The 115,343-nt window shown below is 39.0% G+C and carries 93 protein-coding genes (2 of these 93 running past the window's edge); 62 read left to right on the forward strand and 31 right to left on the reverse strand.

Annotated features, from left to right (window positions below; translation table 11 throughout):
• The 11 genes from ACQY77_RS15485 to ACQY77_RS15535 form a co-directional block, all read left to right on the forward strand.
• Positions 1 to 224 carry the 3' end of a RagB/SusD family nutrient uptake outer membrane protein gene (locus tag ACQY77_RS15485; protein WP_421941255.1) on the forward strand. Its footprint begins 1,288 nt before the window's first position, so only the last 224 of its 1,512 coding nucleotides appear in the window; the start codon falls outside the window, past its left edge; the stop codon is at positions 222 to 224.
• 13 nt (positions 225 to 237) lie between these two features.
• On the forward strand, positions 238 to 1,347 hold the full coding sequence (locus ACQY77_RS15490) for a discoidin domain-containing protein (protein ID WP_421941254.1): 1,110 nt from the start codon (positions 238 to 240) through the stop codon (positions 1,345 to 1,347).
• 3 nt (positions 1,348 to 1,350) lie between these two features.
• Positions 1,351 to 2,472 (forward strand): DUF5007 domain-containing protein, encoded by a 1,122-nt coding sequence (locus ACQY77_RS15495; protein WP_421941253.1) that lies wholly within the window; start codon positions 1,351 to 1,353, stop codon positions 2,470 to 2,472.
• Between the two features lie 20 nt (positions 2,473 to 2,492).
• Positions 2,493 to 5,639 (forward strand): SusC/RagA family TonB-linked outer membrane protein, encoded by a 3,147-nt coding sequence (locus ACQY77_RS15500; protein ID WP_421941252.1) that lies wholly within the window; start codon positions 2,493 to 2,495, stop codon positions 5,637 to 5,639.
• Positions 5,640 to 5,650: 11 nt separating this feature from the next.
• Positions 5,651 to 7,183 carry a RagB/SusD family nutrient uptake outer membrane protein gene (locus ACQY77_RS15505; protein WP_421941251.1) on the forward strand — a complete coding sequence of 511 codons (1,533 nt, stop codon included), beginning with the start codon at positions 5,651 to 5,653 and terminating at the stop codon, positions 7,181 to 7,183.
• Between the two features lie 18 nt (positions 7,184 to 7,201).
• Positions 7,202 to 7,927, forward strand: a complete 726-nt coding sequence (locus ACQY77_RS15510; protein ID WP_421941250.1) for a hypothetical protein — start codon at positions 7,202 to 7,204, stop codon at positions 7,925 to 7,927.
• A 36-nt stretch (positions 7,928 to 7,963) separates the two neighbouring features.
• Positions 7,964 to 9,583 (forward strand): DUF5008 domain-containing protein, encoded by a 1,620-nt coding sequence (locus ACQY77_RS15515; RefSeq protein ID WP_421941249.1) that lies wholly within the window; start codon positions 7,964 to 7,966, stop codon positions 9,581 to 9,583.
• A 37-nt stretch (positions 9,584 to 9,620) separates the two neighbouring features.
• The gene (locus tag ACQY77_RS15520; protein WP_421941248.1) at positions 9,621 to 11,315 is read left to right on the forward strand and encodes an alkaline phosphatase family protein; all 1,695 of its coding nucleotides are present in this window, start codon (positions 9,621 to 9,623) and stop codon (positions 11,313 to 11,315) included.
• A 32-nt stretch (positions 11,316 to 11,347) separates the two neighbouring features.
• Positions 11,348 to 12,769 carry a PA14 domain-containing protein gene (locus ACQY77_RS15525; protein ID WP_421941247.1) on the forward strand — a complete coding sequence of 474 codons (1,422 nt, stop codon included), beginning with the start codon at positions 11,348 to 11,350 and terminating at the stop codon, positions 12,767 to 12,769.
• Positions 12,770 to 12,780: 11 nt separating this feature from the next.
• A complete protein-coding gene (locus tag ACQY77_RS15530; protein ID WP_421941246.1) occupies positions 12,781 to 13,626 on the forward strand; it encodes a PKD domain-containing protein in 846 nt (281 codons plus the stop codon).
• Between the two features lie 192 nt (positions 13,627 to 13,818).
• The gene (locus ACQY77_RS15535) at positions 13,819 to 16,290 is read left to right on the forward strand and encodes a glutaminase domain-containing protein (RefSeq protein WP_421941245.1); all 2,472 of its coding nucleotides are present in this window, start codon (positions 13,819 to 13,821) and stop codon (positions 16,288 to 16,290) included.
• An 895-nt stretch (positions 16,291 to 17,185) separates the two neighbouring features.
• Here the strand turns inward: ACQY77_RS15535 and dinB are convergent.
• Entirely contained in the window at positions 17,186 to 18,286 is a 1,101-nt protein-coding gene (gene dinB, locus ACQY77_RS15540; protein ID WP_421942374.1) for a DNA polymerase IV, read from the reverse strand.
• Between the two features lie 64 nt (positions 18,287 to 18,350).
• On the opposite strand from dinB, the gene ACQY77_RS15545 reads away from it, so the two are divergent.
• Positions 18,351 to 18,704, forward strand: coding sequence for a DUF6717 family protein (locus tag ACQY77_RS15545; protein ID WP_421941244.1), 354 nt, complete (start codon positions 18,351 to 18,353; stop codon positions 18,702 to 18,704).
• A gap of 5 nt (positions 18,705 to 18,709) precedes the next feature.
• Here ACQY77_RS15545 and ACQY77_RS15550 read toward each other — a convergent pair whose 3' ends face one another.
• Positions 18,710 to 19,069, reverse strand: coding sequence for a response regulator (locus tag ACQY77_RS15550; RefSeq protein ID WP_421941243.1), 360 nt, complete (start codon positions 19,067 to 19,069; stop codon positions 18,710 to 18,712).
• 244 nt (positions 19,070 to 19,313) lie between these two features.
• Between ACQY77_RS15550 and ACQY77_RS15555 the strand changes: the two genes are divergently transcribed.
• The 22 genes from ACQY77_RS15555 (at position 19,314) to ACQY77_RS15660 (ending at position 54,642) form a co-directional block, all read left to right on the forward strand.
• Positions 19,314 to 20,333 carry a LacI family DNA-binding transcriptional regulator gene (locus ACQY77_RS15555; RefSeq protein WP_421941242.1) on the forward strand — a complete coding sequence of 340 codons (1,020 nt, stop codon included), beginning with the start codon at positions 19,314 to 19,316 and terminating at the stop codon, positions 20,331 to 20,333.
• A gap of 428 nt (positions 20,334 to 20,761) precedes the next feature.
• A complete protein-coding gene (locus ACQY77_RS15560) occupies positions 20,762 to 23,749 on the forward strand; it encodes a SusC/RagA family TonB-linked outer membrane protein (protein ID WP_421941241.1) in 2,988 nt (995 codons plus the stop codon).
• 15 nt (positions 23,750 to 23,764) lie between these two features.
• Positions 23,765 to 25,348, forward strand: a complete 1,584-nt coding sequence (locus ACQY77_RS15565; protein WP_421941240.1) for a RagB/SusD family nutrient uptake outer membrane protein — start codon at positions 23,765 to 23,767, stop codon at positions 25,346 to 25,348.
• Between the two features lie 18 nt (positions 25,349 to 25,366).
• Positions 25,367 to 26,377 (forward strand): SusE domain-containing protein, encoded by a 1,011-nt coding sequence (locus tag ACQY77_RS15570; RefSeq protein WP_421941239.1) that lies wholly within the window; start codon positions 25,367 to 25,369, stop codon positions 26,375 to 26,377.
• Positions 26,378 to 26,503: 126 nt separating this feature from the next.
• Positions 26,504 to 28,348 carry a glycoside hydrolase family 13 protein gene (locus ACQY77_RS15575; protein ID WP_421941238.1) on the forward strand — a complete coding sequence of 615 codons (1,845 nt, stop codon included), beginning with the start codon at positions 26,504 to 26,506 and terminating at the stop codon, positions 28,346 to 28,348.
• A 16-nt stretch (positions 28,349 to 28,364) separates the two neighbouring features.
• Positions 28,365 to 29,030: a beta-phosphoglucomutase gene (gene pgmB / locus ACQY77_RS15580; protein ID WP_421941237.1), complete on the forward strand. Its 666-nt coding sequence runs from the start codon at positions 28,365 to 28,367 to the stop codon at positions 29,028 to 29,030.
• A 102-nt stretch (positions 29,031 to 29,132) separates the two neighbouring features.
• The gene (locus ACQY77_RS15585; protein ID WP_421941236.1) at positions 29,133 to 31,451 is read left to right on the forward strand and encodes a glycoside hydrolase family 65 protein; all 2,319 of its coding nucleotides are present in this window, start codon (positions 29,133 to 29,135) and stop codon (positions 31,449 to 31,451) included.
• 182 nt (positions 31,452 to 31,633) lie between these two features.
• Complete coding sequence (locus ACQY77_RS15590) at positions 31,634 to 33,313, forward strand: alpha-amylase family protein (protein ID WP_421941235.1); 1,680 nt, start codon at positions 31,634 to 31,636, stop codon at positions 33,311 to 33,313.
• A 95-nt stretch (positions 33,314 to 33,408) separates the two neighbouring features.
• The gene (locus ACQY77_RS15595) at positions 33,409 to 34,785 is read left to right on the forward strand and encodes an MFS transporter (RefSeq protein ID WP_421941234.1); all 1,377 of its coding nucleotides are present in this window, start codon (positions 33,409 to 33,411) and stop codon (positions 34,783 to 34,785) included.
• A 133-nt stretch (positions 34,786 to 34,918) separates the two neighbouring features.
• A complete protein-coding gene (locus ACQY77_RS15600; RefSeq protein ID WP_421941233.1) occupies positions 34,919 to 36,793 on the forward strand; it encodes an alpha-amylase family glycosyl hydrolase in 1,875 nt (624 codons plus the stop codon).
• Between the two features lie 74 nt (positions 36,794 to 36,867).
• A complete protein-coding gene (locus tag ACQY77_RS15605; RefSeq protein WP_421941232.1) occupies positions 36,868 to 37,047 on the forward strand; it encodes a hypothetical protein in 180 nt (59 codons plus the stop codon).
• A 5-nt stretch (positions 37,048 to 37,052) separates the two neighbouring features.
• Positions 37,053 to 37,910, forward strand: coding sequence for an SPFH domain-containing protein (locus ACQY77_RS15610; protein ID WP_421941231.1), 858 nt, complete (start codon positions 37,053 to 37,055; stop codon positions 37,908 to 37,910).
• Positions 37,911 to 37,970: 60 nt separating this feature from the next.
• A complete protein-coding gene (locus tag ACQY77_RS15615; RefSeq protein WP_421941230.1) occupies positions 37,971 to 38,525 on the forward strand; it encodes an RNA polymerase sigma factor in 555 nt (184 codons plus the stop codon).
• A 283-nt stretch (positions 38,526 to 38,808) separates the two neighbouring features.
• Entirely contained in the window at positions 38,809 to 39,873 is a 1,065-nt protein-coding gene (locus ACQY77_RS15620; RefSeq protein ID WP_421941229.1) for a FecR family protein, read from the forward strand.
• Between the two features lie 185 nt (positions 39,874 to 40,058).
• Positions 40,059 to 43,334, forward strand: a complete 3,276-nt coding sequence (locus ACQY77_RS15625) for a SusC/RagA family TonB-linked outer membrane protein (RefSeq protein WP_428429974.1) — start codon at positions 40,059 to 40,061, stop codon at positions 43,332 to 43,334.
• A gap of 20 nt (positions 43,335 to 43,354) precedes the next feature.
• Positions 43,355 to 44,935, forward strand: coding sequence for a SusD/RagB family nutrient-binding outer membrane lipoprotein (locus ACQY77_RS15630; protein WP_421941227.1), 1,581 nt, complete (start codon positions 43,355 to 43,357; stop codon positions 44,933 to 44,935).
• 404 nt (positions 44,936 to 45,339) lie between these two features.
• A complete protein-coding gene (locus tag ACQY77_RS15635) occupies positions 45,340 to 48,489 on the forward strand; it encodes a SusC/RagA family TonB-linked outer membrane protein (RefSeq protein WP_421941226.1) in 3,150 nt (1,049 codons plus the stop codon).
• Between the two features lie 11 nt (positions 48,490 to 48,500).
• Entirely contained in the window at positions 48,501 to 49,955 is a 1,455-nt protein-coding gene (locus ACQY77_RS15640; protein ID WP_421941225.1) for a RagB/SusD family nutrient uptake outer membrane protein, read from the forward strand.
• Between the two features lie 11 nt (positions 49,956 to 49,966).
• Complete coding sequence (locus tag ACQY77_RS15645) at positions 49,967 to 50,668, forward strand: fasciclin domain-containing protein (RefSeq protein ID WP_421941224.1); 702 nt, start codon at positions 49,967 to 49,969, stop codon at positions 50,666 to 50,668.
• A 44-nt stretch (positions 50,669 to 50,712) separates the two neighbouring features.
• Positions 50,713 to 51,780 carry a DUF5007 domain-containing protein gene (locus tag ACQY77_RS15650; RefSeq protein WP_421941223.1) on the forward strand — a complete coding sequence of 356 codons (1,068 nt, stop codon included), beginning with the start codon at positions 50,713 to 50,715 and terminating at the stop codon, positions 51,778 to 51,780.
• Positions 51,781 to 51,957: 177 nt separating this feature from the next.
• Positions 51,958 to 53,517: a S10 family peptidase gene (locus ACQY77_RS15655; protein ID WP_421941222.1), complete on the forward strand. Its 1,560-nt coding sequence runs from the start codon at positions 51,958 to 51,960 to the stop codon at positions 53,515 to 53,517.
• 162 nt (positions 53,518 to 53,679) lie between these two features.
• On the forward strand, positions 53,680 to 54,642 hold the full coding sequence (locus ACQY77_RS15660) for an acetyl-CoA carboxylase carboxyltransferase subunit alpha (protein ID WP_421941221.1): 963 nt from the start codon (positions 53,680 to 53,682) through the stop codon (positions 54,640 to 54,642).
• A gap of 298 nt (positions 54,643 to 54,940) precedes the next feature.
• On the opposite strand, the gene ACQY77_RS15665 is transcribed toward ACQY77_RS15660, so the two are convergent.
• On the reverse strand, positions 54,941 to 57,982 hold the full coding sequence (locus ACQY77_RS15665) for a DUF2723 domain-containing protein (protein WP_421941220.1): 3,042 nt from the start codon (positions 57,980 to 57,982) through the stop codon (positions 54,941 to 54,943).
• 204 nt (positions 57,983 to 58,186) lie between these two features.
• Positions 58,187 to 61,210 carry a DUF2723 domain-containing protein gene (locus ACQY77_RS15670; RefSeq protein WP_421941219.1) on the reverse strand — a complete coding sequence of 1,008 codons (3,024 nt, stop codon included), beginning with the start codon at positions 61,208 to 61,210 and terminating at the stop codon, positions 58,187 to 58,189.
• A gap of 370 nt (positions 61,211 to 61,580) precedes the next feature.
• Here ACQY77_RS15670 and ACQY77_RS15675 point away from each other — a divergent pair, with 370 nt between their 5' ends.
• From ACQY77_RS15675 to pth, 3 genes are all read left to right on the forward strand, one after another.
• Positions 61,581 to 62,522 (forward strand): ribose-phosphate pyrophosphokinase, encoded by a 942-nt coding sequence (locus ACQY77_RS15675; RefSeq protein WP_090888919.1) that lies wholly within the window; start codon positions 61,581 to 61,583, stop codon positions 62,520 to 62,522.
• Between the two features lie 218 nt (positions 62,523 to 62,740).
• Entirely contained in the window at positions 62,741 to 63,325 is a 585-nt protein-coding gene (locus tag ACQY77_RS15680; protein WP_421941218.1) for a 50S ribosomal protein L25/general stress protein Ctc, read from the forward strand.
• Positions 63,326 to 63,707: 382 nt separating this feature from the next.
• The gene (gene pth / locus ACQY77_RS15685) at positions 63,708 to 64,268 is read left to right on the forward strand and encodes an aminoacyl-tRNA hydrolase (RefSeq protein WP_421941217.1); all 561 of its coding nucleotides are present in this window, start codon (positions 63,708 to 63,710) and stop codon (positions 64,266 to 64,268) included.
• Positions 64,269 to 64,534: 266 nt separating this feature from the next.
• Here the strand turns inward: pth and ACQY77_RS15690 are convergent, their stop codons facing one another.
• The gene (locus tag ACQY77_RS15690) at positions 64,535 to 65,209 is read right to left on the reverse strand and encodes a tetratricopeptide repeat protein (protein WP_421941216.1); all 675 of its coding nucleotides are present in this window, start codon (positions 65,207 to 65,209) and stop codon (positions 64,535 to 64,537) included.
• Positions 65,210 to 65,320: 111 nt separating this feature from the next.
• Positions 65,321 to 65,728 carry a hypothetical protein gene (locus ACQY77_RS15695; protein WP_421941215.1) on the reverse strand — a complete coding sequence of 136 codons (408 nt, stop codon included), beginning with the start codon at positions 65,726 to 65,728 and terminating at the stop codon, positions 65,321 to 65,323.
• A gap of 105 nt (positions 65,729 to 65,833) precedes the next feature.
• Between ACQY77_RS15695 and recF the strand changes: the two genes are divergently transcribed.
• Together recF and ACQY77_RS15705 are read left to right on the forward strand one after the other, a co-directional pair.
• A complete protein-coding gene (recF, locus tag ACQY77_RS15700) occupies positions 65,834 to 66,937 on the forward strand; it encodes a DNA replication/repair protein RecF (RefSeq protein ID WP_421941214.1) in 1,104 nt (367 codons plus the stop codon).
• Positions 66,930 to 67,220, forward strand: coding sequence for a DUF721 domain-containing protein (locus ACQY77_RS15705; protein WP_421941213.1), 291 nt, complete (start codon positions 66,930 to 66,932; stop codon positions 67,218 to 67,220). Before recF ends, ACQY77_RS15705 begins: the two co-directional genes overlap by 8 nt.
• A 151-nt stretch (positions 67,221 to 67,371) precedes the next feature.
• Here the strand turns inward: ACQY77_RS15705 and ACQY77_RS15710 are convergent, their stop codons facing one another.
• The 3 genes from ACQY77_RS15710 to ACQY77_RS15720 form a co-directional block, all read right to left on the reverse strand.
• Complete coding sequence (locus ACQY77_RS15710; RefSeq protein ID WP_421941212.1) at positions 67,372 to 67,545, reverse strand: hypothetical protein; 174 nt, start codon at positions 67,543 to 67,545, stop codon at positions 67,372 to 67,374.
• Between the two features lie 60 nt (positions 67,546 to 67,605).
• Entirely contained in the window at positions 67,606 to 68,343 is a 738-nt protein-coding gene (locus tag ACQY77_RS15715) for an FKBP-type peptidyl-prolyl cis-trans isomerase (RefSeq protein WP_421941211.1), read from the reverse strand.
• A 118-nt stretch (positions 68,344 to 68,461) separates the two neighbouring features.
• Positions 68,462 to 68,881, reverse strand: a complete 420-nt coding sequence (locus tag ACQY77_RS15720) for a nucleoside-diphosphate kinase (RefSeq protein ID WP_090888943.1) — start codon at positions 68,879 to 68,881, stop codon at positions 68,462 to 68,464.
• Positions 68,882 to 69,161: 280 nt separating this feature from the next.
• Between ACQY77_RS15720 and ACQY77_RS15725 the strand changes: the two genes are divergently transcribed.
• The 5 genes from ACQY77_RS15725 to ACQY77_RS15745 all read left to right on the forward strand — a co-directional run bounded on the left by ACQY77_RS15725 (position 69,162) and on the right by ACQY77_RS15745 (position 75,072).
• Positions 69,162 to 70,172, forward strand: a complete 1,011-nt coding sequence (locus tag ACQY77_RS15725) for a DHH family phosphoesterase (RefSeq protein ID WP_421941210.1) — start codon at positions 69,162 to 69,164, stop codon at positions 70,170 to 70,172.
• A gap of 44 nt (positions 70,173 to 70,216) precedes the next feature.
• A complete protein-coding gene (locus ACQY77_RS15730) occupies positions 70,217 to 71,197 on the forward strand; it encodes an FKBP-type peptidyl-prolyl cis-trans isomerase (RefSeq protein ID WP_421941209.1) in 981 nt (326 codons plus the stop codon).
• Between the two features lie 177 nt (positions 71,198 to 71,374).
• Positions 71,375 to 72,367: an FKBP-type peptidyl-prolyl cis-trans isomerase gene (locus ACQY77_RS15735; protein WP_421941208.1), complete on the forward strand. Its 993-nt coding sequence runs from the start codon at positions 71,375 to 71,377 to the stop codon at positions 72,365 to 72,367.
• A 130-nt stretch (positions 72,368 to 72,497) separates the two neighbouring features.
• Positions 72,498 to 74,438, forward strand: a complete 1,941-nt coding sequence (locus ACQY77_RS15740) for a tetratricopeptide repeat-containing sensor histidine kinase (protein ID WP_421941207.1) — start codon at positions 72,498 to 72,500, stop codon at positions 74,436 to 74,438.
• A 4-nt stretch (positions 74,439 to 74,442) separates the two neighbouring features.
• Entirely contained in the window at positions 74,443 to 75,072 is a 630-nt protein-coding gene (locus tag ACQY77_RS15745; RefSeq protein WP_421941206.1) for a response regulator, read from the forward strand.
• A gap of 65 nt (positions 75,073 to 75,137) precedes the next feature.
• Here the strand turns inward: ACQY77_RS15745 and ACQY77_RS15750 are convergent, their stop codons facing one another.
• The 10 genes from ACQY77_RS15750 to eat form a co-directional block, all read right to left on the reverse strand.
• Entirely contained in the window at positions 75,138 to 75,560 is a 423-nt protein-coding gene (locus ACQY77_RS15750; RefSeq protein WP_421941205.1) for an SH3 domain-containing protein, read from the reverse strand.
• A gap of 6 nt (positions 75,561 to 75,566) precedes the next feature.
• Positions 75,567 to 76,031: a BON domain-containing protein gene (locus ACQY77_RS15755; RefSeq protein ID WP_421941204.1), complete on the reverse strand. Its 465-nt coding sequence runs from the start codon at positions 76,029 to 76,031 to the stop codon at positions 75,567 to 75,569.
• A gap of 464 nt (positions 76,032 to 76,495) precedes the next feature.
• Complete coding sequence (locus ACQY77_RS15760; RefSeq protein WP_421941203.1) at positions 76,496 to 76,972, reverse strand: CYTH domain-containing protein; 477 nt, start codon at positions 76,970 to 76,972, stop codon at positions 76,496 to 76,498.
• Complete coding sequence (locus ACQY77_RS15765) at positions 76,972 to 78,921, reverse strand: beta-N-acetylhexosaminidase (RefSeq protein ID WP_421941202.1); 1,950 nt, start codon at positions 78,919 to 78,921, stop codon at positions 76,972 to 76,974. Before ACQY77_RS15765 ends, ACQY77_RS15760 begins: the two co-directional genes overlap by 1 nt.
• A 156-nt stretch (positions 78,922 to 79,077) precedes the next feature.
• Positions 79,078 to 79,467 carry an STAS/SEC14 domain-containing protein gene (locus ACQY77_RS15770; protein ID WP_421941201.1) on the reverse strand — a complete coding sequence of 130 codons (390 nt, stop codon included), beginning with the start codon at positions 79,465 to 79,467 and terminating at the stop codon, positions 79,078 to 79,080.
• 83 nt (positions 79,468 to 79,550) lie between these two features.
• The gene (locus ACQY77_RS15775) at positions 79,551 to 80,912 is read right to left on the reverse strand and encodes an aldehyde dehydrogenase family protein (protein ID WP_421941200.1); all 1,362 of its coding nucleotides are present in this window, start codon (positions 80,910 to 80,912) and stop codon (positions 79,551 to 79,553) included.
• A 26-nt stretch (positions 80,913 to 80,938) separates the two neighbouring features.
• Positions 80,939 to 81,655: a gamma-glutamyl-gamma-aminobutyrate hydrolase family protein gene (locus ACQY77_RS15780; RefSeq protein WP_421941199.1), complete on the reverse strand. Its 717-nt coding sequence runs from the start codon at positions 81,653 to 81,655 to the stop codon at positions 80,939 to 80,941.
• A gap of 3 nt (positions 81,656 to 81,658) precedes the next feature.
• Positions 81,659 to 82,807 (reverse strand): iron-containing alcohol dehydrogenase, encoded by a 1,149-nt coding sequence (locus ACQY77_RS15785; protein ID WP_421941198.1) that lies wholly within the window; start codon positions 82,805 to 82,807, stop codon positions 81,659 to 81,661.
• Positions 82,808 to 82,832: 25 nt separating this feature from the next.
• The gene (locus tag ACQY77_RS15790) at positions 82,833 to 84,194 is read right to left on the reverse strand and encodes a glutamine synthetase family protein (protein WP_421941197.1); all 1,362 of its coding nucleotides are present in this window, start codon (positions 84,192 to 84,194) and stop codon (positions 82,833 to 82,835) included.
• Entirely contained in the window at positions 84,194 to 85,507 is a 1,314-nt protein-coding gene (eat, locus tag ACQY77_RS15795; protein ID WP_421941196.1) for an ethanolamine permease, read from the reverse strand. Before eat ends, ACQY77_RS15790 begins: the two co-directional genes overlap by 1 nt.
• A 279-nt stretch (positions 85,508 to 85,786) precedes the next feature.
• On the opposite strand from eat, the gene ACQY77_RS15800 reads away from it, so the two are divergent.
• Positions 85,787 to 87,871: a M48 family metalloprotease gene (locus tag ACQY77_RS15800; protein WP_421941195.1), complete on the forward strand. Its 2,085-nt coding sequence runs from the start codon at positions 85,787 to 85,789 to the stop codon at positions 87,869 to 87,871.
• Between the two features lie 25 nt (positions 87,872 to 87,896).
• Here the strand turns inward: ACQY77_RS15800 and yiaA are convergent, their stop codons facing one another.
• The gene (yiaA, locus tag ACQY77_RS15805) at positions 87,897 to 88,304 is read right to left on the reverse strand and encodes an inner membrane protein YiaA (protein WP_421941194.1); all 408 of its coding nucleotides are present in this window, start codon (positions 88,302 to 88,304) and stop codon (positions 87,897 to 87,899) included.
• A 193-nt stretch (positions 88,305 to 88,497) separates the two neighbouring features.
• Between yiaA and ACQY77_RS15810 the strand changes: the two genes are divergently transcribed.
• Complete coding sequence (locus ACQY77_RS15810) at positions 88,498 to 89,970, forward strand: NAD(P)H-hydrate dehydratase (RefSeq protein WP_421941193.1); 1,473 nt, start codon at positions 88,498 to 88,500, stop codon at positions 89,968 to 89,970.
• A gap of 243 nt (positions 89,971 to 90,213) precedes the next feature.
• On the opposite strand, the gene ACQY77_RS15815 is transcribed toward ACQY77_RS15810, so the two are convergent.
• The 4 genes from ACQY77_RS15815 to ACQY77_RS15830 form a co-directional block, all read right to left on the reverse strand.
• Complete coding sequence (locus ACQY77_RS15815) at positions 90,214 to 91,077, reverse strand: anti-sigma factor (RefSeq protein WP_421941192.1); 864 nt, start codon at positions 91,075 to 91,077, stop codon at positions 90,214 to 90,216.
• 2 nt (positions 91,078 to 91,079) lie between these two features.
• Positions 91,080 to 91,631 carry an RNA polymerase sigma factor gene (locus ACQY77_RS15820; protein WP_421941191.1) on the reverse strand — a complete coding sequence of 184 codons (552 nt, stop codon included), beginning with the start codon at positions 91,629 to 91,631 and terminating at the stop codon, positions 91,080 to 91,082.
• A gap of 291 nt (positions 91,632 to 91,922) precedes the next feature.
• On the reverse strand, positions 91,923 to 92,816 hold the full coding sequence (lipA, locus tag ACQY77_RS15825) for a lipoyl synthase (RefSeq protein ID WP_421941190.1): 894 nt from the start codon (positions 92,814 to 92,816) through the stop codon (positions 91,923 to 91,925).
• A gap of 75 nt (positions 92,817 to 92,891) precedes the next feature.
• Positions 92,892 to 93,326: a GNAT family N-acetyltransferase gene (locus ACQY77_RS15830; protein WP_421941189.1), complete on the reverse strand. Its 435-nt coding sequence runs from the start codon at positions 93,324 to 93,326 to the stop codon at positions 92,892 to 92,894.
• A gap of 274 nt (positions 93,327 to 93,600) precedes the next feature.
• Between ACQY77_RS15830 and ACQY77_RS15835 the strand changes: the two genes are divergently transcribed.
• Positions 93,601 to 95,124, forward strand: coding sequence for a malate:quinone oxidoreductase (locus ACQY77_RS15835; protein WP_421941188.1), 1,524 nt, complete (start codon positions 93,601 to 93,603; stop codon positions 95,122 to 95,124).
• 134 nt (positions 95,125 to 95,258) lie between these two features.
• Here ACQY77_RS15835 and ytxJ read toward each other — a convergent pair whose 3' ends face one another.
• The 4 genes from ytxJ to ACQY77_RS15855 form a co-directional block, all read right to left on the reverse strand.
• Positions 95,259 to 95,591: a bacillithiol system redox-active protein YtxJ gene (gene ytxJ / locus ACQY77_RS15840; RefSeq protein ID WP_421941187.1), complete on the reverse strand. Its 333-nt coding sequence runs from the start codon at positions 95,589 to 95,591 to the stop codon at positions 95,259 to 95,261.
• Positions 95,592 to 95,910: 319 nt separating this feature from the next.
• Positions 95,911 to 96,402: a 6,7-dimethyl-8-ribityllumazine synthase gene (ribH, locus tag ACQY77_RS15845; protein WP_421941186.1), complete on the reverse strand. Its 492-nt coding sequence runs from the start codon at positions 96,400 to 96,402 to the stop codon at positions 95,911 to 95,913.
• Between the two features lie 66 nt (positions 96,403 to 96,468).
• Positions 96,469 to 97,155, reverse strand: coding sequence for a LytR/AlgR family response regulator transcription factor (locus tag ACQY77_RS15850; RefSeq protein ID WP_421941185.1), 687 nt, complete (start codon positions 97,153 to 97,155; stop codon positions 96,469 to 96,471).
• Positions 97,156 to 97,215: 60 nt separating this feature from the next.
• Positions 97,216 to 98,739 carry a sensor histidine kinase gene (locus ACQY77_RS15855; RefSeq protein WP_421941184.1) on the reverse strand — a complete coding sequence of 508 codons (1,524 nt, stop codon included), beginning with the start codon at positions 98,737 to 98,739 and terminating at the stop codon, positions 97,216 to 97,218.
• Between the two features lie 328 nt (positions 98,740 to 99,067).
• On the opposite strand from ACQY77_RS15855, the gene ACQY77_RS15860 reads away from it, so the two are divergent.
• The 12 genes from ACQY77_RS15860 to ACQY77_RS15915 all read left to right on the forward strand — a co-directional run bounded on the left by ACQY77_RS15860 (position 99,068) and on the right by ACQY77_RS15915 (position 110,352).
• Positions 99,068 to 99,415, forward strand: coding sequence for an arsenate reductase (locus tag ACQY77_RS15860; protein WP_421941183.1), 348 nt, complete (start codon positions 99,068 to 99,070; stop codon positions 99,413 to 99,415).
• A 67-nt stretch (positions 99,416 to 99,482) separates the two neighbouring features.
• Positions 99,483 to 100,226, forward strand: coding sequence for a hypothetical protein (locus ACQY77_RS15865; protein WP_421941182.1), 744 nt, complete (start codon positions 99,483 to 99,485; stop codon positions 100,224 to 100,226).
• Between the two features lie 89 nt (positions 100,227 to 100,315).
• Positions 100,316 to 102,298, forward strand: coding sequence for a M1 family metallopeptidase (locus ACQY77_RS15870; RefSeq protein WP_421941181.1), 1,983 nt, complete (start codon positions 100,316 to 100,318; stop codon positions 102,296 to 102,298).
• Between the two features lie 105 nt (positions 102,299 to 102,403).
• Positions 102,404 to 102,811, forward strand: a complete 408-nt coding sequence (locus tag ACQY77_RS15875) for a RidA family protein (RefSeq protein ID WP_421941180.1) — start codon at positions 102,404 to 102,406, stop codon at positions 102,809 to 102,811.
• A 30-nt stretch (positions 102,812 to 102,841) separates the two neighbouring features.
• Positions 102,842 to 103,063 (forward strand): VF530 family DNA-binding protein, encoded by a 222-nt coding sequence (locus ACQY77_RS15880; RefSeq protein ID WP_421941179.1) that lies wholly within the window; start codon positions 102,842 to 102,844, stop codon positions 103,061 to 103,063.
• Positions 103,064 to 103,214: 151 nt separating this feature from the next.
• Entirely contained in the window at positions 103,215 to 106,028 is a 2,814-nt protein-coding gene (locus ACQY77_RS15885) for an outer membrane beta-barrel protein (RefSeq protein WP_421941178.1), read from the forward strand.
• 183 nt (positions 106,029 to 106,211) lie between these two features.
• Positions 106,212 to 106,625 (forward strand): 30S ribosomal protein S12, encoded by a 414-nt coding sequence (gene rpsL / locus ACQY77_RS15890; RefSeq protein WP_010599925.1) that lies wholly within the window; start codon positions 106,212 to 106,214, stop codon positions 106,623 to 106,625.
• An 18-nt stretch (positions 106,626 to 106,643) separates the two neighbouring features.
• Positions 106,644 to 107,111, forward strand: coding sequence for a 30S ribosomal protein S7 (gene rpsG / locus ACQY77_RS15895; RefSeq protein ID WP_055910127.1), 468 nt, complete (start codon positions 106,644 to 106,646; stop codon positions 107,109 to 107,111).
• A 93-nt stretch (positions 107,112 to 107,204) separates the two neighbouring features.
• On the forward strand, positions 107,205 to 109,319 hold the full coding sequence (gene fusA / locus ACQY77_RS15900) for an elongation factor G (protein WP_421941177.1): 2,115 nt from the start codon (positions 107,205 to 107,207) through the stop codon (positions 109,317 to 109,319).
• Positions 109,320 to 109,380: 61 nt separating this feature from the next.
• A complete protein-coding gene (gene rpsJ / locus ACQY77_RS15905) occupies positions 109,381 to 109,686 on the forward strand; it encodes a 30S ribosomal protein S10 (protein WP_008244591.1) in 306 nt (101 codons plus the stop codon).
• Between the two features lie 110 nt (positions 109,687 to 109,796).
• Positions 109,797 to 109,994, forward strand: a complete 198-nt coding sequence (locus ACQY77_RS15910) for a hypothetical protein (protein ID WP_421941176.1) — start codon at positions 109,797 to 109,799, stop codon at positions 109,992 to 109,994.
• Between the two features lie 88 nt (positions 109,995 to 110,082).
• Positions 110,083 to 110,352 (forward strand): hypothetical protein, encoded by a 270-nt coding sequence (locus ACQY77_RS15915; protein WP_421941175.1) that lies wholly within the window; start codon positions 110,083 to 110,085, stop codon positions 110,350 to 110,352.
• Between the two features lie 279 nt (positions 110,353 to 110,631).
• On the opposite strand, the gene ACQY77_RS15920 is transcribed toward ACQY77_RS15915, so the two are convergent.
• On the reverse strand, positions 110,632 to 110,826 hold the full coding sequence (locus ACQY77_RS15920) for a YtxH domain-containing protein (protein ID WP_421941174.1): 195 nt from the start codon (positions 110,824 to 110,826) through the stop codon (positions 110,632 to 110,634).
• A 17-nt stretch (positions 110,827 to 110,843) separates the two neighbouring features.
• Complete coding sequence (locus ACQY77_RS15925; RefSeq protein ID WP_421941173.1) at positions 110,844 to 111,227, reverse strand: hypothetical protein; 384 nt, start codon at positions 111,225 to 111,227, stop codon at positions 110,844 to 110,846.
• Positions 111,228 to 111,365: 138 nt separating this feature from the next.
• Between ACQY77_RS15925 and dgt the strand changes: the two genes are divergently transcribed.
• Positions 111,366 to 112,709, forward strand: coding sequence for a dGTP triphosphohydrolase (gene dgt, locus ACQY77_RS15930; RefSeq protein ID WP_421941172.1), 1,344 nt, complete (start codon positions 111,366 to 111,368; stop codon positions 112,707 to 112,709).
• 81 nt (positions 112,710 to 112,790) lie between these two features.
• Here dgt and ACQY77_RS15935 read toward each other — a convergent pair whose 3' ends face one another.
• Positions 112,791 to 113,402, reverse strand: coding sequence for a hypothetical protein (locus ACQY77_RS15935; protein ID WP_421941171.1), 612 nt, complete (start codon positions 113,400 to 113,402; stop codon positions 112,791 to 112,793).
• 172 nt (positions 113,403 to 113,574) lie between these two features.
• Here ACQY77_RS15935 and ACQY77_RS15940 point away from each other — a divergent pair, with 172 nt between their 5' ends.
• Complete coding sequence (locus tag ACQY77_RS15940) at positions 113,575 to 114,831, forward strand: NAD(P)-binding domain-containing protein (RefSeq protein ID WP_421941170.1); 1,257 nt, start codon at positions 113,575 to 113,577, stop codon at positions 114,829 to 114,831.
• A gap of 23 nt (positions 114,832 to 114,854) precedes the next feature.
• Positions 114,855 to 115,343, forward strand: partial view of a hypothetical protein gene (locus ACQY77_RS15945; RefSeq protein ID WP_421941169.1) — the 5' portion only. It continues 834 nt past the right edge of the window; 489 of the gene's 1,323 nt are visible here — the first part of the coding sequence; its start codon is at positions 114,855 to 114,857; its stop codon lies beyond the right edge, outside the window.

Below are 115,343 nucleotides of genomic sequence, written 5' to 3' on the forward strand. Positions count from 1 at the left end.
CTATAAATGCAGGCAACGATTTGGTGAAGCTCATATTTGAAGAACGCCATCGTGAGCTTATGGGCGAAGGCCAACGTTGGTTTGACCTGATCAGGTACAATAAGATTAAACAGAACGATCCCAAATTCATGAACCTGATTAATTCAGGAGGAATTTACTGGCCAATATCACGAAAGTTAATCTCTCAAAATAACCTTTTAACTCAAAACCCTTACTGGCGCTAAACCATATACAGATATGAAAAAGTCATTAAAATATATCAGCGCAGCGGCAATGTTAATGTTGCTTACACTGGGCTACACCGCTTGTAAAAAGAACGGGGGCTATTATGATGCTGCCGATGAAAATACTGCATTTACAGGCAATACCTACGAATATTTGAAAAGTAAACCCGGGGTTTACGACTCCTTATTGGTGGCGATTGATAGAATGGGGCTGAAAAACACGCTTACAGATAGTAATGTAACACTGTTTGCCGTTTCCAACCCAAGTTTTCAATTGGCGTTAACCAATTTGAATACTTTACGCAAAAGGGCAGATAAGGATCCATTGTTCTTAGCTAACATCGATGGGGTACAATTGGATACTATGGTGTCCTATTATATCATTAGGGGCAGAAGACCATCAGATTCATTGGTATTACAAGATGGCTTAGATCTTAAAAGTGTTCGTTTCGGATATCCTATGCATGCAAAACTGAACAGAAGATCGGCTTCTGGCCAGGTGGCTGCCGGTCCGGAAGTTATTGAATTTGCCAATACCAAAAGGAGCAAATTCATCAGAAACTGGGCCATGAGTACTACAGCCTCTAATAACATCAAAACAAAAAATGGTTTGGTACACGTAATCAGCCCTGATCACATTTTCGGCTTTGACGAGTTTGTTACCCGCTTAACTTTTGTACCACCACCACCAAACTTAATGAGCTTAATAGGCGGAACATTAACGGTGCATCATGATAATAATGGAGGAGCTAACAGTGGTGAAGGATCTAAGAAAGTAATTGATGGCGACGACCACACCAAGTTCCTGGCAGATTTAAATGGTCGTTTATGGATGCAGTTCGAACTGAAAACACCAGAAGTATCATCCGTTTATACGCTTACATCTGCAAATGATTCTCCTGAACGTGACCCAAGAGCATGGACTTATGAGGGATCAAATGACGGATCTAACTGGGTAGAACTTCACCGGGTATCTAACTTCTTTTTTGAAGAAAGATATCAGCCAAAAGTTTTCAGATGTGATAATAAGGTAGCTTATAAATACTACCGCGTTGATATAACCGAACTCAGAAGTGGCGGAGTATTCCAACTTGCAGAGTGGACCATTAATAAAACGAAATAGATTATGGAATACAGAAAATATAAAAGCAATAATCTAATGAGATTACTGGCTAAAAAAGAACTCCTTTTTGCCATGGTCGGCGTTTTGACCTTGGGCAGCTGCAAAAAAATATTTGATTTACCGGCTGAGAAAGATTACCTCAGTAACAATGTTAACTACAGCAACAAAATTTTCGAACCAATTATTGGTAGAAATAACGTAATGGGTCAGTTTAATGCTGATAACTCTACATCACCAATGACTTTTGAAATTACAAATGCCCGGTTTGGTGACGGAAGGCCGGTAACAGATATCTTTAAAAAGGTACCTACCTATGTTTGGGTAGCGCCTTATACCGGACTGGAAACCAGTCTGGCAGAAATTGAAGCCAAACGTAAAATCGAAGAACATGCTTTATTTGAAGTTCGTTCTTCAGGACAATTCATTCTTTGGGCTTCCTCCACTAACGAACTGATTACACCACGTCCTACCGATAGTACGAACTTTTCTCAGGATACCCGGTATTTCGATATGAAAATTAAAAATACAGGGGGTGAACGCTTAATAAAGGATTTGCAAATCAGACCATGGAGGGAGCGCCCGTACGAACCTTCCAATGATATGAATCTATACACCGGACTTCCTGCGCCTGATCCGAAATTTCCATTGGATAAAAACCTCAGAGATTACATCCGTCCTTATCTCAGCAATGTTGTGGGCATAAATACGAATGTTAACCTGGTAAGTAATGATGATAAAAAGGATGTAGTTGTATACATCAGACCATTTACGGGTGGAAACGGACATTCTTTAAGAATAGTGGCATTAGATAAAGATAATAAGCCAATTAATCCGGCTTTATTCAATGAAACCCGTTGGGAGAAGATGATTCATGGTTTTAATATGCAAAAAACCACCACCTATGTGCAGTATGACGTGGCTTATCCGATTCCATTGGTAGAAATACCAACCTCATATGCAACAGGAGGATCGAGAGCAAAAGCAGAGTTAAGTTATTCACGCTTAGGTTTTGGGGGTAACAGGGTTACAGCATACGCCGGAATTGATTTCGCAATCTACAAAACAGGCGATTGGGAAATTGTATTTCACTTCAGAAACGATAATCCAAAGTTCATTAACGAATAAGAAGTTTAAAGCTAATCATTATGAAAAAATATATACGTTTTTACGCATGGCTGGTGATGTGCTTGGTTTGGAGCACGCAAGCTTATTCGCAGGATAAAAACATCATTATAAACGGTACAGTAATCGATAAAGAAACAAGGAGCGGTGTACCTGGTGTATCAATTATTTTAGAATCAACCAATAAAGGCCTTACACAAACCAACGGAAAAGGTCAGTTTTCGGTGAGTGCTCCGGTAGGGGGAACATTAATCTTTAAATTCCTTGGATACAATACCCAAAGGGTTAAAGTTACCGGGCAAACCAATATCACGGTAACCATTAGTGAAGACAGGAAAGAGCTTGAGCAGGTAATTATTGTAGCCTATCAAAAAAGAAGTAAGGAAACCACCACCGGATCTTCAGCTTTAATTGTGGGTAAAGATGTACAGGATGTTCCTACACCTAACATTGAAACCCTCTTGCAGGGAAAAGTACCGGGATTAAATATTCAGAACAATACAGGAGCGCCAGGTTTTAGGGGTTCTGTACAAGTTCGTGGTCTCTCTACATTAAGTATTTCAGGTAGTGGAAACGAATCATTTCTTCAGCCTACCTCGCCATTGTACATCATAGATGGTGTGCCACTTGATGCAGATAAGGCAGCTGAATTTGGTTTTCAGAGCCAGGGGCCAGGTATTAGCCCGCTTTCCTTAATCCCTCAGGAAGATATAGAAAGTATCCAAATCCTTAAAGATGCACAGGCAACTTCCATGTATGGTTCAAGAGGAGCTTATGGGGTAATCATTATTACCACCAAACGTGGAAATTCAAAGGTGCCCAGAATCAAATATGTAACCAATTTCTTCGCCAAAACGCCTCCAAAACTTCGCGAAACATTGGGTGGAAACGCAGAGAGACAGTTGAAGATTCAACAGATTATTCTCAATGCACAAAATATAGATGATATCAGAAGAGTCGGTGAAACATCGTTTTTATCTGATAGTTTAAATGCCTACTGGAATAATTCTACAGACTGGCAGGACGTATTTTATCAAACTACCTACAACCAAAGTCATAACCTTGCCATGGATGGTGGTGATCAGAAATTTAATTACAAAGCCAACCTGGGGTATTACTCAGAAAAGGGCGTAATTAAAAATACCGGATACGATCGCTATAACCTCAATATGAATATGGAGTTTAAACCAACAGATAAATTCAGGTTTTTTGGTTCCATATTCGGTTCAGTAGGTAAGCAGAATAAGGGAAATGGTGTAGGATTACTGCAATCGGGAGTTGCAGCCAATGGACAAGCCTCTACCTTGCTTCCTCCACCATCATTTTATCAGGCCTCCGGAGGCGTTCTCTCTGCTTTGCAAACGTATAACGATAACAACTCGAGAAATTTGAGGGCCAATATTGAGGGTCGATATGAATTTATTCCCGGTTTGGCAGCATCTTCTACCCTGAGTTATGATTATACTTCCGATACAGAATCTACTTTTACGCCAGCAGCAGCCAATGGTCAGTTTGCCAGATTGAATGATTACGTAGGCAGAACCTTCCAGCTTTATAACCGTAATGGAATTACTTACGCTAAAACCTTTGGCGAAAAACATAACCTTTTTGTAAATACCTTTAATGAGATTTACAAACAAGGTGCCCAGGCAGGTGTAACCTCTCAACAACGTATACCAAACGATCAGTTACAAGGCCCGGTTGGATACGATGCTTATTATTCAAGAGGGGGAGGGGTGTTAAGCAATTACAGAAATGCAACCATTGCTTCCTTCGCAGGGTCGGTATCTTACGATTTTGATAAAAAGTATGTAGCTGAGTTCTCTTACCGCTTAGATGGTACTTCATCAAGCGGATTAGAAAATCCATATTCTAAAAATCCATCAGTGGGTTTAAGGTGGAATTTCAACAAAGAAAACTGGCTGGTAGATAAGAAATGGTTAGACTACGGAAGTTTAAGGTTAACCTGGGGACAAAACATTGTGCCTACAGGAAACTTACAAAGTATTTACGGTATTTATAACCTGAACGGCAACTTTAACAACAGCCCAACCATTGGTATCAATTATGATATGATTCCAAATCCGGCACTGAAACCTACAACCACTACACAGTATAATTTTGGATTTGACCTGGGTTTCTTCAATAAATTATCTATTGCCTTCGATACATATTTTAAAAAGGTAGATAACTTATTGTTTGATAGATTTTTAGCTAATACGACCGGTTTCAATAAACTGGCCAGTAATGATCTGGGAATTGCCAACTATGGTACCGAGTTAATGATCTCTTATAAGGTTATTAATAACAAAGATTTTGGTTTGGATTTCTCCGTGAATGGTGCAATTAACCGCGATATTTTACTTAAGCTTCCTGCAGAATACAACGGGCAGTATATCCGTTTTGATGGTTCATCCTACCTGCAGCACAATGTATTTAGGGTTGGCAGGAATACTTTATCCAACTATTTGAGAATTAACCAGGGTGTTTACCAAACCGATGCAGATGTTCCTGTAGATCCGGTTACAGGTAAACGCTACCAGTCTAACGGTGTGTTTTTCCTGGGTGGAGATCCAATCATGAAAGATGTTAACGGTGATTATATTTTAGATGGCCGGGATTATGAAGTGACAGGTAACTCGCAGCCATTAGTTACTGGCGGACTTTCAACCAATATCCGGTACAAGAGCTGGGGACTTAATATTTATGCAACTTATACTGCAGACAGAACCATCCTGAATAATGCTTTGGCAGATCGGATTGCCATTATGAGAAATCCTTATGCCCTGTCGGCCGTTGTGCCATTAAATGATCTAAACATATGGACCAAACCAGGAGATGTAGCCAAATATCCATATCCGTATGATTACAAACGTTTTGACCAGATTCAACCCTTACGTGCAGATCAGACGCTCTGGGCAGAAAGCGGTAGTTACCTGAAAATCAATAATGTTACCCTTTCCTATATGTTTCCTAAAAAATTAATTAGAAAAATAGGTTTGAACAACCTGAGAATCTATGCTTCAACCGATAACTTAATCACCTTTTCACCGTACAGCGGTCCGAATCCTGAAAATGTTACCGCTCTTGGTCGCGATATCTCAACGGGTTATCCATTACCACGAACCTACAATATTGGGTTGAACTTAGAACTTATAACAGGCAATTAAGAAATAGGATTATGAAAAAAGTTATTCTTTATACCATATTAATAGCAGCAACTTTCTGCTTGCCTGCTTGTAAAAAGTTTTTAGATATACAGCCTTTAGATAAATTAACTGGAAATAACTTCTTCCAATCTAAAGATGATGTTGTAGCTAATATTTATGATTTATCCAGGATTGTATTCGGAAAGTTCAATGAAACCCATTTTATCGGGGCTACCGGAGAATATCGTTCAGGAGAAGTGATGTATGAAAGCCAGTCAGATAATGCGCCATCACGGCAGTTTGTTGAGTTTTTAGGTAAAAATGACCTCATTACGCTCTTGAACGGAAATGTGCCATGGGCTACCAATATCAATTATAATTTTTGGAGAATTACCGATTGGACAGGTTATTACAGGGCCATTCAAGGCGCCAATATTTTAATTGCCAAACTAGACGAAGGAGTACCTGGAGTTTCTGAAAACGAGAAAAACCAATATAAAGCCGAAGCGGTATTTATCCGCAACCTGAGCTACCTGATTATGGTTAGGCTTTATGGTGATGTGGTTTACTATACCGATGCTTTTCATTCTACAGCACTTCCCCGGGAAAACTTTGTATCCGTTTTGAATAAGTGCATCGAGGACTTAAAAGTGCACAAGAATTTCCTGCCCTGGACATACTCAGACCCGGCCCTAAAGGGTGTAAGGGCCAGCAGGGGGAGTATTATTGCCCTGATGATGGAAATGAACATGTGGAATGCAGGTTTCGATCAGGCAAATGCCAGAAAATACTATACGCAAACTGCAGAATTAGGTAAAGAGCTGATCGCCAGTAATGCTTATCGTTTACTTCCAATCAAAGAATGGGCAACAGTTATCAAAGGCAGGTCTGATGAGAGTTTATTCGAGTTTTACAGAAGTGTAAACTATGGTGATGTGAACACCAATCTGGCTCCTGTTGCTGATATGTTTCTTCATTATCCTTATAAAAGACCCGAGTATACGCACCGCGTTAGCTTTGCTTACTACCGTGGAGAATACATGCAGAAACTGTTTCAGGATGGAAGTGATAAACGCATTACTGCCTGGTTTAATGAAGATATTTTTACCGACAACGGAAAGTTTATGATGTTAAAGTTTGCGCAAAATTCCTTTGCTACTGGTGAGGAGGATGCGAACCCCGATAACACGTTTATGATTTTCAGATATGGAGGAACCATTCTGTTAGCCGCTGAGGCATTGGCTGATTTGGGTGAAGATGCAGAATCCATTAAACTTTTAAACATGGTGCGGGATCGGGCCGAAGCTTCAAAATACTCTGGAGGTGGAGGTACCGAGTTGAAAGATTTCATCTTCTATGAGCGATCAAGAGAATTGATCGGAGAAGGACATCATTACTTCGACCTGGTAAGAACGAAAAGAATTTTAAGCAATCAGTGGTCTTACAATGTACTTACCTCTGATAAATTTAACAGAGGAGCATGGACTTGGCCAATTGCCTCGAGTGCATTGAATAATAATCCTTATATGAGATTAAACGATTATTGGACTAACGGAGGTAACTAATATTTAGGAGAAAATAATATGAAAAATCTAATAATCATAGTTTCTGCAGCATGTTTATTATTCATCAGCGCCTGCAAACGTGATGAATATTATATAGATGGCGGTAAAGCGGTTGCAGAATATCCGGGTAATATGCTCAAATATTTAAAGGATAAAACTGTTCCATTCGATACCATCGCCCAAATTGTCAAATTGGCAAATATGGAGCAAGAATTTAGCAATGAAGATTTCACCTTCTTTGCCCCGGATGATGATGTAATTAAAAGAACCATTGGAACCATCAGAACCGATGGGTTAAACCGCGCACTTTATAATGCAGGGCGCGACACCGTTAAAACATTAGATCAGATTGATCCATTGATATGGAAAAAGTATCTGCAGCGCTATATGTTTAAAGGGGTAAACAAACTAAAGGATTATCCTCAGATAGACTTTAGTGTTAAATCCGTTTATCCGGGCGGGCTTTATTATGCCTACAGCAATAATGCACTGAATATTGGTGTAGTCTTTAATGATGCTAATGGTATCAAATATATCGGTTACAGGCAATTGGTGATATCCTATATTCCGGATATCTCTAAACCCAACGATAATTGGTTTAGCACCCTGGTAGCCTCTTCCGATATAAAACCAACCAACGGAGTAGTACACGCATTGAGATTTAATTCAGCCTATTTCGGCTTTGATAAAAATGAGTTTTTTAACGAGGTGTACAACACCGGATTAAAAAATCCAAGCAATTAAAACCTAATAGAATGTTTCAAGCTAAGAAATAAAGAAATGAAGAAATTTAAATTCATAATAGCCATAATGTTCCTATTTGCAATAGCCATTCAGGGTTGTAAAAAGGAAGAGGAACTGTTTGAAGATCCCTATGCGGATGCAAAGCAATCTCTGGGCATAAAGATCAGCGAAACTGAACTACCTACACCATCTTCTGGTATAGCAGGTACCGAAGTTACTTTCAAAATAACAGGTGTTCTGCCTTATAGAGATAAATTAAGCTTTATGTTTAACGGAGAAAAGGGAGAAGTTACAGAGGTAACCGCTACCACCATTAAAGTAAAAGTGCCTGACGCCGGAAGTACAGGGGTTACTTCAATAGCCATTGGTGATCAATTAATTATTGGTCCGCAATTTATTGTTACAGGCTTAATTAAAACCGATATCACCTGGAAAGCCACTGCCGGAGCAAATGGTTTCGTAAGTCAGTTTTACGAGATGGTAGATGGCAGGGCGCTGGTAATTGGTCAGTTTAACAATTTTGATAATAAAGGTATTATTACCCCGATTAACAGAATTGCACGAACTTCAATCGATGGCGAGTACGATCGTACTTTCAGAACAGGAAGAGGTGCAAATGGGGCACTTTCCAAAGTAATCGAAATTGGCGGGCGCTTCATTATTGCCGGAGGATTTAGTGGCTATAATCAGCGTACCGAGAATATCAGCAACATCACGAGTTTATTCACCAATGGCGCTATCGATACCGTAAAAATCAAAACCGCAAGAAAACCTTCCCTCACAGATACAGTAACCATCAAGGCTTTTCCGAAGTTTAATGGTGGAACCAACGACTTTATCGGCAGGCTATATGCACATCAGGGCAAAATTTTAGCAACCGGTAATTTCAGGTATTATGTAAAACGTACTTATGACAAGCCAAACTATGATTTCACCCGCGATACTGTAATCCTTGATAGTACCGAAATCAGGCAGATCGTAAGAATGAACCTGGATGGATCGCTGGATAAAACTTATCGTTTTAACACAGCCACTAATAAGGGCAATATCGGAGCAAACGGACAGGTAGACACATACATGCACACCGATGCCGATAAACTGGAGAAGCTGGTTGTGTTTGGCAATTTCAACACTTTTGATGGGCAGGCAGCAGGGCGGATTATCAGGCTAAATGCAGATGGAACTATCGATCCAACATTTAACACAGGAAGTGGTGCCGACAATCAAATTTTTTCACTGATATACAATGCCACTACAAAGAAATACATGATGACAGGTTCTTTTACCAAGTACAATGGCAAAACAGCAATAGGCATTGCTATGCTAAACGAAGATGGAACCCTTGATGAATCATTTACAGCTAAAGCGCTTGATGGTGGATATGCCAGCTTTGCCAAACAACTCAATAGTGGATTGATCGTATTGAGTGGTGGTTTCAAAAAATATAACAATGTTACCCGGAATGGCTTCATGATACTAAACAGTAAGGGCGATTTGGCTGCGGGATACAATACTACCGGACCTTTTCAGGGTGGTTTAGCCGATGCAATTGAAACCAAATCTGCGGATGGGAAAAAAGCCCTCTTACTGATTGGTACTATAAATCGCTTTGACAATCAGCCGGCAAACAACATTATGCGTGTTACCATCGAATAATATTAGCCTTTATCAATTATAAATTAACATGAGCGTTATGAATAAATATAAATTATTGCTAGGTTTTATCGCAGCGATAATAACTACAGCCATATTTTCTTGCAATAAAGATTTTGATAGGGTGATCGCTGATAAAGACAGCAAGGATACAACTTCCGTAAAATACGGACAGCGAAAGGTACTTTATCTCATTGTAGATGGTGCCAGAGGTGAATCTGTAGCAGCGGCCAATATTCCAAATCTTACAGCACTGCTGCCTACCTCTATTTACAGCTGGGTAGCCTTAAGCGATGAAAATTCTACTAAGGATGTGACCAATTGGGCAGATATGATTACAGGTGTGAAAAAAACCAAGCATTTTGTTTTAAATGACGAATTGAGTAATGCCAATTTACAAGGATTTCCACCCATATTCACCAGAATTAAAGAAAGCAATTCACAAATCAAGATCGCTGCTTATTCGCCATCTGCCATCTTCAAAAAACTCACAACCGGGACGGATATCAGTGAGACACTGGCTGACGATGAACAGGTGAAAACAGCCTTAATCAATAGCCTGAGCAAAGATACTGCTTCTTTAGTGTTGGGTCATTTTATGGATGTTGATAAAGCAGGAGCACAGTTTGGTTATGATAATTCATTTGCAAATTACAAATCGGCCATCGAGAAGTTTGACACCCAGGTAGGAGAGATTATGGCGGCGTTAAAGAAACGTCCGAATTATAATAACGAAAACTGGCTGGTTGTGGTTGCATCCAACGGAGGAGGAGCTTATACACTTCCGCCAAATACAGATGATCAGACGGTTTTTAGCAAACCTGTAGCCAACTCATTTATCATTTATCATACTGCCGGATACAAAAAGCGCATTATTGTTAAGCCTTTTACCGGTAACAGGTACCTGGGAAAAACGGTTAAACTTAAAGGCCAGGATATAAGAGCAGAAATTGAGGGACCGGATGCCGATGTATTTAACATTGATGATACCACGAAATTTACCATCGAGTTTAAGATCAAAAAGAATCAGGATATTTTCAATTGGCCCAGCGTTTTAGGTAAGCGTGGAGAATGGTCTAGCGGTCACCCTACTGTGGGCTGGGTAATTTACCTGGAAGACAAATACTGGTATTTTGAGTGGAGAGGTACTAAGGATGGTAATTACATTCAATGCAGAGGTGCTGATTTGGCTAAAGGCAGGTGGCAGAATGTATCTGTAAAGTGCGAAGTACGTGCAGGAAGAAGATACATCAGAACCTATACCGATGGCCTTTTCAATAATGAAGTAGACATTACTAACTCAGGATCATTAGCCAATTCAAACGCTTTAAAATTAGGCTATTTAAATGGTACCGGGCATGGAGAACCAGATGTTTACGTAACAGATATCCGTTTCTTTAAAACACCTGTTCCAGATGCTGTTATTCAGAATTATTCTTGCGAAACCTCCATTGATCAAGGGCATCCATACTACAATTTCTTAGTTGGATACTGGCCGGCAACCGATGGGAATGGCGATAGGATGGTCGATCTGGGGCCTCAGGCACGTGATTTTAAATTAAAAGGAGCATATGCATGGGAAAATTTCAACGATTTAATTTGCCCGCCTTCTGCAAGTACACTGGCCATTTTTGTGCCTCAAACATCAGATATCCCTGCACAAATTGTTAACTGGTTCAAAATTGCCAATAAACAAACCTGGAACTTAGATGGAAGAGTTTGGTTAGATCAATAAAACAATGTACAAATCATTTAAAACAGCATAAAATGAAAAGATTTTTAACCCTGTCATTAATAGGTTTAGCCATATTGATTGGCGCCTATTCATGTAAAGACTCGCAATTAGAGGAGATTACTAAACCGCAGCCGGAAACGAGGGGAATTACTGGCGAGGGAATTGTACTTGGAAGTGTAACTAAAGACAATGAGTTTGTTAAAGTACCTTTTAAAATAAGCTTAAGTGGTACAGCAACCGAAGCTTTTCAAGTGGGCTTAACCTTAAATAATGATACTGTAACCCAGTTGATCAATAATGGAACTTTAACCAATACCATTTTAATGCCTTCGGCTTCGGTAGAATATCCCAATGTTATCAACGTAGCCTATGGTACCGATACCGGAGAAGGGATAGCCACAATCAGATTGGCCACACTTGAGCGTTTCTTTAATCAAAAGCTGGCTTTTGCACTGAAATTATCTCAACCTGGAAAAGGGAATAAAGTGGTGCCTACCAAATCAAATATTTTGGTCGTAATTAACCCAGCCGATTTATTTAAAGCTACAGATATCCATTACCTTAGCTTAGCTGGCGGTGGAATTTATAATGTGGGTTTTGGTTCGAATTACAGTGTTGGCCCTGCAGGGGTAACCATCCCTTTGGTTGTCAATTTAGATAATCAGCCTTCTTCTGCATTTAATATCAACATTAAAGAAAACATAGACACCATTGCAACATTGGTGGGTTCGGGGGTACTTCCTGCCGATGCCATCCATTTGAAAGAGAATGAATATACCATCGATACTTTAATCAGATTTGGTACAGGAGCATCGAGCGCCATTGTGCGGCTCTCTATTCCATGGCCGGTTTTCGATGCAAACATTGCCGCAAACAAAAAGTTTGCCTTTGCCCTGAGTCTTGCTAAAAATACCAACCACGTATTACATCCAGCCAAAAGTAAGCTAATAGTGGTCGTAAATCCAAATGTTAACCTGGATAACAACTCCTATATTACTGGTAATGGTACGGGGTTAAGGGCCAAATATTACAGGGATAACCAATTGGCTGATTTTGACGGGCGTGCACCTACAAGAGAACGTATCGATGAAAGCATTAACTTCAGCGGTGATAGCTGGCCAGATGGGGCAGGCGTAAGCAGGGATAATTTTTCTGTAAAATGGACAGGTGAATTCTTAGCTCCGGTACGAGGCGACTATACTTTTTATCAGACCAGATGGGATGACGGATCACGTTTATTTATCAATGGTGTAGCAGTTATCGACGATTATACTACCCAGTGGGATAAGGATTATCGCAAATTCACCATTCGACTGGAACGTGGTGTAAAATATAAAATTGAGGCGCATCACCGTGAAAACGTAGGCGGGCAGCAAGCCTATCTCGAAATCGAAGTTCCAAATGTATTAAGTAAAAGGGTAATCCCTAAAAGTCAATTATTCCCGGCTCCATAAATAAGATTGATATGAAAGCAACATTTAAAAAAATATTTACAAGGTTATCCATTGTAGCTTTTATGGCATTGGCGATAGCAAGTTGCAAGAAAGATGATATAGCTGAGGTTGTTCAGGAACCAGAAGAACCTAAGCCTACAGCTGGTTTTGATTACACGATTCCTAACCCGGTCAAATTTTTAGAATATCAATTTACCGGAACATCTACGAATTATAAATCCTTGTTATGGCAGTTCGGTGATGACAGTACCTCTGTAGAGGTAAGTCCGAAGCATGTTTACCGCTTCCCCGGAACATACCATGTAATTTTAACCACGCGCAATGGTCAGGGATATTCAGCAAGTAAGGAAATTACATTGAAAATTGTAGACCCAACATTTGATGCTACCAAGGTTGGTGAAAATTACATGCGCACAATAGGAGGTACCTTTTCTGTAAATCTGGAAGCAGGTGCTGGCCCGAATTCAGCAGAAGGATCAAGTAAGCTGGTCGATGGAGATATCACAACGAAGTTTTTACAGGCTGGTTTTGACGGTACTCAAAGATGTACTTTCGAACTCAAAACCCCTCAGGTGGTTGGTGCCTACACCTTAACATCCGGAAATGACTTTGCTGACCGTGATCCAAAATACTGGATTCTTCAGGGATCACATGATGGTATTCAGTATACCGATCTGCATACCGTTACCTCAGCCCCCTGGGCCAATGAAAATTCGGGGGTAAGCAGAAGACAAACCAAAATATTCCACTTTGACAATTACATCGCCTATAAATTTTACAGGCTGTACATTAAGCAAAACAGAGGAAGTCGTGTATTTCAGCTTTCTGAATGGACGATTAATAAGAAACAACCTTAATATTAGTTGTTAGTTAGTGTTTATAGGAAATGCATGGAGCTTTATGCTTCATGTATTTTTTTATCTTCCGGCCTTTTAACACACATTTTAGTTACGAACAGTAATTTACAGGATATAATTTATACATTTAACTAAAACGTTTAACTAGTGGTAGCTCTTCCTAACTAAAATATATTTATACACACACAAATTATGAACAAATTCAAAAATCTCAAAACCTATGCACTGTTTGGGAGCATGTTGTTAAACAATATGTTGAATGCGCAGGAGAGAAAGGCTCCAGCCTATCCTTTAATTACCCACAACACCTATTTCAGTATCTGGTCTAACACCGATAAGCTAAATGAAAGTGCTACAGAACATTGGACAGGTGCCAAACAATCCCTTTTAGGTATGATCAATGTTGATGGTAGCATTTATCAGTTTTTAGGTAAAGAAACTGCAAGTTATAAAACAATTGTACCGAGTTCGGATGAGCGCGCCTATCAGGTTAAATATACTGAAACAGAACCACAGGGCGATTGGAAAGCTTTAAATTATAGTGCGAACGATTGGAAATCCGGATCAGCGCCAATAGGAGATGATGCGAAATCAGCTAAAACACTCTGGAAATCGCATGATATATGGGTAAGGAGAAATTTTACTGTTGCCAATCCGGCAAGTATAAATGAGTTGTTCTTAAAACTGAACCATGACGATAATATTGAGGTATTTCTAAACGGAAAGAAAATTTATACTAAGGAAGGTTGGACCAACGATTTTCAATACATTGCCCTGAACAATAATAAAACTGCATTGGTTGCAGGTGAAAATGTAATTGCGATCCATTTACTAAATACGGCAGGCGGACGTTTTCTTGATTTCGGATTAGTAGAAAAGGAAAAAAACAATGCTCAGAAAGTACAACTGGCTAAACAAAAAAGTGTCGATGTAAATGCCACACAAACCATATACAACTTCAGTTGCGGAAAGGTTGACCTTAAATTAACCTTTACTTCTCCATTATTAATGAACGATTTAGGGTTGCTGGCCAGGCCTGTTTCTTATGTATCATATCAGGTAAATGCTAACGATGATAAAACCCACCAGGTTAAAGTTTATTTAAGTGCTTCATCGAATATTGCCGTTTACAGGCCTTCACAACCTGTAGTATCGACAAAATATGCAACTCCTCAGTTATCAATTTTAAAAGTAGGCACAGTTGAGCAGCCGATATTAAAGAAAGCCTCTGACGATATGCGTATAGACTGGGGATATTTTTATGTGGCGGCTCCTAAAAATACCAATGCCATTCAGTTTGTAACACCAGAGAAAGATGCTGCAGATGCATTTAAAAAAGGAAATGCTGCCTCAACTGCAGCAAAGGGTAATATGCTGGCTTTAAATACCATTATCCCTTTCGGAACGGTAGGGAAAAAAGCGGTAGAAAAGTTCATTACTTTAGGTTATGATGAAATTTATTCTATCCAGTATTTCAATGAGAATTTAAGACCCTGGTGGAATACTTCAGGTAAAGAAACCATTGAAGGACAATTAACTGCTGCGGTTTCAGAATATAAATCAGTAATACAAAAATGCGAAGCTTTTAATAGAAATATGTATGCCGACGCGTTAAAATCTGGAGGTAAAGAATATGCAGATCTTTGCGTATTGGGATATCGTCAAAGTATTGCTGCACATACTTTAGTTAAGAGCCCGCAAAATGAAATCCTGTGGTTATCTAAAGAAAACAACAGTGGTGGTTTTATTAACACGGTTGATGTTACTTATCCCTCAGCGCCATTATACCTCATTTATAATCCAGCTTTGCTACAGGGTATGCTAAATGGTATTTTCTATTTTAGCGAAAGCGGAAAATATCCACACGATTGGGCTGCGCACGATTTGGGAACCTATCCATTAGCTAACGGACAAACCTACGGTGAACCGATGCCGGTAGAAGAATCTGGAAACATGATTATTCTTACTGCTGCTATTGCAAAAGCCCAGGGAAATGCCAGTTATGCCAAACTCCACTGGAAAACCTTAACCACCTGGGTAGATTATCTTACCCGCGAAGGTTTAGATCCGAAAACCCAACTGTGTACAGATGACTTTGCCGGGCATCTTGCCCGCAATGCTAATTTATCTGTAAAAGCTATTGTAGGTATTGCCTGCTATGCGCAAATGGCAGAAACTTTAGGTTATCAGGATATTGCCAAAAAATATCGGGCTATTGCAGAAAGTATGGTGCCAAAATGGATGGAAATGGCAGATGCCGGCGATCACTATGCACTCACTTTTGATAATAAAAATACCTGGAGTCAGAAATACAATTTGGTGTGGGATAAGGTGTTAAAGCTTAATTTGTTCCCTCAAAAGGTGTATGATACAGAGATCAAATATTACTTAAGCAAGCAAAACAAATATGGTTTACCATTAGACAGCAGAAAGGCTTACACTAAAAATGATTGGATTTTGTGGACCGCCACTTTCGCTGCAAATGATAAAGACTTCCAGGCACTTGTGCATCCTGTTTACAAGCATGCCATTGAAACAGAATCGAGGGTGCCATTGAATGATTTTTATGATTCTAATACCGGAATTCGTGATAATTTTAAAGCGAGGAGTGTTGTTGGAGGATTCTTTATGAAGATGTTTGAAAATAAGCTTTCAGCAAAATAAAATTTAATAATTAACGCAATCAGATTGGTCGTGGCATCTTGCTACGACCTTTTTTGTTTTTTAACCACCGACTGCACTTCACCTCTTAAATTGCCCGGTGCCCCTCCGTGTAAACCTCTTTTTCTCTGTGGTTAATTTTCTTTTTGTTTTACCACCGGGTGTACAGAGAAAGGCACAGCGTTAGGCGTTCATTTTTTACTGGTTAACCACCGACTGCACTGCACCTCTTAAATTGCTCGGTGCCCCTCCGTGTAAACCTCTTTTTCTCTGTGGTTAATTTTCTTTTTGTTTTACCACCGGGTGCACAGAGAAAGGCACAGCGTTAGGCGTTCATTTTTTTACTGGTTAACTACGAACACACAATACCTCTTAAATTGCCCGGTGTCCCTCGGTGTAAACCTCTTTTTCTCTGTGGTTAATTTTCTTTTTGTTTTACCACCGGGTGCACAGAGAAAGGCACAGCGTTAGGCGTTCATTTTTTTACTGGTTAACTACGAACACACAATACCTCTTAAATTGCCCGGTGTCCCTCGGTGTAAACCTCTTTTTCTCTGTGGTTAATTTCTTTTATTTTTTACCACCGGGTGTACAGAGAAAGGCACAGCGTTAGGCGTTCATTTTTTACTGGTTAACCACCGACTGCACTGCACCTCTTAAATTGCTCGGTGCCCCTCCGTGTAAACCTCTTTTTCTCTGTGGTTAATTTTCTTTTTGTTTTACCACCGGGTGCACAGAGAAAGGCACTGCATTAGTCGTTCATTTTTTACTGTTTAACCACCAATCCAGAGCATCCCTTAGATTGCTCGGTGCCCCTCGGTGTAAACCTCTTTTTCTCTGTGGTTAATTTTCTTTTTGTTTTACCACCGGTTGCACTGCATTAACTCAATTCAACGCTTTAAAAATCAAATTCCAGCTGATTATCCTGTGTTTTTTCTGTTACTGCATCATCATAAAACCGGGAAAGGGTTATGCCCAATAACCGAACACTGGCATGGCCAATTTCAGCCTCATTTAAAAGTTTAACTGCCTCAGCGTACATTACTTCCGCAGTATAGATTGGGGTGCTAAAAGAACGGCTTCTGGTAATGAGTTTAAAATCGGCAAATTTTATCTTTAAAGTAATGGTTTTACCTTTCAGTCCATATTTTTCTACGCGTTTAGCTACTGTTTCGCTAATCTGCTTCAGCAAATCGTGCATTACCGAATCATCATTGGTATCTTCAGCGAGCGTATCTTCAGCACCCACAGATTTAGTTTCCCGGTGTGCCTGAACAGGTCTATTGTCTATACCACGTACAATCTGGTAATAAAATTTGCCCGATTTCCCAAATTGAGCAAGTAGTTGAACTTCGGTCAGTTTCTTTAAGTCGGCACCAGTTGTAATTTGCATGGCCTTCATCTTTGCTGCCGTAACTTTACCCACACCAAAGAATTTTTCAACCGGAAGCTTTTCCATGAAAGACTCAATCCTGGAAGGGCCAATGAATGTTAAACCATCGGGCTTGTTCATGTCAGAAGCCACTTTAGCCACGAATTTATTGATGCTTACACCCGCAGAAGCGGTAAGGTTGAGTTCGTTTTTAATGGCATCCTTAATGGATTTTGCAATGTCAATAGCAGAACCAATTCCTAATTTATCTGCTGTTACGTCCAGGTAAGCTTCATCCAGTGACAAGGGTTCAATCAGATCGGTATACCGCCTAAAAATCTCCCTTATGGATTTAGATACTGCGGTGTAGGCATCAAAACGCGGGTATACAAAAATTGCAGTAGGGCAGAGTTGGTAAGCTTTGCTGCATGACATGGCCGATCGGATGCCGAATTGCCTGGCTTCATAACTGGCAGTAGCCACCACTCCGCGGCTATCCGGTTTGCCACCTACAACCAGCGGCTTGCCACGATATTCGGGAAAATCACGCTGCTCAACCGAGGCATAAAAAGCATCCATATCAATATGAATAATTTTCCTTAGAAGGGGTTGCGATTGATCCGTCATTGATGAGATAAAATTCGGCATTTTTTTGAGGATAATTAAGCAGGATTTCATTTCTTTACATCCAATGGAAAGAACAATCAGGTTTTATAAAAATGCTAAGCACGAATGGTATGCTGATATTCCTGAATGGAATGGAGATTTGTCAGATTTACAGATGATTGAAGGCGCTGACCAGCTTTTAGATTGGATTGCCGCGAGTGCTGATGAATGCAATGTTTATATGGCGGATACCCATTTTAAAAATGCCGAATTACTCACGCTGGTTTACGCCCGGGAAGAAAATTTAGGCGGCGGGGGGGATTATCTGTTGGAAACCTTTAATGGCACAATCAAGAACCACAAATTATGGCTTTGTGGGGTAACAGAATTTGTTTTTAATCAATTACCCCAAAGTATATATTTTAAACAAGTGCCATGAAAGGTTTAGTTTAAAAGATGATTAACCTTATTTAGTAGCGAATCCATTTCGAAAGGTTTCTCCATAAAGTCATTCGCACCTGCATCCAGGGCAGATTGCTTAATGTCTCTGCTTGCAGAAATCATCAGAATTGGAATTTCTTTGTAAGCAGGATCATTTTTGAGCTGTTTGCAAATATCTCTGCCATCATATCCACTCATCCAGATGTCGAGCAAAATTAAGTCGGGTTTATTTTTCACCGCATCTATAACTGCTCCACCGTCATATGTATACGCTACATCATAACCCATTACTTCCAAAATCATTGTTACGGCATCCACAATGCCCTCATCATCATCAGCAATGAGTATTTTTTTATTCTCCATTTCTTTGGTAAAGCTCTAAACCATATGCTGGTATGCAAAAAAAAATATAGCCGCAAATATGCTAATTTGCCTTTATCTATTAATAGTATAAGGGGGTATTTTGTTTTTATATACTGATTTTTTTTGCAAACAAAATAGTAGTAAGCACAACATCTGAATTAGATTTAAAGAAATACATCAAATATTTAGGATTATTATGCTTTATATTTACAGCACAATTTAAATTATTGGCTGATTTTTTATAATGGATAGCATTAATATAAAGAAACTAGCGGAAGCATTAAAGTTATCTACCTCTACCATTTCCAGGGCTTTTAGGGATAATAGCGATATCAATAGCGCTACAAAGGAACGTATTCTAGCTAAAGCCAAAGAATTAAACTATCAGCCCAATCACTACGCCAGCAACCTAAGAGAGCAAAAAAGTAAAACCATTGCTGTAATTGTTCCTGAGCTCGCCAACAATTATTTTTCGCAAGCCATTCATGGCATTGAACGAGTAGCCCGGGAAAATGGTTACCACATTTTGATTTACGTAACCGACGATGATTTTAAAAAAGAAGTTACGTTTATCCGGCATTTGCATAATGGCAGGGCAGATGGAATTGTGATGTCAGTTTCCGGAGAGGCCAATGATCACAATTACCTCAATAAATTTGGAAATAAAAGGTTGCCATTGGTTTTCTTCGACAGGATTTATGAAGATATAGAAACACCAAGGGTAATTACCAACGATTATAACAGCAGTTTCCTGGCTACTGAGCATTTAATTGATCAGGGTTGCACACGGATTGCCTATCTGGTGGTTAACAAAAGCTTATCTATCGGGAAAACAAGGATGCAAGGGTATATAGATGCCCTGGCCAAACACAACATTGCCTTTGATGAAAATTTAATTGTAGATTGTAGCAATAGCTATGAAGAAAATAGTGTGATTATAAAACAGGCATTGATAGATTTAAAGCCTGATGGGGTTTTTACTTCGGTAGAGCGTTTAGCATTTGCCACTTATTACGCTTGCTACGACTTGAAAATTAACATACCGGGTGATTTGAAGGTGATCAGTTTTTCAAGCCTGGAGATTGCCCCTTTGCTTAATCCTTCTCTTACCACCATTACCCAGCCGGCTACCGAGATAGGGGAGCAGGCTGCCAAATTATTGTTTACAATTCTCGATGGAAAGGCAGATAAAAACTTCCCGAATGAGGTGGTTTTACAATCTAAAATTATCGAAAGAAATTCCACCTCAAATGAGCCAAAATAGGGCCTCAAACCAGGCTGCATTTTAAGCTCAGAATTTTCAAAAAATTTCGTCACTTAGTGTAAAATACGCAGAATTTCGATTCATTTTCGGGAACGTTCCCGAAAATGAACCCGAATTTGAACTTATTTTTTCGGGAACGTTCCCGAAAAAAGATTGAAAAGATACTTAGTGTAAAAATTACACTTCTTATATGTTTTTTATGTTTTTAAATATCTGTTAATCTGGTAGTTAATTTATTTTGATAAAGCTATCTTGAATTTTTTATCCGCAAATTTTGTCGCAATTATAAGGTATTTTAAGCCTGAATTTTTAAAGAAAAATATATTTTTTAAATAAATTTTGAATTATCATTTCCTGCTGTAAATTAGAGCTATGTGTAAAACACTATAAATTTTAACCAAATTTTTATAATTAAATCAGCTAACAATATGAGAGTATTTTACCTGTTAAAACAGGGGCTTTTGGTGCTGCTTCTTTTCTCAGCATTCATGGTAAAAGCACAAACCGGATCAGTATCTGGAAAGGTGCTCGATGAGACAGGCCAACCCTTACCTGGTGCTTCTTTGATAGTGAAAGGAACAACCAGAAGTACATCAACAGATGCTAATGGTAATTTTAAACTTGCTGGCTTAGCAAATGGTTCCATAACTATCGCAGCAAGTTTCATCGGTTATCAAACTTTAGAAAAAGCCGTGAACGTTCCCGGAGCTGCAGCCCTTACCTTTCAGCTGGTGCCCGATGCTCAGAAACTCAATGAAGTAGTCGTAATCGGTTATGGTACTGCAGAAAAGAAAAACCTTACCGGATCTATCACTACAGTAGGTGCTAAAGATTTCCAAAAAGGAACCATTACCACACCCGAACAATTAATTCAGGGAAAAGTAGCAGGTGTTAATATCATTTCAAGCAGTGGCCAGCCAGGTGTTGGAAGTCAGATCCGTATTCGTGGTGGAGCTTCTTTAAATGCCAGCAACGACCCTTTAATTGTTATTGACGGGGTGCCATTCAGTGGAAAATCAATTGACAATGCACCGAGCCCTTTGTCACTGATCAATCCGAATGATATAGAGACCTTTACCGTATTAAAAGACGCCAATGCTACAGCCATTTACGGATCCAGAGCTTCTAATGGCGTAATCTTAATTACCACTAAAAAGGGTGGTTCCGGCGCTCCGGTAATTAATTTTAGTACCAATAATTCTATCGCAACCATTGCGAAAAAAGTGGATGTGCTTTCTGCAGATCAAATCCGGACTTTTGTAAATGCCAATCCAACTGCGGCCTACGATGTGGGCAAAACATTTGTTTCGCTTTTAGGAAAAGCAAATACTGACTGGCAGGATGAAATCTTTCAAAATGCTTTTGCGACTGATAATAACCTGAGTATTGCGGGTAAATTCCATGGGGTTCCTTATCGTGTATCTGCAGGTTACTTAGATCAGCAAGGTTTGTTAATAACCGATAGGTTTAACAGGGCTACAGGAGCCATTACGGTATCTCCAAGATTATTCACCGATCACTTAAAAATTGATTTAAGCCTGAAAGGGACATTAACCGAATCTCACTTTGCCAATGATAACAATAATGCCATTGCCAATGCGATCCAGTTTGATCCTACACAATCAGTTACCGCAAGTAACCAGTTCGGAAATTATTTCGAATGGTTAAGGGCTGATGGAACCTTAAATCCAAATGCACCAAGAAATCCGGTAGCACAGGTGATGCTGAGAGATAATAACGGAAACGCAGCAAGAAGTTTTGGTAACTTAAGGTTTGATTATTCTTTCCATTTTTTACCGGAATTACACGCTAACTTAAATTTAGGTTATGACGTTTCTAAGGGTTCAGGAAATATTTTTGTTCCGGCATTTGCCGCTACAAGCTTTTCAACTAACGGATCTGCCACTCAATCGCTCAATACATCCAATAATAAGGTATCAGAGTTTTATTTAAACTATGCCAAAGACGTGGCCAGCATCAGAAGTCGTTTTGATGTAACTGCGGGTTATGGTTACTACGACAACGCTAAAACAAACTATAGCTTTAACGAATACAGTGCAACAGGTGTACTAAGAACAACGCCTAAGTTTCCGTTCTCTGTTGATCGCAACAAATTATTGTCTTACTACGGAAGGTTGGTTTACACTTTAGCTGATAAATATATCCTTTCAGGAACCATGCGTGCAGACGCTTCATCAAGGTTCGCTGAGGAAAACCGTTGGGGCTATTTCCCTTCAGTTGGTTTTACCTGGAGAATTATTGGAGAGAACTTCCTGAAAGAAAGTAAAGCCGTTTCAGATTTAAAACTGAGGTTAAGCTACGGTGAAACAGGTAATAAAGATGGAGATACCGTGGGAGATTACAGTTATTTAGCTAAATATTATGCCAATAGTAATACCGGCCAATATCAGATAGGTGATACTTTTTACGACTATTATGCCCCTTCTGCCTATGATCCGGATTTAAGATGGGAAACTACAACAACCTATAATGCAGGTTTAGATTATGGTTTTTTCAAAGGAAGAATCTACGGTGCATTAGACGTTTACTATAAAAAAACAAAAGACTTATTGGCTACTGTAAACATTCCGGTAGGAACAAACTTCAACAATAATTTGATTACCAATGTAGGTAATATGGATGTAAGAGGAGCAGAGTTTAGCTTGAATTTTGCAGCTATCAAAACAGAAAACGTTTCATGGGATTTTGGTTTTAATGCCGCTTATAACAAGAGAAAGGTAACCAATTTAACCTTAAATCCAGATCCGGGAAGCAAGCAAGGTGCTGGGGATATTTCAGGTGGAACAGGGATTACCATTAAATACAATGCCGTAAATCAACTTCCGGGGGCCTTCTTTGTTTACAAGCAGGTATATGATGGTGCTGGAAAACCATTGGAAGGTGTATATGAAGATTCAAATGCTGATGGTGTGGTTAACTCAAGTGATCAGTATTTTTATAAGTCGCCAGACCCTAAAATTACCTTAGGATTCAACACGGCCTTCAGCTATAAAAAATGGACCATCAGTACGGTGATGAGAGCTAACTTAGGCAATTATGTTTATGATAACGTATCATCAAACTTTGGTATCAAAAACAATATTTTGAGTGCTGCGGGCTTAATTAATAATGCTGGCATAGATTTCCTAAACACCAACTTCACTACCAGTCAGTATTTAAGTGATTACTATGTTAAAAATGCTTCATTCTTGAAAATGGATAACCTTGGCCTTGCCTATGATGCCGGTAAGTTATTTAAAAATAGCAACACCAATTTAAGAATTACAGCCAATTGCCAGAATGTGTTTGTAATTTCTAACTATAAAGGGGTAGATCCTGAGTTAACAGATGGTATCGACTTCAAGTTATATCCTAGACCAAGGACATACACTTTAGGTTTAAATGTTGGTTTTTAATAAAGATAAAGAGAAATGAAAAATTCGTTTAAAATAATATTGGCAACCACAGGTTTATTACTTTCTTTAAATGCTTGTAAGAAAGATGCCTTAAATTTAAAGCCTACGAACGACGTAACTGCAGATGTGGTATATGCTACACCTGCCGGATACAAACAAGCGTTGGTGAAATTATACGCTACCTATTCACTAACAAGTCCAACAGGATCTGATAACAGTGATATTGGTGGCTTAAATGCAGGTTTTGCAGATTTCTTCAGGTTATTCTGGACTTCCCAGGAGCTGGTAACCGATGAAGCGATTTGCGCCTGGGGAGATACCGGTATTCCTGAATTAGATTACGCTACCTGGAATACAGATAACCAGTTTTTGAGAGGTTTATATTCTAAAAGCATCCTGCAAATTACCATTTGCAATGAGTTTCTTCGCGAAAGTACGCCGGAAAAACTAGCCAGCCGCAACATTACCGGAGCAGATGCAACAGCAATTCAGCGCTACCGTGCAGAAGCTCGCTTTTTAAGAGCATTCCAATACTGGGTTTTATTAGATGGTTTCGGAAATCCCCCTTTCGTAACAGAAGAGGATGCAATAGGCAAAACCAATCCTAAACAAATTCAACGTGCAGCATTATTTGCTTATGTAGAATCAGAATTAAAAGCTATTGAAGGTGATTTGGCTGATCCGCGAACCAACGATTATGGTCGTGCAGATAAAGGCGCAGACTGGTCATTATTAGCCCGGTTATACTTAAATGCTCAGGTTTATACCGGAACAGCAAAATATACCGAAGCCATTACTTATTCAACTAAGGTTATCAATGCAGGTTATTCATTAAAAGCCAATTACAAAGATTTATTTTTGGCCGATAATAACTTAAATAATACCGAAAACATCTTAACCATCAATTACGATGGTGTAAAAGGAACAAACTACGGTGGAACTACCTTTTTGGTTAATGCTGCAATTAATGCAGATATGAGCCCTGCATCATATGGAGTACCTTCAGGTGGCTGGGGTGGTAACAGAACCCGTCAGAATTTACCAGCATTATTTCCTGATCCTAATGGAACAGCCGATAAACGCGGTATATTTTTTGGTACAAAAAGTAATGTTGATGACATTGGTGTATTTACAGACGGGCTAAGGGTAACCAAATTTAAAAACGTTACCTCTGGAGGAGTTACACCAGCATCGTTAAACGGAACATTCAGCTCATTGGATTTTGCATTATTCCGCTTAGCAGAGCAATACTTAATTTATGGTGAAGCCGTAATGCGTGGGGGTTCGGGTGGTAGTACTGCACAAGCACTTACCTATGTGAATAACCTGCGTCGCCGTGCTTATGGCAATAACAGTGGAGATGTAAGCACTTTATCAGTAGATTTCTTTTTAGACGAGCGTGCCCGTGAACTGTATTGGGAAGCACATCGCCGTACCGATTTAATTCGCTACGGCAAATTTACTGGCTCAACTTATTTATGGCCATTCAAAGGTGGCGTTAAAGCAGGGGCAAGTTTACCAGCTTACCGTAACTTATATCCAATTCCAACGGCAGATTTAATTGCTAATCCGAATTTGGTTCAAAACACAGGTTATTAATCTTAATATTCTATAAAGATGAAATCAATATTCTTTAAATCCTTAGCCCTTAGCTTTATCGCGCTATCGCTATGGTCATGCAAAAAAGACGAAACCCGTGCCGTAGCCAATGCTGGTACCGGAGGTTCTTTAAAAAGTTCGGCTACCTCGGTAGTTTTGGATAAGAGCATGCTCACTACCAATGTAATTACATTTACTTTAACCAATGCTAACTTCGGTTATCAGGCAGCTGTAACCAATACTTTACAACTGTCGCCTAAAGGGGCAAACTTTGCAGCAGATAAAACTAAAGAAGTAATTATAGATGCGAATGTAACCACTAAAAGTTACAACGGATTGGATTTTAATAATTTACTGCTTTCTTTAAACTTATCTACTGCTGTAAATTCTGATGTAGAAATCAGGGTAAAGGCAGCGATCTCTAATGCGGTAGCTCCGGTTTACAGTAATGTTGTTTCTATAAGTGCAAAGCCATTCCCTTTAACTTCATGGGTATATGTTCCGGGGGCATATCAGGGATGGAATCCGGCAACAGCCGATAGCCTGGTTTCTATTACCGGAAATGGTATTTATACCGGAATTATTAAGTTCGATGGTGGTAACTTTAAGGTTACTACTGCTAAGAAATGGGATGTAGCCTACGGCGATGCCGGAGGTGGTAAACTCAGCACTTCGGGTGGAGATATCAGTTCTGTTTCAGCAGGTTTTAAACTCCTTACTGTAGACCTTAATGCAAATGTCTACACCATTGCCAATGCAGATTACTGGTCAATTATTGGTAATGCAATTCCCGGAAGTAACTGGTCTGTTGATACCGACCTTAGTCCGGTAAATGATGGCAAAAATACATGGATTGGAACAGTTGCTTTAACACCTGGTGCCTTTAAATTCAGAAGAAATCACGATTGGGGAACCAATATTGGTGATAATGGTGGAGACATCAACGTTACCGTTGCGGGTACCTATAAGCTAACTTTAACACTTAATGCCGACGGTAAAACAGGTAGTTATACCATGGTCAAAATTTAATTATTAACTAACTTAATATTCCCCGTAGCGCGTTCTGCGCTGCGGGTTTTCTCCTCTTCAAAGTTTTGCATAATGAAATCGTCCCTCAATAATATACCCAATCACCACAATAATGCGCAAATCCTGATGAAAAAAGTAATATTAGTGTTGGCTGTTTTTCTGGCCTGTAATACTGCATTTGCCCAAAAATTAGAACGTATTGAACCCATGTTTTGGTTTACCGGAATGCATAACCCTAAGTTGCAGTTGCTTGTACATGGAGAAAATATCGCCAGTACAACAGTTTCTTTAGCTTATCCCGGCGTAAAGCTGCTGAAGGTGAATAAGGTTGAAAATCCTAATTATTTATTTCTCGATCTGGTACTTTCTCCTGCCGTAAAACCGGGAACGTTCCCGATTAATTTTTCCATTCAGGGTAAAAAAATATTTTCATATGCTTACGATTTAAAGAACCGGGATAAAAACGCCAACCGGATTCAGGGGGTAACTACTAAAGACTTTATTTACCTGTTAATGCCCGATCGCTTTGCTAATGGCGATCAGAGCAATGATGTTGTGAAGGGTCTGGCAGAAACTGCACTTAATCGCGATAGTATGTACTATCGTCATGGAGGGGATATTCAAGGGGTAATGAATCACCTGGATTATCTAAAAGATCTTGGTATTACTACAGTCTGGATGACACCCGAATTGGAAAATAATATGCCACAGGCATCCTATCATGGTTATGCCGTAACTGATCACTATAAAATAGATCCACGTTACGGAAGCAATGCGCTTTATAAAAAATATGTAGAAACTGCGCATGCAAAAGGCATGAAGGTAATTAAAGACATTGTGCACAACCACATTGGCACCGGGCATTGGTTTTATAAAGATTTACCCATGAAAAACTGGTTAAATCAATGGTCAAAATATACCCAAACCAATTACCGCGACCAGACGGTAATGGATCCCCATGCTTCTGCAGCAGATCGGAAACAAATGCTCGACGGATGGTTTGTGCCTTCTATGCCAGATTTAAACCAAACCAATCCCTACGTTCAGAATTACCTCACTCAAAACCACATTTGGTGGATTGAATATGCTGGTATCGATGGCTTGCGTTTAGATACTTATCCATATAATGATCCTGCTTACATGGCCGATTGGGCTTTGAAATTACAAGCGGAGTTTCCAAAACTTACCGTTTTCGGAGAAACATTAGTAAGTGCAGCAGCGAATCAGGCATTTTTTACAGGAGGCAATACCGTTAACAGGGGATTTGATACCCACTTACAGGGAATAACAGATGCTGTGTTAAAAGATGCTATTTATGAAGGATTGAACGGAAAAAACGGCTGGGTAGATGGAATTAACCGCTTATATGCAACCCTGGCGCACGATTTTCTTTATAAAAATCCGAATGCCAACTGCATTTTCCTGGATAATCACGATATGAGTCGCTTTTACTCAGTGGTGAATGAAGATTTTGATAAGTATAAAATGGGGATGGCCATTTTGCTAACCATGAGGGGAATTCCTCAAATGTATTATGGTACAGAGATTTTAATGAAAAACTTCTCCAATCCGGATGGGTTGGTACGTGCCGACTTTTCCGGTGGATGGGAAAGTGATAAAAAAGACAAGTTCATCGCCAATGGCAGAACAGAGAAAGAGAATGAAGCGTTCAATTTCGTGAGAACCCTGGCCAGTTTCCGCAAAAGCAATGCCGCACTCCAAACTGGAAAGTTAATGCAGTTTGTTCCGCAAGATGATATTTATGTGTACTTCCGCTACAACAATACCGCTAAAGGAAGTGTTATGGTAGTCGTGAATAACACAGATAAGGAGAAAACCTTGTCTACAGAAAGATTTGCAGAGCGTACAAGTGGCATAACAACTGTAAAAAATATTATCACAGGAGAGCATAGCGCTTTTAAGACTATTAAAGTACCTGCAAAAACAACTCTGGTTTTAGAACTGAATTAAACGATATTATAAAAATATGCAAGAGACACTCCGTAGCGGCATTCAAGCCTGCCTTTTTGATTTAGATGGGGTATTAGTAGATACTGCAGTTTACCATTACAAAGCCTGGAAAAGATTAGCCAATACCATGGGTTTTGATTTCACTGAAGCACAAAACGAACAGTTAAAAGGGGTGAGCAGGGTAGAAAGCCTGAATAAGATTTTAGCCTGGGGGAAAGTAGAGAAATCGGAAGCTGAACGTGAAGAGCTGGCGGCTTTAAAAAACGGCTGGTATGTAGAAATGATCAATAAAATGACACCTGCAGAAGTACTACCGGGAACAGTTGACTTCTTAACAGCTATACACCAGGCGGGCTACAAATTAGCCTTGGGCTCTGCCAGTAAAAATTCTGCAACCATTTTAGAGAAAACCAATCTTGCTCACTTTTTCGATGAAATTGTTGATGGGAATAGTGTAACCAAATCAAAACCAGATCCAGAAGTATTTCTCAAAGGAGCAGAACTTTTGGGGTTCAAGCCCAATGAATGTGTGGTTTTTGAAGATGCCGTAGCAGGAGTAGAAGCCGCAAAAAGAGGCGGGATGAAGGCCATCGGAATTGGAGAAAAAAGTGTACTTACTGATGCAGATTTAGTAGTAAGCGGGCTGGATAAATTGAGTGTTGAAGATTTAAAAGGATTGTAATCATCCTCCCGGCCTCGCAATTACGAAAGCGAAAAGAAAAAGAATACAGAAGAATGATCAGGTTAGTCTTGATTCCTGATACTAACAACTTGATACTAAAAAATGAAGAACTATATAAAAGCGGATGAGTGGAACATCATCGAAGAGGGCTTTGATCCACATTTAAATAAGATTTCAGAAAGTATTTTCAGTTTAGGTAATGGCCGGATGGGGCAAAGAGCCAATTTTGAAGAAACTTATTCGGGCGAAACCCTACCAGGGAATTATGTTGCCGGAGTTTATTATCCAGACAAGACCAGAGTAGGCTGGTGGAAAAACGGCTATCCGGAATATTTTGCAAAAGTACTTAATGCTGCCAACTGGATTGGTATTGAAGTAAAAGTCGATGATGAAATATTAGATTTGGCAAAGGCTGAAGTAAAAGATTTCAAGCGTGTCTTAAATATGCGTGAGGGCTATTTGGAGCGTACTTTTACTGCTGTACTTAACAATGGCAAAAGCGTAGCCGTAAAATCTACCCGCTTCTGCAGCATTGCCGATGATGAGGTGGGGGCAATTCGTTACAGCATTACACCGCTAAACTTTGATGGTCAGATTAGCTTAATGCCTTTCATTGATGGTGATGTTAAAAACCAGGACAGCAACTACGATGAGAAATTCTGGGATAAAGTGTCAGATGAAATCATTGACAATGAGGCTTACATCCAACTGAGAACCAAAAAAACAGCTTTTGAAGTATGTACGGGAAGTGCTGTTGAGGTATATCAGGGAAGCGAAAAGCTTAGTTTAACATTTGAACCGGTTTACCGGGACAAGTTTGTCGGCCAGTCTACTGTGGTTGCAACTAAAGCAAATATTGAAATTACCATTGTTAAGCTTGCAGCAAACCTGTCTTCCGAAAACCATCCCAAAGAATCACTGCAACAAGAAACCAAAGTGGTTATTGAAAATGCAGTTGCGAAAGGATTTGATACTTTACTTAAAGAACAAGCAGCAGCATGGGCACATAAATGGGAGGAAAGCGACATCGTGATTGAAGGGGATGTGTCTGCTCAGCAAGCTATCCGTTTCAATATTTATCAGCTTTTTCAAACCTATACTGGTAAAGACGATCGCCTAAATATTGGTCCCAAAGGCTTTACCGGTGAAAAATATGGTGGCTCTACCTATTGGGATACGGAAGCTTATTGCGTTCCTTTTTACCTGGCTACAGCTCCTCAGGAAGTAAGCAAAAACCTGTTAATTTATCGCCACAAGCAACTGGGTAAGGCAATAGAAAATGCAGCTAAGCTCGGTTTTAAAGATGGAGCTGCGCTTTATCCGATGGTAACCATGAACGGTGAAGAATGCCATAACGAATGGGAAATTACCTTTGAGGAAATTCACCGGAATGGCGCCATTGCCTTCGCAATTTTCAACTACATCCGTTACACAGGTGATGAAGATTACTTAATTCAATATGGATTAGAGGTATTAATTGGTATAGCCCGTTTCTGGAAACAGCGTGTAAACTGGAGCAACGATAAGCAACAATATGTGATGCTTGGCGTAACTGGTCCGAATGAATATGAAAACAATGTAAACAATAACTGGTATACCAATATTTTGGCAACCTGGTGTATGAAGTATGCTACTGAAGCTGCACAAACTGTAAAAGCAAAAGCTCAGGAGCAATATAACAGCTTATTAAAATCGCTCAACTTTAAGGATCAGGAATTCGCAGACTGGGCTGATATTATCGCGAAAATGTATTATCCGGCAGATGCCGAAAGAGGCATTTTTCTGCAGCAGGACGGTTATTTAGATAAGGAACAAATCTTAGTAAAAGATCTTCCGGCCAGTGAACGTCCAATTAACCAAAAATGGAGCTGGGATAGGATTTTACGTTCCTGCTTCATTAAGCAGGCCGATGTGCTTCAAGGTTTATATTTCTTTGAAGAAGATTACGATCTGGATACTTTAAGAAGAAACTTCGATTTTTATGAACCTCGTACCGTTCATGAGAGTTCGTTATCACCTTGTGTACACAGTATTTTAGCTGCGAGGCTCAATGATGAAGCACGTGCTTATGAGTTTTACCTCAGAACTGCCCGCTTAGACTTAGACGACTATAACAACGACACAGAAGATGGTTTGCACATTACTTCTATGGCAGGAACCTGGATGAGTGTAGTGGAAGGATTTGCAGGTATGCGTGTACGCGGGGGCAAATTGCAGTTCAATCCGTTCTTACCAGGTAAATGGAAATCTTTCTCCTTTACAATTGGCTTTAGAGGCGCTACCTTAAAAGTTAACATCACCGAGAATGGTATTAATATCAAAAATCATAATGATGTAACACTTGAAATAGGTATCAGAAATCAGATTTATACATTGGCCGGAAATGCCGAAATTGAGGTTAACAACGCAGAATTGGTATGATAATGGTAAGAGGTTCAAAGATTAAAGATAAGGGGTTTATTAACCCGGATGGAAAGTATCAGATTACACAGGTGGCTGCTCAAAATTGTATTTTTGAGCAGCTTCGGCTTAGTTTTTTGATACTTTTCTGTGTCTTTTTTACTTTGTCATTATCATCCTGTGCACAAAAAAAGTCTGTAGTAATGAACGATAAAAAAATCGTGATCTATCAACTATTGCCCCGTTTATTCGGGAATAAAAACACTGCAAATATCCCTTACGGTACCATCGAGCAGAATGGCTGCGGTAAGTTTAATGATATCAGCGATAAAGCTTTAGATGGGTTAAAAGAACTCCATGTAAATTATGTATGGTATACCGGAGCATTGGCGCATGCCAGCTTGACCAATTACACTGCTTACGGCATTAAAGTAGATGATGCCGATGTGGTAAAAGGAAGAGCAGGCTCACCTTATGCCATTCGCGATTATTATGATGTTAACCCTGATTTAGCGGTTGACGTGAAAAACCGGATGCAGGAATTTGAAAATTTAGTTAAGCGTACCCATGCAAAGCAGCTAAAAGTAATTATTGATTTTGTTCCTAACCATGTGGCCAGAAGTTATCACTCTTACGCTAAACCAGAGAATGTAATCGATTTTGGTGCCCAGGATGATGTATCTAAAGGTTTTAGTCCGAAAAACGATTTCTACTACACGCCCAAACAGGCATTTGTAGTACCTAATGCACCAAATAATACCCCAATTGCAACTTTGCAGGATGGGAAGTTTGAAGAAAACCCAGCGAAGGCTACAGGTAATAATGTTTTTTCGCCAACACCAAAATACGACGATTGGTACGAAACCATAAAGTTAAACTATGGCGTGGATTACCAAAATGGAGAGAAACAATATTTCGATCCTATCCCCCCGGTTTGGTTAAAAATGAAGGATATTCTCATTTACTGGACTAAAAAAGGTGTGGATGGTTTTCGTTGCGACATGGCCGAAATGGTACCTATTGCGTTTTGGAATTGGGTAATTCCGCAGGTGAAGCAGGTTAACCCCGATTTAATTTTTTTGGGTGAAGCTTATAATCCAAAGGTTTACAAACAATATTTGGCCGAAGGGAAATTTGATTATTTGTACGATAAAGTTGGACTTTACGATGGTTTGAAAAGATTGATTAAAAACGAATCCAATGCAGATGTGAAAGATATTCGTCAGGTATGGCAGGTAGAAAGTGCTGGTTTTGGCAATCACATGTTACGTTTTTTAGAAAACCACGATGAAGAACGTATCGCATCTGCAGGGTTTGCAGGGAACGCAGAACTGGCTCTGCCAGCCATGGTGGTTTCAGCAACGCTGGGTTCGGGACCGGTAATGTTGTATTTCGGACAGGAAGTTGGTGAGCCTGGAAAAGGAACTGAAGGTTTTGGAGGAGATGATAACCGCACTTCTATTTTTGATTATTGGGGTGTTCCGGAGCATCAGAAATGGATGAATGGTGGTGCATTTGATGGTGGCAAGCTAAATGATGATCAGCTAAAACTTAGAACTTTCTATAAACAATTATTAAAAATTGTTGCGCAAAGCGATGCCATAGCCGAAGGTGAGCTAACTGAAGTGCCGCAAACCGGTAACATGAACAACCGGATGTATGCCTTTATCAGATCCTCAGCAAAACAACGGTTATTGGTGGTTGCCAATTTCGATCGTATAAATACTTTAGAAGCGAACATCGAAATACCAGATAATATCCTGAAATTAAAGTCTTCATCGCCAGTTACAGATTTATTAACAGATAGAAAATTAAATATCCCGGCAGGAACCAGCATCCCGGTAAGACTCGGGCCAGTTTCGGCACAGGTAATAGAATTTTAGAAAAGACAAATCGCAGAAAGCAAAGATGCAAGAGAGAGGCTTTGTGTATTTTATGATAAACGCTGTGCGTTCTGGGATTAAATAAACCAAATATAATGAGCTTAAAAACAGTATTCGAAAACCCGAAATTAACACTTGCACAAATTATCAATATGAGTGTTGGGTTTTTCGGAATCCAGTTCGGTTGGGATTTACAACGTGCCAACATGGGCCGTATCTACGAAAACCTGGGTGCAAATCCTGATCAGGTACCATTATTGTTTCTGGCAGCTCCATTAACAGGGCTTCTGGTGCAACCCATTATTGGTTATTTAAGCGATAGAACCTGGCATCCTACCTGGGGTAGAAGAAGACCCTATTTTATGGTTGGTGCTATTGTAAGCAGTATTGCACTCATTTTTATGCCGCATAGCAGTGCCCTGTGGATGGCCGCCGGATTACTGTGGGTATTGGATGTATTTGGGAATGTAGCTATGGAACCTTTCCGTGCTTTCGTAACCGATAAATTGCCCGATAGCCAGGTTAACCGCGGCTTTATTATGCAAAGTATGATGATTGGTTTAGGAGGAAGTGTAGCTTCTGCATTGCCCTGGATCATGAATAATATCTTTGATTTAACCAATACTGCAGCCCAGGGCAATATCCCTGAAAACGTAAAATTCTCTTTTTATTTGGGTGCCTTTTTCTTCTTTGCAGCAGTACTTTATACCGTTTTAACTACAAAAGAATATCCTCCGCAGGATGTAGATTTCAAAGAAAAAGTTAAAGAAAGCAACAAAGGTTTTGGTGGTGGTGTATCGGAGATATTTAGTGCACTAAGAAACATGCCCAAGAGGATGCAAATTGTATCCTTAGTGCAGTTTTTTACCTGGCCAGGCCTGTTTCTAATGTGGTTTTACTACACTACGGCTGTGGCGGTAAACGTTTTTGGCGGTAAAGATGCCAGCGATCCGGTTTATGCTCATGGCGCCGATTTCGGAAGCTTAACTCTGGCATATTATAGTGTCGTTACCTTTTTATTTGCTTTAGTACTTCCTAAAATAGCAGACGCTTTGGGTAGAAAAACCACCCATGCAATCTGCTTACTTTGTGGTGCAATCGGGCTAATCAGCGTGGCCTGGGTGCACGATAAAAATATGCTCTACCTCTGCATGACGGGTGTAGGCATCGCCTGGGCGAGCATTTTATCCATGCCATATGCCATGTTAAGCGGTTCTCTGCCGAAAGATAAGATCGGTATTTATATGGGGATTTTTAACTTTTTCATTGTACTTCCAGAAATCATGGCTTCGTTAGGGTTCGGTTGGCTGATGAAAAATGTACTGAACAATGATCGGCTTCTGGCTGTCCAACTTGGTGGTGGATTGATGATTCTGGCGGCGATCATTTGTTATATTTTTATCCGTGAGCCTAAGAAAACCGATGAAACACTTACTTCAAAATTAGAAATAGAAGAAAATAGGGCAGTATAGTCCCAATATTTTCTAGCGGTTGTCCTGCATCATATTTTAAAGCTTTTTACACTTCATGCTGTATGTTACAGGTTTGGAGTATGGTAAAATATTGTCCAAAAAATCAATAGTAAATACTATAAAAACTAACCAAATGAAAAAGTTATTTTATCTGTTATGGTGTCTGGCCCTGCTTACAGCATCATGTAAAAAGACTTCAAACGATCCTACACCTGAGCCACCAGTTTCCGGCTCGGAGCTGCCTGCCGGTGCAAAAGACGGTGTTGCCTTTATCAATAATGGCACATCGGCAATTGTAACCTTATATGCCCCCGGGAAAAATAGTGTTGCCCTATCCGGCGATTTTAACAATTGGTCGTCAACAGCGATGAAGAAAACCAATGATGGAAATAGCTGGTGGGTTCAGGTTGATAATCTTAATCCTAATACAGAATACGCCTACCAGTTCGTAATAGATGGAACACTAAAAGTAGCAGATCCATATTGTGAAAAAATATTGGATGCCAATAATGATCAATACATTTCTGCAGCTACTTATCCAAATTTAAGGTCTTATCCCACAGGCAAAACAACAGGAATTGTGAGCGTAATGCAGGCGAATCAACCTGTTTACACCTGGAAAAACACCAGTTTTACCAGGCCTGAGAAGAATAATCTTGTGGTTTACGAACTTTTGATCCGCGATTTCACTACAGATCATAATTATGCTTCCACTCTGCAAAAATTAGATTACCTCACTACACTGGGTATAAACGCCATTGAACTCATGCCTGTAAATGAATTTGAAGGTAACCTGAGCTGGGGCTACAATCCATCATTTTATTTTGCTCCGGATAAATATTATGGCAGTAAAACAGCACTTCAAAATTTCATTGATGAATGCCATGGAAGAGGGATAGCCGTGATTTTGGATATGGTGTTAAACCATTCTTTCGGGCAATCGCCTATGGTTCAAATGTATTTTGATGGATCAAAACCAAGTGCATCAAATCCCTGGTTTAATACAGATGCCAAACACCCTTTCAATGTAGGCTACGATTTTAACCATGAAAGTGCGGCTACCAGGAAATTTTCAAAAGATGTGATGAAATTCTGGATGCAGCAATACAAAATTGATGGTTTCAGGTTTGATTTGTCTAAAGGATTTACCCAGAAATCTTCTGCAGATGATTCGCAATTCAGGATGTATGACGCCGGCAGAGTAGCCATTTGGAAAGAGTATAATAACTTTATCAGGAGCATTGATGCAAATAACTTCTATGTGATTTTAGAACACTTTGCAGAGGAATCAGAAGAAAAAGTACTCGCTGAAGAAGGTATGATGCTTTGGAACAACTTGAATTACAACATGAACGAGGCTACCATGGGTTGGTTAGGGAGCTCCGATTTTTCATGGGGCTTTTACACGAAGCATGGTTTCAGCAGATCAGAGAATCTGATCAGTTATGGAGAAAGCCATGATGAAGAACGCCTGAACTATAAAAATATCACCTATGGAAATGCATCAGGAGCATATGTTATCAAAGGTAATTTAGTTACTTCCTTAAAGCGGGAGGAGCTGGCGGCGGCATTTCTTTTTGCTATTCCCGGCCCTAAAATGATTTGGCAGTTTGGTGAATTGGGCTACGATATTAATATAGATTTTAATGGCCGGACTGGCGAAAAACCGATAAAATGGGAATATTACACCGACCCCAATCGTAAGTTGCTTTACGACGCTTATGCAAAGTTTATTCGTTTAAAAAGGAACAACAACATTTTCAATGCCAGCAATTCAACCTATAATCTTGCCAATGGAATTAAATACATTAAACTAACAGATGCCAGCAATACTGTAATGGTAGTAGGGAACTTCGATGTTGTAACCCAAACTGCTAATATTGATTTTGGCAGCCCGGGCACCTGGGTTGATGCAATAGGGGGCAGTATTAACCTAACATCCAACGCTTATACAGGAACGCTCGCACCTGGCGAATACCATATTTTTAGCAAGGTTGCTTTAAAATAGAATGGGTTTCTCGAGCTATTATTTGCAGTTTATGGTTAATCTTGGTATTATTACAATTATAACCATCAAACACCATGTCTACGCTCCAGATTGTTTTAAGAATACTAATGGCTATTGTGCTTTTAACAATAGCAGTTGGGTTTATAGACAGACCTTCAAACTTATATGTGGCAGCTGGACTTGTTTTAGTAGCAGTAGCAGCATGGTTATTGACTAAACCCATTAAACATTTATTTAGAAATATCTTAAAGTAACGCTCATGGAATACAATGCTGCACCTGTTAACTGGTTTAAAAAATTTGGTCGGATAGGTATTATCGCCATTGTGGTAATCATTTTTTGGTTTGTACAACCTTTTACCTTCGAAAATATTGATGCCGGAAATGTTGGCATCAAAATAAATCTTTATGGATCTGACCGGGGAGTAGATAACATTACCATTGTAACCGGAAGGGTGTGGTATAATACCTGGACAACGAAAATTGTAGAGTTTCCAACTTTTACACAATCGGTAGATTATGATCCATTTGTGGTAACCACCAGAGATGCAGCTGAGTTTAGGGTTGATCCTAAATTAAACTACCACGTTAACCCGGCAATGGTTCCTCAAATTTATCGCCAATACAGGAAGCCACTTGTGGAAATTGAACAACAGTTTATGCGCAATACGATATATGACGCTTATCGTATTGTGGCTAACTCTTTTACCTCAGATTCGGTAATGTCAAACCGCGAACGTTTTGAGGATAAAATTCAATTGTTATTATCAAAAAACCTGAATAAAGACGGTTTTGTTTATGATCAGTTAACTTCAGCCATTACACCGCCCGAAAGTTTGCGAAAAATGATTGATGAGAAAAATGCATCTATCCAGGCGCGTTTAAAAGCAGAAAATGAAGCCAAGCAGGCAGAAGCCGAAGCTAAAGTTAAGGTGGCTACCGCAAACGGAGAGGCACAGGCATTGTTAATTAAGGCGAAGGCAGAATCAGAAGCCAACAGGCTGAGGCAGCAATCTTTAACCCCCTTACTTATCCAGCAGCAATGGATTCAGAAATGGAACGGAACGCTCCCAACAACACAGGCCGGTGGAGCTAATTTGATGATGGGAATTAAATAACCATTCGCTATACAATCCGCTAAGTTTTTTTTATCATTGTGATCATCCTAACCTTATTACATGCAGAGCAAACTGTCGCATCACTTATTGTGGGAACGTCTACGTACAAGCGATAAAGATGCTTTCTTTGATCTTTATAAGGAGCTTTATTATCCATTAGTTAATTTTGGTATCAGGGTTTGTGCTGATGCAGATATTGCTGGTGAGGCTACCGATCAGGTTTTCACTACCATTTGGGAAAAGCATGAGGCACTTAACCGGGTAGATAATGTAGAGGCCTATCTGCGAACCTTTCTGAAACGCAAATTACTTCGGATCATGGAACGCAAGCGCAAAATTAACGATGCGCTTTTTAATGCAGGTGCAGAGGGCGACTGGATGGAAATGAGTTACGAGGAATTCATCGTTAAAGTACAAAGTGATGAATTGGTCAGATATCAACTTAAAACAGCTCTGGAAAAACTCACATTTCGGCAAAAACAGCTCATTCACCTCAAATTTTTTGATGGTTTAAGCTACGAACAAATTGCTGAGCAAACCAATCAAACCATTAAAACAGCTTACAATACCATTTATGATGCCCTAAAAATTCTGAGGAAAGAATTTAATGCGTAATCTCCCTGCTCCTTACGCTAATACCCTGGTCCGTGACTCACGGACCAGATATCATACCTGCCCAATTTTGGATCTCGTTTCCCTCCATGGCGCAGGGACCAGATATGATGTGCACCCTGTTATTACATCATGCTACGACCTTCATTTCGCAGCCCAAACACCAAATAAAACAAACATTTAGTAGCTGTTTATCCCCCATTAATGTTGTCGGTTAAAAAAAGTTAAAATTTTCTTAGGAAAAAGTTAAGCTTTTAGGCACTGTTATATAAAAGACAGTTTACAAATGGTTGATAGAAGTAAATTCAATGCCGAAGATTTCCTTGTCGACAGTACCTTTCAGCAATATTGTGCGGGTACCGATAAGCTTTGCATTGAATATTGGGAGAAATATGTAAATGCCCATCCGGAACAAAAACAAATAATTATAGAAGCCAAAAGGCTATATTTTATTCTGAGCGGTAACAAACGTCCGTTAAATGCACAGGTAGAACAGATGAAGGTAAATGTTTTACCTCCTGCAAAAGTAGTCAGGTTAGCAAGGGGAAAATGGTGGTTGAAAATCGCAGCAGCAATTGCGTTGATTGGGGCAATAACTTTTTTGTATCGTTATTATTCTGTTAATCAGTCCATAACCACCACTATGGAAGCTAAGGTTTTTACGACTAAAAGTGGAGAAAGAAAGAAAATTACCTTACCGGATGGATCGGTGATTTTGCTGAATGCCAAAAGCAGCCTTGCTATAGGTAAAGAATTTAATGTTACCTGCAGGGAGGTAAGCCTAAAAGGTGAAGCCTATTTTGATGTGACCCACAATAAGGATAAGCCATTCAAAGTAGCTACAACAGATTTCAATATCAATGTTTTAGGTACTGCTTTTAATGTAAAAGCCTATCCGGATGAAGTGAGCTCTGAGGCAACATTAATTCGTGGGTTAATTACCATGGAGGCCGTTAATGGAAATGGCGGAATCATTACCCTTAAACCAAGTCAAAAAGTTACTTTTTATAAAGTTCAACCTGTAATTAACCAGCCAAAGGTAGTAAAGCCGAAAGTTGTTCGACCAGAAATTACCATTAACCACTACACACTAATTAAAGACAGTACGATTGTAGAAACGGCATGGACAAAAAACCGGATTGAAATTTACGATCAGAATTTTGATGAAATTAAAGATGTGCTGGAGAAGTGGTATAACGTGGAGATCAGATTTAAAGATCCTGAAATAGAGAAGTACCGTTTTACAGCAACTTTTGGAAACGAAACCATTAATCAAGCCCTGGCGGCATTACAAAAAGTAGAATATTTTAAATATGAGATAAAAGGAAACCAGGTGATTATTTCTAAATAGAAAGAGAAAAAAGGACGGTGTTGGCGCACCGCCCTTAAGGTTTCTTTCTGATTAACTAATGGCAGTTTATGCGCAAACAGATTGCTGCCAAGAATTTTGCAACCAAAAAAAACAAAAATATGATTTATTATTACTTACTGCAAGAGCGTTCTAGCTATAGGAGGCTCTTAAAATTCATCATGCTAATGAAACTAGCCTGTATAGTGGTTTTCATTACCTGCCTCAACGTTTCGGCATCGGTTTTCTCGCAAGAGAAGATTTCGCTCGATGTAAAGAAAACGAAGCTGGCCAAGGTATTACAGATTATCGAACAGCAAAGCAGTTACCATTTTGTGTATAGTTCTACTTATGTTCCCATTAATAAGGACGTAAGCATAACTGTAACCAATACACCTGTTACAGAAGTTTTATCGGCTATATTGAATAGAACCAACCTGAAATATTCAGTTTCCGATGGTGGATTAATTGTAATCAGTAGAAATAAAGATGTTCCCATTACCGGAACGGTAAAAGATCCGCTTGGCGGTGTTTTACCCGGCGCTACAGTTCGGGTTAAAGGTACCGGAGTGGGTACTTCTACAGATATCAATGGAAAATTTAGTTTAAATGCACCTGAAAATGCCATTCTAGTAATTTCTTACGCAGGCTTCCAAACTAAAGAAGTAGCTATTGGTACGCAGGCCATTATCAATATTGTATTAACTGAAGATACCAAGCAGCTGAGTGAAGTGGTTGTTACCGCTTTAGGCATTAAAAAAGAACGCAGGGCTTTGGGTTACTCTGTAACGCAAGTAGCAGGCGAAACCTTAACGCAGGCCAGAGAAAACAATGTTTTAAATTCTCTGGTAGGTAAAGTAGCTGGTTTGGATGTGAGTTCTACCTCGGGCGGTGCTGGTGCAGCAACAAGCGTAACCATTCGTGGCGTTTCCAGTTTAGGGCAAAGTAGTCAGCCATTATATGTTATTAATGGTGTTCCAATGGAAAGCGAGCCTGTTGGACGTTTCAGTACCAATTCGGTAGGTAACTCTGGTGGGCAGTACGACAATGCACCAGATAGGGGTGATGCAATTAGTAACCTGAACCCTGATGATATCGAAAGCATTTCTGTGTTAAAAGGTGCTGCAGCTGCCGCCTTGTATGGCTATCGTGCCAAAGCGGGTGTTATTTTAATTACGACCAAAAGCGGAAAAGGTAATAGCATCGAGTTTAACAGTAATTATGTTGGCGAGCAGGTAATGGACCGTACAGACTGGCAATATATCTATGGTCAGGGTACTAACGGACAAAAACCAGCTACACAACTGGCTGCAGCCTCTACCGGTGGTTCTAGCTGGGGTGCAAAATTAGATGGCTCAAATGTAGTGCAATTTGACGGCGTTAGCAGACCTTACACCGCGCAAAAAGATAATATTGAAAACTTTTATAGAACCGGAAATACTTTTACCAATACCCTCGCATTGAATAAAACCTTTGAAGGAGGTGTAATCCGTGTTTCCGGGAGCGATTTACACAATAATTCAGTTGTACCCAATTCTGGCTTAAACAGACAAAATTTTACTTTATCGGCAACGCTGGATCCCATTAAAAGATTGGTAATTGATGCCCGTTTTAACTACATTTTAGAGCAGGCTAAAAATCGCCCGATGGTATCAGATGGTGCTGGAAATGCGAATTATAATGCTGCGTTTTTACCAACAAGCATTAACATCAAGGATCTTGAGCCCTGGAAAGATGCAAAAGGGAATGAGATCCTTTACAATACCGGCAACCCATATGCTACCAATCCATGGTTTGCAGCTTATGAGTTTATTCACAATACCAAGAAAGAACGCCTGTTAAGTTCGGCCAATGCCAAATATACCTTTGATAACGGCTTGTTTTTACAAATGAGGGCAGGTAGAGATGCATACAATGAAACTTATCTTGGTGTAACACCTTCTGGTACAGCGTATGATCTGGACGGTGGTTTTACAGAACAACTCACTAATTTCTCCGATATTAATGTAGACGGTTTAATCGGCAAAAGCTTTAAAGTAGATGAAATTTCCATAACACCGAACATAGGTGCAAGTTACCGTCGTACAAAAGTTAATCAAACGACAAATCAGGGTGGCTCTTTCCAAATTCCTGGTGTTTATACCTTATCCAATACCGGAGGGAAAACGGTAAGCGTTACGCAAAGTGATCAGGAAGTTCAATCCATTTACGGAACATTGGAAGTTACCTATAAGGATATTTTGTACTTAACCGGTAGTGGCAGAAGCGACTGGTTTTCTACCCTGGCAACCCCGGGAAGAGACAATAAGCTCAGTGTATTTTATCCGGCTGTAAGTGCTTCATTTGTATTTACTGAGCTTTGGAAACCATCATTCTTAAGCTTCGGTAAGTTAAGGGCCGGATATGCCGTGGTAGGGCAAGGTGCTTTACCTTTTAAAACACAACTGTACTATAATCTTAGAAGTGAAACCATTAATGGAAGCCCAATCGGAAACATTGTAAATCCATCTATCCCTAATCCAACCTTATTTGCATCAAAAGCAAAAGAGTTTGAGGTAGGTACAGAGATGCGGCTTTTCGGCGATCGCCTGAACTTAGATTTAACCTGGTACAATAAAAAATCCAGTGATGAAATCCTGGATGTCCCTACTTCTACTACAACAGGATATAGTGGCGCAACCTTGAATATCGGTGAACTACAAAACAAAGGTATTGAAGCCCTGGTTTCTGGTGTTATTTTGAAATCGAAAGACTTCAGCTGGACATCGAGCGTAAACGGTTCCTATAATGATAATAAGGTAATTACTTTAGCGCCTGGTACAGCTTCGCAATTATTAGCTACCTCAAGAAGTAATGTAGGTTTCTTACAAAACATAGCAGGCAAAGCTGCGGGTCAGGTAATGGCTTACGATTTTAAATATGATACCAATGGTAATATTCTTAAAGATGCTAACGGAGCACCAGAAAGAGGAGAATTAAAGTCTTATGGATCTGCTTACAGTAAATGGACAGCAGGCTGGAATAATGAATTCAGCTATAAAGGTGTAAATCTTTCTTTTCTGATTGATGGTAAATGGGGTGGTAAAATATTCTCTGCTACCGATTACTACGGATACATTTTTGGTTTACATCAGGCAACCTTAGAAAATCGTGATGCGCTGGGGATTAATGCTGCCAACTATTACTCAACTTATGCCAATAATGTTTCTAAACAATTCGTACAGGATGCCAGTTTCATCAAATTCAGGCAACTTGTGCTCGGCTATAGTTTCCCAGCTAAACTTTTCAATAATAAAATAAAGGGCTTAAACCTCAGCTTTGTAGGCCGCAACTTGTTCGTTTTAATGAAGAAAACGGATAACATAGACCCGGAGTCGAGTTACAATGCAACTTTACCAGGTATGGAGCTCGGTGGTGTTCCGCCAGTGCGTTCATACGGTTTAAATCTAAGTGTTAAGTTATAATCCTTTAAAACGAATTGAAAATGAAAACGATCATAAAATTATACGTACCGCTTTTACTGTCAGGTCTTGTACTGGCATCTGGTTGTACAAAAGACTTCGAAAAAATAAATACCGATCCGCAATCTGTTGGACAGGCTGAATATAATCCAAATTATCTATTATCTACTGCGCAGCTCAATTATACAGGAAGTATCGACTTCGCTTACGAAACCTGGAGAGGAAACCTGATTTATGCATCCACCATGATGCAGGGTTTATCTTCTGTAATTAGTTACTGGGCAGGTGATAAATACATGCTTAATGAAGGGTACACAGCTGCATATTGGGAAAAGGCTTATCCTGATCAGGTTAAGTATGCGGCAGATTTGGTTGAATTTACCAAAGCTAAGCCGGAGTACAACAACGTTTATCAGATGGGGCGAATCTGGAAAGCTTTAATCTTTCAAAGATTAACCGATTTGTATGGGGATATTCCTTATTCAGAAGCAGGAAAGGGCTATTACACCGGAAATTTATACCCTAAATACGATTCGCAACAGTCCATTTATACCGATTTACTGAAAGAGGTAGATGAGGCTACAAGTGCATTAAATGCCAGCGGCGATGCCGTAACGGGCGATTTGGTATATGCCGGAGATATAGCCAAATGGAAACGTTTTGGTTATAGCTTAATGCTTCGCATGGCCATGCGCTTAACCAAAGCTGATGCAACTTTAGCGCAAACTTACATCAATAAAGCGGTGGGTAAGACCATGATTGGCGATAGTGATAACGCATTTTTCAAACATGACGCAGGTGGTGGCCGCCCTACGCAAAACAGAAATGCACAGGTACTTTTGGGTGATGGTGGTCAGGAAAATTTCTACACCAGATGGAGTTCAACATTTATCAATTACTTAAAAACCAATGCCGACCCTCGATTAAGTAAGGTAGCAGTCACTAAATTATACCTTACCGATGGAACTAAAACACAGAATCCGAATTACATTTCAACGGCAGCCGTGCAAAAAGGAATGCCTAACGGTAAAGATTTGAGCGGCATTGCAGGTAGAGATGTTCGTCAGGACCCTTCGTATACTGATTTCACCGATTATTCCTCGCCACATCCAGGTATGTTAAAAAGAGAGGGCAATACCTTTATTTTAACTTATGCAGAAACCGAATTGCTTTGGGCCGAAGCGGCACAACGATATGGCATTGGAGGTTCTGCAGCAACGCACTACAATGCAGGGGTAACTGCAGCCATGACTTATCTGTCTCAATATGATGCAGCAATGACTGTGAATCCGACAGATGCTGCGAATTATCTAACAGCACATCCTTATGTGCCGGCAAATGGCTTAGATATGATTGCGATGCAGTATTGGGCCCATACCATTACCATGCTCGATTTTTACGAATCCTGGTCGAACTGGAGAAGAACTGGTGTACCTGCATTGGTTCCAGTTGTATATCCGAACACCAATACCGGAGGTTCTATCCCCCGCCGTTTTCCTTACCCATTGGCAGAAGGTGTGTCTAATGCAGCAAATTACAAAGCTGCTTCAGGCGCTGTTCCGGGTGGAGATAAGTTGGTTGGAAAAGTATGGTGGGATAAATAATTTATAACTCGTCCCTGTTATCAAGGCCAGCATACTAAGTTATGTTGGCCTTTTTTTATGCAATTTGAGCAAATTTCAATTTTCATAAAACAAACGTTTGTCTTGTGATTTCTCTATGCTTTGGCCATTTGTTTCAAACGAAATTTTTCGTTGTGGATTATTTAATACAAAAATAGATTTTGACCCGGTAAATAGCTGTTTTTTATCACTTTTTCCACTCTCCCTGAGTGTTCTGATAAATAAGTTGATCAAACGTTTGCGCGTGTTTTTGTAATCTCTTTGTCAAAATACCCGCTTATCTTTAGCACAGCTAATTCGACTAACAAACTTATTCTTTTATCTGAAACAACGTCTCCCTGTTAATCAGATTCGCTAAACAAACTAATCAACCTAATCAAATTTCTATGACCAAATTTTACATTCGAAAAATCGGTTTGCTCGCGGTTTTTCTGCTGGTTGTAACCGCTGTTTCAGCTCAGTTAAAAGTTACCGGTACGGTAAAGGGCGCAGACGATGGCCAGTCTTTGCCCGGTGTTTCTGTAAAAGTTAAAAGTGCAGCAACAACAGTAAGTACCGACGAAAAGGGCCGCTACACGATCAATGTACCCAACAATGCAACTTTAATCTTCAGCTATGTGGGCTACAAACTCAAAGAAGTTCCTGTTGGAACAAAAACTGAAATTAATGTGAGTTTAACTCCGGATCAACAATCCTTAACAGATGTTGTAGTAGTGGGGTATCAACAAGTAAAGCGGAAAAACTCTACAGCAGCTTTGGCAACAGTGACCAGCAAAGACATTGAAAACCTTCCGGCTGCGAGCGTAGATGTGTTATTGCAAGGTAAATTACCCGGAGTAAACGTACAAAACTTCACAGGTCAGCCAGGCGTAAGCACTTCGTTAATGGTAAGGGGAAACACCAGAATCATGTCTGCAGGAGAATTCGATGGAGATAGGGCATTTAGCAATCCGCTGTATGTAATTGATGGATTACCAGTTGCTGAAGATGAGGTGGAAGCCTTTACTCAAACTGGTACCAATTTCTTAACTTCTCTAAATCCTAACGATGTTGAATCGATAGACGTATTGAAGGATGCCTCTGCGGCAGCAATTTACGGATCCAGAGGGGCAAACGGAGTTATTTTAATCAAAACAAAGAGAGGAGTTGCAGGTGTTCCGAAGGTAAGTTTCAATACTTATTATGGAATGGTTAGACAGCCAAAGTTTTTAGAAACTGTAATTGGAGCTGAAGAACGGAGAAGAAAGATGGATTTGATCTACAATTATGCCAATGCTGCACAATTAAGGGATCGTGTTCCGATTATGTTAACCGATAGTTTAAACCCTTCATTTAATAATAATAATAACTGGCAGGATTTATTTTATCAGAATGGTACAGTTTCCAATCAGGATTTGGCTGTTTCAGGAGGCTCAGAAAGATTTAATTATCGCGTGGGTGTAGGCCATTATGACGAAAAAGGGATTATTAAAGCTACAGGCTATGAGCGGTATTCGATTAATGCTAATCTTGGCGCTAATTTTAGCGAGAAGTTTCAGATGCAAACCTCTTTAAGATTAAGCAGAGGCTTAAGAATGGTGGGCAGGGTTAGACCTGAAGAGCAAGGTTATCGAAATGCATTTAAAATTAGCCCGGTAAGTATGCCATCTTCGCTTTTTTATCTCTCTGAACAAGATAGGCTTGATATTGAAGCACCTTACGAATCAGTACGAAATAGTAATGCCGATAATAACATCAGTGCAGTAACGAAATTGACCTACAATATTGTTAAGAATTTATCTATCAATACCGAAGGAGCCATTAGCTATAGTTCATCGAAAAGAGACTTTTTTAGCCCGGCCAGAAGTGAATATAATGGAAGAGCTTATGCCTATTCGGGCTTTAGTGAAGGGTTAAAATATTTAATTACCAATACCCTCGTGTATAGCTTTAATATTAATGATACACACAACTTAAACTTTTTAGCTGGACAGGCATTTGAAAAAAGAGATAATCAATCCTTAAATGTATCAGGAGAAGGGGTGCCAAACGATAATATCAAGGTTGTTTCAGGCGTGGCACAAGGCGATTTATTTGGAAGCTCAGATCATTCTACATATGCTAAACTTTCATTTTTTGGTAGTGCACATTACGATTATGAAGAAAAGTATTTGTTTGATTCTTACATCCGGGCTGATGCCTCCTCCAGATTTGGCCGTGATAACCGTTGGGCCATTTTCCCTTCATTCTCTGCAGCGTGGATAGCGTCTGAAGAAAATTTCATGAAAAACGTTAGCTGGATAGACTTCGCAAAACTTAGATTTAGCTGGGGCTTGAGTGGTGACGAGGCTAGCATTGGAGATAATGACCGTTACAATAGCTTTGCACTAGGTAATGCCAACTATGGTGGAAGTAGTGCAGGCACCTATGGAGGTGTTCCTGTAATTTATCCGAATTTTAACCGCTTAACCAATAATAACCTTACCTGGGAGCAATCAGATCAAACCAATATTGGGGTGGATTTGGAGTTCTTTAAACGCAGAATCAGCTTTACGGCAGATGCCTATGTACGAAACACTACAGGTCAAATGCTTAAAGTTTTGGTTCCTGAAACTTCGGGATATAGCACTTCATTAAGTAATGCCGCCGGGGTACGCAACTCAGGATTAGAATTCCAGATTTCTGGACGAGTATTCAAACCAGAATCGGCATTCCAATGGACACCTTCAATCAATATTTCATTTAACAGCAATATGGTTACTGCATTACCTAATGGTAATCGCGATTTATATAGCAATGGAACTATTTACGTTGTTGGAAAGCCATTAAATATGTACCAAATGTATATTACCGATGGTGTAATCAACTCTGTTAGTGATCTTTTAGTTAACCCTTACACTGGTCAGGTAGGTAGCACAAAGTGGGGAACCCTTATTCTGGGCATGCCGAAATGGCGCGATATCACCGGAGATTATAAAATATCTGATAACAATGGAGAAAATGATATAACTTTCTATGGCGATCCAAATCCGAAAGCTACGGGAGGTATAAACAACTCCTTCAGGTATAAAAATTTCTCGTTATCAGTTTTCACAACCTTCACGTTGGGCAGAACAATTGTAAACAATACACTTGCACAGCGATTATCTAATGGATTATTCTATGGTAACCCAGAAGATTTAGCCCGCGCATCTATTGGAGATTACGAACAATACGACTACTGGAGGAAAGCAGGAGACAATGCAACCTTCCCTGCATTAAATCCATTTTCAGGCCTTTATGTATTTAGAAGCGATCAAACCTTTTATGTAGAACCAGGATGGTATTTCAGAATCAAGAACGTGAATTTAGGCTATGACTTTACACCTCAGAATTATCCATGGATGCGTAAGGTAAAACTCAATAGAATGAAATTATATGCGATGGTGGATAACCTGGCCATGTTCCAGAAATTCTCTGGTATTGATGCGGAAGCTGTAAATGCTCAAGGTTACGATTTTGGTGATGGATATCCTATTCCAAGGAAATATACCTTTGGTCTTCAAGTAGAATTTTAAAATTTAAGCAGATGAAAACAAGAAACAAAAATACAAAAAGTAGTTTGCTCCTCATGGCACTTCTACTTCTTATACTCATTGCTCCATCTTGCAAGAAAGCGCTGGATAATGAACTTGATAATGCAACTTATGATGATAAATTCTGGAAAACAGAGTCAGATGCTCAAGGTGCAATTAATGGCGCATATGCGCTGCTAAGAACCAGTTTATATACTGATAACGCCTTCTTTATTTGGGGTGATTTGCCTTATGGGGAGTTCAAAACTGATGATACCAATATGCAAGGCCCATATGTAAGTGGAGGGCTAAATGCAGTTTATTATAGAGAGCAGGGCGCTCACAACTGGACAAATTGGTATAAGGTAATTAATGTATGTAACCTGGTAATTGATAAGGTTCCCGCCATCTCTGATGCAGCCTTTGCTGGTGGTAACAGTGCTAAAAATTATATCGTTGGAGAAGCTTATTTCTTAAGAGGACTCTGTTATTTTTATCTGGCCAGGGTATGGGGGGATGTTCCACTTCAAAACGAGCCTATTTATACTGCTGAACAAATCAAGTTATTAGGTCAGTCGCCAGAAGAAACCATTATTGCACAGGTTATTAGCGATGCTTCAAAGGCATCAAGCAGACTCACTTTTGAAGGTACCAATCAGTATTCACGGATCAGAGCAAATAAAGGAGCTGCATTAGGCTTATTAGCCCACGTTAATGCCTGGAAACACGATTATGCTAAAACCCTGTTGTATACAGATTCTATTATTAGCAGAGCGGATACCTATGGTTTGGAAACAACCGATAATATCAGGATGCCATTTAAAAATACTACTTCTAAAGAAAATATTTTTGTTATCCCATCCTCCAACGCAAATAAAGAGGCGTATTTTGATAGTAGTATTGGCTTCAGAACATTAATGGAACCTTATCTGCCTAATTACTTAAGCAAACCATTATTTTATGTGAACAGTGATTTTCTGTTTAACATTTATCCTAATACGGCTGATATCAGATTATCAAAGTTTTATGGATATAGTAGCAGTGCTGATATCGATCTTCTGATTAAATATAGTGATGTTGGTTTCAAAACCCCAACAGAACCTTACATCGAAAGCAATTTGATTATTTATCGTTTGGCAGATATGTATTTACTCAAAGCTGAAGCATTAAATGCATTAAGCAGAGACCCAGAGGCACAAAATGCATTAAATGTGGTGAGGGTAAGGGCAAATACCGGAAACAGTACCGCGATAGGTAATCTTTTGAAAATTGACATCATGAACGAGCGTGTCAGAGAACTGGCAGGAGAGGGACAGAACTTTTTTGATGGTGTGAGAATGAACAGAAATCCTATATGGATGACAGACGCACGCAAAGCATTAAAAGGTTGGAGATGGCCAATCATTAACAGTATTCTACAAAATAACAACTTGATTAATCAAACAGAGTATTGGAAAGGTAAATACTAAACTGAAACAAGATGAAAAGATATATATATACAGTTTTTGCAGTCTTAATGGCACTCGCCAGCTGTAAAAAGGGAGATGGAATAATAGATGGAGGATTGAGTAATCCCAAGGTGAACATGACCACCTATGATTTCCTTAAAACTCATCCCCGAAAAATGTTCGATACCACTTTAATGGTTCTCGATAAAGCAGGATTAAAAGATATCATCAACGGCGATGTTACCTTTTTTGTCCCTAACAACTATTCCATTAATAACTTTCTGAATATTAAAAGAGATGAAGCCAGACAAGTGGATGAAAATAAAAAATACACTCTAGATTCACTGTTCAAATACTTCACGCCGAAAATGCTTCGTGATTCGTTGGGAATCTATGTTTTTCAAGGGAAAACCTCTTATGGACAACTCACAGAAGCTGGACAGATTTTTCATCCTGTAGTTTCTCCAACTGAAAACTTCGTAATTGCTTATACTAAAACCACAGGCTATTTGGTTGATGGTATCATCACCACAAATGCAAGATTGGTTTATTTTACAAGAGTAATCGGAGACCGGGATGTTATGGTTGGTGGACAAATGCAGGATCCAACAGGAGATGAGGCGCTTTTGGATAGAACGGCAGTCTGTCAGACTTCGGGTATAGAAACAACGAATGGAGTTGTGCATGTATTAAGTAATTCACACCCTTGGACCTTTAAGGTTAAAGACTTTTAATTCATCGAGTGATGATTAACATCATCGCCATAAAAAACAAACGGATGAAAAAGATATATTTATTTGGAGGCATGATTTGCCTTATTGTTGCAGCATTATGCTTTAATGCCTGTAAAAAAGTTAAAGAAGGTTTTCTAAGCGATTATTTAAGATATTCCTCCAACCCACTAAGGGTAAACGCAGGATCTTTTTACCTTTCGCAAGGATTAATTCCAGATGCCTCAACACCGCCCTTTAAAGTTACTTTGCTAAATGTAAGGAGTAAAGCGACAGGAAAACGGGCAGAAGAGTTTTTTACACAATACAGTGTAGACATCTGGAAGTTACCCTACGATCCTAGAACCGATACTACTTTGGCTTTGATCAATGCGAAAAGATCAACGGTTAAGAAAACACCTTTTGAAATTAACCCTGTAAGCGGTCAAATGGTATTCAATGAGGCAACAAACAATATCCCCCCGGGCGAATACCTCCTGGACCTTGAAGTGGAAAATCCTAATGGCGCAAAAACTTACACAGGCATTTGTACTATTATTCTTTCTCCTCAGGTAGAATATGAATATATAAATGCACCATATGCCCTGGCTGTAGAGGCCAATAGCGAAACCGCAGTAAGGTTTGCTTATGATGCTGATTGGATTGACGCCGCAACAGGACGCTCTACCACAGCATGGTTAAAAATCAGAAGAATTGCCGATTCGCCAAACCAGGTTGCCTTAAAGTTTGTGGATAAGAACGGGGCATTAATAGCTCCTTCAGAATACAAGCTCAGACCAAGTGGAAATAGCTATCTGAAAACCTTGGCAACATTTGCTTATAAAACAACCGTTACAGACACAGCAGTATTGTACGACTACGCAACAACTCCTTTTCCTGCACTGTACTGGGATAGCCAGAGCAATGGAATCAATTGTTATTATAGAATTAATGCCAACAACATTGCCTCTATTGATACAGCAACTGCTGGACTTTGGAATCCACCTAATGATTTACCTTATGGAACCTGGAGTAAAAGACCGGTAAAGTTAAACGTGAGGTTTAATACACGGATCAACAGGCCTGGAAAATATCTTTACGAGGTGATACTAAGAGCTACAAAAAAGAATAATTAAGTTATTAATTTCCTAAAATTAAGACCTAAAACAATACAGTTATCTAAGTGGCGGCATAGCGAAAGCGATGCCGCTTTTTTTATTTCGTAAACTATAGAGAACTTTATGGTAACATTTATACTGCGGTTTTTGATAAACGCTACTTTAATTTGATATTTAGTTATCAAACTAACTTAAATGAAATTAAAATTTTTACTCTTCCCTTTATTAATTGCCAGCACGGTAATACAGGCCCAGCAAACACCTGGAAGAAACGCCGGTAAAGAAACCATAACTACCACACAGGTAACTGTGAAAGACGAGCCCAAATCTGTTGCAAATGAAAGGGCTATAAAAGTAGAAAGCAGTGTTATCACCAATCACAATGTAAATATAAACGGGAAAGCCATTCCGTACAAAGCTACAACAGGCACATTGCCTGTTTGGGACGATGAAGGTAAACCTATTGCCGGACTATTTTATACTTATTATGAACGTAGCGATGTACAAAATCGCGATAAAAGGCCTCTTGTAATTTCATTTAACGGCGGTCCGGGCTCTGCATCGGTATGGATGCATATTGCTTACACGGGGCCGGTAGTGCTTAACATAGACGACGAGGGCTACCCGGTGCAGCCGTATGGATATAAGGAAAATCCATATTCCATTTTGGATGTAGCCGATATCGTATATGTTGATCCCGTAAATACCGGATACTCAAGAGCTACCGGTAAAGATGTGCCTAAGGAGAAATTCTTCGGTGTAAAAGCAGATATTAAATATCTTGCCGAATGGATTAACACCTTTGTAACCCGCAACAATCGTTGGGCTTCACCAAAATTCCTGATTGGAGAAAGCTATGGAACTACCCGCGTATCTGGCTTGGCATTAGAACTGCAAAATAATCAGTGGATGTACCTGAATGGAGTAGTACTGGTTTCTCCAACTGAGTTGGGCATTGAAAGAAGCGGGCCCGTTGATGCCGCTTTAAGGCTTCCTTACTTCGCTGCTACTGCCTGGTATCATAAAGCATTGCCAGCGGATTTACAAAGCAAAGATTTGACCGCTATGTTACCCGAAGTAGAGCAATTTACTATTGACGAATTGATCCCCGCCATCTCGCATGGAGCCATGCTAAATGCTGAAAAGAAAAAGGCAATAGCAGCTAAAATGGCCCGTTACTCTGGTTTATCCGAAAAGGTTATTTTGAGTTACAACTTAAATGTGCCAACCGATTTTTTCTGGAAAGAACTTTTAAGAGACAAGGGTTTTACTGTAGGCAGATTGGATTCCCGCTATCGTGGCGTTGATAAAATGGCGGCAGGAGAGGGGCCAGATTATAATGCAGAGCTTACTTCCTGGTTGCATTCGTTCACCCCAGCCATCAATATGTATATCCGTAATGAGTTGAATTACAAAACTGACCTCAAATATAATATGTTCGGACCCGTACACCCATGGGATAGATCCGGAGATAATACAGGGGATAATTTACGTCAGGCAATGGCGCAAAATCCTTTTCTTCACTTGTTGGTTCAATCTGGATATTATGATGGAGCTTGCGATTATTTCAATGCTAAATACAACATGTGGCAATTAGATGCTGCCGGCAAACTCCAGGATCGTATGACCTGGGAAGGTTATCGCAGCGGACACATGATGTATCTACGTAAAGACGATCTCAAAACAGCCAATAATCATATCCGTGACTTTATCTTAAAAGCATTACCTAAACCAGGAGAATCGGCTAAGTTTTAGATTCGATTTTAAGTTTTTTATTTTAACCACCTTTGGCATCTCAGACACCAAAGGTGGTTTGCTTTTATACCTTTTTCTTCGCTCCCTGTTCCTTGCTCTTTGCTCCTTGTTCTTTACTAAGTACTGTAAACTAAAAATATTTACTATTTTTGTGGTTCAATTATGCAGCAGATAAAAACATCATTCGATTTCGAAAAGCCAATTGCAGATTTAGTTCAGCAAATGGAAAAGGTTAAACAAGTTGCCGAAAAAACAAAGGTAGATATGTCTGCCACTTTAGAAGAACTTGACGGTAAGTTAGAAGAAACAACCAAAAACTTATATAATAACCTTACGGGCTGGAATAAAGTTCAAATGAGCCGCCACCCCGATCGCCCGCAAACTTTAGATTACATCAACATGATCTGCGATGATTTCATCGAACTACATGGAGATAGAACGGTTAAAGATGATAAGGCCATTATTGGCGGTTTTGCTACCTTAAACGGGCAAACTGTTATGGTTATTGGCCACCAGAAAGGCAAAAATACCAAAGAACGTCAGTTCCGTAATTTTGGTATGGCTAACCCCGAAGGATACCGCAAGGCATTACGTTTGATGCGTTTGGCAGAGAAATTTAATAAACCAGTAGTTTCTTTTATCGACACTATGGGCGCATATCCTGGCTTAGAAGCCGAAGAGCGCGGTCAAGGTGAGGCAATTGCCAGAAACTTGCTTGAAATGTCTGTGCTTCGTGTGCCTATTATTTGTATTGTAGTAGGCGAAGGTGCTTCAGGAGGAGCTTTAGGTATCGGGATTGGGGATAAGGTTTACATGCTGGAGCATACCTGGTATTCGGTAATTTCTCCTGAATCCTGCTCTTCTATCTTGTGGAGAAGCTGGGATTTTAAAGAAAAAGCAGCAGAATGCTTAAAATTAACTTCTGAAGATATGTTTGGAAACAAACTTATAGATGGTATTATTCCGGAACCGCTTGGTGGAGCACATCAGGATCCAGAGTTAATGGGGCAAACTTTAAAAGAATACCTGATTAAAGATCTGGCTGCATTAAGCAAAATTAAAACCGATAAACTCATTGAGCAAAGAATAGATAAGTTCTGCGCAATGGGTGTTGTTAACGAATAAGATTAACTAACTTATATTCATTGAATCCCATTCGGCAATCGCTGAATGGGATTTTTTTTATGCAGATCAGCATGCTGAGGATGGGCCATTAAACAAGCTTTGGATGACCTCTCCTGACCTGTGACGCAGTAGAAAGCTATTCAGTAAACAAGTTCAACAGTGAGTTCAACTAAATAAGGATGTAGTTATAGCACAGTCCTCAGGCAAAATTCACGCATTCAATCCTTCAACACTCAGTCATTAAATAACAAAAAAGGGATGCAATTTTTGCATCCCTTTTTTGTTATCAGTATTTCAACTATTGCGGTTGTTGTTGTCCGAAATACATCGAAAAGCGACTCTCTAGCCCATTAAAGATATTTTGCAGTGATTGACTCACCTTATCCTGTCCGGCAGCCTTAGAAGTTTTGATCATGCGGTCTAAATAATATAACGCTGTCTGAACATTTTGCGTGCCGGTTAAACTTCCTTTAGATTGTGAAACATCAGCAAGGTAAGTAAGTTCCTTGTTGATATAGATACCTGATTTATTCAGGATATCATTCGCTTTAGCCGTTTCGCCTAATTTATAAAGGTTTTCTGCGATATAGTATTTTACAACTACTGTACGGATACCAAAGAACTTATCAGGCATTACTTCAAAATACTTATCCATTACTTTTTTGGCTTCCGCAGTTTTACCTTCTTTAATCAGGCTTCCTGATAAGTTGCTGAAAATGTTGGTGAAGATAAAAGTATCATCAGAAGACTGAGGATCTAAATAAGTAGCCGTTTTCATATTGCCCCATTTAAACTTCGTCATTACATTATTATACAATACCGGGGTGTTTAAAAGCTCTGTTCTTTCTTCAGTCGCTGTAGTGTCGGCTTTTAAAGGCAATAAGCGCATGGCCAGCCCTTCGCTATATAAATACTTGTCTAAGCCATTGTATTGCTCAGAAGGAACTGTAGAAGCAAAATAGATAGGGCGTTTCCAGTTATTATGCGCTAAAATATCAAACATGGCCAATGTACCTTTTGTTACATAACCTTTGTTGAAAGTCCAGGTCATCTCCGGGGCTATCTTCGAAGCATCTGCGGCAGCAACAGTACCTGTACTCAATACTTGCTGCGGATTAATGGTGATTTTAAAGTTTTTAGTTGGTAAGAAGTTGGATTTTGTACCATCTTGCATAGCTACTTTATCGCCATCATCATTAGATAATAATAAATCTACTATGTTTTTAAGTTCTACATTACCTGCAATCTTATAATCGTCGTAAGGTAAAACATCTCTCTCTCCCTGTACATATTGCTCGGGCTTCATCGTAATAGGCAATGGCTCAGATTCGTTTTGTTTCTGTCTTAATCCATTGATATACCAATCTGTATCAAATAAACTTAAATTCACAATCCGAACATCCGGACGAACATTCTCAACTTCCTGAATATACCAAAGCGGGTAGGTGTCGTTATCACCATAGGTGAATAAGATGGCATTTGGTGCACAAGATTGAAGGTAATCCAGGGCAATATCATGTGCAACTAATTTGGTTGAACGATCGTGATCGTCCCAACCTTGCTCCGCCATAATTACAGGGGCTGCAAGCAAACCAACAACTGTAGCAACAACAGCGCCGGTAGTAGGTGTGAGTTTTTTAAGTATCCACTCCCGGATAGCAAGCACACCTAAACCAATCCATATGGCAAAGGCGTAGAACGAGCCTACATAGGCATAATCCCTTTCCCGGGGCTCTAATGGTTTTTGGTTTAAGTAAAGCACAATGGCAATACCGGTGAAGAAGAACAGAAGTGCCACAACACCTGCATCTTTCTGGTTACGCATAAAGTGCCAGATTGCACCAATTACGCCTAAAATTAATGGTAAAAAGAAAAACCTGTTGTATGCTTTATTGTCAATGGTTGATGGAGGTAAATGACTTTGATCGCCCATGCGCAGTTGATCCACAGCCTTAATTCCACTGATCCATTCACCCTCAAATCCACTTCCTTGTCCTTGTTCATCGTTCTGGCGACCTGCAAAGTTCCAAAGGAAATAACGCATATACATATAGCCAATTTGATAAGAAGCCAGGAAGCCAACATTATCTACCAGATTTGGTTTTTTGCTTTCATCCAAATGCATCCACTCCCGGTAAAATTCAGCGTGTCTTTGGTCATCGCTGTACATACGTGGAAGTAATGTATTGTCGCTGTACTCATAATCATTTTTCTTGCCAGCAACTTCATATTTTTCAGCACCTTTTCTCCAGAGCGTTTTACCTTCAGTTACACCTGTTCTTTGCGAATTATAGTTCGGGCCGAATAATAATGGCCTGTCGCCATATTGCTCACGGTTAAGGTAGCTTAAAAAAGAGAAAGCATCTTTTGGTGCGCTGTTATTTAAGTTAGGGTCTGCTTTTGCCCTGATAATAATCATGGAGAAAGAAGCATAACCGAAAATAATTAATACAGTAGAAATTAAACCCAGGTTTAACAAACGCTTTTGGTGTTTAATAGAATATTTAATTCCCCAAATAAATCCTGCAATAACAAGGATGGCGAAGAATAATACGCCGGTTCCGAAACCTAAACCCAGGGTATTTACAAAGAACAAATCAAAGTAAGCACCAAACGATACCAGATATTGAATGATCCCATATTGGATAACACCTAAAATTAATATACCTACCAATAAAGTTTTAAAAACACCCGAAGAAGTTGCCTGTTTCGTTCTTTTAAAGTAGTAAACGAAGGCAATTGCAGGGATAGTTAATAAGTTTAGTAAGTGGATACCGATGGATAAACCCATGATATAGGCAATAAACAATAACCAACGATCTGCTTTTGGTTCATCGGCATGGGCTTCCCATTTTAAGATGGCCCAAAAAACGATAGCTGTGAATAAAGATGATTGTGCGTAAACCTCAGATTCTACTGCCGAAAACCAAAAACTATCTGAGAAAGTATAAGCTAAAGCACCAACAGCACCTGCACCCATAATACTGATTAAAGTGCCCGTGCTAATTACTTCTCCAGCCTTAACTAAGGTTTTCTTAGCCAAAGCGGTAATGGTCCAGAATAAGAATAAAATAGTTGCTGCACTGGAAATGGCAGAACCAATGTTCATCCAGTAAGCAATTTTAGTGGTATCACCAAGCGCAAAAATAGAGAAGAACCGTTGTAACATTAAAAACAACGGTGCTCCCGGTTGGTGAACTACCTGCATTCTGAAAGCGGAAGCAATAAACTCGCCGCAATCCCAGAAACTAGCCGAGGGCTCCAGGGTCAAAACGTAAGTTATTGTAGCAACTAAAAAGCAGATCCAGCCTACTATATTATTAACTTTTGAATAATTCATTGGTTTATGATAATGATAATTAAATGTGTTTTAACATAAAAATGCTGCCGAAATTAACTATTCTAGTCGATAAAATGGGTAAATTTTTCGATTGATTTAACAAAATTTAACGGGTTTTGGAGCTTAAACAGCAATGAGCATTCCCAAAAAACAACAAACCCGGGCAAAATCTAAACTTCTACCCGGGTTTATCCCTTAATTTTGTTAGCCGTTTACAAAAGGACTAAACCGCGATAACAGCTCGTTATACTGTTTTTCAAGCCTTTTGCTCAATTCTGGTTGCTTATAATTTTGGGTAAGCACAACCAGCTGACCTAAAAAACGCATATAGAATTGTACCTCTCGCTCAGAAGCCAAATGGTTTTTGCTTATGGAAACATCAGCAAGATAAGTTAGCTCTTTACCCATATAGTCTGCTGATTTATGAATTAACTGGTTGGCTCGTTGCACATCATTTAATCGATATAGATTTTCAGTTAGAAAAAACGTGCTTGCCAGTTGATACATGCTTTGGAAGCGATTCGGAATCACTTCGAAATAACGATCGGCTACCTTTTTCCCCTCAGTAAATTTCCCTTCACTGATCAGTTTAGCCATCAGGCTGTTGAACATGTTGGCAAACATATTGGCATCATCAGCCGATTGGCGATCTAAATAATTGGCATTTTTGATGTTCCCATATTCATATAGGCTCATAAGATTATTGTAAAGCGGCTTTACATTCACTAATTCCTGTTGTTGCTCATCGCTTACTTCAGGTTTTAATGGCAAAAGTCTTAGATTCAGTCCCTCAGAATAAAGGTATTTGTCCAGTCCGATATACTGTGAGGTGGGCATAGCATTACTGAAATAAATAGGTCTTTTCCAATTATTATTGGCCAGGATATCAAAAAGTGCAAGCGTACCTTTAGTAACATAATCCTCATTGTAGGTCCATTCCATCGTTTTGGCAATTTTCCCTGCATCTTCAAGCGGTACCGTTCCTGTATCCAGTACTTCTTTTGCATTAACCGATATTTTGAGGTTTTTGGTAGGCAATACATTGTATTTTGAGCCATCACTCATGGTCACTTTATCTTCATCATGATCGGATAGTAATACATCAACGATTTCTTTCAGTTCAATTGATTGCGCAATTTTATAGTCCTGATAATACATGATATCTCTTGTGCCAGCAACATATTGACCTGGTTTCAATGTTAAGGGGAGAGGAGCCGAGTCATTCGATTTCTTAAGCATGCCATCAATATACCAGTCGGCAGTAAAGAGACTCAGGTTAACTATTCTTACATCCGGACGAACATGCTCAACCTCTTGTGCATACCACAGCGGAAAAGTATCATTATCGCCATAGGTAAATAGAATTGCATTCGGAGCGCAAGATTTAAGATAGTTGATGGAAATGTCCCGTGCTAAATGACTTTCCGATCTATCATGGTCATCCCATCCCTGTTGGAGCATGATAACTGGTGCAGCAAGGGCAATAACGGATGCAAATATACTGGCACTCACCGGGCTTAACTTTTTAAATATCCAGTCTTTAAGTCCGAAAACACCCAAGCCTATCCAAATGGCAAAAGTATAAAAAGAGCCAACATAGGCATAATCTCTTTCCCGTGGCTCATTAGGAACAGAGTTGAGGTAAACAACAATGGCAACCCCGGTAAAAACAAATAGTAAGGCCAGTACTCCGGCATCTTTCTGATTGCGTTTAAAATGCCAGACTACACCAATCAAGCCAATGATGAGTGGTAAAAAGAAAAATCGATTGTAAGCCTTATTTTCAGTAATGGAAGGAGGGAGGTTTTCCTGGTTACCGAGATGGAGGCTGTCGATGGGTTTTACTCCGCTCATCCAGGCACCTCGGCTGCCTCCGTGCTGTCCATCCCGATTGTCCTGTCTACCCACAAAATTCCACATAAAATAGCGCATGTACATCTGTCCAACCTGAAAAGAAAACATGTAATTCAGGTTATCCATTAAAGAGGGTTTATGGTTATCATCAAAACCCATCCAGCTTTTATAAAAATCAACATGCTCTGCTTTATCGCTGTACATGCGGGGAACCAATGTTTTATCCCGATATACGTAATCAGATTTTGTTCCCGCCGATTCGTATTGAGTTTCACCCTTTCGGTAAAGTTTTCCAGTTTCTTTAATATCTATCTTTTCAGAATTGAAGTTTTCGCCAAATAGCAAAGGCCTGTCGCCATATTGAGATCGGTTAACATAACTTAAAAAGTTAAATGCATTTTCCGGATCAGTATTGTTGAGATTGGGTTTTGCATGGGCTCGTATAATTAACAGCGCAAACGAGCTGTAGCCAAAAATGAGGAGTACAATGAAGAGAAAGGAAAGTTGCAGTGGTCTGTTCCGCTTAAGAACAGCATACCGGAGCCCATAGGTTAACCCTCCAATAATCAAAACTGCAAAGCATAAAATCCCGGACCCAAAGCTTAATCCCATCGTATTGACAAATAAAAAGTCAAATTTGGCAGCAAAAGAAATGAGGTATTGAATGATTCCGAACTGGACGAAAGCCAGTACAGCTATCGCGATTATAAAGATTTTCAGGGTGCTTTGCCAGCTAGGCGCAACTGCTTTTTTGAAGTAATAGATAAAAATAACTGCAGGTATAGCCAACAAATTAAGCAGGTGGACACCGATGGAAAGTCCAATCATATAGGCTACAAAAAGTAACCAACGGTCAGATCTCGGCTCATCTGCAACGGTTTCCCATTTCAGTATTCCCCAAATTACAATGGCTGTGCAAAGTGACGACATGGCGTATACTTCGGCCTCAACCGCAGAAAACCAAAAACTATCAGAAAAGGCAAAAGCCAGCGCACCTACAAGGCCTGCTCCTATAATGCTGATACTTTTAGACAGGCCAATCTCAGTTTCTGATTTCGCAACAATTTTTCTGGACAAGGCCGTGATGGTCCAAAAAAGAAACATAATTGTTGCTGCACTTGCCAATGCAGAGGATAAATTCATGAAATAGGCAACAAGACTGGAGTTGCCCAAAGCCAGTGTAGAAAATAGCTTTTGCACCATAGAAACAATCGGCGCTCCTGGTTGATGCACTACCTGCATTTTATAAGCTGAAGCAATAAATTCTCCGCAATCCCAAAAGCTTACTGTGCGGTCTAAAGTGAGGATGTACGTTGTTGCAGCAATAAAAAAGCATGCCCAACCAGTCAGGGTATTGATTTTGGAGTATTTCATAGTGATTTTTTTCTGATTGATTGTAAAAGAGTTATCGGTTTTTTAAACTAAAATGTCGTAGAAAAAAAGAAAAAGTTGCACGGTATTTAATCATTTTTCTATCTTTGCATCGCAATCAGAAAGCGCGAGAAAAGAAATTAAAAATATTTTAAAATCTCTCTTGCAAATTTCAAATAAGCTTTCTACATTTGCATTCCCTTTCGAGAAGAGATTCTCGAGAAAGTTTTGTCCGATAGTATAAGGGTAGTACAACGGTTTTTGGTACCGTTTGTCTTGGTTCGAATCCAGGTCGGACAACGAAAATTTAAGTTCGGATCGTGTTCTCAAGAACATGATCCGATTTTTTTTAAGCGTAAACTACACACGGATCATGCCATTGCAGTTTAACCCGGTAAAACTTTTTTCCGGAACAGGTTCTAGAGGACTATCACTAAAAATCGCTGAACATTACGGCAAGCCTCTTGGTGAAGTAAGCATTCACAGATTTAGTGATGGAGAGTTTCAACCCTCTTTCGACGAATCAATCAGAGGTTGCGATGTTTTCTTAATCCAATCTACTTACCAGCCTAGCGACAATTTAATGGAACTCTTGCTAATGGTTGATGCTGCTAAAAGGGCATCTGCACATTACATTACAGCAGTAGTGCCTTATTATGGTTTGGCTCGTCAGGATAGAAAAGATAAACCACGTGTGGCAATCGGTGCTAAATTGGTAGCCAATCTATTGAAATCTGCGGGTATTCACCGCATCATGACAATGGATTTGCATGCTGCACAGATTCAAGGTTTCTTTGATATTCCGGTTGATCACTTAGATGGATCGGTTATTTTTGTTCCTTATATCAAAAGTTTAGGCTTAAAGAATTTAACCATCGCTTCTCCAGATATGGGCGGTTCATACCGGGCACGTACTTTTGCTAAATTCTTTAATGCAGAAGTGGTGATTTGTGATAAGCGCCGTAAACGTGCCAATGAAATCGAATCTATGTCGATCATCGGAGATGTTACCGGGCAGGATGTAGTACTGATTGATGATATTTGCGATACAGCCGGAACCTTGTCTAAAGCAGCAGCTTTGATTATGGAACATGGTGCTGCAAGTGTAAGAGCAGTTTGTACACATGCAGTATTATCTGGAAAAGCAATTGAAACAGTAGAAAATTCAGTTTTATCAGAATTGATCGTTACCGATACGATTCCTTTAAAACAAGAAAGTGATAAAATTAGAGTGCTGAGTACCGCCAGTTTATTTGCCAGAGCAATTGCTAATGTAAATGAGCATGGGTCAATCAGTGATCTTTTTAATGTGTAATAAAGGTAAGCGGTAAAAGGTTTAAGGCCTAACGTCTTGATACTTGATACTAACTACTTGATACTAAAAAGTAGAAGGTTTAGGAATTTAAGACCTAACGTCTTGATACTTGATACTAACTACTTGATACTAAAAAGTAGAAGGTTTAGGATTTAAGACCTAATGTCTTGATACTCGATACTAACTACTTGATACTAATAAAATAAATAAAAATAAAAATGAAAACAATCGCAATTAGCGGTTCTCCAAGAGAGAACGTAGGGAAACGCGATGCCAAGGAACTTCGTTACGAAGGTAAAGTTCCGGCGGTATTGTACGGTGGCAAAGAGCAACAACATTTAGCTGTTAGCATTGCTGATTTAAGAGATGTTATTTATACCCCGGAAGTGAACTTTGTAGAAATCGAAGTTAACGGTGCTAAAACTAAAGCTATCGTTAAAGATACGCAGTTCCACCCACTTACAGATGTATTAATCCACATCGATTTTCTTCAGTTATTTGAAGAAAAAGAAATCGTTATGGAAATTCCTGTAAAATTAACCGGAACTTCTCCAGGTGTTAAAATGGGGGGTAAATTAATCCAGAAATTACGTAAGTTACGTGTTAAAGCATTACCTGCAAACATGCCACAAAACGTAGAAGTAAGCTTAGAGAAATTAGAAGTTGGTAACTTATTCCGCGTTCGCGATTTGAAAGGCGATAAATATGTTATCACTAACACTCCTGAAGATACTATCGTTTCAGTTGCAATGTCAAGAGCATTGAAACAAGCAGAAACTGAAGCTGCTAAAGGTAAAAAATAATCAGTTCACTGATTATGACCAAAAAGGTGCAAAAGTAATTTTGCGCCTTTTTTTATGACTTGCTCTTTCTAATCTGTTCTTAGTATCTCCAGTGATATTGGTAGAATATGTTTTGAAAACGTGTTGAATGTTAATCTAACAGCGCTAAACTCAAATTGGCATTTCATCGGCCGGAGATTAGCTTCGCTGAGCACTTCGTGGTTCTTCAAGTGTTCAGACAGACGTTAACTTAACAACATTGTTATTGGCCCCTAATCTGGTTTTAGCGTTTCTGCACTTCCAACTCCAGGCCCTCAATTCCCTACTCTTAACTCCACACTCTCAACGCTAAACTGACCTCGCTCCAAACTAAACTTTCGACTAATTCTTTTACATTTGCAGCATGAAATATCTAATCGTTGGTTTAGGTAATATAGGACCTGAATACGCACATACCAGACATAATATCGGTTTCGATATCGCCGACGAACTGGTAAAAGATTTAAATGGAAGTTTTGATAATATTCGCCTGGCTTATTATGCTGAAGTGGGTTTCAAAGGCAAGAAACTTCATGTAATTAAACCTACAACTTTTATGAACCTCAGTGGTAAAGCGGTAAATTATTGGATGAAAGAGCTTAAAATTGCTCCGGAAAATGTATTGGTGATTGTAGATGATCTGGCACTTCCCTTAGGTAAGTTGCGTTTAAAACTTCAGGGTAGTAGTGCAGGCCATAATGGGTTAAAAAGTATTGAAGAAGTATGCGGTGGACAAAACTATGCCCGGTTACGTTTTGGCATTGGAAACGATTACCCTAAAGGCAGACAAGTAGACTTTGTGCTTGGTCATTTTGACAAGGAAGAACAATTGGAGCTTCCTGCGTTGATAGATAAAAGTGTAGAACTGATTAAAAGCTTTGTAACGATTGGTCCGGCGAAAACCATGACAGCCTTTAACAAATAGGCTAAAACAGACGTTAGATAGGGTTGGAGCACAATCCTATCTTTTTAAACCTGATCGGAGTGGCATCCCCGATTTTTCATCGGGAATAGAACGAAGAGCAGGACTAACATTTAAAAATGCTGCTGAACCTGATTTTCTAATGATTCAGTTATTTAATCCTACTGTTTGTTTTAGCTTTAAATAAGAACATTAATCCCGATTATGATCAAATAAAAAAGGAGACCATCTTGCGATGATCTCCTTTTTTATTCCATTTAAGGATAAACTTATTTCACTTTACCTTGAGCTCTTGCAATATAAGCATCAATTAATTGCGCTTCTGCACTTTCAGGGTATTGAGATTTGATCTTAGTATAAGCATCTACAGCACCAGAAAAATCATTCAGGTTTTCATTTACCAGGCCTAATTTTTTCAGGAACATTGGTGAAGTAAATTTGCTTGCTTTATCTGCAGCTTTTTTGTAGTAAGTAGCAGCTTGTTTATAATCCTTTAATTCGCTGTAAGCATCACCCAGTAAGCCTAATGCCAAAGGGTCTGCAACTGGGCTGCCAGTAGCGCTATATTTGCTCAACGCATCAATTGCTTGTTTATATTCGCCTTTACGTAGATAAATTCCGCCAAGGTATAAGTTTGCTAAATTGGCAGATTTTGTATTGTCATACTCTTTAGCAATTTCTTCTAAACCTGGGTAACCGTTTAAGCCAAGTTCACCTTTAAGTGCTTTTGCTGATAATGAATCGACACCTACCAACTGCTCAGCTTTATACATTTTACTTGATGCTTCCTGAGCACGACCTTTTAAATACACGCCTTGGTACCAAAGATATACTAAGATTAATAAAACGATAGCCGCTGCTATGAATAATAAACTCTTATTATTTTCTTGTAAGAATGAACCTTTTTTAACAGGTTGGATTGTCTGATTATCTGTTGTAGACATGTTTGTTTAAAAAATTAAGATTGCAAAAATACATTTTTAAGTCAAAGTATCAATCTTTATTTTGAAGTATTTAATTAGACTGTAGTTATTTAAGTAACAAAGTAATGCAATTTAGCGGAGCAGGCCAATCAGTGTGTTAAACCAGGTTTGATTATCGCTAAACAAGCCGCTGTGGTTAATAATCAGATACACCGTTCTGCTTTCTGTTCGGCTAACAATAGATTTAATTCTGATGGGTTGCCAAAACGGGCCGAAATTTTTTATCGCAGATGCTGGAAAGATATCGTCAAAACCCATGTAAACCTCTTCTATGTGCGATATAGGCATTTCTAATGGTTCGTCTCCTGTAATAAAGATACCGTTTGAAGCGAGCAAAATATCCCCTTCATGATGATGAGGAGGCTTAAGAAAGGAAAAGAACTCTTTAAACTTTTGAAAGAATCCTGCGTTTTTTTTATCGGAAAGTTCGTAGTCATAAGACCATAAAACATTCCCTGCTAACATTTTTTGTGCGACCATGTATATTCAATTATTTGAATGTAGTACTTTTTTTAAGTTCAGTCAACCTTTATTTTAAACATTGACATTAAGCGGTTAAAAAAAAGGTAAATTTGTAGCTAATCTATGTGGCTAAAAAACATTACCCTTCTCAATTTTAAAAACTATACAGATGCTGATATCCGGTTTTCAGAAACAGTAAATGTATTTACTGGTAATAATGGTTCCGGAAAAACCAATATGCTGGATGCCATACATTACCTCTGCCTTTGTAAAAGTTATTTTAATCCAATTGATGGGCAGCAGATCAAAACCGGACAGGAATTTTTTATGGTTCAGGGAGATTTTGACCGCAGTGAAAAGAACGAGAAAATTAGCTGTGGTGTAAAGCGCAATCAAAAAAAACAATTTAAACGGAATAAAAAAGAGTACGATAAGCTGGCGGATCATATTGGTTTATTTCCGGTAGTAATGATTTCTCCTTATGATGTGAATCTGATTATGGAGGGAAGCGAGGAACGTCGTAAATTCATAGACAATGTCATTTCGCAAACTGATGCACAATATCTGGATCAGTTGATTGCTTACAATCGCGTTCTCTTAAACCGAAACGCGTTTTTAAAGCAAATTGCCATCTCACGAAAATATGATCCGACCTTGCTTCAGATTTTAGATGAGCAACTGGTACAAACGGGCAACAAAATTTTTGCAACCCGGAAAGCCTTTATGGATGAATTTATCCCGCTTTTTAATCAATACTACATCTATATTACCGATAATAAAGAAATGGTAACGCTACAATATCAATCTCAACTTACAGACGTTCCTTTTGAGCAGTTGTTAGAAAAATCGGTCGAAAAGGATAGGGTACTGGAGCGAACAACTACAGGCATCCATAAAGATGAGCTTGCTTTTACCATTCATGAAATGCCACTTAAAAAGTTTGGCTCTCAAGGTCAGCAGAAATCTTTTTTAATTGCCCTAAAGCTGGCACAGTATGCGTACCTTGCGAAGAACAAAGGTTTTAAACCCCTATTACTGTTAGATGATATTTTTGATAAGCTGGATGATAACCGGGTGCAAAAATTAATGCAAATGGTTTCACATCATGATTTCGGACAGATTTTTATCACAGATACAGGCATAGATCGCGTGAAAGCTATCTTTAAAGCCATTGAAGTTGGCGTAACTTTATTTACAGTAGAAAACGGACAAATAGGAAATGCGTAAACCGAATGATGTTACCCTAAAAGATGCAATTGGTAAAATGCTTGATGTTTACCGCTTGCGCAGGAAGTTTGATGAAACTTCTATTGTTGCCGTATGGCCCGAAATTATGGGTACAGCCATTGCAAACAGAACCACCCAAATCTATATCAGAGACCGGAAATTGTTTATCCGGATAGAATCTTCCGTAATCAAAAATGAATTGGTTATGGTGCGCCAGGGCATTATCCAAAAATTAAATGAACATGCTGGTGCAGAAGTAATCACCGAAATCGTATTTCTTTAAAAAGGTCGAAGGTATAATCCCCCAACCTTATTAGTATCAAGTGTCAAGATTTAAGTATCGAGATTCAAGTAGGAAGTAGCGAGTGTCAAGAGGCAAGTATCAAGACATAGGTATTTAGACTTATGACTTAATACTCCAGACTTAAGACTACCTAAGAACGGCCTCCAAATATCTTGGCGAGTATCCAGATTACTAAGGCAACAACAACTACGACTACAATAATGCCGGTCCATACGCCTGCTTTAAAAATACCTTCTACCAATTCACAACTGGTTAAGGTGCTGCATAAAAATGCGATGAGTACTAATGGGAATGCTCTTTTCATAACTGATGTTAATTTGTATAGGCTAACATCAGTTACTTAAAGAATGTTTTGATAAACCGCTTATTTGCCGTTAACTTTCAGTAGCTCAATGTCAAAAATCAATGTGCTGTAAGGAGGAATATCTTGTCCGGCACCACGTTCACCGTAAGCCAGGTTATATGGAATAAAGAGCTTATATTTTGAACCTGCGGGCATTAATTGTAATCCTTCGGTCCAACCCTTAATTACCTGATTTAAAGTTAACGTAATAGGCTCACCTCTATCGTATGAGCTGTCAAATTGCTTTCCGTTTAATAAAGTTCCTTTGTAGTGTACCAATACAGAATCGGTTGCCTGAGGCTTTATACCAGTTCCGGCAGTAATCACTTCATATTGCAATCCACTGGCGGTTGTTTGTACACCTGCGCGTTTTTTATTGTTATCTAAAAATGTTTTACCCTCTGCAATGTTAGCGGTGTATTTACTTTTGTTAACATTGGTAATTGCTGCACTGATGCACTCCTGTGCCTGTTGCTGATCAAGGATAAGTTTACCTCCTGTAAATGCATCTTTTAAGCCCTTTAGCAATACATCGTAATTTAAAGTACTTAAGCCCGTTGTTTTTAAGCTGGAACCAATAGAGGTACCGAAAGCATAGCTGGTAGAATCTAAAGCAGATTTAAGCGCAAAAGTGGCCGCACCTGCTTTGGCAGTAGTCGTTGTTTTTTTAGCCACAGGCTTTTTTGCTGTGGTTTTGGTTTGTGCATAAGAAGTGAGGATTAATCCTGATGCCAATGCAGTTAAGAATATTTTTTTCATTTAATCTGGTATAGTCTTATCGAAATAAGGTCGAATAATTTTAGGTCTGAAAGATACAAACTCTTTTAAAAAATAAAACCCCGAAAATTTCGAGGTTTTTCAATTTTTTTGGGTGCGATTAGAAACGTTCGTCTGCTTTGAAGAAGAAGTTTCCTTCAATTTCAGCATTCTCATCAGAATCTGAACCGTGAACCGCATTTGCATCGATTGATTTAGCATATTTTTGACGGATAGTACCTTCTGCAGCTTCAGCAGGGTTAGTAGCTCCGATTAATTTTCTGAAATCCTCAACTGCATTATCTTTTTCTAAGATAGCTGCGATAATTGGTCCTGAAGACATAAAGCCAACTAAATCTTTGTAAAAAGGACGCTCGGCGTGAACAGCGTAGAACTGACCAGCAGTTTCGTCTGTTAGTTTAGTATATTTTAATGCAATGATTTTGAAACCCGCATTGGTAATGTCGTTTAAAATTGCTCCGATGTGGCCATTAGCTACAGCATCAGGCTTAATCATGGTAAAAGTTCTGTTAGTACTCATTGTGCTTTATTATCAAATTTTCTGCAAAAATACGTTTTAATTGACGAATAATCAATAATGCTTATGGAGAATGATGGAGAGGTAATTGTTTAACTGTTGAATTGCTTAACTGTATAAAGGGCGTAAGTAAAAACGTTCAGTGTTCAGTATAGGTGTTTTGAATGGGAACAATATAGCAATTGAGCAATGTAACAATGTCTCTACTCCACCAGCAGGACTGCCCCATCAAAAACTTTTATTACTAGTTTAAAATTACTTAGCTTTGCAACGCTTAAAAAATATGCTGACACTTACAGAATTAAAATCTTTACTGGCTACGCCTCAACGAATCGTGATTACTACACATCATAAACCTGATGGCGATGCTATGGGATCATCTTTGGGATTATATGGCTACCTTATTCAAAAAGGTCATCATGTTAAGGTGATTACACCAACAGATTACCCCAGCTTCTTACATTGGATGCCCAATAACGGAGATGTGATTATCTTTACAGAGGAACAGGAACAAGCTGCCAGATTGGTGGAAGAAGCTTCAATTATTTTCTGTTTAGATTTTAATACTTTAAGCCGGATCAATGAGTTGGGTGAATTGGTAAGGGCAGCTCAAGCCAGGAAAATCATGATTGATCATCACCTCGAGCCAGAGGATTTTGATGATTACCGTCACTGGGACATTAACGCCTGTGCGGCAGCGCAGTTGGTATATGATTTTATCGTTAATCAACTGGAAGATGTTACCGGCATCAGCAAGGATGTAGCTTCATGCTTATACACCGGAATCATGACAGATTCAGGCTCATTCCGTTTCCCTTCTGCCACATCTGAAGTTTACCGCATTGCCGCTAACCTGATTGATTTAGGTGCAGAACATTGGAAAATTCATCAGTTGGTATATGATAATGCCAGTGAAGACCGTTTAAGATTCTTAGGTTATTGCTTATCTAATAAACTAGAGGTTTTGAGAGAATATAATACCGCCATTATCACGGTTAATAAGGAAGAGCTTGCCCGCTATAATAGTGCAACAGGTGATACCGAGGGAGTTGTTAACTATGCGCTTTCTATTAACGGAATTCGCTTAGCGGCCCTGATTATAGAGCGTACAGACAAAGTGAAATTATCTGTAAGATCAACAGGCGATTTTCCTGCAAATGAAATCTGCAAGAAATACTTTAACGGCGGTGGACATAGAAATGCAGCCGGTGGTGCGTCAGATAAGCCTTTAAATGAAGTGGTTGAAGATTTTAAAGCTTTGCTTAAAGATTACAAAAATCAGCTTATAGCCTAAATACAACGATATAAATAAATCAAAAATTAATTTAAAAACTAAAAATGAAAAAAGGAATAATTGTCCTATTAGCAGCCACTGTGGGTTTAGCAGCGTGTAACAGAGAGAAAAAAGGTGCAGGAGGTTTGTTGTACACCGTTCACCACTCAGATGGTAAAGAAAAAATTAAAGAAGGTGACATTGTTAAACTGAATTTTATTCAAAAAAACCAGAAAGATTCAGTTTTAGCAAGTACTTATGATAACGAAATGCCTCAGGTATTTCCAGTAGCTAAAAAAATGTATGCTGGCGATATGAATGATGTATTAACCATGTTTGGTGAAGGTGATAGTGCAACTTTTAAAATTGACTTGGATACCATGGCTTTTTACAGCAAACAGCCTAAACCAGAGCAATTCAAAAATGATAAATACCTGGTTTTTACAGTTAAAGTAGAGAAGGTTTTCAAAAAAGATGCTAAAGAGGCAGATTCAACTTTCAGAAAAAGAGCTGGTGAATTCTTCCAAAAAGACTATCAGGAATCTATCGCTAAAAAGAAAGGTGCTGAAGAAGGTAAAATCAAAGCTTACGTTGCAGATAACAACTTAAAAACAACTACAACCCCAAGTGGTTTACAATACATCATTTCTGCTCCGGGTAATGCTGAGCGTGTGGTAGAAGGCGATACGGCTACTGTAAACTATACTGGTTCTTTAACTAAAAAAGACGCTAAAGGAAAATATCCGATTTTCGATACGAGCGACGAGAAATTAGCGAAAGCTGAAAACAAATTCCAACCGGGAAGACCATATGGCCCAACTAAAATGGCTGTTGGTGGTACTATCCCTGGTTTTACCGAAGCATTAAAATTGATCGGAAAAGGCGGTAAAATTAAAGTGATTATACCTTCTAAATTAGGATATGGAGAGCAAGGCGCAATGCAAGCAGGCATTATGCCTTATAGCCCAATCGTTTTTGATTTAGAAATTACTGATATCAAAAAAGGTACAGCGCCTCAACCTGTGGCAGTTCCACCTACAAAATAGTAAAATCGAAATGATTTTAGCGCCCCGTTCCATCAGGAACGGGGCTTTTTAGTTTTTAGATTAAACAGTTTTATTTACAACACCTGTACGATTAAATATTATTATTGTTTGCCTGTTAATATAAAACTATATTTGGCATGCTTTTTAAGCAGGAGTTTAGAAATTTTAAAAGAAAAAATGAAAAAGGGTATTATAATTTTGTTCGCAGCCAGCCTGGGCTTAACTGCTTGTAATAGATTTGAAAAGGGTGAAGGAGACATGGTTTACAAGATCTACAACAGTGAGGGGAAACCAAAAATCCAGGAGGGTGATTTTGTAAAACTAAATGGAATTCAGGTAATTGAAACCAAATCGAATGGAGATTCAACATTGGTTAATACCTATGATAATGAGCGTCCGGCCTTCTTTCCAATCAGTAAATCGATGTTTAAAGGTGATATGGTTGCTGCGCTTAAGCTATTGGGCGAAGGAGATAGTGCCGTTTTCAAATTGAATTTGGATTCAATGGCGAAGTATTCAGGACAGCCAAAACCTACAGGTGCGAAAGATAACTACGCAACTTTTACAGTAAAAATCGAAAAGGTTTTACATAAAGTAGCCAATGAGGCCGATTCTACTTTTGAAAAAAAGAAAAGAGATTTCTTTGAAACGGAGTATAAAGCATTAATTGCTAAAAATAAAGCAAGTGAAGCAACAAAAATTTCCAAATATGTGGCAGACAATAATCTCAAAGTAACAACTGCAGCCTCAGGATTACAATATGTTATTGAAACGCCGGGTAATGCCGAAAGAGCTTCAATTACTGATACAGTAGTAGTAGACTATACCGGGCAGTTTACTAATAAAAAAGCTGATGGAAAACTGAATGTTTTTGATACTTCTAACGCTAAAATTGCTAAAGATGCCGGAATCTATTCGCCAATGGCACAATATGCACCACGATCCATGCCTTTAGGTCAATTGGCACAAGGTTTTATAGAAGGTGTTCAAATGATTGGTGTAGGTGGTAAAATCAAAATGATTTTGCCTTCTAAATTAGGCTATGGTGAAAATGGTGGTGGACCAATTAATCCATTTACACCATTGGTTTTTGATGTAGAACTAAAAGGTATCAAAAAAGGAACGGCCGGTGCTACCCAACCTTTAAGTGCATCACCTAATACAAAATAGGATTAACATCTATTTTTTAAACGCCAACCGGTAATTAATTTTTATCGGTTGGCGTTTTTTTATGGATAAGGGTTTACGGTGATGCTAAATATTTGTTAAATTGGCTTAACAAACTTTTCATCCCCCTCGCATGCTCTTCAAATCTCTGTCCTGTCAAAAGTATAGTCTTTTGCTTTTGGTCAGTTTACTGCAATTTGCAACACCTGTTTTTGGCCAAAACCAAGCACAGGATACGATGTATGTAAATACGTTGATAGATCAGGTACCTGCTTTAATGAGGAGTAATGAGCTAGAGGCCAGAAAAAAAATGGCTATCATTGCCAAATTATCTGATCAGTTAAATTATAAGCATGGGAAGGTAGAAAGCGCATTCTTTAGGTCCTGGTTGCAGTACAGACATAGCCCCGCAGATGTTTGCATTGCCTCTATAGACAGTGCTTTGAAGCATATTCAGGAAATCGCAAAAGATCCTGCTGAAATTAAGTTCTATATTCTAAAAGGGCAATGCTATGTAAAGAAAACCCGTTTCGATTTAGCCGTGGCCAGTTTTAATGTTGCTTTAAAAATCGCTGAGCGGAAGCAGGACATTGTAAACAGGAATGGCGCTTTGATAAGTATCGGATGGGCATATATGGAAGATGGAAAACCCAAACAGGCCATCGGGTTCTTTAACGAAGTTTTGTTGCTCAATCCAGAGGCAGATTATCCGAACCGGGCAACGGTAATGTGCAATATAGCCTCCTGCTATAACATGTTGGGTAACTATAAATTGGCAGCAGAAAAGGCTCTTTTAGGAATTGAATCAGCCAGAAAAACCTCAAGTATGACTGATTTGGCTAATGGTTTAAATATTTTGGCCCGAAGTTATTACCAAAGAGGTAAGTTTACAGCAGCTATTGACCATTTGCATGAAGCCAGTAAGGTAAGGATGCATGTTCAGGATCCGGCGATGCTGGCAAGTGATTATTTGGAGCTTGCGGATGTTTACTTGAAGATCCATCAAACCCAGCAAGCTATTCTTTATGCAAAGAAGGCAGAGAGCATCAGTTTTGGCAATAAAATCGAACTTAAGCTTCAGGCTGCATATGAAACCCTGGCCAATAGCTACCGCAAAGTGGGTGATTATAAAAATGCGGCCTTGTATTTTAAAAAACTCATTTCCCTTAAAGAGCATATCAGCACCGGAAATTATAGCAAGGCCCTCGCAGAGTTACAAGTTAAATACGATTCGGAAAAGAAGACTTCTGAAAATCTTAAATTAAAAAAGGAAAATCTGGAAAATAAGCTGAATATCAGCAATAAGCAAAGGTGGCTAACCATACTCATTGCCGGTTTGTTGTTGGTTGTGGCTTCTGGAATTTATGTGTATTTCCTCATTCAAAATAAGTATAAGGCTAAAAGAGCTGAAGAAAAGGTTATAGAGCAAAGACAAAGAGCTGTTGCTATTCTGGAAACAGAAGAGAATGAGCGAAGAAGAATTGCAGGCGATTTACACGATGGCGTGTGTCAAACTTTAGCCGCAATATCCTTTCAGTTAAAAAAGGCCGTAAAAGATGGGAATGACTTTGAAAAAGTAGATGTTTTGATCGATAGGGCAGGAGATGAAGTTAGAACAATATCGCATCAAATGACGCCGGAACTGTTGCGGCAAGTTGGCTTGGTTAAAGCAATAAGGTATGGAGTGGATCAATTAAATGAAGCAGAAAGCGGCATTCATTTTTCTTTTTATAATCATGTAGAATTTGAAAACATTAATGAGGTGTTGGGGGTTGTAGTGTATAGATCATTCCAAGAGCTAATCAATAATGTGTTGAAGCATGCCAAAGCCCGTAATGTCAGCATTCAATTAATCATTAGTGAAGATGAAGTGCTGTTGATGGTGGAGGATGATGGAAAAGGTTTTGATAAAAATAATGGAAAATATGGATTAGGATTGAGCAATCTGGAAAGCCGCATAAAAATTTTTGATGGTAACCTTACTTTGGATTCGACCACTAATAAAGGAACAACAGCCATTCTGAAACTTACCCCCATTAAATTGATAACAGAACCGAAATACACAGACGCTTAAGGTTATGGAAAAAATTAAAGTTTTTTTAGTGGATGACCATGACATTTTAATGGATGGGATTGAGGCGATATTACGCGACTCAAAGAAAATCACTGTTGTTGGTAAAGCTAATGCTGTGGATATGGCCGAGCAGTACATTAAAGTAAAAATGCCTGATCTAGTGATTACTGATATCAGTTTGGGTGTGAAATCCGGAATAGACCTGACCAAACACATCAAGAAACACTATCCAGGTATGAAAGTAATTGCACTTTCGATGCATGATGATTTTTTTAACATGTCGGCCATGATGAAAGCAGGGGCATCCGGATACTTATTGAAAAATGTTAAGAACGGAGAGCTTAACAAGGCTATTGAACAGGTCATGCAAGGGGGCACTTATATTCAGCAATCTATTTCTGCAAAAAATGGCTTTCATCGTGAAATTATAAACGAAAAGGTCAATAACCTTTCTCCTCGGGAAATCGAAATCATCAGGCTCATTGCGAAAGAATTTACCTCTGCAGATATTGGAAAAATGTTATTTATTTCTGAGCACACTGTAGAAACTCACCGGAAGAACATCTGGCGAAAAACAGGGGTTAAGTCAATTATTGGCTTGCTCAACTTTGCGCATGAAAACCGCCTGTTATAATAAAGAATTATGAAATCAAAAAATATGGGATTCCCTGTTTGATCAGGAAATCCCATATAGTGTTATTAAGCCTGAGCTTCTAAATATTGGGCATAACAATAGCCTTCTTCACCATCGTTGGTTCTTACCAGCCACCACAAGTCATTGCTTCTGTTAACTAATGTAATAACTTCTCCATGTGCGGCTTTGCCCACAATGGGCTGATCCGTACCTGGTCCTTTTCTGATGTTTAAGTTGCTACTTTGCGTAATTACTTTTGCATGTGTAACTGCTGCGTCAACAGATACATTTACATTCAACACTAAATCGCCAGAAGCAAAGTTTGGATCTATTTGGTTGTATACCTCCCATAACTGATCCTTTGCAGCGCCATCGGCTGCAGTACCATCGATGTATAATACTCCATCCTGTTCCCTAACCGCTAAGTCGGTAATTCCGGCTGCAACAGCAGCATCTGTCAATCCTTTGTATTTATCTTGAAGTGCCATGTTGTACTATTTTACGGTTAATTTATTTTCTATTTTTTTAGGTTTCAAAGCACTTAAATGTTGCATAAGTGTAATCAAACCAGATTTTTCAATTGTTCCTGTTAATGTTACCACACCATCCTTTACATCTGCTTTAACCGTAGGGAAATCTTTAGCAGCATCAGCAACGTTCTTAATTAAGGTATCATCAGCAGCAATTACCACTGGCTTATCCACCGTAATAATGGTTAAATTGTTAAGCACAGATTTAACACCTTTTTCTTCTTTGGCGATTTTCTCTGCACTGGCTTTTGCCGCTTCATCCAATACCTGTCCTGTGAGGGTTACCTGCCCCTTTTCTACAGCAACAACAATACCTGCAGGTTCTTTTGCCTGAATGGCAGCCTGAATCGCGGAATCTTTAGGCTTACAGCTCGCCAAAAATATGGTGGCCGCAATAACTAAAGACATTAAAAATTTACTTTTTTTCATGCTTTTATGTATTTGTTTAATAATAGGCACACTGAGAAACTAGCATTGTGGGGAGACTTCTAGTTTCTTAATTAAACGAGGATGATATGTTTTAACTAATATAGGAAAAGAGATTAACTAATGGAAATATAAAAATAGTATCGAGAAGAAAGTATTAAGTAGCAAGAATCTAGAATCAAGAATCAAGTATGGAGAATCAAGTATTAAGATGGACGATTGCAGGATATGCACCTTGTCCAGGTACTAAGGACTAATTACTAAGTACTGATCGGAAAATTGTTTAGTCGTTTAATCGTTGAACTGTTTAATTGAGGCCTGCGAACCGGCTTATTGTTTTAGTTTTCAGTATCGAGAATCAAGTATAAAGATGGACGATTGCAGGATATGCACCTTGTCCAGGTACTAACGACTAATTACTAAGTACTGATCAAAGTTGCTTAACTGTTGTAAACCAGCTTATTGCTTTAGTCTTTGTTCCAGGTTTTAAACGGTGTAATCGTTAAATTAGAGTTGTAATATTTTTGGTCATGTGTTACCTCCTGATCAATCCATTCCGGAAGTTCAAAGCTTTCATCCTCACTGATTAATTCGATTTCGGCAACCACCAGGCCTTCATTGTGACCTAAGAATACATCTACTTCCCAAACTTTATTGCTGTGCTCAATTTCATATCGGATTTTAGAGAGTTCAGAACCAGAAAAATCATTCAGCAGTGCTGTAGCTTCTTCATGTGGAATCTCGTATTCGAATTCCGTTCGTGTTGCACCTACATTTTTACCTTTGATCGTTAAAAATCCTTTAGTTGATGTAGTTCTAACCCGGATAGTTTTATCAGGATCGGTAAGCAAATAACCTTGCCTGAAATTTTTTCCAACGGGTTTAGTTAAGGTAGACCATTTATGATGATCTACCAGAAATTTCCGCTCAATTTCTTTACCCATTATTTCGTTCTTTTCTGTAAATCTGAAACCGGAATGCTGATTAATCTACCTACAACATCTTTTCCACGGTAGGTGATGATGCGCATCATGCTGGCGTCTTTAGGCACCTGTAATGCAGTAGTGTATTTAGGATAGAAGCGATCAGGTGAAGAATTGTCGAAGCTATAGTAAATGTCAAGGCCATCAATTTCAGGAGTTAAATCTACCATCAGTTGTCTGTCAGCACTTCTTCTCACATTAATAATAGGATCGTAAATGGCTGGCGAATATTTAGTTTCTGCCTGGTCTAATCTCTTAAAATGTTGTTCTGTTCGATCAATAAAATTGGTCCAGTTTTTTTTGTCAGCAGGACTCCATACGGATTCAGAAATGGCAAATGCCCTTGGCCAGATCATGTATTCAACCTGGCGGATATTGTAAACCTGCTCTGTCCATAAATTAGCCTGCCCACCAATTACATATTGTGGATTTACACTGGCCGGAACAGGATTAAACTGATAAACTTTATTTAATCGCAATGAAGCGTAAACCCGGGGCTCGGTACTCACATCTGCTTGCATATAATCCAGGTAAGCGAAATCAGTAGGGCTCATTACTACGTTATGCTTTTCATTTGCGGCTTGAATGCCGTATTTCATGCCTCTCCAGCTCATTACAGCTGCTGTTGGTGAAACGCCACCTTCTAAAATTTCGTCCCAACCCATAAACTTTTTGCCTTTGGAAATGACAATTTGCTCCACACGTTTTTCGAAGTAGGCTTGTACTTGCGGTATGGTTTTTAGGCCTTCACGCTGCATCAACTGTTTTACCTGTTCGTTTTTCTCCCAAAAATTGTGGGGCGCTTCATCTCCACCCATGTGGATGTATTCGAATGGGAAAAGTTGTGCAACTTGCGTTAAAACCGTATCTAAAAAGGAATAAACCTTTTCGTTTGCCGGACAAAGCGTATTATCTACTAATGCTAAAGGCGGCGCACCACGGCTCCAGTCCATGATTTTCTCTCCTGAACGCACCTTATAATTAACAGCTTCTGGTGTACAGGAGAGCTCAGGGTAAGAAGCAATCACGGCTAAACTGTGGCCGGGAACATCAATTTCAGGAAGAATGTTTACAAAGCGATCCTGGGCATACTGCACCAATTCTTTTATATCTTCTTGAGTATAAAAACCACCGTAGGTACGTGGTTCATTTGCTGCAGGTGGTGTGAAATCTCCAAAAGTGCCTACTTTTTTAACACTCCAGGCGCCTACTTCAGTTAGTTTGGGTAAGCCCTTAATTTCAATTCTCCAACCCTCGTCGTCCGTTAAGTGTAAATGTAAAAGGTTAAATTTATAGCGTACCATGGCATCTATAAACTGTTTTACTTCTTGTTTGGTAAAGTAATGACGTGCAACGTCAAACATTAATCCTCTCCAGCCTAATTTTGGATAGTCAATGACGTCCACACAAGGCGCTTTCCATTTTACGTTATTGACAAGTTCCTTACTTTCAATCTCTGATGGGAACAATTGGATAAAGGATTGTACCCCATAGAAGATTCCTGCCGGCTTGTTGGCTGTTATAACCACTTGGGTGGGATTAACATTAAGTTTATAGCCTTCTGCGCCAAGTTGCGCATCTTCCTGGCTATTTAATATTAATTTGATAGTAGGGTGATTAGCCTGGGTTACTGTACTTACAAACTTGCCTGTGGCTGTTGTAATTCTTTCAGATAGGAAAGCTATGGATTGTTTTAACCCTTCTTTCCTGGTCGTGAGGATACTTACATTCTCTGGTAAAGTAAAGGAACCAGCTTTTTTAAGCACTGAAACGGGTTCAGGTATGATGGCTATTGGGGTTTGCACCATTTCAGTTTCAGCTTCACCAATCTCTGGTTCACTTACTATGGTTTGGGCGTTAGAAGTTATGGCGAAAATGTAGAAGGGAATAATCAGGAATAATTTTTTCATTAAATCGTAAATTACGGTTCTCTCGAATGGAATTAATCCGCAATTTATTAAAAAAAGGTCTGATCATCAAATGTAGCGCGAGCCTGTTGTTAGTTAACCATTCATTACGACTTTATTCCACCCATCATATTGATCTCCAAAAATCTGTAACGGATTTCAGGTAGTAGTAAATTGCAATAACCAATCTTTCGCTTTTACATCGTTAGTAAAAGATTTCATTGGGATTGGGGGCTTTTGAAATTTAAACAGAATCGACATTATCAGCTGCGATAAACCTGGTTTTGCCACCATTGCCATAGCCGTATAAACATTTGGTAATTGTTCAGTGGAGAATTTTCTCGTTTCCTTATCTGGAACAGGCGAATTGCAGAGATAAATGAGCAGAGGTACCTTTTTATCTGCTGTAATTTTTTTTACTAATGAGATGTTCGAACTAATATTGGAAACTGTGCGCTTTATACTTTTGGAGTAAGCATACAAAATACCGCTTTCATCATATCGATAATCTGCAATTTCACCTTCAATAAAATGCTCTGGTTGTGTCATGTAAATCGTATAAATGTTAGTTAAATCCGTTGCTCAAAATTATGTGGCTGAGGATTTATGTGCAATACGTCTAAATTAGTGAGTTATCCCCTTAAATGATATCCTTTAGGCTTGGTAAACGCCCGTAATCCCAGGTGAGATAAAGTAGCGCCAATACCAGAATGCTTTCGTCCGCTCCAGGGTAGGGCAGCGCTAACACGGTCGCAACAGTTCCAATAACCCGATCCTGAGTTAATTTGCGCAAGGATGTGCTCCGCTCTTTCTTGTTTAGCCGTATAAACCGAAGCTGTTAAACCATATTCGGTATCCTGCATCAATGCCAATGCTTCATCATCGTCTTTAACTTTCATAATGCCGATAATTGGTCCAAAGCTTTCCTCTTTCATTACCAGCATAGTATGATCTACATTGGTTAGAACAGTTGGTTCAAAATAATAACCTTTATTTGAGGTATTTTGACCACCGTTAAGCAATTTTGCTCCTTTTTTAAGCGCATCGCTCACTTGATTTTCAAGTACAGCAATCTGATCTTTTCTGGTGAGTGCAGCCAAATAAACCTCGTCAGTTGGAAGCCCTTGTTTCCAGCTTTTTACTTCTTCCACGAACGCAGCCACATACTCGTCGTAATTTTTTTCATGTACATATATGCGCTCAACAGCACAACAGCTTTGTCCGTTATTATAAAAAGCACCATCAGCAGTTGCAGCAGCAGTACCTTTTACATCAGTAACATCTTCAGTAATATACAAAGGGTCTTTTCCTCCTAATTCTAACTGACACGGGACCATTTTTGGAGCTACTTTCTCGTAAATGTACTGGCCTGTTTTATAAGATCCTGTGAAGAAATATCCCTGAAAAGGTAAGTCCAATAAAGCATCTCCAACATTTTTACCCCCAATGGCCACTTGAAAAGCATCATCGGATACACCAGCTGCTTTCAGCAGTTTTTCTATTTCAAGCCCGGTAAGGGTGGCATATTCTGAAGGCTTGTACATTACAGCATTGCCACTAAGCAGTGCCGGAATAAAAACATTTACACCAACAAGATAAGGGTAATTCCATGCCGAAATATTGCAAACCAGTCCAAGAGGCTCGTATTTAATGATCTCTTTCAAGCCCGGCTCATCAATCATCACTTCATCTGAAAGAAATTTTTCGGCATTTTCCAGCATCCATTTAATGCGGTTTCTGGCTCCATTTATTTCGTTTCTGGACTGTTGCAAAGGTTTTCCAACCTCATTGGTTAAAATTAATGCAAGATCCTCTATCTGTGTAGCCAGTAGCTGACTAAAAGTGAGGAGTATCGCAATTCTTTCTGGCAGACTTTTTTTTACCCATGCCTGTTGCCCTTTTCGCAATACTTCTAATTTATCAGCTAAATTTTGAGGGCTATCTTCCTGTAAAGTGGTAATGATTTCCTCGGTGGCGGGATTGATGACGTTCATATTTATCATTAAAAAACGGAATGAATTTAAAAATTGCCTGCATTCAATTTAACGGCATGGATAAAAGCTTCATGTAAGTTTTTGCTAAAAGGGCTTTGCTGATCTTTCAGCCTTTCGGGATGCCATTGTACAAAGCATAAAAAGGATTTTCCTTCCGGATGAAGCCTTTCCATGGCTTCTACCACACCGTCTGGAGATAGGGCGCTGGCAACCAATCCCTTACCTGTTCTATCGGTGCTCTGGTGGTGATTGCTATTTACCAATCCTTTATCTGTATTTACAATCTGACTTAACCAGGAAGAAGGATTGACTACAATTTCATGGTATCGATCAGTATTATTAGGCATTTTGGCATGATTAAACTTCCCCCAGGTGGGGATGTCTGGAATTAATGTACCACCAAAAAACACGTTGCCTACCTGGATACCTCTACAGATCCCTAAAACGGGGATACCATGCTTTTCGGTATAATCCAGCACTTTAAATTCAAACTCATCACGTTGCTCATCTATATCATCCTCATAACAATATGGATAATATTCTGGCAGCTGATAAAAACGCGGATGTACGTCTTCGCCACCGGTTAGTACAATACCCTGGCATTTCTGGATTTCATCAAAATTATTGAGTTTATAACCCAATTGAATAACTTCAACCTGTTTATTATAAGATAAAACCCAATCTCTGTAAATATCAAATTTGCTACAATCGGTTACACCGATAATTATTTTATCATTCATCATCTGTTAAAGCGCGCTTAAATACAAAGCTTTAAAATCTTCCCGGCTTACAGGTTTGGGATTATTGGGATGTGCGAAATCTGCAAATGCCAAATCTGCAAGCGTTTCTATATGTTCATTACGAACGCCAATATCGCTCAATTTGTGTGGAATATTAACTTTCGAATTCAAATCGAACAGATATTTTACAACGGCTTCGCCATTTTCTTCTTTCAGATCCAGTGCCCGGGCAATTTTTGTAAAACGATCTTCAAAACCCTTTATGTTAAATTGCATACCATAAGGAATGTTTATGGCATTGGCCAGGCCATGATGGGTATCTAATAACGACGAGAGTGGGTGAGCAAGAGAATGAACCACACCTAAGCCTTTCTGAAAAGCTATAGCGCCCATCATCGAGGCCATGAGCATCTTACTTCGGCTCGCTAAATCCGGATTATTGGTTGCAGTTTCAAGCGAGTCTTTAATCAGTGAAATCCCTTCAAGTGCTATCCCATCACACATGGGATGAAAGTTTTTGGCTAAATAGGCCTCCATATTGTGTGTTAAAGCATCCATACCCGTTGCTGCGGTAATAAAAGGCGGTAAATCCAGGGTAAGTTCAGGATCAGCAAAAACAATTTTCGCCATTAATTTAGGCGAGAAAAGAATCTTTTTTTGATGAGTTTCATCATCTGCAATGATGGCACTTCGCCCTACTTCACTACCCGTACCTGAAGTAGTTGGAATAGTAATGAAATGTGGAACATCATTGGTTACATAAATATCTCCCCCAATAAGGTCATCGTATTTAAAAAGGTCTTCCCGATGATTTACCCTCAACACGACAGCTCTGGCAACATCCAGTGCGGCACCCCCACCAATACCTATAATGCTATCGCTTTTGGTGTAATCCCAGGCATCTGTTCCTTTGTAAACATCACTTTTTACCGGGTTTTTATGAATGTCACTGAAAACTTCAACTGAAATGCCTTTATACCTTAAATCTTCAACGATTTGTTTAAAAAAGGGAAGTTGGGCGATGGTTGGATCGGTTACAATTAAAGGAGCGGTTAACTTGTTGTTTTGAAGATAGGCTGCAAGCTCTTTTACCGCCCCGGCGCCAAAGCGAATGGTTGTTGGAAAATTGAACTGGTGGATGCGATCAAATATCATGGTGTAATTTGTTATTGACTATCATTTATATAATTTCTAAATACCGTTTCAACTCCCAATCGGTTACGGCCTTTGCATATTGCTTACATTCCCATTCGCGGGTTGCAGTATAATGTGCTACAAATTCTTCGCCCAGCAGCGTTTTAGCCAGTTCAGAATTTTTCATTTTTTGGGTAGCTTCAAATAGATTTCTCGATAAAACCCCGTTGGATAAATCGGTATATCCATTGCCCTGGGTTGCAGGTTGCTCCAGGTTAAGTTGATGCTGTACACCGTATAATCCGGCTGCCAGGCAGGCCGCCATGGCCAGATAAGGGTTGGTGTCTGATCCTACAATGCGGGTTTCCAGGCGGCTGGCTTTTTTACTGCCAGGCAAAGCCCTTAAAGCGGTGGTTCTGTTATCGATGCCCCAGGTTACAGTGGTTGGTGCCCATGCACCCTCAACCAGGCGTTTGTAACTGTTTATAGTTGGCGCAATTAAGGGCAGGATATGTGGCAGACAAAATAGCTGGCCCGCGATATAGCTTTTCATCACAGGACTCATGTTGTGTTCATCAGTCTCATCATAAAAAAGATTTTTTTGATTATCAATATCCCATAGGCTTTGGTGTACATGGCCGCTACATCCTGGAAGTTGCTCATTAATTTTCGCCATAAAAGTGGCTATAATGCCGTGCTTGTAAGCTATTTCTTTAACGCCTGTTTTGAAAAGCACGGCCTGGTCTGCAGCGATTAAGGCTGGTGCATATTTAATGGCAGCTTCATACACACCTGGCCCCGTTTCTGTATGCAGCCCCTCAATGGGGATGTCAAATTTATTTAATAAGTCGAAAAGATCGGTCATGAACTCATTTTTAAGTGAACTCCTTAAAACAGAGTAGCCAAACATTCCCGGGCTTAGTGGCTTCAGATTCGTAAAACCTTTTTCATTTATAGATTCAGGTGTTTCAGCAAAATTAAACCATTCGAACTCCTGGGCAAAGAGGGCTGAAAAGCCTTGGTTTTGGGCAGAATTGATGACCTTTTTCAGGAGTTGCCTCGGACAAACATCATTCGGCTTTTCCTGGTCATCAATAAAATCACCTAAGAAAAAAGGGATTTCACTTTCCCATGGGATTTTACGGAAAGTGTTCAGGTCTATTTTTACCTGAGCATCAGGATACCCGGTATGCCAACCGGTGTATTTTACATTGTCATAAGCTACGTCATTGGCATCCCATCCAAAGGTTACATCACAAAAGCCCAGGCGTCCTTCAGCTAAAGCGGCAAACTTTTCTGCTGATACATATTTCCCTCTTAAAATCCCATCAATATCGGCCACCGCCAATTTTACTTTTCCTGAGGGATGGTTTTTAACGTAGTCCAGAATTTGTTGTGTTGTAGCCATTATTCTGCCTTTTTAAATATTTTATACAAAAGAAATATGCCCAAAACAATGCCCAGATAAATTAATCCTAATTTAAGATTATATATCAGCATTGCGATGAAAGAAATAAAAGCAATAAGCAAGGCCAGTATAGGGAAGAGCGGGTACATCGGAACCTTGAAAGGCCTTGCTAAGTTGGGTTCAGTTTTTCGCAGTACCAATATCGATATCATGGAGATGATGTAGAGTGAAAGTGCCCCAAACACAGAAATTATAATAATTTCGGCTGTTTTGCCAGTTAACAAGGCAATTATGCCAATTACCATATTGGCCAATAGAGCATTAACAGGAGTTTGAAAACGGGATGAAATTTTCCCTAAAAAGCCTGGTAAGCTCCTGGATTTTCCCATTTCGTAAGTCGATCGTCCGGCTGCTAATACCAGCCCATGAAATGATGCTACTAAACCAAACAAGCCTACGGTAATTAACAAATGATACATGAGGTTATTGTCTCCAGTGATGATCGAAAGGGCAAGCGGAAGTGGTGAATCTGATGTTTCTCCTGATTGGCCATTTTTGTAGACGATAGCTTCCCAGCCAGCAATGCCAATGCTGGAAATAAACACCAAAATACAGAGTACCACCAAAGTAAATATGCCCCAGCCAAAACCCTTACTGATATCTCTTTGGGGATTTTTGGTTTCTTCAGCAACGTTGGCCACCCCTTCAATACCTAGAAAGAACCAGATGGCAAATGGGATAGCTGCGAAAACGCCACTCCAGCCATTGGGAAAGCTGTTGTGCACCAAGTTACTGAACTGGAATTTTGGCAGGGTAATGCCCGAGAATAAAAGTAATTCGCCTACGGCCAGTATTGTTACCAAAACTTCAAATGAAGCAGCTGCTTTTACACCATAAATATTTAGCGCCGTAAACAAAAAATATACCGCTATGGCGCTGGTTAAAATGGGTATGGAGGGAAAAAACGCATTGAAGTAAGCACCAATTGCAAAGGCGATGGCAGGTGGTGCAAAAATAAACTCAACCATTTGTGTAATACCTGCAATAAAACCAATATTTTTCCCTAAAGCCTTATTGGCGTAATCAAAAACACCTCCAGCTTTGGGAATAGCACAGGCCAGTTCAGCATAACTGAAGCTAAAAGCAATGTACATAATCATTACCGATAGGGTGGCAATACACATGCCCAATGTTCCGCCCTTTTCGAGACCGAGGTTCCAGCCAAAATACATTCCCGATATCACATAGCCTACACCTAGTCCCCATAACATAAAAGGGGTAAGGGTCTTTTTTAGTCCGTTTGTTTCTGCCATACTGGTCTGAACAATTATAGGTGAATAATAATATTCTGCTCGGAAATGATCGCCACTGAAAACTGAACAAACCTAAAAATGGTGCTCTTGCGTTTTGGTGACGAATTATATATTCGGTATTGGTTGGTTAATTTAACGATATTTTTGAACGAAACATCAACCTTTTATGGTTATATCCGTTTGATTGAAGAAAGGTACCATGTTGTAGTTCAGATAAATGTGATATTTTTTTTCGACCAATTTTTCGTTTTCTTATATTGCAGCACCAAACGCTCTATTATGCAAGAAAACGCACTTCAGCCCTCTGCAAATTTTAAGAAAATGGCCACAAAGTCGGTATTAGCCATTGTTTTATTTGTTTTTACTTATCTCATATTAGTTTCATTGGCTTTTGGTTTGACTGCACTTTGTTGCTACATAGGGATATTATTGCTCCTTACACTTAAAGGCTTTACCATTATGTTAGGACTGGGATTGATCTGTTTTGGCTTTCTGATTCTTTATTTTTTGTTAAAGTTTTTATTTACCGATAAGTCGATTGACAGATCTCATTTAAAGGCAATAACGCGAGAACAGCAACCCCTAATCTTTAAATTGATAGATGAAATTGTATTAGAGGTCAAAACAGATTTTCCTAAAAATGTCTATATCTCAGAAGAGGTCAACGCCTCAGTTTTTTATAATTCGAATTTTTGGAGTATGTTTTTTCCGGTAAGAAAAAACCTTCATATTGGTATAGGGCTAATGAATTCGGTAACTGTGGATGAATTGAGGGCCATATTGGCTCACGAATTTGGCCATTTTTCACAAAAAAGCATGAGAGTTGGAAGCTTCGTTCATGTCGTTAATAATATCATATACAATATGTTATACGACAATGAGGGATATGCGAAAGTGGTGAGCAATCTGGCTCAGATTAGTTCTTTCGTAGCTTTATTTGTAATCATAGCTGAAAAAATCGTGCTTGGTATTCAGGCCATACAGCGGAAAGTTTATACCATTGTAAACTTAAATTATCTTGCTTTATCTCGGGAAATGGAATTTCACGCTGATGCTGTTGCGGCTCAGGTAGCAGGTTCCAGGCCTCTTATTACTTCTTTATTACGACTGCAACTGGCAGATTATTCTTTAAATACCCTTTACGATTACTACGGGAAAAAGATAGTTGAAAATAAGAAAGCAGAGAATTTATTCGTTCAGCATTATTTCGTGATGAACTTTTATGCTGAAGCTCAGCGAGCTCCATTCGAATTCGGATTACCGCAGATTACCGAGGAACATACAAAGAAGTTTAATAAGTCGAAACTTATGCTGAAGGATCAGTGGTCTTCACATCCTACTACGGGAGAAAGGATTGCTTGCTTAAAAAAACTTGATAAACCAATAAGGAATCATCAGGAAGGAGTCGCTATTAATTTGCTAGTCGAAAAGGATCAAGTGTTGAGACAAATCACAGAGAATGTTTTCTTAAGGGCAAACTATAGTCAAAAACCTACAAATATTGACCAAAATAATTTTGAAGAAGATTTCTTGGCAGAATTCCATCAGAAGTCCTTTCCCAAGGTGTTTAATGAGTATTTCGATTATAGAAATCCGTATGTTGGATTTAATGAAGATTCTTTTGATGTGGTTAATGAGGATAAAAGAGTGAACTTTTTCGAGCTTTTCAATGATGGCAACCTTGAGATGGTATATGAACGTGATGGAATGACTTACGACCTGCAAATTCTGAAGCAAATTGAATCTGGGGATATTAAGGTTAAGTCGTTTGATTATGATGGGCAAAAATACAGCAACTCTGATTGTTCTAATCTGATTCGGTTTTTGCAAGAAGGGATAGATTCATTAGAGTTGAAATTAACAAATCTGGATAAAAGCATGTTTGAAAATGCTTATGTACTTTCTGTTCATTGTGGTGTAATTGATGAGTTCAAACAACATTATTTAATGTATAAGTCTGTACTCGATAAGTTTGAAAGTCATCAAAAGGTGCATACAGCTATACTTAAAACAGTATCTTTTATGCACACTACTACGCCTTTTAAAATCATTGAGCAGAACTTAATAGCAGTAAAAAATGAAGAGAAAGTTTTCAAGAATCAAATCGAAAGCTTGCTACAAGATCCAATTTATGAAAGTTATTTCACCGCAGAGATTAAAGAAAGATTACTGAAGTTCCTGAACTCCAACTATACTTATTTTTATGATAAGACATATTTTGATATGCAGGTTGATGAACTTTTTTCTGCTATAGATGACTTCGCTTTTGTTGTTTCTGAATCGAATTTTAATGCTAAAAAGAATTTATTAAATTTTCAAGCCAGTTTAACTAATAATATGATGGTATGTAAAGAAGATGCCTGATTGCAGGCACCTTCTAAAGAAAAAATTAATTCAAATCCTGGTTCTTATTAAAAATCTGGGTATCTCTCGTATTTTTCTGGACGGTAATTGCCCCAAATAAAGAGAGTAGAAAGGCAAAGGCGTAAAAGCCTTTTTCACTGGGTAAAAGTGTGGCATTCCACAAACCGATAATCAACAATGTAATGGTGAGGAGTGTTGAAAACCAGCTAATACCATAATAGATTTCCGTTACAGGGATGCCTTCCAGTTTATCGCGAACAGCTTTTTGTAAAGAGATTACGGCAAATAGACCGAACATCAAAACGGTAAAGTAATATCCTTTTTCATTTAAGAGCATATCGGAACGCCACAGGCCTACAATAAAGCCGATCATTCCGATGCCTAATGCAAGCCACGCTGCTGCGATGAATGCATTGGATGGTTTTTGGTTCATGTTTTAGAGGTTTTAATTTAATTCATTAGAAAACGCTAAGTGAAAGCAATTGTTATCAAGCTTAAACGAATTGTGATGACCTAAATCAACTAAAACAAATCAGACCCAATCACTATTTAATAAGTGGATTGTTATATTCGTTAAAGTTGATCCTTATATTCGATTTATGCAAACATTGCTAACCTCAGCGCAAATGCGCCAAGTTGATGAATTTACGATTACACAGCAGCCCATCGCTTCGATAGATTTAATGGAGAAGGCGGCCCGTGCTTTTGTAAAATGCTTTCTCAAAACTGAGTTCAATGCAAGCAAGCGGGTAGCTGTTTTTTGTGGTAAAGGAAATAATGGGGGAGATGGACTAGCCATAGCCCATCTTTTGCTCAACAATGGATACGAAAATGTGAAGGTGTATATTGTTAATTTTAGCACCAAGCAGAGCGATGATTTTACAATAAATTTGCAACGCCTGGATGAATCAAAATGCAAAAAGGTCATCATCAATCACCCAACTGAGCTGAAAAATGTAAAGGCTGACTTAATTATAGATGCAATTCTGGGGTCGGGACTTAATAAGCCGTTAACGGCTGAATATGAAGCGTTAGTTAAATTGATTAACAAATTGCAAAAGAAAGTCTATGCTGTTGATGTACCTACTGGCTTTTTTGCTGAGGGAGCGCTTCCAAAAGATTACAACGGAATAAAAGCATTTAAAACCATCTGTTTTCAAAGGCCAAAAATTAATTTCTTTTTTCCCGAATCTGCAAATGCAACAGCCCTGTATGAGGTTGTGGATATAGCGTTGGAAGAAACCTTCATAGATAATCTCCCAACAGATTTTTACCTTACTGAACATGCTGATATAAGTAAGTTAATTCAGCACCGAAAGCCCTTTACTCATAAGGGAACATATGGGCATGCATTGCTTATAGCCGGTAGTGCTGAAGCGATGGGAGCAGCACTACTTTCTGCAAAAGCCTGTTTACTTACCGGCGCAGGGTTAACAACAGCCTGTATACCAGCCAGTGGATTAACCGCATTGAATAGCGCAGTACCAGAGGTGATGAGCCTGACAAGGGATGAATATACCAGGATTGAAAACCCAACCAAATATAAAGCCATTGCTATTGGACCTGGCTTGGGGATAACTTCCTTAAACGAAAAGCTTTTGGAAAGCTTAATTCTGAGTGCCAGGCCACTGGTAATAGATGCCGATGCCATAAATATTTTGGGTGAACGCCCAGATTTACTCGAAAAATTACCCGCCGGATCAATTATTACGCCACATGTAAAAGAGTTTGATCGCTTATTTGGTGAACACGATACCTGGTGGGAAAGGGTTCAAACAGCAAAGATCTGGTCGAAGAAAAAACAAATTGTTGTAGTTCTTAAAAATCAGTTTTCATTCGTTTGCGTGCCTACAGGGAAGGTTTTAATTAACCCTACAGGAAATCCAGCAATGGCACAAGGCGGAATGGGCGATGTTTTAACAGGTGTTTTATTGGCCTTACTGGCTCAAGGATATACTGCAACAGACGCTGCAGTAGTGGGCTGTTATATTCATGGCCGGGCAGGAGATCATTTGGCTGCTGAACAATTTGTTGTAACCGCCTCGCAACTTGCAGAAAGAGTTCCTTTTGAAATGCGAATATTTGCTGGTAAAGATTGAAGTTCCAGGTAGAATTAATCTCTACATTGTAGTATTGAGTTTCCTAATAAAGAGAAGATAATTATTGAAAACCTTAATTGAAGGATCAGGTCCTGAGGGCTGAACCTTATCCTTTATGAATCAATTAGAAAAGATTATTTTATGCCTCGCAATGATGGTTAAAGGGATTTAAGAAGGTTTTTGTGGCACACTAATAGATTAGGGGTTGATTCTATGTACACAGCCTGAATACTAATTACTATACTAAACCCCACCCATAACGGTAAGTTTATCCATTGTCGGATTTACGCTTCCACCCATAGGTTCGAGGGTAACAGCAAAAGCCTGCGCTTTCTCAATAGCCTGCATTTTTACAAGCGCTTCTCTACCAGTAGAATCGCTGCTTCCGAAAACACCTAAGCTAACAGGTTTACCGTCAACCAGCGCCCAAAGTTGGTATTCGTGTTTAGGATCTGCTTTAGGAAGATCCATCGCTACATAGTTAATTAACACGCTTTTATCCTTTTTATTCCAGTAAACCTTCATTTTTGAAGAAGGGCTATAGGCTTGTCCTTCTAGTCTGATAGTGGCCCATTCCTTACTATCTGCCATGGCGGCAATATTTTCCAGCCCTTGATTTTCAAATTCCATTTTGCTAACTACGCCGGCAAACTTTTGTTTATCCAGGTTTAAACTGGCTATCTGATCATGAGCATCATTTAATTTATTATAAGTGATAAACAGTGCAGCAGTACTCACAATCAATAAAGCAACACAAGCAACTAAAGCATAGCGTAAAACCTTAATGCTTCCGCTACTGCTATCCAAAGGAACAATCCGGGTTTCTTCAACGTATACAGGGGTTGACTGAGTAGCTTGGTTTGCTTCCGTTTCGATATCTGTTAATCCTAATTTTTCAAATAATTTAGATTCGACGTCTGCAGATGGTTCGATAGCGTTTTGGTAAGCATACTGTTCCATAGCCTCCTCAATAGCTGCCAGTTCATCCCTGATTTCTGGATGTTTAGCTGCCATTTCCTCGACTGATAACGCTTCTTCAGGCGATAAATCACCTAAAACGTACAGCTCAAGTACTCCTGATTCGATATATGCTTTTAAATTTTCCACGCTCAATTAAAACTCCTCCTCAATTCTATAATAGCCAATCGGATTCGGGTTTTCACCGTTCCCAAAGGCAAATCTAATTTTTCTGCAGCTTCCACATGTGTGAAGCCTTTATAATAAACCAAGTCTAAAACGTTTTGTAAGTCTGGCTTCAGATTGTCCACAAGTTGTTTAACACCAAGTACATCCGGGTTAAAAGTTACCTTGTTTTGTTCGTCAACGAAACTTACGTTATTTTCAATATCTTGGTTTTTGAGTGAGTTCTTAAAATCTTTAGAACGAAGTTTGTCGATTGAAAGGTTACGGGCAATATTCATCATCCACGTAAATAAACGTCCTTTAGTATTGTCGTAGTGTTTAGCAGATTGCCAGATTTTTACAAAAGTTTCCTGTAAAACATCCTCTGCCAACTCGGTATTGATAATAATACGGGAAATTACCCCAAATAATGCGGAAGAATACATGCTGTACAATGTTTTTAACACCGCAGGATCTTGAGATTGCAGTGCCGAAACAAGTTCAGACTCGGTTAGGGTTAATTTTTTTAATGCACTCACTATTGTTAGCTAAGTTACAATACTGAACACTAAAAGCAAAGAAATGTTTTAGAAAGGCATTCCGGTTGGGAGTGCGTTTTTTAATCACGAGTTAGTTAACTACAAAGCACACGCAATTAAGCCGCAAAGGGCACTATGAAATGAAATGAGCTGAGTGAGGGTTTGAAATTGGGTTTCGTATTATAACCTGCAAACTGCAACTTTATTTAACCTATAATTCATCGAAGAAATACAGCCGGATCAGTTAGGCTATCGTTCCTGAAACTCATAATTCATAACCTGCAACTAATGTTACGCGATTCCATCAATCGGGAAAAGGTGTTTTTCTGCATGATAAGAAGAGCGTACCAAAGGTCCACTTTCTACATACTTCAATCCTTTAGCCAAGCCTACCTCTTTGTACATGGCAAATGTATCAGGGTGAATCCAATCTACCACAGGGTGGTGATTACGGGTTGGCTGTAGGTATTGACCTAAAGTTAAAATGTGAACACCATTAGCAACTAAATCATCCATGGCTTCGAAAATATCCTCTTCAGTTTCGCCTAAGCCCAACATAATGCCTGTTTTAGTTCTTAAACCAAATTCAGAAATTCTTTTCAGGGCTTCTAAACTTCTGTCGTACTTAGCCTGGATGCGTACCTGTCTCGTTAAACGCTTAACGGTTTCCATGTTGTGAGAAACCACTTCTGGTCTTTCTTCTAACACACGGTATAAATTATCCCACTGACCTTTAAAATCGGGGATTAAGGTTTCTAAAGTAGTGATAGGGCTTTCACGGCGAATGGCTTGCAAAGTTTCCGCCCAGATAATAGATCCACCATCCTTCAAATCATCGCGATCTACCGAAGTGATTACACAGTGTTTAACGCCCATTAACTTAACTGAGTTGGCAACCCGGTTAGGCTCATCAACATCAACAGCTAAAGGCCTTCCTGTTGCAACCGCACAAAAAGAACAACTTCTGGTACAGATGTTTCCGAGGATCATGAATGTGGCTGTTCCTGCGCCCCAGCATTCCCCCATATTGGGACAATTACCACTTTCGCAAATGGTATGAAGCTTGTGTGTATCAACCAGGCTACGCACTTGTGCATACTCTTTACCAACAGGTAATTTTACACGTAACCAATCTGGTTTGCGTTTCACTTCGGTTACAGCAGGTACAACAGGTAAATCAATCATGCCACAAAGTTAAGCAATCCTCTTCAAAAGTTTTAACTCTAAAATGTTTGGATGTTGTAATGTTTTATTGAAGCGTTAGGAAAGTATTTTCATTTCGAATATTTTTTGGGATTTGGAGAGATTAAATCCAGTTCTTTCATAAAATACATGGCTTTCTGTTCGGATAACATTACACCTTACTTTTAGCATTTGCACATTAGTTTCTCTGGCCCATTCAATTACCTGAAGAATAAGCTTTTTGCCTATTTGTTTATTTCTATGTGCAGCATCTACCACTAACGCGCCAATTTCAACAAAAGGATCTGATTCTATTCGTACGGTATAGAAAGCATGTGTCCAGCCCACAACTTGTTCATTCGCCATGGCAACAAAAATACAATTACCTGCCATGTTCGCCATCAGTTTAATTCGCTGCAGGGTTTTATTTACATTGGCCGGATAACCCAATTGCTCGGTGAGATTTGCAATTGCAGCAGCATCGCCCAGTCCCATTTTTCTGATTTCGATCATTATAACTGATTTAATTTGATGGACATTATTTTAGTGTTAGCCAAAATAATCGAAAATCTGTATTATTCTAAATACTCCCACCTTTTTTCTCATGTTGTTTTAATGTCTTTTTGGTATTTTTCAGGGCTAATTAAGAGGTTTGGTTCAAAGTTTGCTAATCGTTGGTCAAAATCATAAAAGAATTTTTAATTTTTTGCAATTTTTTTAAGTTTTTGCGCTGAAAATTAGCATCCTTTTTAAAATCATTCTAAATTTGTAACTCCTTTAATATAAGATGACAAAAAAGAAAAAGACAGTTGGTAAAACTGACGCAGATGTAATTTTAATAGGGGCAGGCATCATGAGTGCAACCCTCGGAGTTTTGTTAAAAGAACTAGAACCTAACTTAAGTATTGAGATTTACGAACGCCTTGACATTGCAGCAGCAGAGAGTTCTGATGCCTGGAATAATGCAGGAACGGGTCACTCGGCTTTTTGTGAGTTAAATTATACCCCCGAGAAGAAGGATGGTACAATTGAAACCAAGAAAGCAGTTCAGATCGCAGAACATTTCGAAGTATCTAAGCAGTTTTGGTCTTATCTTGTCGAAAAAGGATTAATCTCTGATCCGGAGAATTTTATCCGCAAAATTCCTCACATGAGTTTTGTATGGGGTAAAAAAAATATAGATTATCTTAAGAAACGTTACGATGCTTTAAAGAAATGCGATCTTTTCGCAGAGATGCAATACACGGAAGATTTGCAAACCGTTGCAGAATGGGCACCATTGATTATGGATGGACGCAAGAAAACGGATAAGGTTGCAGCCACTAAAATGGATATCGGAACGGATGTAAACTTCGGCTCGCTTACCCGCGATATGTTCAATAACCTGAAAGAACAAAGCAATGTAAGTCTTCACTTCAATCATGAAATCCGTGACCTGAAAAAAAATAAAGATGGCAACTGGATTGTTAAGGTTAAAGATTTAGAAAGCAAAGATAAACGCAAACGTGTTGCGAAATTTGTTTTCATCGGCGCTGGTGGTGGCTCGTTGCCATTGTTAGAGAAATCCGATATTCCTGAAGGAAAAGGTTTTGGTGGTTTCCCGGTAAGCGGACAATGGCTGAAATGTACCAACGAAGAGATTATTAAAAAACACCATGCTAAAGTATATGGTAAGGCTGCGGTAGGAGCACCTCCGATGTCTGTACCACATTTAGATACCCGAATGATTAACGGTAAGCAAGCTTTATTGTTTGGACCTTATGCCGGGTTTTCTACTAAGTTTTTAAAGAACGGTTCCTTCCTCGATTTACCAAAATCAATTAAATTTAATAATATCCGTCCGATGATTTCTGCGGGCTTACATAACCTTGATCTTACCAAGTATTTGATTGAGCAGGTAAGACAATCGCCTGAAGACAGATTAGAAGCTTTGAAGGAATACTTACCAACCGCCGAATTAAAAGATTGGGAATTGGAGTATGCCGGCCAAAGGGTTCAGGTAATTAAAAAAGACGAGAAAAAAGGTGGAATCCTGGAATTTGGTACAGAGGTAGTAAGCGCTGCCGATGGCTCTATCGCTGCACTTTTAGGTGCTTCGCCCGGGGCATCTACTGCCGTTTCAATCATGCTTGAATTGCTTACCCGTTGTTTCAAAGAAGATTTGGAAACGCCTGAGTGGCAAGCTAAGATTAAAGAAATTATTCCAACTTATGGTAAAGCGCTTGCCGGTGATGCTCAGCTTTGCAAAGAAACCAGAAACAGAACTTCAAGAGTGCTTAAAATCGATATAGATAAAGCTGTTGAAACGTAAAGTAGAAATTATTGAATAAATGAAGGATAGGATGAGAGAATGGTAGTACGATCGCCAGATATATTCAATCATTCACTCATTAAACAAAAAGGGGATGCAAATTTTGCATCCCCTTTTTGTTAACTTTTGTCAGATTATGCTGCAATAACTTCTGCAACCTCTTCTGCTGAAATATCACTGTGTGAGGCCTCAAGGACACAATCACCATCTTTAATCAATAAAATTTGTGGCGACTGGTGAGCTACCTGAAAAACCTCAGCTATTTGATTCGAAATATCCCTGTAGCTAATTAAATCAAGAAAATAGAGTTTAGTATCAGTCGGAATCACTTCCCAGTTAAACTCAAAGTTTCTTTTTGCCATCATGCTGATTGAGCATCGGGTACTGTGTTTAAAAATAAGACTGAAACCACTTGCTGCCTTGATTTCATCAAGCTGCTCTATTGAAGTTAAATTAACCCAAGTCATAATTCTTTAGTATTGTTATATAGGATAAACATCCACAGAAATATAATGTTCTGCAAATGACCTAAAAATGAAAATCGGAAATCAGTTGGTTAGTTTCTTCTGCGTTTTCCCTCTGGATATGATCCATAAGCAGGGCAAAGTTTTGAAGAGCATGACTCTAAAATGGTAATGGTGCAAAACACCGCCAATAGTAAAATGGCTATTTTTTTCATCTGATATTTATGTTTTGATGCTTGGCTTACCCGGTATAAAAATGAGTTTCACCTGTAAACATGAATTTTAAACCCCTAAGTTACAAATACTTTATTAAAACACAAGGTTAAATATTTGCTGCAAAATCGGCCATTTTGATGGCAGTAATTGCAGCTTCATCTCCTTTATTACCATGTTTACCACCGGCTCTATCTTGTGCCTGCTCTAAGTTATTTGTAGTTAAAACACCAAAAATAACAGGTTTGCTATACTTGATGCCTACATTGGTTAGGCCTTGAGCCACCGCATCACAAATAAAATCAAAGTGCTTCGTATCTCCCTGAATTACACAGCCCAAACAGATTACACCATCTAAGTCATTTCTCTTGCTCAATAAAATTTCAGCACCACCGGTTAACTCAAAACTTCCCGGTACAGGTAATGAAATAATATTTTCTTCCTTCACACCATTATCTAAAAGTGTTTTTAGCGCACCGTTATACAGGGCACCTGTAATATCTGCATTCCATTCGGCTACAATAATTCCGAATTTAAAATTTGCTCCATTAGGAACTGTGGTGTGTGAGAAATCAGAAAGATTCTTTAATTGTGTTGACATGGGGCAAAGATAGCTGTATGAACTTAATGTTGAAAGCGCTGAGTGTTTAAATGTTGTAAGATTTAATCAGGTGAGCTGGATGCCTCCATATGTTGCGCCGATCGGGATGATTTTATCAGCCACCCAAATCTGATTTCGGTCAAATTTGGATATTTTATTCTTCGCCACAATGAAAGCCCTGTGGCAACGAATGAAGTTGTTTTTGGGCAATAGTTCGGACAGATCATTAATGGTAATTCTTGAACTTAGTAGCTTGTCTTTTAATTTAATCTGTGTATAATTTCCGGAGGCTTCCACATAAAGAATGTCTGCCAGCTCTACCTTTATCTGTTCGTAACCATCTTTTACAAAAATGTATTCGCTTTTGGCTTCCTGCTGCTGGTTACGGAGGGTATAAAGTTCCTGTGCTTTGTTGCAGGCTTTTAAAAAACGCGAAAGTGCGAAGGGTTTCAGCAGATAATCAACAGCGTCGAGTTCAAAACTTTGTACCGCATGTTCGGTGTATGCTGTGGTAAATATAACCATGGGCGGGTTGCTCAGGCTTTTTAAAAAGTCGATCCCGCTGATGTCTGGCATTTTGATATCCAAAAAAATGAGATCTACTTTGTTTTGCTGTAAAAAAGTAATGGCATCAAAAGCATTATTAAAAGTATTTACCAGTTCTATAAAAGGCACTTTGGATGCATGAGATTTTATTATCTCGAGCGCAATCGGTTCATCATCTACAGCAATGGCAATCATTTTTTTCGACATTAGGCATTGGAGAATCCTTTACATTCTGCCAATGCCCTAAAGTAATAAAAATCTATGTTTTTAATCCAGTTGTAAGGTCAAATGCACAAAAAACTCATTTGCACTTTCTCTGATAATCAGCTCATGCTTACCATAATAAAGTAGTGATAATCTTTGTTTAACATTCTCAAGGCCAATACCGCTCTTCAATTTTTCAGGGTCGTTGTCCGATTTAATATAAATGCTATTACTCACATCAAAGTAAAGCGTATTTTCTTTAGTTTGAAGGGTGATCTTAATATAAGATGGCTGTTGTAAGCTAATTCCATGTTTAAATGCATTTTCGATGAATGGAATTAACAACATGGGCGTAATCTGCAGGTTATTTAGTTGTTCTTGTATGTGCGTATCTATCCGGATATCTGCTGAACGGGAGGTACGGAGTTTTTGCAGATCTATATAATTGTTAAGGTATTCTACTTCTCTGGTTAAAGAAATTTTGTCCTGGGTATTTTCATGAAGCATAAAGCGCATCATGTCGCCAAGTTTCTGGATCCCCTCACCGGTTCGCTCAGCATTTTCCTGCAAAGCAGTGCCAAACAAAGTATTTAAGGCGTTGAAGAGGAAGTGCGGGTTAATCTGTGATTTTAAGAAATTAAGGTTTGCGTCAGATTTTCCAAGCTCTGTTTTGAGCATTTGGATTTCACTGAACTTTTCAAACTTATGTTTATAAATATACCAGGAAAGTGGTGTGGTAATGCAGATCATGCTTATACCCGTTAAAATTAAGGTGATAGGAATGGCTTCTCCACCTCTCATAAAAGGCACCGTAACTAAGGTGAGCAAGAGGGAAATGATAATGGCAATGCCCACATTACCCCAAAAATACCGTCCAAAGCCTTTAAAATTTTTGCGCAGATTTGGTATAATAAAGTAGATGGAATAGAATGCGAGCAAAATATTTACAGGAGGTGCAATTAACCAGAATACTAAAATTTCCCAGTCAAAACGGGCAGAAAGTACAGCACCAAAAATCATAAATGTAATTAACCAGATTCTGGTAACAGTAAAAATCTCGGGGATGATGTTTTGCGGATGGTTTTTAAGGAAATTGACTTTGTGGAGAAGCTCCATACCGCTTTCGTTAAAATAGGCATATGCATTAAAAAGCATGTAAAGGAAGAAAATATAGGTAAAAGCCTCACCAAAGAAATTATCATAAGCCTGATCCAAAGTGCTGTATTCCAACAAACGATAGGCCTGGGAATAGGTATTGGCCACCATCCAGGTAACGATTGAAATAATGGTAATAATAACTGTAAGGATAATGTTTAAGGCCACATTATTTCTTCTGGCCAGTTGGGGCATAAAGCAGAAGTTGATCAGCAGAAAACTGATGTATAGAATGCTGATTTTGAAAAGTTCTGGTAAAAAGAAGTTTTTAATTACGCTATAATCTACCGCACTTTCACTAAAATGATAATCGTTGGGCGATCCGTAAGTGGTTTGAGAGCAAATGCTGATCAAGGACAGGATGTATAAGGTAGTAGAGATCCAGAATTCGAGCTGATTGATGTTTCTTGTTTTCATTTCGTTAACTATCATGCTACAATTTTACAAAGGCTGGGTTAATCTTTATTTAAAATGTGATGAACGCAGCAGAAAATGTGATGAATGAACATTATGAGCTAATGTTCGTTTGCCTTCGTACTAATATACTCATTCAGATGTTTTTCGTATCTCCCTAATTAGATGCTTATAGATAGTTAATAAGCATAATTTGCTACATAAATTACCTGGAGGATACTTAGAATCTGCTGCAACTGTACTCATTGTTCCTTATTCTTTGTTCCTTGCCCCTTATTCTCCATCTCATTCTTAATATTTACCTTTGGGCTTAAATATTTTTTGACATTACAATCCTTCATTTAAAATGACAGTTTACGGAATACCTAATTGCAATACAGTAAAAAAAGCACTCGATTGGTTAAAAGAAAATCAAATCGCATATGAGTTTCACGATTTTAAAAAGAAAGGTATCAGTGCTGAAAAGCTGAGCGATTGGTCAGGAAAATTTGGTTGGGAAACGGTGCTCAACAGAAAGGGCTTAACCTGGAAGAAACTTTCCAAAGAAGAGCAAACTGCTATCCAGGATCAGGCTGCTGCAATTCAATATCTAATCAATAACACCAGTGCCATTAAACGTCCGATTATAGAAAAAGATGGTCAGGCAATTTTAATAGGATTCGATGCTGACAATTATGCGCAAACACTTGGCTAGTTCAGGTGTTTTATGTTAAAGTTTGTTAAAAGCAAATTTTAAAGGTTAAACCCAATTACTTTTGATTATGTACAAGCTCATCGTTTTTTTATTTTTTGCACTTCCAATTGGCGCCATAGCGCAAACGGTATCTACGGGTATAGTTTACGATTATTCAAAGAAAACCCTTACGCTTCCTGGTGTAGTAGTTAGAAACCTGAGCACAAAACAAACAGTAGCTACCAGCAGTACAGGTAAGTTTACCATCCCGGCAAAGGTTGGAGACCTTTTGGAATTTTCTTTAATGGGGTACCATACCGATACGCTTTACCTGAGTAATTTGCTCGCACGATCCGTTTATTTGCCTGTAAAAAGCACTAACTTAAAGGATGTTGATATTCAGGGCGTAAAAATTAACAAAGAGGTTGCGAACGCATCCGATCCACTGGCAGAAAAATATACGCTCCTAAGTACAGGCGGGAATCTGGGTAGAAAGCGTATGACCGACAAGGTGGGGGGCTTAGGACTTAACCTTGGATATGGAAAATATAAACGCCAGCAACGTAAAGAAGCAGATTTAGAAGAGAGAGAGCAATATTTAGAAGAAATTGATGATAATTTCAGTGAAAAGAATATTACTGAATTAACCAAATTAGAGGGCGAAGATCTAAAACACTTCATGATTATCTATCGTCCTTCGGTAGAGCAGGTAAAGGCAGAACGCCCATATCGTTATACCTATTATATTTCAAGGGCATTTGTAGCCTGGCAAAAACTTACCCCTCAGCAGCGGAAATTGCAAGATTTACCCAAGCTTAAGGCGAACCAATAAAATCTTAAACAGTAACATTGTAAGCACAAACCCATCAGTTTGTGCTTATTTTTTATATTTACGGTTCAAATACAACAAACTTATTAAACATGAAAGTAAATAGATTAATTGCACTGGCTTTAACCTGCTGTGCATTTGGTTTTTCAGCAAGCGCTCAGCAAAGCAGCTCAGCCCCTGTTAGTAATTATAATGCTGCCGAAGCTTTTGGACCTTTATTTTATACGCAAAACGGTAATGAATTTCGCTCAGCAATAGGCTCTCCGGGTCCGAAATACTGGCAAAATAGAGTGGATTATAACATCACAGCCAGTTTAGATGAGGCTAAAAGTACAGTTACAGGAACGGTAACGCTTACGTATAAAAATAATAGTCCTGATAAGTTACCTTATTTATGGTTGCAATTAGATCAAAATACGTTTAAGAAAACTTCTCGCGGATACGCCATTACACCTGCACGCAGTCGGTATGGTGCGCAGGGCGAAAACTTTGAAGGTGGGTATACCATTAGTAATATCAGCGTTGCCCAAAAAGCCGGCGCAGTTAAATTCAGTTCTTTGGTTGAAGATACACGTATGCAAATCCGACTGGATCAGCCTTTGGCAGCTGGTGGTGATGTAGTTACCATTAAAATGGATTATTCTTATGTTGTTCCTAAAGAAGGATCGGATAGAACCGGCCATTTAACAACTAAGAATGGAGAAATTTTTGCTATTGCACAGTGGTTCCCTCGTATGTGCGTTTATGATGATGTCATTGGCTGGAATACTTTGCCGTATTGGGGCGGTGGCGAGTTTTATTGTGAGTATGGTGATATCAATTTCGCCATTACTGCACCTGCCAGCCATATTGTGATGGGTTCTGGAGAGTTGTTAAACCCACAAGAGGTTTTTACTGCCGAGCAATTGAAAAGGTGGAATGAAGCTAAGAATAGCGATAAAACCATTCATATCCGTAGCGAAGCTGAAGTAACTGATCCAAAATCGAGGCCAGCAAAGGATAAATTAACCTGGAAGTTTAAAATCTTAAATGCGCGAGATGCAGCATGGGCTTCATCAAAGTCGTTTGTGCTTGATGCTGCCAGATTTAATTTGCCAAGCGGCAAAAAAGGGTTGGCTGTTTCTGCTCATCCGGTAGAAAGCAATGGTGCAGATGGTTACGGTCGTGGGGTAGAATATGTTAAAACTACTATCGAACATTATTCAACCAAATGGTTTGAATACCCATATCCAATGGCGGTTAACGTTGCCACAAACATTGGTGGAATGGAATATCCCGGCATTGTTTTCTGTGGTTGGAAAGCCAAAAATGGAAGCGCATGGGGGGTAATTGATCACGAATTTGGCCACACCTGGTTCCCAATGATTGTAGGTTCTAACGAACGTAAATATGGCTGGATGGATGAAGGCTTCAATACTTTTATCAACGGAATTTCTTCTGAGAACTTTAACAACGGAGAATACAAACAGGGTGTTACGGATATGCATGCAATAGGTAAGCAGGTAATTGGTAACCCACGTTATGAAAATATCATGCAAATGCCTGATGAAATGATGGAACCTAATATTGGTGTTAACCTTTATTCAAAACCAGGATGGGGACTGGATATTTTAAGAGATCAGGTACTGGGTCAGGACCGTTTCGATTATGCTTTCCGTCAGTACATCAAAAACTGGGCATTTAAACATCCAACACCTTTCGACTTTTTCCGTTCTATGGAAAATGCAGCAGGAGAGGACCTTGCCTGGTTCTGGAGAAGCTGGTTCTTGAACAGCTGGAAAATGGATCAGGCCATTGGTAATGTGCAACCCATTAAAACAAATGGTAACACTACAGGGTATGCCATTCAGGTACTTAACTTAGAGAAAATGCCAATGCCAATCATCCTTCAGGTTAAAACCAAAAGCGGTAAAACTGAAATCGTAAAAGTTCCGGTTGATGCATGGATGAAAAGCAATACCTGGGTAGTACGTTATCCAACAACAGAAGAAGTGGTTTCGGTAACTTTAGACCCAAATAAAGTTCTTCCTGATTCGAATGCAGATAATAATACCTGGACTGCCTCAGGAAATTAATCATTAAAGATTTTAAAAGAGCCATTTGAATTTTCGTGTTCAAATGGCTTTTTTTATGGCAAAAACCCGACGGTTTTTTGGCTGGCTTGCTATATGTTTGTAAGTATGGAAACCGAAACCTTACAAATAACAAATCCAGATGGGATTTATGATCCAAGACCTCATGGTTATTCGCATGTAGCCAGCATTAGCCCAAATTCAAAATTGGTTTTTGTAGCCGGACAGGGCGGGAGTAAAACTGATGGACTATTAAGTGCTGATTTTAAAACCCAGGTACAAATCGTTTTTGAGAATATAGGTGTCGCTTTAAAGAGCCAGGGTATGGAGATGAAGCAGATCGCAAAATTGACCACGCTGGTTGTAGATTATGATGAGGCCAAGCACGAAGTACTTATTGAAGCATCTAAAAAGATTTGGCCAGATCTTAAATTTCCTGTAAATACACTCATTCCCGTTCAAAGATTGGCTTTGCCTGGTATGTTGATTGAGATCGATGCAACTGCGGTTGCTTAAAAACCAGAATAAATCTGCTAACTTCGCCATATGGCCGAGCAGCAGAAAAACAATCCCTTACATGGTATAACCCTTGAAAAAATGGTGACCGATCTTCATGCACATTATGGCTGGGCAGAGCTGGGGTATATGCTTAGATTTGAGTGTTTTATTAATAACCCCAGTGTTAAATCGAGTTTGAAATTTCTACGCAAAACGGCCTGGGCCCGTAAAAAAGTAGAAGATTTATTCCTGAGTACTTTTCATAAGTAATCTATAATTTTCAGTTTTCCAGCCTGTTTCTTCTTTTTTTTGAAAAAAAATGATCACCCACTGTCACATTTTCAAAATAGCGGTGTCTTATTGGAGTAACTATTGATTGAAAGATCAAAACTGTTAAACCAACAAAAACATCTAACTAGCTATGAAAACGTATTTATTAATTATCCTGTGCATTTTATCTACGAAGACTTTCGCACAACTGCCTGCCATTAGTGGAAAAGTTACCGAACGGAAAAATGGTTTACCGCTTGAATATGCAGGCGTGGTATTGTCCAGCAAAACGGATTCGGCTAAAAGATTCGGGGTGGTGACCAATAAGGCGGGTGAATTTATCTTTAAAGAAGTGGTTCCCGGCGAGTACCGTATAAAAATATCTGTACTTGGCTATTTACCCCTCCTTAAAAATATTAGTGTAGCCAACAAACCGGTATCTCTGGGTACTATAAAACTTGAAGAAGATGCCATTTCGCTTAAGGATATTGCAGTGACAGGGAAATACGCTACGGCAACGGTGAAAAAAGACACGGTTGAATTCAATGCCGATGCTTATAAAACTAAACCCAATGCTGCGGTTGAGGATCTGATTAAAAAGCTGCCGGGCGTAACAGTTGATAAGGATGGAAGTATTTTAGTTGGCGGGCAGAAAGTAACCCGTTTAACAGTTGATGGAAAAGACTTCTTCGGAACAGATCCTAAAACAGCGACCAAAAACCTTCCTGCAGATGCCATTGCTAAAGTGCAGTTAATCGATAGCAAAACCTTAGAGGCAAAAGCCACAGGCATTGATGATGGCCAACGTGAAAAAGTACTTAACTTAACCATTAAAGAAGACAAGAAGAAGGGATGGTTTGGAAATGCAAGTTTATCGGGTGGAACTACCGATAAATACGGAAGTTATTTAAGTGCCAATCATTTTAACAAGAATCTTCAATTCGCAGTTTTAGGTATGAGCAATAATACCAATGATGCCAGTTTCGGATATGATGACCTTAATAGCTTCAGCAGCGGAAACATCGGTAATATTTTTGCCCCTCCTGCCGGAGGAAGTTTTTCTATTAATGTGAACAATGGTAAAACAACCATAGGGGGAAGCGGTGTTTTTGACAATAGTGCCATAGGCCTTTACACAACCCACAGTGGCGGTGTAAATTATAGTAATTCCTGGGGGAAAAACAATAAACTAAGTTTGAGCGGAAGTTACTTTACTTACTTCTCTTCAGGTTTAGGCAATAAGCTATCTAATGTGCAGGACTTGAGCGCCAGTGATATTTTGCGAACTTTGGATAATACGGATAGAAACAGTGATAACCAGGCCCATCGCTTTAATTTTAAGGCCGAATATCATCCGGATTCCCTTACCGATATTGTTTTAAGGCCAAATATCATTTTAAACAGTACCACCACCATAAATAACCGGGTTTTTAATTCTTTTTTTGATGATGCAGGCAAAGCAAATGATGGAAATCAATATTACAACCAGCATAATGTTACGCCATCTTTATTTGGTGAACTAAGTGTGCTTAGGAGGATGGCCAACAAAAAGGGCTCCGTTTCATTACGACTTAATGCCACTCAAAATACTTTCAATTCAGACTGGTTAAACAGGTCTCTGTTAAACCAATATACCAACGGTACGCCAACAGCCACTAACATTAATCAGGAGGCCAATCAGGAAAATGCGTCTAAAACTTATACCATAAATACGAACTATGCCAGACCATTGAATACAAAATGGAGCGCTAATATTGGTTACACTTACAATAGAAGCCTGGTTAATGCCGCTCAGGCAACTTTTGATTATAATGCCAGCACCGGACGTTACGATGTTATTGTACCTGGCTTTACCAATACTTTCGATAACCAGAATTACCTGAGTGCTGCAGGTTTAGGTTTTATTTTTACAGGTAAAGATTGGACTTATAATTTCGGTGTTAATCTTCAGGAAACGGGTTTAAATGCAAATACTTTTAATACAGGGGGGATGCAAATCAATCAAATTGAAAAAACTTATTACAATCTGCTACCCAGGTTAATGGTTAACTTTAAGAACAAAGCCAATCAAACTTTATCCATTAATTACAGATCTACCGTTAACCTCCCTTCGGTTACTGATTTACAACCTGTTCAAAATAATACGAATCCGTTATATCAAAGACTGGGTAATCCGGATTTGGAAGCCAGGAAAAATCACCGGATTTCGGTGAACTTTAATACTTTCAGTCCAGACAATAACCGTTATTGGAATGGATATTTTCTCTACAATTTGGCATTCGATGATACCGGGAATAACATCAGATACGAGAAAGGAGTTCAATATGTGCAACCAGTTAATGTAGATGGAAACTATTTCTTGAGAGCCGGAACATTTTTTGGCATGCCTGCAAAGCTGAAAGGCCTTAGGATGAATTATGGTTTAAATTTCTTTACAGAACACCGTACCAGCTTTATCAGCGATGAGAAAAATATTACCAACAGGTTTGAAGTAGGGCCAAACATTAACTGGAGTTATGATATCGACGATAAATTTAATGCTGGTATTTATGCGTATGTAGCCTATACCAAGGTGAATAACTCATTAGAGGCGGCAGTTGATAATCGCTACTTTACCCTTTCTAACAGTGTAAATGTTAGTTATGAGTTTATTAAAGACTTGCGGATAGAAGCTGATCTTGACCATATCGGTTCTGCAGGCAGAGCAGATGGGTTTAACAGTAATTATTTTTTGCTTAACGCCGGAATCAACAAATATTTGATGCAAAGAAGAGTAACATTAAGTTTAAAGGGTTTCGATATTTTGAAACAAAATACAAGCATAGACCGGATTATTAACAGCAGCCGGATAGAAGATGTTAGATTTAATAACATTACCCGCTACTTTTATTTATCACTCAACTATAAGCTTACTAAGGTGGGGGCCAAGAATGAACGCAGTAATCCGAGAAATACGGTTAATTAATGTATTGTTTGCAACTGATTAATTTTCAAGGTTAACGGATAACTCCAGTCAGAAAACTTTTTACGTTAACCCCTTGATTTTTAAAAAGAATTGTTCTACTTTTGCAGTCCGTTTCGTGGGCTTGCTATGCAGCAACCATTTTAACGGGAAAAAAAAATAAAAAAAGAAACATAAAAAGCAACAATGCCAACCATTCAACAATTAGTTAGAAAAGGTAGAGTAGCACTGGAGTTCAAGAGTAAGTCTCCAGCGTTGGACAGCTGTCCACAGCGAAGAGGAGTATGTACACGTGTATATACCACTACCCCTAAAAAACCAAACTCAGCAATGCGTAAAGTAGCCCGTGTTCGTTTAACAAACGGAAAAGAGGTGAATGCATACATCCCTGGTGAAGGTCATAACTTGCAAGAACACTCGATCGTTTTGATCCGTGGTGGTCGTGTTAAGGATTTACCGGGTGTACGTTACCACATCATTCGTGGTGCATTGGATACATCAGGTGTTGCTGGTCGTAACCAACGTCGTTCTAAATATGGTACTAAACGTCCTAAACCAGGTCAAGCAGCTGCTGCACCTGCAAAAGGTAAAAAGAAATAATCAGGGAGGAAATTAGAAATGAGAAAGTCAAAACCAAAAAAGAGAATTATTCTTCCTGATCCAAAATTTAATGATGTTCAGGTTACTCGTTTTGTAAATAACATGATGTACGATGGAAAAAAATCTATCGCATATGCAATTTTTTACGATGCTGTTGAAATCGCTGAGAAAAAAGCTGGTGAAAACGGTTTAGAAATCTTTAAACGTGCTTTAACTAACATCATGCCTGCTGTAGAGGTTAAAAGCCGTCGTGTAGGTGGTGCTAACTTCCAGGTTCCAACTGAGGTTAGACCTGAGCGTAAAACTGCTCTGGGTATGAAATGGTTAATTTTATATGCTCGTAAACGTGGTGAAAAAACCATGAAAGAGAAATTAGCTGGTGAAATCGTAGCTGCTGCTAAAGGTGAAGGTGCTGCTGTTAAGAAGAAAGAAGATACGCACAAAATGGCTGAGGCTAACAAAGCGTTCTCTCACTTCAGATTCTAGTATAAAATGATTGAATTATGAATGACTGAATAATTGAATGGTGCTACGCACTCAACATTCAAAAATTCGGTCATTCATTCATTAATAAAAAAAATGGCAAGAGATTTAAAATTTACAAGAAATATTGGAATCGCAGCTCACATTGATGCAGGTAAAACTACAACAACTGAGCGTATTCTTTATTATGCAGGTGTAAGTCATAAAATTGGTGAGGTGCACGAAGGTGCTGCAACAATGGACTGGATGGCACAAGAGCAAGAGCGTGGTATTACCATTACCTCTGCTGCAACTACAGTTAACTGGAAATACAGAGGCCAGAACTATCACATGAACATTATCGATACACCGGGACACGTGGATTTTACCGTAGAGGTAAACCGTTCGTTACGTGTATTAGATGGTTTAGTGTTCTTGTTCTCTGCGGTTGATGGTGTTGAGCCTCAATCAGAAACTAACTGGCGTTTAGCTAACAACTATAATGTTGCCCGTATTGGTTTCGTTAACAAAATGGACCGTTCTGGAGCTGATTTCTTAAAAGTTGTTAAGCAAGTTAAAGATATGTTAGGTAGTAATGCAGTTCCATTGCAATTACCTATCGGTTCTGAAGACCAGTTTAAAGGTGTAGTTGATTTGATCAACAACCGTGGTATCGTTTGGAATGAGCACGATAAAGGTATGACCTTTACTGAAGTTCCTATCCCTGATGATATGCTGGATGAGGTTGCTGAGTGGAGAGAGAAATTATTAGAATCAGTTGCTGATTATGATGAGTCTCTAATGGAGAAATTCTTCGAAGCTCCTGAAACCATCACTGAGCGTGAAGTTTTAGACGCTTTACGTGCAGCTGTTTTAGATGCTAAAATCGTACCTATGGTTTGTGGTTCATCTTTCAAAAACAAAGGTGTTCAAACCATGTTGGATTACGTAATGGAGTTATTGCCTTCACCTCTTGATTCAGAAGGTGTTGTAGGTACTAATCCTGATACTAACGAAGAAGTTTTATTAAAACCAAGCATTGAAGAGCCATTTGCAGCTTTAGCATTTAAAATTGCTACTGACCCATTCGTAGGTCGTTTATGTTTTATCCGTGTTTACTCGGGTAACTTAGAGGCAGGTTCTTATGTATATAATACCCGTTCAGAAAGTAAAGAGCGTATTTCTCGTATCTTCCAAATGCACGCTAACAAGCAAAACCCAGTTCCGAATGTAGCTGCTGGTGATATTGCTGCTGTAGTAGGATTTAAAGATATCAAAACTGGTGATACACTATGTGATGAGAAAAACCCTATCGTTCTTGAATCTATGGTATTCCCTGAGCCGGTTATCGGTTTAGCTATTGAGCCTAAAACTCAGGCTGACGTAGATAAATTAGGTATGGGCTTATCTAAATTAGCTGAAGAAGATCCTACCTTCAGAGTGCAAACTGATCAGGAAACTGGCCAAACTGTAATCTCTGGTATGGGTGAGCTTCACTTAGATATTTTAATTGACCGTTTAAAACGCGAATTTAAAGTAGAGGTTAACCAAGGTGCTCCTCAGGTAGCCTACAAAGAGGCTATTTTCGGAACAGCTGAACACCGTGAGGTTTACAAAAAACAATCAGGTGGTCGTGGTAAATTTGCTGATATCAAAATTGTTATCTCTCCAATTGATGCAGATTTTGAAAAAGGTGGTTTACAGTTCGTAAACGAAATTGTAGGTGGTGCTATTCCTCGTGAATTTATCCCTTCAGTTGAAAAAGGATTCACATCTGCAATGTCTAATGGTGTATTAGCGGGTTATCCGCTTCCTGATATGAAAGTACGTTTGATCGATGGTTCATTCCACGCGGTCGATTCAGATGCTTTATCATTCGAGCTTGCTGCTCGTATGGCATATCGCGAAGCTTTACCTAAATGTAAACCTGCTTTGATGGAGCCTATCATGAAAATCGAAATCTTAACCCCTGAAGAAAACATGGGTGATGTTATCGGTGATATGAACCGTCGTCGTGGTCAGTTACAAGGTATGGACACTCGTAATGGTGCACAGGTTATCAAAGCATTGGTTCCACTTTCAGAAATGTTCGGTTATGTAACGCAGTTACGTACCATCACTTCAGGTCGTGCAACTTCTACTATGGAATTTGATCACTATGAGCCAGCGCCTAAAAATGTTCAGGACGAAGTAATTGCTAAGTCTAAAGGCAGAATTAAATCTGAAGATTAAGTAAAATAAATCCGGTCACTGTTATAAATAGCTCTAACAGTGATCATAATTAAAATAAAAAATGAGCCAAAGAATCAGAATTAAATTAAAATCTTACGATTACAACTTAGTAGATAAATCTGCTGAGAAAATCGTAAAAACTGTTAAACCTACGGGTGCAGTTGTAAGTGGTCCAATTCCACTTCCTACAGAGAAAAAAATCTTTACTGTATTACGTTCTCCACACGTAAACAAAAAAGCAAGAGAGCAATTCCAATTATGCGCTTACAAACGTTTATTGGATATTTATAGCTCTAACTCTAAAACAGTTGATGCTTTAATGAAACTTGAATTACCTAGCGGTGTTGAAGTTGAAATCAAAGTGTGATAGATTTTAAAGAGAAACAGGAAAGCCTTAACGAAAGTTGAGGCTTTCCTGTTTTTATACTGTGGCTAAACTTTGTTGCTTATCTATTGTTATTCATAAAAACGTGTACTATGAATGATGAGGTAAAAAAAGAGGGGATAACACCCTCATCTGCTAAACAGCAAGGGAAAATTGTTGAGGATTCACCGTTTTCAGCTTTGGAACTTTCAAGAATGGACAATCCGCCTGAAGAACGGGAAGAAAATGGCTCAACAAAAAACCAAGTTGACGATGTACAACATGATAAACAGAATAAAGGAAAAAATTAATTGTGTTATGTATTTCATTTTTAGTTAATTAATAAACCTTTTTAATGATTCTGTTGTTATAAATAATAAATGATAAATAGAATAGGCCATGGAAAATAATAAATCGGAAGAGAATAAAGCAATGAAAGAGGATGAAGGTATAGAATGGGATGGTGATGATGCAACTTATGGCCACGCAGTTAATAGTTCTGCTTTCAAAAGAAAGGATTTGCCGGACGAACAGCACCAGGCCAAAGCACAGGAAACCAACAATGCCGAAATCAGAAAGCACTTAAAAAACACGAAATTTATAAAGGAAGCTGATATTGCATCCCGTAATAAAAATGAACAAAAGGGCATTGGCGGTAAAGACTTATAACTAAAAAGGGATTAACATTGTTGTAATCCCTTTTTAGTTACTTTATGAATATTCCGGCAGATGGAGTTATCATAAAACTCAACAACAGAATGCGTTAATTTAAGCAGTGGTTTTTAAATACCCTCAAATTCGTAATTAGTTAATTGATTTGTTTTAATCGTCGTTGCGAGTTCTAATAGTTTGGCAAATTTGATAATCTTTATATCAAACGGCAACTGGTCTTGATATTTACTTATTGATAAATATCAAGACTATCTGCAATCAATTCAGACGAACCTGTCAGTATAGATCACTGGTCTGTCTGAAATCTCTCTTCACCTGCTGTCCAAATTCTTTAATCTTATCCATTATCTCGGGAGACTTTTCTTTAAAATCATCGACTAACGATTTACCATCTGTTGATCTTTTTTTCGTTGCATATTGGTAGCCATAAACTGCAGCAGCTCCAAGCAATGCATATTTTAATAAGCCCATAGTTTTATATTTTTAAGTTAAATTCCTGTATTTAATACTTCATCCTCATCTCTTTGTTGAGTAGCCGTATTGGTATTGTTGAAGTCATCAGATGAGCTTCCGGTATGACTGGCTGCACTTTCTTTTGTGGGATACTTGTCTGGAGAATGATACGCGTCATCACTTAATGAATCTTTCCCCTGTGTTCCTGTATTGTCAAAACCATCTTTAGCAGTTACAGGCATGTTCCTTAAATTAGTTGCATTTTCTTTGGCAATGGTCTCTCTGCCAAAACTGGTAACTTCATTTCCATCGTTTCCATGTTCGTAAGCTTTTTGAACAGCCGACTTTTCAGCAGCTTTTTTATCCTCCCCAACATAACCCTCCAGGTGCTCCCGCTTGTTATAGATACTCGTTTTCATAACTTCCTTTTTTTGAAAAACACCTGGAAAAGGTAAAAGTTTCAAATAGATCTCCTTTTAAAGGATTTTCGCACAATTTTTCATTGGCATTTTTGGCTTTTGTTTAACTTGCGGCTTATTTAATATAGCCTAGTATAAATGGATTGGAAATATTTACTCTCGAATAAGAGATTTGGTCAGGAACAGTATGGTGCAAGTACAGATAAAGCAAGATCTGATTTTCAGCGGGACTATGACAGGCTGATTTTTTCATCTCCATTCAGGCGATTACAAAATAAAACACAGGTATTTCCTTTGCCGGGTAGTGTTTTTGTACACAATCGTTTAACCCATAGTTTAGAAGTAGCCAGTGTGGCCAGATCAATGGCTAATATTTTCCTCAATACCGTAGAAGAAAAAAATCCAGGGTTGATCAAAGATGCCCCTTTACTAACTGAGGTGGGGAACATTGTTGCTGCGGCATCCTTAGCTCACGATTTAGGCAATCCTGCATTTGGCCATTCGGGCGAAGCCGCCATTTCACGTTATTTTACTGATGGTGATGGTAAGGTGTATAAAGATCAAATGTCTGATGAGCAATGGCACGATCTGATCAATTTTGAAGGTAACGCAAATGCAATTAGAATTTTAACACATCCGCTTAAGGGAAAAGGGAATGATGCCTATGCGCTCACTTATTCAACGCTGGCTTCTATCGCAAAATACCCTTGTTCGTCTATTGCTGGCAAACAAAAGGGCTTGCTTCACCGCAAAAAATATGGTTTCTTTCAATCTGAAGTAGATACTTTTAAAAAGATCGCCAATGAATTGCAGTTAGAACAGGAAGAATCAGCGCATCTGATTTACAAAAGACACCCTTTAGTGTACATCGTAGAGGCTGCTGATGATATCTGTTACAGTATTATCGATTTGGAAGACGCCCATCGCTTAAAAATATTATCCTATGAGGAAGTGAAAGGTTACTTATTGCCATTCGCCAATTCTAAAACCATCGAAGATCGTTTGATCAATGATTATGAAGATGATGATGCGAAAATCGGACTTTTAAGGGCCAAAGCCATTAATACCTTAACCCGGTTATGTGCCGATATATTCTATAGAGAACAGGATAGCTTATTAAGGGGAGACTTGAATCAGAGTCTGACAGATTTAATCCCTGAGCCTTATTTAACCGCATGGAAAGCTATCGAGAAGGTTTCAATTGAACGGATTTATAATTTCTCATCGGTAATACAGAAAGAAGTAGCCGGATATAAAATTATGGCCGGGCTATTGGAGGAATTTGTACCTGCATTGATTCATAACAACACGCATTATTATAAAAAGCTCGTGAAACTGATTCCAAAACAGTATCATACTGATTTGCCTGATATTTATTCCCGCACACAGAGTGTACTGGATTTTGTTTCGGGCATGACCGATTTATATGCTGTTGACTTGTATCGTAACATTAAAGGAATATCTTTCCCATCGGAAACCTAGTTGTTTACAGCCCTGTACAAAAGCGCCCGTTAATCCTCTTCTAAAGGTGTTAACGGGCGCTGTATTTCAAATGAAAGGTTTTTATCTTAATCTACCATCGTCCCACTTGTTGCGTTCATCCTGGAGCTCGCGTGCAAGTCTCATTTCTTTGTCCTTGGCCTTCACCTTGTGTGCCTGAAACTCATCAGCTACCTCTTGGTACAGCTGCGTTCTGTAAACAGCTTCTCTTCTGTACTTGCCTGATTGAAAAACAATAAAGGCTAAAACTGCAGCGAGAACAATGATAATGGTCCATACAATGGTATTATAAGTTCCCTTATCAAAAGAAATACCCAGAAACTTAATTTCGTTTACCATCGCGTTGGAAGAGGCTAATGAACTCTCTTTACCAGATACTTCAGTTTTTAATCCGGCAATGTTTTCGCTTTGTGATTTAATTTGTTGTCTGGCTTCCTGCAGCTGTTTGCGTTCTTTCCTCAACGTATCATTAACACTTTTCCAAAGTGAAGATAGCCTTGAAGGATTGATCAATCTAGCTCCATTAAAGTTTTTCGATTTAGACAACATGAAATTGTACTGTCCGTTTAACGATGGATCAGCATTTTTTGAAGTGTCTCTAACAACTTGGGCGAATGTTGTATTAAAAATCAACATGGCCAGAAAAAACAATAGAAGGTGTTTAGGTTTTTGCATAGTTAAATTATAGGGTTCTTATTGTAAAACTACGTTTTTAAATATTTTCTTTTCAAGCCCTTTTGCATAATGTTGATGTGAAAATATGAAAACATGTTTGTTTTGATTTATAACATAACAATTTTATCGAAGATTTATTATAATTTAATTAACGATAGATTACATTTGTTGCATGCAAATAGGAATAATAGGCTTAGGTGATATGGGCAAATTGTATGCTATATCCTTCGCCGCTTCAGGATATAAGGTATGTGGAGCAGATATGCCACTACGTTTTGCCGATTTAAAAAATGAGCTCGAACCTAAAGGAATCGAGATTTTAGTTGATGGACATGAAGTTTCCCGCAAATCTGATTTTATTATTTATTGTGTGGAAGCAGAAAAAATTGATGAAGTGGTTGCTACTTTTGCACGTTCTACTAAATTTGGAGCAATTGTTTCCGGTCAAACTTCTGTTAAGCACCCTGAAATTGCTGCTTTTGAAAAATACCTTCCTGAGGATGTTCAGGTTGTAACCTGCCATTCATTACACGGCCCGGCTTTTAGTCCCGAAGGGCAAACCCTCGTTGTGGTAAGGCATAAGGCCACTGATGAAGTTTATCAGAAGGCATTGGAAGTTTACCAATCGCTAAAATCAAACATCATTGAGATGGATGATTATAAGGAACATGATAGAATTGTGGCCGATACCCAGGCCGTTACCCACATGGGTTTTGAAAGCATGGGTTCTGCCTGGAAAAATGCAGGCTTTTTTCCCTGGGATAACCCAGCTTATGCAGGAGGGATAGATAACGTTAAAATTCTGACTACACTGAGGATCTTCAGCTATAAATCTCACATATACGCTGGTTTGGCAATCTTGAATCCCTATGCCCAAAAGCAAGTAAAATATTATGCGCAGGCAGAATCTGAACTTTTCAAACTGATGATTTGTGAAAACGAAAATGAATTTAGAAGTAAGATTTTTGCTGCCCGCGACTTTGTTTTTCATGAAAGCAGGCAACTTTTGCTCCTGGATGATAATATCATGAAGGAGTTCAGTCTTTCTGATGCGGAGCATAAACAAAAACCGAATTCTCACCTCAGTTTACTAAGTATGGTGTATGCCTGGTATAAAATGGGCGTTAATCCTTATGATAATTTAATTTGTCAAACACCGCCTTTCAAACTGCGCCTGGGCATTGCCGAATACCTGTTTAAAAATGAGGATATGCTGGAAGAATCAATCCAAACGGCATTATACGATAAATCAATCAGGGGTGATGATCTTGAATTTCACACTGCAGTGCATGAGTGGGCTTCTATCATCGGATATGGAGATATCAATGGTTATAAAGCCCATTTTGAAGCCGCAAAGTCTTTCTTCGCTAACCGATTGAACGATGGAAGGGATTTAAGCGCGGAGATGATCAAACGACTGGGAAAATAAGCTTTAACGAAAAATCTGAATCAATGGCCTCTTATTCTTTTTGTTTTCAGGTTGTAAACTCTGTTAAGTATTTTATATACGGTGCAGTGTTAGGCTTCTGCTTAATGGTTGCGTTGCTGTTACTTAATTTACTTAATGTAGCGCTGCTTATATTGGCCGTTTTTGTCCCTTTTATTTTTGGAGGATGGCTTTTTTATAAGAAAGGAAAGGGATCAGATCATATCATTTTAGATCAAGCAGGTTTTACTTCATCGTTTTTTGGAAGGGTAGAGTTTGAAGAGGTAGATCGTATTCCTCATCCCGCCTGGTTGGGGGCGCCCGTGCCCTCCTTAAAGATCGTATTGAAATCTGGGAGGAAGTTAATGTGGGGCTTGAGCGATGTAGGCAGTGTTTTTAATACTTCAAACGATGCACTGATATTCAGGTCTTTTATAGACGATTTATACCTTCACCTTGAGAGAAATGCCAAATCTGCTGAGCTTGGAAAAGTTCATCCTGAAGTTCACAGTATG

It is taken from the genome of Pedobacter sp. (genome assembly GCF_965279535.1).
In the GTDB taxonomy this organism is placed as follows: domain Bacteria; phylum Bacteroidota; class Bacteroidia; order Sphingobacteriales; family Sphingobacteriaceae; genus Pedobacter.

Excerpts from the sequence above, each read along its gene's own strand:
- ACQY77_RS15650 (WP_421941223.1), top strand. The coding sequence starts at position 50,713 with ATGAAAAAGATATATTTATTTGGAGGCATGATTTGCCTTATTGTTGCA.
- ACQY77_RS15535 (WP_421941245.1), top strand. The coding sequence starts at position 13,819 with ATGAACAAATTCAAAAATCTCAAAACCTATGCACTGTTTGGGAGCATG.
- ACQY77_RS15855 (WP_421941184.1), bottom strand. The coding sequence starts at position 98,739 with ATGATAGTTAACGAAATGAAAACAAGAAACATCAATCAGCTCGAATTC.
- ACQY77_RS15780 (WP_421941199.1), bottom strand. The coding sequence starts at position 81,655 with ATGATGAATGATAAAATAATTATCGGTGTAACCGATTGTAGCAAATTT.
- ACQY77_RS15600 (WP_421941233.1), top strand. The coding sequence starts at position 34,919 with ATGAAAAAGTTATTTTATCTGTTATGGTGTCTGGCCCTGCTTACAGCA.
- ACQY77_RS15615 (WP_421941230.1), top strand. The coding sequence starts at position 37,971 with ATGCAGAGCAAACTGTCGCATCACTTATTGTGGGAACGTCTACGTACA.
- ACQY77_RS15770 (WP_421941201.1), bottom strand. The coding sequence starts at position 79,467 with ATGACACAACCAGAGCATTTTATTGAAGGTGAAATTGCAGATTATCGA.
- ACQY77_RS15775 (WP_421941200.1), bottom strand. The coding sequence starts at position 80,912 with ATGAACGTCATCAATCCCGCCACCGAGGAAATCATTACCACTTTACAG.
- ACQY77_RS15570 (WP_421941239.1), top strand. The coding sequence starts at position 25,367 with ATGAAATCAATATTCTTTAAATCCTTAGCCCTTAGCTTTATCGCGCTA.
- ACQY77_RS15750 (WP_421941205.1), bottom strand. The coding sequence starts at position 75,560 with ATGGCACTTCAAGATAAATACAAAGGATTGACAGATGCTGCTGTTGCA.
- ACQY77_RS15605 (WP_421941232.1), top strand. The coding sequence starts at position 36,868 with ATGTCTACGCTCCAGATTGTTTTAAGAATACTAATGGCTATTGTGCTT.
- ACQY77_RS15505 (WP_421941251.1), top strand. The coding sequence starts at position 5,651 with ATGAAAAAAGTTATTCTTTATACCATATTAATAGCAGCAACTTTCTGC.
- ACQY77_RS15790 (WP_421941197.1), bottom strand. The coding sequence starts at position 84,194 with ATGGCTACAACACAACAAATTCTGGACTACGTTAAAAACCATCCCTCA.
- eat (WP_421941196.1), bottom strand. The coding sequence starts at position 85,507 with ATGGCAGAAACAAACGGACTAAAAAAGACCCTTACCCCTTTTATGTTA.
- ACQY77_RS15920 (WP_421941174.1), bottom strand. The coding sequence starts at position 110,826 with ATGGGCTTATTAAAATATGCATTGCTTGGAGCTGCTGCAGTTTATGGC.
- ACQY77_RS15725 (WP_421941210.1), top strand. The coding sequence starts at position 69,162 with ATGCTGACACTTACAGAATTAAAATCTTTACTGGCTACGCCTCAACGA.
- ACQY77_RS15525 (WP_421941247.1), top strand. The coding sequence starts at position 11,348 with ATGAAAAGATTTTTAACCCTGTCATTAATAGGTTTAGCCATATTGATT.
- ACQY77_RS15810 (WP_421941193.1), top strand. The coding sequence starts at position 88,498 with ATGCGCCAAGTTGATGAATTTACGATTACACAGCAGCCCATCGCTTCG.
- ACQY77_RS15830 (WP_421941189.1), bottom strand. The coding sequence starts at position 93,326 with ATGATCGAAATCAGAAAAATGGGACTGGGCGATGCTGCTGCAATTGCA.
- ACQY77_RS15665 (WP_421941220.1), bottom strand. The coding sequence starts at position 57,982 with ATGAATTATTCAAAAGTTAATAATATAGTAGGCTGGATCTGCTTTTTA.
- ACQY77_RS15925 (WP_421941173.1), bottom strand. The coding sequence starts at position 111,227 with ATGAAAACGAGTATCTATAACAAGCGGGAGCACCTGGAGGGTTATGTT.
- ACQY77_RS15520 (WP_421941248.1), top strand. The coding sequence starts at position 9,621 with ATGAATAAATATAAATTATTGCTAGGTTTTATCGCAGCGATAATAACT.
- ACQY77_RS15670 (WP_421941219.1), bottom strand. The coding sequence starts at position 61,210 with ATGAAATACTCCAAAATCAATACCCTGACTGGTTGGGCATGCTTTTTT.
- ACQY77_RS15530 (WP_421941246.1), top strand. The coding sequence starts at position 12,781 with ATGAAAGCAACATTTAAAAAAATATTTACAAGGTTATCCATTGTAGCT.
- ACQY77_RS15885 (WP_421941178.1), top strand. The coding sequence starts at position 103,215 with ATGAAAACGTATTTATTAATTATCCTGTGCATTTTATCTACGAAGACT.
- ribH (WP_421941186.1), bottom strand. The coding sequence starts at position 96,402 with ATGTCAACACAATTAAAGAATCTTTCTGATTTCTCACACACCACAGTT.
- ACQY77_RS15655 (WP_421941222.1), top strand. The coding sequence starts at position 51,958 with ATGAAATTAAAATTTTTACTCTTCCCTTTATTAATTGCCAGCACGGTA.
- ACQY77_RS15935 (WP_421941171.1), bottom strand. The coding sequence starts at position 113,402 with ATGCAAAAACCTAAACACCTTCTATTGTTTTTTCTGGCCATGTTGATT.
- ACQY77_RS15865 (WP_421941182.1), top strand. The coding sequence starts at position 99,483 with ATGTACAAGCTCATCGTTTTTTTATTTTTTGCACTTCCAATTGGCGCC.
- ACQY77_RS15870 (WP_421941181.1), top strand. The coding sequence starts at position 100,316 with ATGAAAGTAAATAGATTAATTGCACTGGCTTTAACCTGCTGTGCATTT.
- ACQY77_RS15785 (WP_421941198.1), bottom strand. The coding sequence starts at position 82,807 with ATGATATTTGATCGCATCCACCAGTTCAATTTTCCAACAACCATTCGC.
- ACQY77_RS15630 (WP_421941227.1), top strand. The coding sequence starts at position 43,355 with ATGAAAACGATCATAAAATTATACGTACCGCTTTTACTGTCAGGTCTT.
- ACQY77_RS15640 (WP_421941225.1), top strand. The coding sequence starts at position 48,501 with ATGAAAACAAGAAACAAAAATACAAAAAGTAGTTTGCTCCTCATGGCA.
- ACQY77_RS15495 (WP_421941253.1), top strand. The coding sequence starts at position 1,351 with ATGGAATACAGAAAATATAAAAGCAATAATCTAATGAGATTACTGGCT.
- ACQY77_RS15625 (WP_428429974.1), top strand. The coding sequence starts at position 40,059 with ATGAAACTAGCCTGTATAGTGGTTTTCATTACCTGCCTCAACGTTTCG.
- ACQY77_RS15555 (WP_421941242.1), top strand. The coding sequence starts at position 19,314 with ATGGATAGCATTAATATAAAGAAACTAGCGGAAGCATTAAAGTTATCT.
- ACQY77_RS15545 (WP_421941244.1), top strand. The coding sequence starts at position 18,351 with ATGGAAAGAACAATCAGGTTTTATAAAAATGCTAAGCACGAATGGTAT.
- ACQY77_RS15730 (WP_421941209.1), top strand. The coding sequence starts at position 70,217 with ATGAAAAAAGGAATAATTGTCCTATTAGCAGCCACTGTGGGTTTAGCA.
- ACQY77_RS15765 (WP_421941202.1), bottom strand. The coding sequence starts at position 78,921 with ATGAAAAAATTATTCCTGATTATTCCCTTCTACATTTTCGCCATAACT.
- pgmB (WP_421941237.1), top strand. The coding sequence starts at position 28,365 with ATGCAAGAGACACTCCGTAGCGGCATTCAAGCCTGCCTTTTTGATTTA.
- ACQY77_RS15940 (WP_421941170.1), top strand. The coding sequence starts at position 113,575 with ATGCAAATAGGAATAATAGGCTTAGGTGATATGGGCAAATTGTATGCT.
- dinB (WP_421942374.1), bottom strand. The coding sequence starts at position 18,286 with ATGACGGATCAATCGCAACCCCTTCTAAGGAAAATTATTCATATTGAT.
- ACQY77_RS15660 (WP_421941221.1), top strand. The coding sequence starts at position 53,680 with ATGCAGCAGATAAAAACATCATTCGATTTCGAAAAGCCAATTGCAGAT.
- ACQY77_RS15875 (WP_421941180.1), top strand. The coding sequence starts at position 102,404 with ATGGAAACCGAAACCTTACAAATAACAAATCCAGATGGGATTTATGAT.
- ACQY77_RS15635 (WP_421941226.1), top strand. The coding sequence starts at position 45,340 with ATGACCAAATTTTACATTCGAAAAATCGGTTTGCTCGCGGTTTTTCTG.
- rpsL (WP_010599925.1), top strand. The coding sequence starts at position 106,212 with ATGCCAACCATTCAACAATTAGTTAGAAAAGGTAGAGTAGCACTGGAG.
- ACQY77_RS15620 (WP_421941229.1), top strand. The coding sequence starts at position 38,809 with ATGGTTGATAGAAGTAAATTCAATGCCGAAGATTTCCTTGTCGACAGT.
- ACQY77_RS15735 (WP_421941208.1), top strand. The coding sequence starts at position 71,375 with ATGAAAAAGGGTATTATAATTTTGTTCGCAGCCAGCCTGGGCTTAACT.
- ACQY77_RS15680 (WP_421941218.1), top strand. The coding sequence starts at position 62,741 with ATGAAAACAATCGCAATTAGCGGTTCTCCAAGAGAGAACGTAGGGAAA.
- rpsG (WP_055910127.1), top strand. The coding sequence starts at position 106,644 with ATGAGAAAGTCAAAACCAAAAAAGAGAATTATTCTTCCTGATCCAAAA.
- ACQY77_RS15575 (WP_421941238.1), top strand. The coding sequence starts at position 26,504 with ATGAAAAAAGTAATATTAGTGTTGGCTGTTTTTCTGGCCTGTAATACT.
- ACQY77_RS15880 (WP_421941179.1), top strand. The coding sequence starts at position 102,842 with ATGGCCGAGCAGCAGAAAAACAATCCCTTACATGGTATAACCCTTGAA.
- ACQY77_RS15515 (WP_421941249.1), top strand. The coding sequence starts at position 7,964 with ATGAAGAAATTTAAATTCATAATAGCCATAATGTTCCTATTTGCAATA.
- pth (WP_421941217.1), top strand. The coding sequence starts at position 63,708 with ATGAAATATCTAATCGTTGGTTTAGGTAATATAGGACCTGAATACGCA.
- ytxJ (WP_421941187.1), bottom strand. The coding sequence starts at position 95,591 with ATGACTTGGGTTAATTTAACTTCAATAGAGCAGCTTGATGAAATCAAG.
- ACQY77_RS15560 (WP_421941241.1), top strand. The coding sequence starts at position 20,762 with ATGAGAGTATTTTACCTGTTAAAACAGGGGCTTTTGGTGCTGCTTCTT.
- ACQY77_RS15760 (WP_421941203.1), bottom strand. The coding sequence starts at position 76,972 with ATGGGTAAAGAAATTGAGCGGAAATTTCTGGTAGATCATCATAAATGG.
- ACQY77_RS15585 (WP_421941236.1), top strand. The coding sequence starts at position 29,133 with ATGAAGAACTATATAAAAGCGGATGAGTGGAACATCATCGAAGAGGGC.
- ACQY77_RS15565 (WP_421941240.1), top strand. The coding sequence starts at position 23,765 with ATGAAAAATTCGTTTAAAATAATATTGGCAACCACAGGTTTATTACTT.
- ACQY77_RS15610 (WP_421941231.1), top strand. The coding sequence starts at position 37,053 with ATGGAATACAATGCTGCACCTGTTAACTGGTTTAAAAAATTTGGTCGG.
- ACQY77_RS15710 (WP_421941212.1), bottom strand. The coding sequence starts at position 67,545 with ATGAAAAGAGCATTCCCATTAGTACTCATCGCATTTTTATGCAGCACC.
- ACQY77_RS15910 (WP_421941176.1), top strand. The coding sequence starts at position 109,797 with ATGAATGATGAGGTAAAAAAAGAGGGGATAACACCCTCATCTGCTAAA.
- recF (WP_421941214.1), top strand. The coding sequence starts at position 65,834 with ATGTGGCTAAAAAACATTACCCTTCTCAATTTTAAAAACTATACAGAT.
- ACQY77_RS15645 (WP_421941224.1), top strand. The coding sequence starts at position 49,967 with ATGAAAAGATATATATATACAGTTTTTGCAGTCTTAATGGCACTCGCC.
- ACQY77_RS15690 (WP_421941216.1), bottom strand. The coding sequence starts at position 65,209 with ATGTCTACAACAGATAATCAGACAATCCAACCTGTTAAAAAAGGTTCA.
- ACQY77_RS15850 (WP_421941185.1), bottom strand. The coding sequence starts at position 97,155 with ATGTCGAAAAAAATGATTGCCATTGCTGTAGATGATGAACCGATTGCG.
- lipA (WP_421941190.1), bottom strand. The coding sequence starts at position 92,816 with ATGATTGATTTACCTGTTGTACCTGCTGTAACCGAAGTGAAACGCAAA.
- ACQY77_RS15745 (WP_421941206.1), top strand. The coding sequence starts at position 74,443 with ATGGAAAAAATTAAAGTTTTTTTAGTGGATGACCATGACATTTTAATG.
- ACQY77_RS15835 (WP_421941188.1), top strand. The coding sequence starts at position 93,601 with ATGACAAAAAAGAAAAAGACAGTTGGTAAAACTGACGCAGATGTAATT.
- ACQY77_RS15510 (WP_421941250.1), top strand. The coding sequence starts at position 7,202 with ATGAAAAATCTAATAATCATAGTTTCTGCAGCATGTTTATTATTCATC.
- ACQY77_RS15550 (WP_421941243.1), bottom strand. The coding sequence starts at position 19,069 with ATGGAGAATAAAAAAATACTCATTGCTGATGATGATGAGGGCATTGTG.
- ACQY77_RS15740 (WP_421941207.1), top strand. The coding sequence starts at position 72,498 with ATGCTCTTCAAATCTCTGTCCTGTCAAAAGTATAGTCTTTTGCTTTTG.
- ACQY77_RS15860 (WP_421941183.1), top strand. The coding sequence starts at position 99,068 with ATGACAGTTTACGGAATACCTAATTGCAATACAGTAAAAAAAGCACTC.
- ACQY77_RS15590 (WP_421941235.1), top strand. The coding sequence starts at position 31,634 with ATGAACGATAAAAAAATCGTGATCTATCAACTATTGCCCCGTTTATTC.
- ACQY77_RS15500 (WP_421941252.1), top strand. The coding sequence starts at position 2,493 with ATGAAAAAATATATACGTTTTTACGCATGGCTGGTGATGTGCTTGGTT.
- ACQY77_RS15755 (WP_421941204.1), bottom strand. The coding sequence starts at position 76,031 with ATGAAAAAAAGTAAATTTTTAATGTCTTTAGTTATTGCGGCCACCATA.
- fusA (WP_421941177.1), top strand. The coding sequence starts at position 107,205 with ATGGCAAGAGATTTAAAATTTACAAGAAATATTGGAATCGCAGCTCAC.
- ACQY77_RS15675 (WP_090888919.1), top strand. The coding sequence starts at position 61,581 with ATGCCATTGCAGTTTAACCCGGTAAAACTTTTTTCCGGAACAGGTTCT.
- dgt (WP_421941172.1), top strand. The coding sequence starts at position 111,366 with ATGGATTGGAAATATTTACTCTCGAATAAGAGATTTGGTCAGGAACAG.
- yiaA (WP_421941194.1), bottom strand. The coding sequence starts at position 88,304 with ATGAACCAAAAACCATCCAATGCATTCATCGCAGCAGCGTGGCTTGCA.
- ACQY77_RS15715 (WP_421941211.1), bottom strand. The coding sequence starts at position 68,343 with ATGAAAAAAATATTCTTAACTGCATTGGCATCAGGATTAATCCTCACT.
- ACQY77_RS15595 (WP_421941234.1), top strand. The coding sequence starts at position 33,409 with ATGAGCTTAAAAACAGTATTCGAAAACCCGAAATTAACACTTGCACAA.
- ACQY77_RS15800 (WP_421941195.1), top strand. The coding sequence starts at position 85,787 with ATGCAAGAAAACGCACTTCAGCCCTCTGCAAATTTTAAGAAAATGGCC.
- ACQY77_RS15705 (WP_421941213.1), top strand. The coding sequence starts at position 66,930 with ATGCGTAAACCGAATGATGTTACCCTAAAAGATGCAATTGGTAAAATG.
- ACQY77_RS15720 (WP_090888943.1), bottom strand. The coding sequence starts at position 68,881 with ATGAGTACTAACAGAACTTTTACCATGATTAAGCCTGATGCTGTAGCT.
- ACQY77_RS15695 (WP_421941215.1), bottom strand. The coding sequence starts at position 65,728 with ATGGTCGCACAAAAAATGTTAGCAGGGAATGTTTTATGGTCTTATGAC.
- ACQY77_RS15915 (WP_421941175.1), top strand. The coding sequence starts at position 110,083 with ATGGAAAATAATAAATCGGAAGAGAATAAAGCAATGAAAGAGGATGAA.
- rpsJ (WP_008244591.1), top strand. The coding sequence starts at position 109,381 with ATGAGCCAAAGAATCAGAATTAAATTAAAATCTTACGATTACAACTTA.
- ACQY77_RS15490 (WP_421941254.1), top strand. The coding sequence starts at position 238 with ATGAAAAAGTCATTAAAATATATCAGCGCAGCGGCAATGTTAATGTTG.